The following is a 114309-nucleotide window of genomic DNA, read 5'->3' on the forward strand; positions in this document are numbered from 1 at the left end:
GAGAATTATATCAGCTGGATGGCTCCTGTTCTGCATTACCCCGGCGAAGATGAAATAGCTGCTTTATTCACAGGTGCTTATAACACATGGGAAGCAGGAACTAAAGCAAAAAAATATTAATACAGGGGGAATTCAGCGATGGCCGAAGAGTATGACCTGGTTATATTAGGAGCCGGCACCGGTGGATATGTAGCTGCCATTAAAGCCGCTCAGGCAGGATTAAAAACTGCAATTGTAGAAAAAGATAAAGTAGGCGGTACCTGCCTTCATAAAGGATGCATCCCAAGCAAGTCTTTATTAAAAAGTGCGGAAATGTTTCAGGCCATACAGCATAGTGAATCTTACGGCATTACGGCCGATAATGTGACGCTTGCTTTTGATAAAGTACAAAAAAGAAAAAACGACATTGTGGATAAGCTTCACCGCGGCGTGCAGCATTTGATGCAAAAAGGAAAAATAGACGTATTCGATGGATACGGGCGAATTTTGGGACCGTCTATTTTTTCACCAAGTGCCGGAACTATTTCAGTAGAGCGCACCGATAAAGAAGAGAATACGATGCTTATTCCAAAACAAGTAATAATAGCTACAGGATCAAGACCTGCTGAACTAGAAGGTCTGCCATCAGACGGAAACCGGATTCTTCATTCTGAGCATGTACTGGAACTGAAAAAACTGCCGGCCTCGATTGTTATTATAGGCGGTGGAGTAATCGGGGTGGAATGGGCCTCGATGTTTAATGATTTCGGAACAGAGGTTACGTTAATTGAATATGCGGAAAGAATACTGCCCGGAGAAGACGGAGACGTCTCCAAAGCAATGCAGAAAGCGCTCGAGAATAAAGGCGTGAAGATACTTACAGGCACAAAAGTAAAAGCTGATGAAACAGAAATGCTGGAAGAACAAGTTACCATTCATGCCGTAGACAACAGTGGAAATGATCAGGCGTTCGAAGCAGAACAGGTACTTGTTTCCATTGGAAGAAAAGCCAACGTGGAAGATATCGGCCTCAGCAATACCGATATCGAAATAAAGAATGGCGTTATAGAAGTTAACGGCATGTACCAGACAAAAGAGTCGCATATTTACGCCATCGGCGACGTCATCGGCGGCCTGCAGCTGGCTCATGTGGCTTCAAAAGAGGGAGCGATTGCTGTAGACCACATACTGGGCAGGGATCCTCTGCCTCTTGATAATCAAACAGTGCCGCGCTGTATTTACAGCAGTCCGGAAGCGTCAAGTATTGGTATGAGTCAAGAAGAAGCAGACAAAAAAGGCCTGCGTGTGAAAACAAGTTCGTTTCCATTCCAGGCAATAGGAAAAGCTCTTGTTAACGGAAACACAGAGGGATTTGTGAAAATAATCATTGATGAAGAAACGGATGATTTAGTAGGCGTTCATATGATTGGCAGCGGCGTAACGGAGCTGATAAGTGAAGCCGCGATGGCTAAAATACTCGATGCATCCCATTTGGAAATAAAGGAAACCATTCATCCGCACCCATCGCTTTCCGAGTCATTTGGAGAAGCGGTGCTGGCCGTGGACGGATTAGCAGTTCATTCATAAAGGAGGCGGAAACGATGGAAGCACTAACTCACCGGAACCTGGGTCTGACAGACGAACAGGTTCTTGAAATGTACGAAAAAATGCTGCTCGCACGAAAAATTGATGAACGTATGTGGCTTCTAAACCGTGCCGGTAAAATCCCGTTTGTTATTTCCTGCCAGGGTCAGGAGGCTGCACAGGTCGGCGCTGCAATGGCGCTGAATACAGAAGAAGATTATATTCTGCCTTATTACAGAGATATCGGTGTCGTACTTACATTTGGTATGACCGCAAAAGATTTAATGATGTCCGGTTTTGCGAAAGCGGATGATCCCAATTCAGCCGGAAGGCAGATGCCGGGTCACTTTGGCCAGAAAAAAAACCGGATTGTTACGGGGTCTTCGCCGGTCACCACCCAGGTGCCGCATGCGGTTGGATTTGCACTTGCCAGTAAGATGAAAAAGAAAGGTTTTGTTGCCTTTACTACGTTTGGAGAAGGCTCTTCCAACCAGGGGGACTTTCACGAAGGGGCGAACTTCGCAGGAGTTCATAAGCTCCCGGTCATCTTATTGTGTGAGAACAATAAATATGCGATAAGTGTTCCAATCGAAAAGCAGCTGGCCTGCGAAAAAGTATCGGACCGGGCGGCGGGGTACGGAATGCCGGGGTACACCGTAGATGGCAATGACCCTCTTGCTGTGTATGACGTTGTGAAAAAAGCAGCTGACCGGGCAAGAAACGGAGAGGGGCCTACATTAATTGAAACGGTCTCCTACCGGCTTACACCACATTCAAGTGATGATGATGATCGTTCTTACCGCACGAAAGAAGAAGTGGCGGAAGCAAAAACAAAAGACGCTGTTTATACGTTTGCCGTTCGTTTAAGAGATGCCGGCATTCTTACGGATGAAGTAGAAGAAAAAATGATCGAACGTATTACTATAGATATCGACGCTGCGACAGAGGCAGCTGAAAAAGCAGAGTATGCGAGAGCCGAAGATACGCTCAAACATGTATATAAAGAAGGAGGGGATGCATAATGGCGGTTATAACTTACATTCAGGCAGTTACAAAAGCACTTGAAGAAGAAATGCACCGGGATGAAGATGTATTTGTGCTGGGTGAAGATGTCGGCGCCCGCGGCGGTGTATTCCGGGCCACGGACGGGCTGCACGCCACCTTTGGTGATGAACGTGTAATGGACACGCCGCTGGCTGAATCAGCTATAGCGGGTGTTGCTATTGGAGCTGCCATGTATGGAATGAGGCCGGTCGCAGAAATGCAGTTTGCTGATTTTATTATGCCCGCATTTAACCAGATCGTATCGGAAGCCGCCAAGATCCGCTATCGGTCAAACAATGACTGGGACTGCCCGATCACGATCCGTGCCCCCTATGGAGGCGGCGTGCACGGGGCATTGTATCACTCTCAGTCTATAGAAGCACTGTTTTCATCGGTGCCGGGACTTAAAGTCGTCATGCCGTCGACGCCTTATGACGTGAAGGGCCTTTTAAAAGCTGCGATCCGTGACGATGATCCTGTTTTATTTCTGGAACATAAACGGGCGTATCGTTTAATAAAAGGAGACGTCCCTGATGAAGATTATACGCTCCCTATAGGCAAGGCGGACGTTAAAAGAGAAGGGGAAGACATAACGGTTATTACGTACGGACTTTGTGTTCACTTTGCCCTCCAGGCAGCTGAAAAGCTGGAAAAAGAAGGACACTCGACCCACATTCTCGATCTGCGTACCGTTTATCCGCTCGATCAGGAAGCGATTATTGAAGCCGCAAAAAAAACAGGGAAAGTGCTGCTGATTACCGAGGACAATAAAGAAGGCAGCATTATCGGCGAAGTGGCTGCCATTATTGCAGGACACTGCCTGTTTGATCTGGATGCCCCTATTCAACGTCTGGCCGGACCTGACGTGCCGGCAATGCCATACGCTCCGCCTATGGAAAAGTATTTTATGATGAATCCGGATAAAGTAGAAACGGCCATGAGAGATCTGGCAGAATATTAAGGGGGATGAAAGTATGGCTGAAAAAATCTCAATGCCCCAGCTTGGTGAAAGCGTTACGGAAGGAACAATAACCAAGTGGCTCGTGCAGCCGGGGGATAAAGTGAAAAAATATGATCCGCTGGCAGAAGTTATGACCGATAAAGTCAATGCAGAAGTGCCATCTATGTTCGATGGAACGATTCAGGAACTTGTAGCTAAAGAGGATGAAACGGTGGCAGTAGGTGAATTGATCTGCTATATAGAAGCAGAAGGAGCAGCTCCCGAGGAACAGGATACAAAGCCGGATGCTCCCGTCGAAGCCGGTGCTGTTGCTGAAAAAACTCCAGACAAGGCAGCGGGTGGGAATAGATACTCTCCTGTTGTGCTGAAGCTTGCCCAGCAGTATCAAATAGATCTTTCTTCGCTTCAAGGAAGCGGCCGAAACGGACGCGTCACAAAAAAAGACGTGGAGGCAGCTCAGCAGAATCCTTCTCCTAAAACAACTGGGCAGAAACTGGAAAATAAAGAGCAGAGCGCTCCAGCTGTGAAAGCAGCCCCTGAAAAAACGGCTGCAGGAGATATAGAAATTCCGATTGCAGGTGTAAGAAAAGCGATTGCAGCAAATATGAGCAAGAGTAAATCGGAAATTCCGCATGCGTGGACAATGATAGAAGTGGATGTAACTAACCTGGTACATTACCGCAACAGTATGAAAGATGCCTTTAAGCAGGCTGAAGGGTACCCAATCACGTTTCTGCCATTTTTTATCCAGGCGGCGGCCGAATCGTTAAAAGAATTTCCGGCGTTAAATGCCTATTGGCAGGAAGATAAAATTATTCAGAAAAAGGATATTAACATATCGATAGCCGCGGCTACGGAGGAGGCTCTTTATGTGCCGGTAATCCAGCATGCCGATGAAAAAAATATTAAAGGCCTTGCCAAAGACGTTGCCTCTATTTCCGATAAAGTAAAAAAAGGGACGCTTTCGGGAGAGGACATGCGCGGCGGCACTTTCACCGTTAACAATACAGGCTCTTTCGGATCCATCCAATCTGCGCCGATTATTAATCAGCCGCAGGTGGCCATTTTGTCTGTAGAATCAATTGTCAAACGTCCGGTTGTTATGCCGGGAGACATGATTGCGATCCGCCACATGGTAAACCTGTGTCTGTCACTTGATCACCGGGCGTTGGACGGTCTCGTATGCGGAAGGTTCCTGCAGAGTATGAAAAATAAATTAGAGCAGATTTCCGGATAATACAGTAAGCATAGTGAATTTTTAATAGTAAGTCGAAAACCTTCTTAAAAAGAAGGTTTTTTTCTGTTTTAAAAAAGAACCATTCCTGTTTACAAATCGTAACTTTTACGATATGCTGTTTTCAATATAAAAGAAAAGACCAAAAAAGGAGTACTAAGCATGAAAAAAACACTATTATACTCTTTAATTACCGGTGCATCGCTTGCAATGGCAGCATGCGGAGGAAGCAATGAGGAAGATTCAGAAGCGTCGGGAGATCAAGATGAAGCGCTGCAGGTATATACAACGCTTTACGCCTGGGAATACGTAACAGAACGTATAGGCGGAGAGCATGTAGAGGTGAACAATATTGTGCCTGCCGGTACCGATGTACATAACTTCGAACCAACGGCTCAGACGATGGTGGATATTGCAGAATCCGATCTGTTTGTGTATACAGGAGCGGGAATGGAAGGTTTTGCAGGGGCCATTAATGACTCTATTGAAAATGAAGATGTAACAAGCCTGGAAGTAACGAACGGAATGGAGCTTGCCTCCTATGAGCATGACCACAGCCATGCAGAAGAAGACAACCACAGCGAAGAAGAGCACGCCCATGAGGAGGAAGAAGAACACAGCGAAGAGGAGCACGCTGAAGAAGAAGAAAGCCATGGGGATCAGGATCCACACGTATGGCTTGACCCCGCCCTCACAAAAGAAGCGGCAGAAACTATAAAAAATGAACTGGCTTCCAAAAATCCGGAGCAGGAAGCTGTCTTCCAGGAAAATTATGATGCATTATCTGAGGAGCTGGACAGCCTGGATAGTGACTTTTCCGAAATGGCATCCAGCTCAGAAAAAGACTCCTTTTTAGTTTCCCACGCAGGGTATGGATACTGGGAAGAAAGATACGATATTCACCAGATTGGCATCAGCGGCCTTTCGCCTTCAAATGAGCCATCCCAGCGTCAGATTCAGGAAATTATAGCTCTTGCTGAGGAAAACAATCTAAACTACGTGATGGTAGAGCAGAATATTCCATCCAATACAGCAGATGTCGTGCAGGATGAAACAGGAGCCGAGGCACTCGAACTTCATAATCTGGAGTCGCTTTCGGAAGAAGAAATAAACAGCGGGGAAGACTACTTTAGTTTAATGGAGAAGAATGTAAGCAACCTGGATCAGGCTTTAAACAATTAAGCAATAAATGCAGATCCTTGTTACTTTTTTCTTTATTTATGTACAATAGGAATGTACACTAGTCATAAAGAAGAAAGGGTGCTTACAGATGGATTTTAATTATTTTATAAATGATGTCGTACAAACGGCAAGAAAAGAAATGGAAGAAGCAGGATACGAGCCTTTAACAACAACTGATGATGTAGATACTACATTAACTGATAAAGGAACAACGCTTGTTATGGTTAACTCTGTATGTGGATGTGCAGGAGGAATCGCCCGTCCGGCAGCAGCTTATATGAGAAACTACGAAAAGCAGCCCGATCGTTTCGTTACGGTATTCGCCGGACAAGATAAAGAAGCGACAGAAAAAGCAAGATCCTACTTCACAGGATATGCGCCTTCTTCCCCGTCGTTTGCACTGTTAAAGGATGGAGAAATTGTCCGTATGGTGGAACGCCATGAAATTGAAGGCCATGAACCAATTGAAGTAGTGCAGCAGCTTGAAAAAGCATTTGACGAATACTGCTAATGAAGAAACCGAAGAGATAAAAATCTCTTCGGTTTTTTATTGACTATCACTGGCTCGGATATGGTATAATTTCATCTGGTATTCATACATAAAAGGCGGCGAATAACATGGAAGAAATGTACAATCAGGTGCAGGAATATTTAAATATGGATGATGAAATCCCGTTTAAAGAATTCCGGACCTATTACCAAAACGTAATTTCTCATTTTGATGAAAACGCAGAGCAGTTTTCCGAAGATGAACTATGGAAAGGGCTTTTTGTAGCAGAAAGCATTATGTCCAATGCAGAAAACCGGGCCAAAGAGGAAAAAAACAGCTCCCAGGCGAAGAAATACCGTAAAATGGCTGATCGTACCACTATGTACGCCCAGCATTTCACAAAACGAATCAATCAGCTTGGGTACGGAGAAGAAGCAATTCGTGAACGGTTCGAAGCGATGCTCGAAGAAGGTTCCAAAAAAGAAGACAGCTAATTATTGAAAAGGCGTTGACATCAGCTGTTTATTTTATTAAAATAATAAACGCTGCTTCTTATTGCGCCTATGGTGAAAGGGATATCACGCGAGATTCCGGTTCTCGTATTCCAGGTTCGAATCCTGGTAGGCGCGCCATACATATGAATGATCGAGTTCCTTTATATAAAGGAACTCGTTTTTTATTTCTGCACGGAAAAGAATAGAAATGTACTGAACGCAGGAAAGTATTTACGTTATAATAAAAACGAGCGGTATAAATGAAGCTTGAAAGGAACTGCATATGGCCAGATTCACGATAGGATACAGAACCGTTAAGACAGCTCTCGGTGCAGCAGTGTCCATTTTTCTGGCACAGCTGCTGCAGCTGGATTTTTTCGTTTCTGCCGGAATTATTACTATTTTATGTATATCGATAACGAAACGGGATTCCCTGAAAATATCCGGTGAGCGGATAGTAGCGTGCCTGATCGGGCTGCTTTATGCTACATTAATTTTGAATTTTTAGGCTATCACGCTGTGTCCATTGCCATTCTGTTTTTATTATTTATTCCTTCGGCAGTCAGCGTAGGGGCCAAAAAAGGAATAGTAACATCAGCAGTACTGATTCTCCATGTCTATACAGTAGGAGAGCCAGTGCGGCGTTGTGGATAAATGAACTGGCGCTTCTTGGAATAGGGATAGGCGTGGCTCTGATTATGAACTTATATATGCCAAACGCAGAACGCGATCTTCTTTGGGACCAGGTTAAAGTAGAGGATTGTTTCCGCACGATCTGGAAAGAATATGCGAAGTATTTAAAAGAAGGCGATTCCTCCTGGGATGGAAAAGAAATTACTACCGCCTCGACATTATTAAGCGATGGAAAAAGCAAAGCCCTCCGCAATATTGATAATCACTATCTTAGATACGATGATTACTTTATCATTATTTTGCAATGAGGGAAAAGCAGTTCGATGTGCTTGAAAGCATTCTTCCTTTCATCTCCACATTTGGGGATACGGTCATTCAGGGAGAAAAAATGGCTGAATTTATGGAGGAATTAAGCGAAGCGGTCAGTCCGGGAAACACGGCTGGGTATTTTCTGATACGTCTCGATGAATTAAGAGAGGAAATTAAAGAAATGCCGCTGCCGCAGACAAGAGAAGAATTTGAAGTGCGCTCCGGCCTTTTTTATATTCTTCATGAATTAGAAGAGTATTTGACGATTAAAAAAATGTTTAAACCAGATCCGAAGCGGACGCATAACGTATCAGGAAAACGTCTGACGAGAGATTTTAATAAAAAAGGTCCAAAAAAATAAAAACCCGGAAACCCGGGTTTTTATCTTGTGTATACTATTTAGAAAAATGCTGCAGCGCCTGTAAACAGGCTGCCTACGACTAATGTTATAATCATGATGTAAATGATTATTTTCTGGAAATTTTTTGGCACGTTTCATCCTCCTGACTCCTATATGTTTTCCCGATTCCAGGCGTCACTCATATGTGCCATCATACCACAGGAAAGAGGACAAATTCCAGCCCTCTTCAATATGGAAAGGAGACTGATTATGCTGAAGCAGCGGCCTCATAAATTAGATCATATTGGTATTGCTGTCCGGTCTATTGAACAGAACCTGCCGTTTTATACAGACGTTCTGGGACTGGAGCTGCTTGGAATGGAAACGGTAGAAGCGCAGTACGTAAAAGTAGCTTTCCTGGCCATTGGTGAATCAAAAATTGAGCTTTTGGAACCAATTGGAAGGGAAGGAGCTATCTTTACGTTTCTTGAAAAAAAAGGAGAGGGCATTCACCATGTAGCCCTCGGCGTAACAAGTGTGGAAGAACGACTCAAAGAAATAAGAAACGAGGGTATCCGTACTCTGCAGGAACATGCATCTCCCGGAGCAGGAGGGGCGCTTGTAGCTTTTCTGCATCCGGGAGACAGCGGACGGGTACTGGTGGAACTATGCGACAAATCAAACAAAGAGGACTGATAACAGCTATGGTAAATGAACAGCGGATTGTAGACGAATTTATAGAATTGGTAAAAGTAGACTCTGAAACGAAAAATGAAAAAGAAATTTCCCTCGTGCTGAAAGAAAAATTCACAGCGCTTGGCTGCGACGTTCAGGAAGATAATGCTGCGTCCACGACAGAACATGAGGCCGGCAATCTGGTAATCACGCTGCAGGGTTCAAAAAAAGACGGCCCCGTTTTATACTTCACCTCCCATATGGATACGGTTGTACCAGGCAAAGGCATTACACCATTTATCGAAGAAGGCTACATTAAAACCGATGGAACGACTATTCTTGGAGCAGACGATAAAGCAGGGATTGCAGCTATACTGGAAACGATCCGGCAGTTAAAAGAGCAGAATATGGCCCACGCAGATATTCAGTTTATTATTACAGTGGGAGAAGAGTCCGGGCTCGTAGGAGCGAAGGCGCTGGATACGAGTCTGGTAAAAGCTGATTACGGCTATGCGCTCGACAGCGACGGCGACGTAGGAAATATTATCGTTGCCGCACCGACACAGGCAAAGATAAAAGCTGTCATTAAAGGAAAAACTGCGCATGCAGGAGTAGCCCCTGAGAAAGGTATTTCCGCTATTACCGTTGCATCCAAAGCGGTGTCCAAAATGCCTCTCGGACGGATTGACGAAGAAACGACCGCAAACATCGGCCGGTTTGAAGGCGGCTCCCAGACCAACATCGTATGCGATGAAGTTTATATTTTAGCGGAAGCTCGTTCACTTGTAAGGGAAAAGCTTGATAAGCAGGCGGCGGAAATGAAAAAGGCCTTTGAGGAAGCAGCGGAAGAAATGGGTGCTGAGGCAGAAGTCGAAATTGATATTATGTACCCAGGCTACAAGCTTTCCGAAGCAGACACCGTTGTCCAAACGGCCCAGCACGGCATCAAGAAGGCCGGCAGAACCCCTGAGCTCTTAACGAGCGGTGGAGGAAGCGATGGCAATATTATAAGCGGCTACGGCATTCCTACGGTTAATTTGGCAGTCGGCTACGAAGAAATTCATACAACTAATGAAAAAATGCCGATAAGCGAACTAGTAAAGATTACGGAAGTAGTGCTCTCCATTATTTCACACAGCGTTTCAGAATAATGGAATCTATCAATCATCCGATGTTAATTTTATAGAAATTCAGCCGATATCATAAGTACAACGAGCAAGGGAATGATAGATATGGATATAACCGGACTGCAAAAGCCCGGGAAATGGGGAGCGGAAGGGATCAGGCCCGCCGCTGATCCATCGGCAAAGCCTGCCAAAGCCTTTTCTGACATGCTGCAGAGCTCTGCTAGAAGCCATCACACAGAAAAGCTGGAAAATGTTAAACAGGCTCTTCAAAAGCAGGGGGAATATCTGGCTGAGCACCGCACGCTCGGGGCCCTGCAGAAGTATAAGGACCTGGTCAGGCAGTTCTTAAAAGAAACAGTTGAAACCGGTTTTGAATTCACGGAAGAACATGAATTCTCCAACAGGCGCTCTTTAAAACTCTGGAAGCCGGCGGGGGAACTCGAAGAAAGTCTGCTTGATCTGTCAAAAACAGTGTTTGACAAAGAAAAAACCCGGATTGATGTAATGGAGCAGGCTGGAATCGTTAAGGGTCTGCTTGTTCATCTTTATGCCTGAGCCGGAGCGCCCTTCAAAAAATAACAGATACGTATATATCTTTACATTCTCCAGGCCGGCTGCTTATTGAAGCAGCCGGCCATTTTTATATTAGAAGGAAATCGTGTTAAAATACTGACAAGGAGGGGTTTTCATGAAGACCCATGTGCTTTTTGTCTGTCTTGGCAATATCTGCCGGTCTCCAATCGCTGAAGCGGTATTCCGAAGCTATGCAGCTGCAGAAAACCTGGAGAACGCTGTGAAAATCGAGTCCTGCGGGCTGGGAGACTGGCATATCGGGCGCCCGCCCCATGAAAAACACTGGAAGTATTAAACGAACACCAGATAAATACTGCGGAGCTCAAGGCTTCCTTGTTTGATAAACGAAGGTATCGAAAGATACGTATATTATCGTGATGGATGATGAGAATGAACAAACGGTACGTTCTCTCATTTCTCCGGATTCTGTAAAAGCAGTACATAAGCTGCTCGACTTCCATCCGGAGATACAAACAGGCACAGATGTACCTGATCCTTATTTCTCGGGTGATTTCTCAGGGGTCTATGATATGATAGAACAAAGCTGTAAGCCATTGCTAAACTGGGTGAGAAAGAGAGAGGGTCTATGAAATCAAAAATAGAACAGGCTGTCCAGACAATAGATAGCGGTCTTTCCATCACAGGTATAGAACCTGTAAGCGGAGGAAGTATCAGTACTGCTTATCGGGCACGGACATCTGAAGGAGATTTTTTTGTAAAGTGGCATGAAGAAGCACCTCAGGATTTTTTCAGACAGGAGGCAGCCGGACTGGATTTTATAAGAGGAACGGCGGGCTTATATGTTCCAAAAGTATACACATGGAGCAAGAAGTATATTGTGATGGAATTTGTCTCAGGTGAAAAAAGCAGGCCGGCAGAAGAACGTCTTGGCAGCGGTATTGCAGAACTTCATTCACAGGCCGGCAGTTTTTACGGTCTCGAAGAAGACAATTTCATCGGGAACTGCCTCAGGTGAACGCTGGGAAGAGGACTGGCTCCTTTTTTTCAGGGAAAAACGTTTGAAACCGCAGCTTGATCTGGCTAGATCGATGGGACGATTGACGCTTCAAAGAGAGCGGAATGCATACGATATTATGAGCAGGCTTTCAGAATGGGTTCCTTCCAAAGGTGCTCCTGTTAAAGTACACGGTGATTTATGGGGCGGCAATTGGATCGGTGGTCCAGGCGGTATGCCGTGCGTGATGGATCCAGCCGTTTTCTATGGTGACAGGGAATTCGATATAGCCTTTACATATCTATTTGGAGGATTCTCAGAGGCATTTTATTCTTCCTATGAATCGGTCTATCCTTTGTCCAAAGAGTTTGAAGATCGCAGACCGTTGTATCAGCTGTATTACCTGCTTGTTCATTTAAACATTTTTGGTGAAAACCTACGGTGCTTCTGTCGACCAGGTGCTGCAGCGCGTATGCCAGAGTGAATAAATAGTCGGGCATAACCTGTCGTGAAAGCAGCTGCTTTTGCATTTAGATAAAAAACGCTGCAGGAAGTAATGATGCAGATGCCGACAGCCCCGGAACACGGGGCTGCTTTTTTATAATCCGGTGCCTTCTAAAAACGCCTGTGTCAGGTTTATTCCCTTTAAGGGGAGGGAAGATTCAGTACTAGAGGCATTTGTATTCAAATGAATGGTCCGGGCCTACAACAGTAAAGAGGTGAAGTCATGTTCAATGAATGGAAAAGACTATGGCAGGCAAAGAAGTGGATGCAGAAAAATGAGACTTTTCTGGAAACGTGGCATGCCCACATCGGACACGCTCTGCATCTATTTGATTACTTTAAAAAGGCATCGAAGCCGGAAGATGTAGCGGAGGCACATCAGCTGGACAAAATACTGCTGTCCAGATGGATTGAAGTTGGTCTTTCCCTGGGACATCTGGAGAAAAAGCGAGGCGGCAAAGTTCAGACAGAAACATCTATTTACAAATACTTATCAAATGAAAGCCCGGATTCCGTCGGGGTTATTTTAAAAGAAATGATGGAGCTGCATGTCCCAACGCTTCTTGCTTATAAAGACTTGATGCGCGGCTATGATAAGGTAACCTATCTTGAAAAAGATTACGGCAAAACGGTTGCAGAAACCTCAGCTTTATTAGAAACGCTGGCATTTCCTAAAGTAATGAGAATAATAAAAAAGAGAAAAGTGAAGTCGATTATTGATATCGGCTGCGGGTATGCCGGTTATTTATACAGGATACACAACAGAAACCGGACATACAGCTGACAGGTGTCGAAATGCACGGGGAGCTCTATGAAACCGCCAGGCAGAGGTGTAAAGACACCCCAATTACGCTTCACCATGAAGATTTTGGCCAGTATGTTCATATGAAGGCACGACAGGACATGGTTATGATGAACAACCTGCTTTATTATTTTTCTCCGGGGAAACGGCAGGATGTTTTTGATCATGCTGCAAGAATATTAGCAAAAAAAGGCACGCTTCTTATCATGTCGCCGCTCCATGATTCTAAACACGGAAAGGCATTTTCAACCGCTTTTAACAGCTTCATGTCGGCCCATGAAACCTGCATCCACTTCCAAGTGAAAAGGAAATACGTGATATTGGCAGAATAAGCGGCCTGAAGCTTGTATCAGTAGAGCCTGTTTTGAAAGAGGGCGGCTGGTACCTGCTTGAGCTTCAAAAAAAATAATAACGCCTGATGTTCCTGTTTCCTTCAGCAGGGACATTCTTTTTATACATATATGATACAGGCGCGGCATCCGGCAATCGTTTCTGCTTGTATAAAAAAGGGGAACTAAGGTATATTTAGTTGTACAAATGTTGGACAAGACATAAGCCTCAATCATCATACTATTCATCAAAATTCATAAATCAATCAGGGTAGTCAAGCAGAGAGGGGCAACGCATTATGGCGGCCAAACACATTATTGTTATAGGAGGAGGCCCCGGAGGTCTTGCAGCAGGAATGCTTCTTCAATCCAAAGGATTTCAGGTAACTGTTCTCGAAAAACAGCCTTATGTAGGAGGCAGGACATCCAGAATTGAACGGGACGGATATGTCTTTGACCGTGGACCGACTTTTCTTAATATGCCGCACATTCTCGAAGAAGCTTTTCAGGAGAGCCGGAAAAACCTTCACGATTATGTCACATTAAAGAAAATCGAGCCGATGTATGAGCTGGTCTTTAATAACATGTCGTTTTTTCCCACTACCGATAAGCAGGAAATGTATAATCGCATCAAACAGCAGTTTCCAGGTGATGAAGAAGGATATTATGCCTTTATGGAAGGAACGAAAAAAAGATTCGATAAGCTTATGCCGATTCTGCAGAATACGCACGGCCAGTGGAGGGATTATCTCCGTCTCCGGACATTGAAGGCTGTTCCGCAGCTCGCTTTAGGTAAATCCCTGTATGACGTGCTCTCCGATTATTTCACGGATGAAAGGCTTAAGCTTACGTTTACATTTCAGTCCAAATACTTAGGTATGTCTCCGTGGAACTGTCCGGGTGCTTTTAGTATTTTGTCGTATATGGAATACGAATACGGCGTGTTTCATCCGCTGGGAGGAATGAACCAGCTCTCTGAAGCGATGGGACGGGCCATCCGCGAGGACGGTGGTACCATACACACCGGGACCGGAGTGAAGCGTGTAATAGTGGAGAACGGCAGAGCATCGGGAGTTGAGCTGGATTCCGGAGAAAAGATGCAGGCAGATGAGGTAATTATTAATGCTGACTTCGCTCATGCGGCTTCTACTCTTTTTGAGCAGAAGGACTTAAAAAAATGGAACCAGAAAAAGCTGGACAGTATGGAATATTCCTGTTCGACATTTATGCTTTATCTTGGCCTTGATACGACGTATGACGCTCCGCATCATACCATTGTATTTGCCGATGACTATAAGCAGAATGTAGAAGAAATTACAGGCACCAAGCTGCTTTCCAAAGATCCCTCGATTTATGTTCAGAACGGATCGGTAACGGATGAATCTCTTGCTCCGGAAGGACACTCGGCCCTGTATATTCTTGTACCAGTACCGAACAACTTGAGCGGAATCAATTGGGAAGAGGAAAAAGAACGCTTCCGTGATCTTGCGCTGGATATTCTGGAAAAAAGGACAGCATTCAAAGGAATTAGAGAGCATATTGTTACAGAAATGATCACGACCCCAAAAGACTGGGAGGAAAGTTATTTCGTTTACAATGGTGCCACGTTTAACCTGGCTCATTCGCTTGATCAGATGATGTATTTCCGTCCCCACAATAAATTCGAAGATATAGAGAACTGCTGGCTGGTCGGGGGAGGCACCCATCCAGGCAGCGGCCTGCCGACCATTATTCAGTCCGCCCGTATTACAGCCGGAGAGATTAAACGCGGGGAAAGACAGGGGAGAAAAGCAGAATGAAAACGATCATCGCCGGAGGAGGCATCGGAGGGCTGGTAACAGCTTTATATCTGTCCCATAATCAGGAAGACGTGTTATTATTAGAGAAAAAGCCATCGCTTGGCGGCAGGATAAAATTTGTCGAAGAAGCTGGGTTTAAAATTGACGAAGGCCCGACGATAGTTCTGCTGCCGGAAGTCATTTTGTCCATCCTGGAAGAAGCAGGGGTGGATAGAGACAAAATTCCGATGAAACGTCTTGATCCTTTGTATACGATGCATTTTCGAAACGGTCCCTCCTTTACTAAATGGAGCGATACACAAAAACAGCTGGAAGAAATCACCCGCTGTTTTCCAGGAGAAGAAGAACATTACCTGCAGTTTATGCATGATATGAAAGGCCGCTTTGAATCAGGAAAAGCTGCTTTTCTGGAAAACAGCTTTTATAGGAAACGGACGTTTTTTACAAAGGAAAACATGAGCTCATTAGTGAAAATGAAGGCTTACCAAAATGTTAAAAAACAATCAGAGCAGTATTTCAGCCACCCTATGCTGCAGCAGGCCTTTCAATTTCAAACGCTGTACATCGGAGGACACCCTTCCCATTCTCCCGCTCTTTATTCACTTGTCACCTTCAGCGAGCATTTTCACGGGGTGTGGTATATCGAAGGAGGCTACGCCAGCTTAATTACCGTACTGGAGAAAGAGCTTAGGGAACGAGGCGTGGAGATCAGGCTGAATGAAGAAGTGCTGCAGGTGGACTATACAGAAGACCGCCAGTTTGAGTCGGTGCTTACGCCATCCGGCCGTATGAAAGCGGACCAGCTGGTATTAAACGGTGACTTTCCTAAGGCCAAGCAGCTGATCAGCAAACAAAAAGAAACCTCATATGAAGCGTCATCAGGCTGCCTGCTTATTTATCTGGGAGTCGAAATATATAAAGAAGAAGGTATTCATCAATTCTTTATGGGAGGAAATCTGGATGAACATATGGAAGATGTATTCAGACGAAAACAGCTCCATGACGATCCTTCTATTTATGTGTTTAACCCTACCATTATGGATGATTCCCTGGCCCCGTCCGGACAGAGCGTTCTGTACATGCTGATCCCCGTTCCTTCGGGAACAGACAGCACTTTTTGGGAAAATAAAGAGGAATACGCAGATAAAATGATAGAATTAGTGGAAGCCCGCGGCTACGAAGGGCTGAGCAGCCATATTATCTGGAAAAAAGTCCGTACGCCTGATCAGGCAGAAGCGGATGGTTTGTATAAAGGCGGGAGTTTCGGCATTCAGCCTACCCTGGGGCAGTCGGCCGTATTCCGCCCCCAGCTGAAGCCCTTTAAGGCGGACAACATTTATGCAGTAGGTGCGTCCGTACATCCGGGCGGAGGGGTGCCTATTGTAATGCAGGGAGCCCGGCTGCTGGCCCAGCATTTAAGACATTCATAAAATTAATTATTGGAAAAGCTAAAGGAGGAACAGTGATGATACCTCTGGAGAAAGCATACTCTGACTGCCACCAGATTATCTTAAAAAACAGCAAAACGTTTGCAAAAGCATTTGATTTACTGCCTGAGAAAAAACGGCGGGCAGTGTGGGCGGTCTATGCTTTCTGCCGTACGGCGGATGACATAGTAGACGAAGGAACAAATAAAGAAAAAGAATGGAAGAATTTCCGGGATGAGCTTATCCAATTTTTTGAAGGGAACTGGGACCGTAGTTCCTCATTATGGACAGCGCTGAACGACGTTTTTACCCAGTTTCCGATGGAAAGGTACCCATTTTTGGACATGCTGGAAGGCCAGCACTGGGACCTGGTGAAAACGAGGTATAAAACGCTAGAAGAAGTAGAAACATACGGTTATTATGTAGCTGGAACGGTAGGATTGATGCTTCTTCCTATTCTATCGCCGCAGGGATTTGATCATTTAAAGCAGGGAGCCGTATCACTCGGCACGGCTATGCAGTTAACGAATATTCTTCGGGATATCGGAGAGGATCTTTATTTAAACCGCATATATTTTCCTGAAGATATTATGAAAAAGCATCATTATTCACCGGAGCAGCTGAAAAACAAAGAAAAAACATCTTCTTTTATTCAGGCATGGGAAGAAGTGGCTGTCCGGGCAGAAGATTTGTATAAAGAAGGACTTATCTCTATAGAGGAGTATCCGGAAGATGCCCGCTTTCCTGTCAAAGCTTCAGCATACATGTACTGGGCTATTCTTCATGCGGCACGAAAAAACGAATACAATGTATTTCAACAGCGGATGGTCGTTTCAAATGACGATAAGAAAAATATACTAAAAACGATCTCCGGCTGACTGCCCTGGAGATCGTTTTTATGTTTAAGAATAATCAAGCAGAATGCCGTCTTTTTTTAAAATGGTTCTGGCTGTTTCTCTGCCGCTCAGTACGACCATCGGCGAGCCGCCTCCGGGATGGGTGGAGCCGCCTGTAAAGGATAGATTGGAAATGTCAGCGGGTTCGTTATAAGGCCTTAAAAAAGCATCGCGTCTTTTGTTGGAGGCTGCACCGTAGATAGATCCCCGAAAAGCGTAATACTCATCGGCCATGTCAGCCGGAGTGACTATTTTTTCATGCACGAGATGCGGGCGGATAAAAAGACCCTTTTCTTCCAGGAGGTCATAAATAGTGTCTCTATACGCGGCCTGTTCTGAAATGGTCAGCTCCCCTCCTGGAAGTGATGGAGCATTGACCAGAATAAATAAATTGTCTCCTTCAGGAGAAACAGCAGGATCTGTGTAGGAAGAATTGCTGATATAAATTGTCGGTTCCTCCGCATAGCGGTTAAGCGTAAAAAGTTCTTGAAACTCTTTTTTGTAATCGGAGCTGAAAAATACCTGGTGGTGCTTCAGCAGAGGCAGCCTTGTATCAAGACCAGCCATAATAACAAAAGCGGAGATGGAGGCTTCTGTACGTTCAGCTTTCCGGTTCGTAAAGCGTGGACGTAAGCTTTCATCTACTAAAGATGGGAACTGTGTAAGCAGATCACCGTTCAATACAATATGGTCAGCCGCTGCGATTCCGTCATTTGTACGAATGCCTGTGGCCCGCTGCTGTTCCACTAGAATTTCTGTCACCTCTGTATTTTTATAAAAGCGCACGCCGAGGTCTTTGGCAGCTTTTTCGAGTCCGGATGCAATAGCAGTATTTCCGCCTGTCGTATAGTACACTCCATCCGCCCATTCCAGATAGCTGATTAAGGAAAATGTAGCGGGAGCCTGATAGGGCGAAGATCCGATGTAGGTAGCATAGCGGTCAAACAGCTGCTGCAGACGAGGATCGTCAAATGCCGCAGCATGAAAATGATGCATCGTCTGCAGAGGCTTTACTTTCAAAAGGGCACGAAACAAGCCGGGCGACAAATAATCAGCGGGGGACCGGAATGTTCTCGGGAAAAAAGTAGAAGACGCTGTATGATATAAGGCGGATGTCCGCTGCATGTACTTTTTGAACTGTTCAGCATCTTTTTGACCCGCAAAACGACTAATCGCCTGAGCGGATTCCTCTACGCTGTCTTCCGAATCAAGCAGGCTTCCATTTGAAAAATGATGACGTGTATGTTTGGATAACCGTTTAAACTGAAAATAGTCGGTTGGGGTCAGGCCGGCGAGTTCCAGCACATGATTAAACACCCAGGGCATCGTAATAGTGTTCGGTCCGAAATCGAATGTGTGGGTTCCAAGCTTATAGGAGCGCAGTTTGCCGCCGGCCGTGCTGTTTTTTTCATAAACCGCGATACGTCGTGTCCATGCGCTGCAAGCAGAACCGCACAGGAGAGTCCGCCCAGCCCGGCACCGATAATAATAGATTTTGTCATTGGTAGGTTCTTCCTTTCCACGTATAGCCTTTTTGTCTTACGGTAAGATAAATAGAATAGAAGAGAACAGCGATTAGAGAAATGGCAGAAAAAGGCATAAACAGACAGAGCCATTTTTTCTGGCGGAACCTAATATCTACATACCATTTTATAAAAATGATGAATAGAAAAGGCAGGCAGAATATCCAGCTGGAAGTAACAGCTCCGTAAATGAAAAGGGGGAGCGGAAGAAAAAAAATATCGTATAAAAAATAGTAAGCAAAGCTGCTAGAAAATAGGACCTGCCGATCCCGGGGAATATATTTTTGCCAAATCCCTCCCATACGTCCCGACTCGTTTCGTACATATAGCACGTAACGTATTCGGTAATATTCAGGAGAAAGCTCCGATGTCCATGTGATTTAAACTGCCGGGCCAGTGCAACATCGTCTACAATTGCCCCTTTCACCGAGGCATGGCCGCCTGTTTGTTGATAAGCCGCACGTTCGGCAAATATAAACGCGCCGTGGGCTGCGTGAAAATAGGACGTGTTGTATAATTAGCCGGCAGAAGCGGGAGGTGCAGGGCGATTACAAAATGCTGCATCGGCACAAGCAGGGAGGCAAGAATGCCGGACACCGGAAATTTCGGAAAGCCGGTCAACATTTTGGCCCGGCGCGCTCGTGCTGTTTCCTGAAAAACAGCAATGGCTTCAGGCGCCAGTCGCACGTCCGCATCAATAAAACATAAATAATCCGTTTCTGCTTTTTCGGCAAGCTGGTGGCAGGCAAAGTTTTTACCGGTCCACCCGGGCGGCAGGGATCTGCCGTTTAACACTTCAGCTTCTTTCCAATCAGCAGTATGAGTGCGGAGCAGCGACAACGTAGCGTCTTCTGAGCTGTCATCCAAAAAAAGAAAACGGACGCGGGCAGATTCCAGCTTCTTTAAGTTTTGGATAAGCGCTTCCGCATTTTTTTCCTCATTTCTTAAAGGTACAAGCACAGTAACGGTTTCCCTGGCTGCAGTTCCCGGTCTGAAGGAAGGCCGTGGCATAAATAATAAATTTAAAATAAGCCACAGCGAAAATAAAACGAGCAGGGCAGTGTACATCATAATCATAAATGTCATCTCCTCACTGACGGGAGCGGCCGAATGTTTTCTGAAAGGATTCGCTTACTGTCGATTTTCCTTTTAACAAAGAAACAAAAGATTCCAGCTGCTTTTCTTCCACTACATCTTCTGCCAGCCGATCCAGCTGACTGGTTAGCCGGTGTTCCAGATGTGCCGTAATATCCGGATAGGACGAGCCGCTGGTTCCGCTGTCCAGGTAGAACGGCTTTCCGGTCTCAATGAACAAATACGGTGTTTGTTTATGAAAGTAGCTGTAATAAAGCGAAACAGGTATAATAGGAATTTGCTCGTTTCCGGAAATAATTCTGGAGATGCCGGAAGAAAAGGCAAGCGGCCTTTTTTCAAGATGTTCTTCTTTACCCTGGGGAAAAATCCAGACGGCGTTATTGCCCTGCAGTTTGTCTTTGGCATATTGAAGAGAGCGGAGCATATGTCTTCCGCTCGACCGGTCTATGGAAAAAGCACCGAGCCGCCGGAAAAACGGGAACTGCCTGAGTCCCTCCTCATCGATCATAGCGAAAGCATTTTTTTTGAAGTGAGCCCGGTTTATGTAATGCAGCACGAGCCCGTCCCACCAGTTGCTGTGAAAAATAAAACGGGACCGGATGGTACTGCCTCGGCTTCTCTGTATAATAGTTGGTAAAAATGTTTTTTTAACAGCCGTCTGTTATAGTAATAAAATAAAAAATCCAGAACGCTGCTTTTGGAAGCTTCCTGCATAGTGTTAGCGCTCCTTTTCTTCAGCTGGCCTATGCCCATTAAAAATAGAGGACGCTGATAAAATGATAGAAAAAAAATGGATTTTGCTTATCTGTCTAAGCGGCATAGCTGCTTTTATTATTTTAGCACAGGATGTGGCTGGAGGAACATCGACAGCCTGGGAACAATCAATAATAGATGCAGTAAGGATCTGGACGAATCCCTTTATGATAGAAGTGTTTAAATTCATAACGTCGCTTGCCAGCGTTATTTTTACAACAGCGCTGACTACATTTTTAACCATCCTGTTCTGGGTCCGTAAAAAATGGAAAAAAGGCTGGATTGTCGCGATTGCAGTCGGCGGAAGCGGCGCCATTAATTTTGCCCTGAAAAGTTATTTTTACAGAGACAGGCCGTCTGTTAATCAGCTCATTGAGGCAGACGGATTCAGCTTTCCGAGCGGACATGCGATGAATGCTCTTGTAATGTATGGAATGATCGCTTTAATCCTGGTACTCGCTGTTGAAAATGCAGGTGTTAAAGCGGCCGTTATCGCAGCTTCAGCTTTACTTATTGTGCTGATCGGGCTGAGCCGCATTTATTTAGGGGTGCATTACCCGGGTGATGTGATGGGCGGCTTTATTGTCGCTTCTATGTGGCTGCTGATTACAGGCTCATGGTATATGAAAACACACCTGAGAGAACCCCTGCCCGAATCCAGATTAAGAACAAATAATTAAGGGTATAGCGAAGTAAGAGTATTCAGACTATGAAGATGAGGTGGAAATATGTTCAAAAAACTATTTGGAAGTAAAAGTGAACCGAAAGAAGTTAAGATTAAGGCCCCTGCTACAGGACGGTTTGTAGATTTAAAAGATGTCCCTGATCCAACGTTTTCAGAAAAAATGATGGGTGAAGGATTTGCCGTAGAACCATCCGAGGGAAGAATAGTATCCCCTGTCAAAGGAAAGATCGTGCAGGTATTTCCTACAAAACACGCAGTAGGGATTAAGTCCGATGAAGGCCTTGATGTCCTGATTCATATTGGACTGGAGACGGTGGCCCTGAATGGGGAGGGGTTCACAACGCATGTTTCAGAAGGCGATAAAGTAAATCCGGGAGATCTTCTCGTAGAATTTACGCTTGCTGACATTAAAGAAAAAGCCAAAAGCCTGATCACGCCTGTTGTATTTACTGAAGGGGACCAGATACAGGATATTAAATCACATGAACAGACGGACGTAACAGCCGGTGAGACCGATATGGCCACCGTTACGGTAAAAGGATAACAAAACAAATAAACAATATAGATCAAAAAGAGGCAGAGCCATAATATTGGACTGCCTCTTTTTTAGATGTGCAGATTTATTCTTTTTTCATATGTAGTTTTAGTTAACGGGCAGGAGTATAAAAACAAAGCTTTAGTTTTTAGTCTGGTTAAAATAAAAAATGATAAATACAAATACCGTCAAACTATGTATGATAGAGAAAGAACAAGCAGGCAGGTGAGGGAATGAATATAAAAGAATATCACCCTTATAATTATTGGATTGGCGGCAGCTGCGGTTTTGTATATTATTATCAGCGGCAGCGCAAACAGGTAGGATCGGAGCCGGGGGACCGGGCACCGGATTTTTCTCTTCCTTCCTATGGAAGTGACGAAGAGACGGCGCTTAGCGATTACGGGGACAGCCTGGTAGTGCTGAATATGTGGGCCTCCTGGTGTGAACCATGCGTGAGGGAACTTCCCGCCCTTCTGGAAATTCATGAAAATTATAATGGAGAAGGGGTCGAGGTTATTACTATGAACATGAATTCCTATGAGCGTACGCAGGAGGAAGCTGAAGCGTTCGCAGCGGAATTCAATCTTACCCGTACTCCTTCGGCTATTGATATGGAAGGGGATGTGGCAGATGCCTATCAGCTCCAATATCTTCCTACTACAGTCATTATCGATAGAGACGGTATTATTATTGAAAAAATAGCTGGAGAAATTACATACGAGCGTATGGAACAAATTATTGAGGAAAACATTTAAGGAGGCACCACATGGATTTTACAGAAAAGACTATTTCAGGAGAAAGAATATACAGCGGCAAGGTTATTAACGTAGATGTAGAAGAAGTAGGCCTTCCCAACGGAAAAACAAGCAAAAGAGAACTTGTGCGTCATCCCGGAGCGGTGGCCGTAATTGCTGTTACAAAGGAAAATAATATTGTTATGGTGCGCCAGTACCGTAAAGCACTTGAAAAAGAAATTCTGGAGATCCCGGCAGGTAAAATGGAAGCAGGGGAAGAACCACACGTTACGGCGGGACGTGAGCTCGAAGAGGAAACCGGGTATAAGCCGCTGGCCCTGAAAAAAATTGCCTCTTTTTATACTGCACCCGGCTTCTGCGATGAACTGGTTCATCTTTACGAAGCAGACATTGATAAACCGGGACGTCCATTTACCGATGAAGATGAATTTGTTCAGGTCGAAGAAATTTCCTTACAAGAAGCGGAAGAGGCTGTGCAGCAGAATCTAATACATGATGCGAAAACAATGTATGCTGTGCAGTATTTGAGATTGAGAATCAATGAACAATAACAGCTTTTTCAGTTAATAATTATTATAAAGTGGTATTAATTATCATTATTAATTGACACTCCTCTTTAGCATTATTATAATGTGAATATAGATTGATTGAGAAGGAGGAGGATAAAATGGAACAGCGTATTGACCGGATCAAAAATCAGCTCCATTCCAAAAGCTATAAATTAACTCCTCAACGGGAAGCGACGGTTCGTGTGCTGCTTGAAAATGAGGAAGACCACCTCAGTGCAGAAGATGTATACTTACTCGTAAAAAAAAAGCTCCGGAAATCGGTCTTGCTACCGTGTACCGCACGCTTGAGCTGTTAAACGAACTAGAAATTGTAGATAAAATAAATTTTGGGGACGGCGTTTCCCGATATGACCTTCGAAAAGAGGGAGCCGCACATTTTCATCATCATCTCGTGTGTATTGAATGCGGAACGGTGGATGAAATTCAGGATGATCTGCTTGGAGAAGTAGAAAAAGTGGTGGAAAAAGATTGGAACTTCAAAATTAAAGACCACCGCCTGACCTTTCACGGCGTGTGCCACCGCTGCCAGAACGCTGGAGAGGAATCAGAGGCAGAGAAGAAACCTAAAAAGAAAAATCAAGTAAAAGTACGTTAAACCTTTTCAGAAATGAGAAGGTTTTTTATTTTGCAGTATTGTTAGAAAAATAGAACTTTTTAGAAGTTGAAATTCATGGAGGGATAAGGATGATGACGCTTTATTGCTTATGTTATGATATGCCTGTACGATTCGTAAATGGAAGGAAGGCGGACCTGAGGTGAAGATGGATATCATGGATTTTCTGCATTACTGCCAGGTGGAAAAGGGACTGTCACAAAATACGGTTCAATCCTATCAAAGGGATTTAAAGCATTACATAGTAAGCCTGGAAAAAGCGGGTGTCTCTAAAACCGCCGATGTGGAAAGGCGGCATATACTGGACTATCTTCATGCAAAAAAAGAAGAAGGGCGCACCACCGCAACATTATCAAGATATTTATCAACGATCCGCGCCTATCATCAATTTGCTCTAAGAGATGGAAAAACAACAAAAGACCCTTCAGAGCTTATTGAAACGCCGAAAAAAAGCAGAAAGCTTCCTTCTGTCCTTACCTCTCAGGAAGTAGACCGCCTTCTGGAAGCTTCGAAGGGGACGACGGCTTTTTCACGAAGAAATCACGCGATGCTGGAGCTGATGTATGCAACCGGTCTCCGCGTAACGGAGCTGTGTGAACTCAAAAGCGGAGATATTCATCTGGAAATGGGCTTCGTGCAGTGCCTGGGGAAAGGGAACAAGGAGCGGATTGTACCACTTGGAAAAGTGGCGGCGGAAGCCGTAGAAACTTACGCAGGAAACGGCCGTTTCGAACTAATGAAGCAAAAGCGGCACGACACTCTTTTTGTGAATCATCACGGAAATCCACTTTCGAGGCAGGGGTTCTGGAAAATATTAAAAGGCGCGGCGGAAAAAGCCGGAATTGAAAAGCCGCTTACTCCCCATACGCTCAGGCATTCCTTTGCTACTCATCTCCTTGAAAACGGGGCTGATTTAAGAGCGGTTCAGGAAATGCTTGGGCACACGGATATTTCCACTACACAAATATATACCCACGTATCAACCCATAAACTCAAGGATGTATATTTACATTATCATCCAAGGGCATAAAAAGGAGACTTAACATGAGTAATTACCCGTTTAAGCGAATGTTTGTTGTTGTAATGGACTCAGTAGGAATAGGTGAAGCACCTGACGCTGAACAGTTTGGCGATAAGGGGGCCGACACGCTTGGCCATATTGCTGAAAAGATGGAAGGGCTTAAGGTGCCAAATCTGGAAAAACTGGGATTGGGAATGATCAAAAAAGCACCCGGTATTTCAGCAGTGTCTTCTCCTGAAGCTTCTTATGGCATCATGGAGGAAGCATCGCAGAGTAAAGATACCATGACAGGTCACTGGGAAATGATGGGGCTGTATATCGGTGAACCGTTTCAGACATTTCCGGAAGGATTTCCGCCGGATTTAATAGGAAAGCTTGAAGAAGCGACGGGGAGAAAAGTGATCGGCAATAAAGTTGCTTCCGGCACGGAAATTATCGAAGAGCTCGGAGAAGCCCATGTAAAAAGCGGAGACTTAATTGTTTACACTTCTGCAGATTCCGTGCTGCAGATTGCAGCCCATGAAGATATCGTTCCCCTTGAAGAACTTTATGATATTTGCGAAAAAGCACGGAAAATGACGTATGATCCGCCTTATATGCTGGGCAGAATTATCGCAAGACCATTTGTGGGAGACGCCGGGTCATTTGAACGTACTTCCAACCGTCATGATTATGCATTAAAGCCATTCGGACAGACCGTGCTGAACTATTTAGAGGACAGCAGCCTGGACAGCCTTGCTGTTGGAAAGATCAGCGATATTTTCGACAATGAGGGAATTACTGATTCACTTCGTACAACATCAAATATGGACGGAATGGATAAACTGATGCAGACGATCCGCCGGGACTTTACCGGGCTCAGCTTTTTAAATCTTGTCGATTTTGATGCGAAATTCGGCCACCGCCGGGACCCGATCGGATATGGAAAAGCAATAGAAGAGTTCGATCAGAGACTGCCGGAAGTGATGGAGAGTTTAAACGAGGATGATATTCTTATTATTACCGCAGATCACGGCAATGATCCGGTTCATCCGGGAACCGATCATACCAGGGAAGTAGTGCCGCTGCTTGCCTACTCCCCGTCCGTTACTCCCGGGCGTGATCTTGGCACAAGAAAGACATTCGCTGATGTAGGCGCAACGATTGCAGAAAACTTCAATGTACCGATGCCGGAATATGGCAGCAGCTTTTTATCAATTCTAAACAAGAATGGAGACAAATAATGAACATTATCGAGAACGTCCAAAAAGCATCCAGCACGATTCAGTCATATACCAGCATTCAGCCAAAGATCGGTCTGATTTTAGGATCAGGACTTGGTATTCTTGCTGATGAAATAGAAGAAGCAGTAGTGATTCCATATGAAAAAATTCCGGGCTTCCCGGTTTCCACCGTGGAAGGACATGCCGGTGAGCTTGTTGTTGGTAAACTCGAAGGAGTCGCGGTTGCGGCAATGAAAGGCCGTTTTCATTATTATGAGGGTTATTCCATGCAGGAGGTTACCTTTCCGGTGCGCGTCATGCATATGCTCGGTATTGAAGCGCTTTTTGTTACAAATGCTGCCGGCGGTATTAACGAATCGTTTAAAGCAGGCAACTTAATGAGAATTAAAGACCACATTAATCAAATGGGGGCAAATCCTTTAATCGGCAAAAACGAAGAATCTTTCGGCACCCGCTTTCCTGATATGTCCAATGCTTATTCTGAAAGACTTGCCCATATTGCCAATAAAGCTGCCAAAGAGCTTGAAATTGACTTAAAAGAAGGTGTTTATGCAGCGAATACGGGTCCATGTTATGAAACGCCGGCTGAAATTAACATGCTGCGTGTACTCGGGGCCGATGCTGTAGGGATGTCGACGGTTCCCGAAGTAATCGCAGCAGCCCACTCCTCTATCCAGGTTCTGGGAATTTCCTGCATTTCCAACATGGCTGCCGGCATCCTTGACCAGCCGCTCAGCCACGATGAAGTAATGGAGACTACCACGGCTGTCCGAGCAGAATTTTTATCACTAATGAAAAATATCGTTAAACGGACGGGGGAAGAGTTGTAAATGAGCATCTCAACCACTGAAATAAACGAAGCAGCTGATTTTATTCAGTCCAAAATAAACAAAGCACCTGCTGTCGCCATGATTTTGGGATCCGGTCTAGGAGATCTTGCAGAAGAAATAGAAGAGCCGGTATACATTCCATATAATGAGATTCCACATTTTCCTGTATCTACAGTGGAAGGACATGCAGGACGCCTTGTCATTGGCAGGCTTCAGGGAAAAGAAGTTATGCCATGCAGGGACGCTTTCATTACTATGAAGGCTATTCGATGCAGGAAGTCACCTTCCCGGTCCGGGTGATGAAAAGTCTTGGAGCAGAGAACCTGATTGTAACCAATGCTTGCGGGGGGATGAATAAAAACTATCAGCCCGGCGATTTAATGGTGATAGAAGACCATTTAAATATGACAAACGATAATCCGCTTATTGGAGAGAATTTGGAGGCATTCGGCCCCCCGGTTTCCTGACATGAGTACAGCATATAATAAAGAATTTCAGAAACTTGCCCATCGCTGCGCCGAAAAAGAAGGCTTAACGCTGCAGCAGGGAGTGTATGCCGGCATTACCGGACCTTATTTTATGTCTGCAGCAGAATTAATTATGCTCCGTCGTCTCGGAGGGGATGTCGTAGGTATGTCCACGGTTCCGGAAGTTATCGTCGCGCAGCACAGCGGAATGAATATTCTGGGCATTTCCTGCGTCACAGATATGGCAGTCGCGAAGATCTGCAGGGTGTGACTCATCAGGAAGTAATGGAAACAGCTGCCAGAACAAAGCCTAAATTTATTTCACTGGTAAAAGAAATCATAAAAAGCATGCCGGCATCATAACATCCTAAATGAAGAGAGGCGCATACAATGAGAATGGTAGACATTATTACAGATAAACGGGATGGAAAAGAATTACCGCAGGAAGCAATTGAATGGTTTATTAACGAGTATACAAAGGGCGGAGTTCCTGATTATCAGGCAGCAGCCTTTGCCATGGCCGTTTATTTTAAAGGGATGACGCAGTCTGAAGCAGCAGCGCTGACTTTTGCAATGGCGGCTTCCGGAGACCAGCTTGATCTGTCTGCGGTGGAAGGAGTCAAAGTGGACAAACATTCCACCGGTGGAGTGGGAGACAAAACAACGCTTATTCTAGGTCCCATTGTAGCGGCACTTGGCATACCGGTAGCAAAAATGTCCGGACGCGGTCTCGGTCATACTGGCGGAACGATAGATAAGCTGGAGGCATTTACAGGCTTTCAGACGGAAATCAGCCAGGATGAATTTATTAAGCTCGTAAACCAGAATAAAATTGCCCTTGCCGGGCAGAGCGGGAATTTGACGCCCGCTGATAAGAAGCTGTACTCGCTTCGTGACGTAACAGGCACAGTTAATTCTATTCCATTGATTGCCAGCTCTGTGATGAGTAAAAAAATCGCTGCCGGAGCAGACGCCATTGTTCTCGATGTAAAGACAGGCAGCGGGGCCTTTATGGAAAGCGTGGAAGAGGCAAGAGAGCTTGCCGGCGCGATGGTGGATATTGGGAAATCACTGGATCGGAAAACGATGGCAGTTATATCCGATATGAATCAGCCGCTCGGCCGTTTTGTCGGAAACGCGCTGGAAGTCAAAGAAGCCATTGATACGTTAAACGGAAAAGGACCGAAAGATCTTCACGATCTAAGCGTTACGCTTGCCGCACACATGGTTGTCCTTGCGGATAAAGCAGCCAATTTGGAAGAAGCAGTGAAATTGGTGGAGCAGGTTATTAATAATGGAGAAGCATTGAAAAAAATGAAGCAGTTCATTGAAGCGCAGGGAGGCGACGCCTCGTCAGTGGATGATTCCAGTCTTCTTCTCAACGCTTCTCATCTAATAGAAGTAACATCTGAAAAAAATGGATTTGTCAGCGGAATGAAAGCTTCTGAAATAGGACGTGCTGCTATGACGCTTGGTGCAGGACGGGCAACAAAAGACGATGAAATTGATTATGCGGTAGGAATCGAACTTCAGAAAAAAAATCGGGACCGCGTTCAGGCGGGCGATGTGCTTGCTGTTCTTCACGCCAATCAGACAGATGCTTCGGAAGCATCTGCTATTGTCAGGGAGGCCTATGAATATTCTGATTCCGAAGTTGTGCCGGAGCCTCTTATTCATGACACGATCGTATAAAAGCCCCTGATAACAACTGCGAGAGTTTTTCTTTGTACTCCTGCTAATAGATGCTACAATATAAATCACTGAATGGGAGTAGGGGGAAAAACTATGTATCTACACGGCACCAGCCAAATAAACAGTAAAGGCCACCTGGAAATAGGCGGCGTTGATACAATGGATATAACGAAAGAATACGGAACACCGGTTTTTGTATATGATGTAGAGCTTATCCGGCGCCGGGCAAGAGGCTTTAAAAAAGCATTCGAAACAGAAGGCATGCAGTATCAGGTGGCATATGCGAGCAAGGCGTTCAGCTGTATTGCCATGGTTCAGCTTGCTGACGAACTGGGATTAAGCCTCGATGTTGTTTCAGGTGGAGAAATGCTGACGGCCAAGCGTGCCGGATTTCCAATGGAACGTGTTCACCTTCATGGGAATAATAAATCCCTTGAGGAAATCCAGATGGCTCTTGATCTTGATGTCGGGTGTTTTGTAGTGGATAATTTTCATGAATTGGATATGCTCAAGGAGCAGACTGAGAAAACGAAAAAAACCCCGCATGTGCTGATCCGCACGACCCCTGGAATTGAAGCTCATACGCATGAGTATATTTCCACAGGCCAGGAAGACTCGAAGTTTGGTTTTGATTTAACAAGCGGCCAGGCGGATGAAGCTATTAAGCGTCTGAAAGATCATCCTTATCTGCAGCTGAAAGGGATCCACTGCCATATAGGTTCACAGATTTTTGATACGAATGGTTTTTCCATGGCTATTGAAAAATTATTCAGCCAGATTATCCGCTGGAAAGAAGAATTGGATTTCGAGCCGGAAGTACTCAATGCAGGGGGCGGTTTCGGGATCCGCTATGTAGAGGGTGACGAGCCGCTGCTGCCGGAGGAGTATGTTACCTCTTTAATTCATACGGTGAAAGAACAGTCTGCCATGCACGGACTAAAGCTTCCTGAAATCTGGATTGAACCAGGCCGGGCAATGACCGGTGATGCCGGGACTACGCTTTATAAAATCGGCTCCCAGAAAAACATTCCGGGTGTCCGCAGATATGCTGCAGTTGACGGAGGTATGACCGATAATATCCGCCCTGCACTGTACCATGCTGAATATGAAGGGGTGCTTGCAAACCGCGCCAACGATAAAGCAGAAGATACGTTTGCCATTGCAGGGAAATGCTGTGAGTCCGGCGATATGCTGATCTGGGATCTGCCTCTACCGGAAATTGCCGAAGATGATGTGCTGGCAGTTTTCTGCACGGGTGCCTATGGATATGCCATGGCTAATAACTATAACCGATTTTCCAGACCTCCGGTCGTTTTTGCAGAAAACGGTTCGGTCCAGCTCGTCATAAAAAAAGAATCCTATGAAGATTTATTAAAAAATGATTTGCCTCTTCGCTCAGCAGAGAGGGTATAATAGAACAGCCGGTTTTATTAAACCGGGTTTTACATTTTAAAGAAGGTGGTTGATTGTGATGAAAAAAGGAAGCATTAAGTTTGAAAACGGAGAAGAAATTCAAATTGAATTCTTTGACCAGGATGCACCAGGCACAGTAGAAAACTTTGAAACACTTGCCAATAAAGGCTTTTATAATGGATTGAATTTCCACCGCGTCATTCCTGGATTCGTAGCCCAGGGTGGAGACCCTAGCGGCAACGGCACAGGTGGACCGGGATATACCATTAAATGTGAAACAGAAGGAAATCCTAATAAGCACGGTAAAGGCTATTTATCAATGGCGCATGCCGGCAAAGATACGGGCGGAAGCCAGTTCTTTATTCTTTTTGAACCACAGCCTCACTTAGACGGCGTTCACACGGTCTTTGGTAAAGTAACAGAAGGCCTGGATACGGTAGATAGAATCAAGCAGGGCGACGTTATGCAGGAAGTGAAAGTCTGGAGCGAATAAAGCAAAAAAACCGGCTCCGTGCCGGTTTTTTTACATAACAGAACCGTCAGGCATTTTAGTTGACGATTCTCATTGGATTATCATATGATTAAGTATATACTTTTATAAAATAACATTGGTACCTGCCGTACGGCAGTTCCTTCGGGGTCGGGTGAAAGTCCCAACCGGCGGTGATAAAGAGCATTCTCTTTTTAGTCCGTGACCCGTAATGCTTAGGCAGAGCGGTGGATTCGGTGAAATTCCGAAGCCGACAGTAAAGTCTGGATGGGAGAAGGAAACCATGTTTAAATAGGCTGCGCGATACTTTGTGTTTAACATAGAGAAGCGGCCTTTGATCCCTGTTTACAGGGCTTATTTAAACGTGATTAATTACTCCCCCGAAGGAAACAGTCCTTCGGGGGTTTTTATATGCTCCGAAGCTGATTGGACGGGGCAGTGGGAAAGGCTGTAATAAATATGAACGATGAAACATATATGAATTTCGCACTGGATCTGGCAGTTTCCGCTTCAGGCCAGACCTCCCCCAACCCATTAGTGGGAGCCGTAATAGTAAAAAACAATCAAATTGTCGGCATGGGGGCACACCTAAAAGCGGGAACCCCCCACGCAGAAGTGCATGCCGTGCGCATGGCAGGGGACCAGGCGCAGGGTGCTACGGCCTATGTGACGCTGGAACCGTGCAGCCATTATGGGAGAACGCCTCCCTGCGCCGATCTATTGATCGAAAGCCGGGTTGATAGAGTAGTGGTGGCTTCTGTCGATCCCAATCCCGAAGTGAAAGGAAGAGGGATCGAAAAACTAAAGGCAGCCGGAATAACCGTTGAAGTCGGCGTCCTAAAAGAAAAGGCAGACAAAATAAACAATTTTTTCTTTCACTATATGAAAACAGCGACACCCTACGTGACGCTTAAAGCAGCAGCCACACTGGACGGGAAAACAGCTTCCTACACCGGCAGCAGCAAATGGATTACGGGGGGGAAAGCAAGAGAAGATGTCCATTTAAACCGAATGAAGCACGATGCGATACTAATCGGTGCGGGAACAGCCGCTGCTGACGATCCCTCTCTTAATGTCAGGCTTGATCATGCGTTCAGGCAGCCGGTACGAATTATCCTGGATACTTCCCTGCGAACGAGTCCGACTGCAAAAATGCTGCATGATGAAGGAGCTCCCGTTTGGATAATCTGCGGTAGTGGAGCCGATGAGAAAAGAAAACAGGTTTTGAAAGCCGCCGGAGCCGATATTATAAAGCTGCAGGAGGAAACAATAACGATTCCTGTTCTTCTCGGAAAGCTGGGAGAAAAAAATATACAGTCTTTGTATGTAGAAGGCGGGGCAGCTGTACATGGCAGCTTTTTAGATGCAGCCGCTTTTCAGGAACTGCACTATTATATAGCCCCAAAGCTGATTGGCGGAAAAACGGCATTTCCTGTTTTTGGAGGACGCGGCATAGCTCTTATGGAAGAGGCCGCAGAACTGGTAGTGGAATCAACCGAAACATTAGGAGAAGACATGAAGATAACGGCTTTTCCAAAGAAAGGATGAATGCTGTGTTCACAGGAATTATAGAAGAAAAAGCAACGATTGCCCAGATGAATGACCATGAAACGCATATGGAGCTGAAAATAAAAGCGGAAAAAATTATGCAGGACATGAAAGAAGGAGACAGTATTTCCATTAACGGTGTCTGCCTGACAGTTACAGATTTCGATGAAAACATGTTTCAGGTCGATGTAATGCCTGAAACAATGAAAAGCACCAGTCTTCAGGCTCTTCAAGAGAACAGCCGCGTAAATGTGGAAAGAGCTATGGCAGCCAATAACCGCTTCGGTGGACATTTCGTAAGCGGCCATGTGGATGCAGCCGGAAGAATTGCCTCCATTGAGCCGCTGGCAAACGCAGTGTACATTCACATTGAAGTGCCGGAGCAGCTGATGCCGTATATGATGCTTAAAGGATCCGTAACGCTCGACGGCATAAGTCTTACTTTATTTGGAGTGGACGATGCAGCATCTACTATTACTGTTTCGATTATTCCCCACACGTGGGAAGAAACAAACTTATCTACTAAACAGATAAATGATCCAATCAACGTAGAATGCGATGTGTTAATGAAATACACAGAGCGTCTGCTTGAAACCAAATACAAAAAAGCGTAAAACTCCAATAGAAAGAAGGCAGATGCATCATGGAAAATGAATCCATGTTTCATACAATTGAAGAAGCCATCTATGAATTAATGCAGGGAAAAGCAGTGATCGTAGTCGATGATGAAGACAGGGAAAATGAAGGCGACTTTGTCGCTTTATCCGATAGAATTACACCAGACACCATTAACTTTATGATTACCCACGGACGTGGTCTCGTCTGTACGCCTATAACCGAAAAAAGGGCCGGGGAGCTGGAGCTGGTTCCGATGGTTGACCACAATACCGATCCCCACGGAACAGCGTTCACAGTCAGCGTAGATCACAAAAGTGCGTCTACCGGCATTTCAGCCAAAGAACGGGCGGATACCATCCTTTCTCTTGTTAATAATAAAACCCGGCCGCTCGATCTAAAGCGTCCCGGCCATGTTTTCCCATTGATCGCTAAAGAGGGAGGGGTTCTCCGCAGAGCCGGACATACCGAAGCGGCTGTTGACCTGGCACGTCTTTCCGGTGCTGAGCCGTCGGGCGTTATCTGTGAAATTATTAAAGAGGATGGGGAAATGGCCCGTGTCCCTGAGCTTCTTGAAATCGCTGAAAAACATGAAATCAAGATGATTACGATCAAGGATCTTATTAAATACCGTCATAAAAAAGACAAGCTGATCGTAAGAGAAACAGAAGTGAAGCTGCCAACAGAATTCGGTGAATTTACAGCGTACGGCTACACTTCTGTTATTGATCAAAAAGAAAGTATCGCGCTCGTAAAGGGTAATATCCTGCCGGATGAACCCGTACTTGTACGGGTTCACTCAGAATGTTTAACAGGAGATGTATTTGGTTCCCACCGCTGCGACTGCGGCCCTCAGCTTCATGCAGCCCTGCAGCAGATTGAGCAGGAAGGCAGCGGTATTCTGCTGTACATGCGCCAGGAAGGAAGAGGTATCGGCCTGATCAATAAGCTGAAAGCCTATGAACTTCAGGAGCAGGGATATGATACAGTAGAAGCTAATGAAAAGCTTGGTTTTGCGCCTGATCTCCGCGATTATGGAATTGGCGCCCAGATTCTTAAAGACCTTGGAGTAAAAAAAATGAACCTGCTTACCAATAATCCCAGAAAAATTACCGGGCTCAAGGGTTATGATCTGGAAGTGATCGACCGTGTACCTATTCAGCTTCCACTTAACAAGGATAACGAAAGGTATATGCGGACCAAACAGGGAAAAATGGGGCACATGCTCCACTTCTAAATATATGCAGCATAACATTAGAGAATAAGGGAGTTTTCAGACATGGGACAGAATTTTGAAGGATCTATGACAGGGCAGGACTTAAAATAGCAGTAGTTACCGGACGCTTTAACGATTTTATTACTGGGAGACTGCTTGAAGGAGCAGTCGGTACATTAAAACGCCACGGTGTAACAGAAGAAAATATCGATACCGTCTGGGTACCGGGTGCATTTGAAATTCCTTATGCTTCCAAAAAACTGGCGCAGAAAAAAATATGATGCAATTATTACACTTGGTACCGTCATCCGCGGAGCAACGCCTCACTTTGATTATGTCTGCTCAGAAGCCGCCAAAGGAGTATCACAGGTAGCTATGAATTATGATCTTCCCGTTATATTCGGCGTATTAACAACAAATACGATCGAAGAAGCGGTGGAAAGAGCCGGCACGAAAGCTGGCAATAAAGGCGCAGACGCAGCGCTTGCAGCAATTGAAATGGCTAATCTTGATAAACTTTTTTAAATCATGTACAATATCGATAAATCATGAAACATGGCGGTTCTATCTGCCATGTTTTCGTGCTGTTTGAGGACGTGCTTTCTCCAAGCAGCACATATCTTCTATTTTTCGAAAGTGATGAGGGATATATTTATATGTTCATGAAATTTAAGCCTGCACAACGAAAAATCGCAATGGGCCTGCTGTCATACATGCCGGAAGAAAAGAGTATTAAACTATTGCTTGAAACCGTGCAGAAGTATGAAACAGAAAGCAGCTGAGAGCTTTTTTTATGGAAGGAAAAAGAAGATTTTGTAGGAGTTATTGGTATTGTGAATGAAACGGAGAATACGGTCAGGCTGCAGCATTTATGTATTAACCCATCCTACCGCGGGGAAGGTCTTGGCAGGAAAATGGTAGAAGAAATGCAGCAGCGCCTTCAAAAAAATATGGTTCCTTCCGAGGCGGTAAAAAGCTTTCTTGAATCATGCCGGCCGGAAGAAACCCAGAGTACGTAGAAAAAGCGTCCGCTTCGTAACAGGCGGACGCTTTCTTATGGAAATTTCTTTAGTAAGAGGAATAACGGCTGGCCGCAGCCTGCTTTCGTTTCTTTTGTTCTTCGCGTTCCTGAATTACATCGGATCGGTCCCGGCGTGTATGGCGGTCAATTAATTCCTTATCGGCCATATCGCTTTTATTCTGCCAGACAAGCCGGCGTCGTGCACATTCTTCATAACAGTGCTGAACGAGTTTTTTCATCCGTCAGGGGGATATTTAAATCCGAATAAGGATCGTCGGATAAGAGCTGATCGAGCTGTAAATAGATGCGGTTTAACAATTCATCTGTATCGATAGAAAGCTGCTGCAGGGAATACGAATGCTCGGCAATAATTCCGAAGAACGAAGGAGCACTTTCTCTGCGCCTGCATAATTGCCGCGGCGCTGATGATATAACCCGACGGCAAGCTGAATGAGTCCTACCCAGTGTTTGTCGCGTCTGCCGGCTTCTTTTTCCTTCCAGTGTTCTTCTAACAATTCATGGCATTCAAAGTAATCACGATGCCCGTGAAACTGAATAAGGAATTGAATATAGCTGTCAGAGTAAATAGGAGGCATAGCATGCACTCGCTTTCGTTGAATATTTTCTTTGACAATGTTCTAAAGGCCGTTGGAGTACATATTCTAAACTTTACCACATGTGCTTTTCATTAATCTACTCCGAGACGTTAAACGTCATAAATTCGCCTATCGTTAAGCAGCAGATGGATATGATATAATTCAAGTGTGTGAAAGGGAACAGAGGGGTAGAAAAATGGAGAAATACAGCGTAAAAATTGATACATTCGAGGGACCACTCGATCTGCTGCTGCATTTAATCCAACAATCAGAAGTAGATATTTATCATATTTCTGTTTCAACGATTACAGCCCAATATTTGGACTATGTGCGGACGATGCAGGAGCTTCAGCTTGATGTAGCAAGTGAATATTTAGTGATGGCAGCATCTCTTCTGGAGATCAAGAGCAGCATGCTTCTTCCTGCACCGATTTTGAGGAAGAAGAAGAGGACTACGAGTACGACCCCAGGGAAGAACTCATTTATCGTTTATCCGAATACAAAAAGTATAAAGCCGCTGCAGACTATCTGAAAAAGCAGGAAGCCGAAGCGGGTACTTATTATACAAACCATTTTCGAGATCATGGCAGGAACTTAAAGATAAAAAAGAAGATACGGCGCTGCCGGATAACGTATCCATATACGATATGATTGACGCCCTGCAGAGGCTGAAGACCCGCGCTGCGTTTAACAAACCTTCCTCTGCAGTCATCAAACAGGAAACGTATTCCGTTGAAGAGATGATCGGTTCTATTGAAAACATGTTAGCCTCTCCGGCACGGCAGCTGCTTATTCGCAGACTTTTTTATGGAGGCGGATAAGCCGAAAGTGGTGGTTACATTTCTGGCGATGCTGGAAATGATGAAGCAGCAAAAAATCATCTGTACACAGGATGGGAATTTCTCTGATATTGAAGTACATACCGCTGGAGGAACAACGTATGGTAAATAAGGAAAAACAAAAAGCAGTATTGGAATCGCTTCTATATGTAAGCGGAGAAGAAGGAGTGGAAATCGAAGATGCTGCGGGTCTGCTGCAGATCAGCATGGAGGAATGTTCTTTTCGCTGGAAGAAATGAAGCAGCAGATGCAGGAAAAGGAAGGCGGTTTGTGTTTGAAACAGACCAGTACCTCCTACCAGATGGCAGCAAAAGATGAGTACGCTTCGTATATAGAGCAGTACGTCATCACTCCTGATCGACCGAAGCTCTCTCAGGCTGCCCTGGAGACACTTGCGATCATAGCTTATAATGAGCCGATTACTAAAACAGAAATTGATGACATACGAAGTGTGAGTTCGGGCAGTTCCATTCAGACTCTGGTTGCCAAAGCCCTGATAGCAGAAGCAGGCCGGGCCGATAAAATTGGACGGCCTATTCTATACCGCACGTCCAAACGCTTTTTGGATATTTTGAGCTCACATCGCTGCAGGAACTTCCGGATATCCAGCAGTTCAGTGAAGAAAAAACAGAGGATCCGGATCAGTTTTTCAGCCGGATTGATGCATGGGACGAAAACGACAGATAGACACCGTGCTGAACGGAAAAAAGGTTGTGGTTCCACAGCATGATGCGTATGATATAGAAGATGAGGTGAAGCAGATGGAAAGATTGCAGAAAGTAATAGCAGGAGCAGGAATTACGTCCAGACGAAAAGCAGAAAAGCTGATCGAAGAAGGACGCGTTACTGTAAATGGTGATGTAGTAACAGAATTAGGAACAAAAGTAACAGTCGGTAATGACGTAGTGGAAGTAGATGGAGTGCCTTTGGATAAAGAGCAGCCGGTCTATTTTCTTCTATATAAGCCTAATCAATCATTTCAGCTGTAAGTGATGATAAAGGCCGTAAGGTGGTAAATGACTTTCTGCCGGATATCGAACAGCGTATTTTTCCAGTAGGCAGGCTGGATTATGAAACGTCCGGGCTTCTTCTTTAACAAATGATGGTGATTTTGCTCATTTGATGATGCATCCGCGCAATAAAATTGTAAAAACGTACATTGCAAAAGTAGAAGGAAGACCTTCGAAAGAAAACCTGAAAAAGCTGGAGCGGGGCATTTATCTCGAAGACGGTAAAACGGCGCCTGCAAAAGTAAACGTCAAAAGCTCTAATAAGTCGGGAAATTCTTCTATTATCGAGATCTCCATTCATGAAGGAAAAAACCAGCAGGTCAGGCGGATGTTTGAACATATCGGACACAAGGTGATTAAGCTGAAGCGGGAAGTTATGCGTTTCTAACCCTGCAGGGGCTGGAGCCCGGCGATTCAAGAGAATTAAAGCCGATTGAAGTGAAGAAACTGCGCGATCTGGCAGAGCAGGAATAAAATAAGGCTTTCTGTTCCGGTATATACTTCGGACAGAAAGCCTGCTTCATCAAATAAATAGAGAAACAGATGCCCGGCAGGGTAAGCTAATGGGGTGTTTCTATGGCTAAAGTGATTTGTGAATGCGGTTACTCAAATCCGGAAGGGACCAATCTTTGTGAGGCATGCGGGAAACCGCTGAATGAAAAGCGAAGCAGCAGACGCTCGTAGATATGAGATATGAAGGGGTGGCAAGGCGATCCCAGACATATAAATCTATTGTCGATAAAGTCTGGAACTTTTTTTCTTCGGTAAAAGTAGGTATATGGATCATTATCCTAACGCTTCTGCATCGTCTCTTGGCACCATTTTTCCACAGGAAATGTATATTCCAAATAACGTATCAGCAGCGGAGCACTACCAGGAAGAGTACGGCGTGCTCGGCCAGATCTTTACACGCTTGGATTACATAATATGTACAGTTCCTGGTGGTATATGGCGCTGATTGCTTCTTTGGGAATTTCGTTGATTATTGCAAGCCTTGACCGGGTAGTGCCGCTGTACCGGGTATTAAAGCATCAAAAAAGTATCCAGAAACGAAGGGTTTTCTCCGCAGACAGCGGATGTTTGGGGAAATGACTGTGCGGCAGGAGAAAATCAGCTGGAAGCGGCAAAACATATATTGAAAAAAAGAAAATTTAAAATCCGCGAAGAAGGAGATAAACCTGGTTGCCGAAAAGGGGCGCTTCTCGAGATGGGGCCCTTATGTAAACCATGTAGGCCTGATTATCTTTTTGACAGGAGCGATGCTGCGCTTTTTTCCGGGCATGTATGTAGATGAAGTAGTCTGGGTGCGTGAAGGAGAAACCGAAGTTGTTCCTGGAACGGACGGAGAGTATTTTGTTGAAAACGAACAGTTCTTCCTGGAGATGTATGATGAAGACGACGAGACGTTTGCTACTGCTCTTGAAAGAGCCGGGGGAAACATCGTCGAGACGTTCCAGACGGATGCAATTGTATATGAGCGGGAAGAAGGCGGAACCATCGGAGAAGAACCCGATCTGCAGGAACTGAAGCGGGATGAAATCCGTGTAAATGAACCACTTACTTTTGATGGCTTCAGCCTTTACCAGGTGGACTATAAGCTGAATGAATTAAACGTGATGAGTCTGGAATGGTAAACCGGGAAACCGGAGAAAGCGTAGGCGAGCTGCAGATCGATTTGTTTAATCCGGAAAGCGAATATGATTTAGGAGACGGCTACCGCGTAGTGATTGACTCTTATTTTTCCCAACTTTGAATTCAACGAAGAGGGAGAACCTTCTACTATATCAAGTATTCCCGATAATCCTGCATTTATTTTCAAATGTTCTCACCAGAGCATGAGGAAGAAGGGGAATACAGCTTTGTAGGTATTCAGAGAAACGAGGATGTTTTTTGGGGAAAATGACTATGAGATGAGCTTTCAAAACGTGGAAACGAAAAATGTAACCGGTCTGACGGTTCGTAAAGACAATACGCTTCCGTTTATTGCAGCGGGCGGCATTATTTTTATGATCGGCCTTATTCAGGGCTCCTACTGGTCCCACCGAAGAGTGTGGCTGAAAAAAGAAAACGGAAAACTTCTTTATGCGGGACACGCAAACAAACACTGGCAGACGTTAAAACGCGATTTTGACGCTCTTTATGAAGAAGCCGGCATTTCTCCTCCTGTAGACCAGGTAGCGGAGAAGGAACAAGCGGAAGAAAAGAAAAAACAACAAGAAGGAGGAAGCTAACGATGGAGCAGCTCAGCGGAAATCTATTATTGACGGCTTTTTTCCTTTATTTACTAGCCACTATTCTTTTTGCGGTTTCTGTAACCGGCAGAAAGTGGCGCGATAAATCCGGGGATATGACAGGAAATAAATGGGGAACGCTAGGATTTTTGGCAGCTTTGGGAGGCTTTCTGTTTGCGGCCGGCTATTTTGTTACGCGCTGGATGGCTTCCGGCCATGCACCGGTCAGCAATATGTTTGAATATACAACCTTTCTTGGCATAGCGATTGGATTTGCCTTTCTGATTTTGTACTCCATTTATAAATCCAATGTCCTTGGCATGTTTGCTATGCCTATCATTATGCTGATTATAGCTTATGCTTCTATTTTTCCAACGGAAGTAGAGCCGTTAATACCTGCTCTGCAGAGCTACTGGCTGCAGATTCATGTAACGACAACAGCTCTTGGACAGGGATACTCGCAATCGGCTTTGTGGCCGGCCTGATTTATTTAATCCGGACGGTCGACTTTTCCAAAGGCGGAAAAAAAGTGTTCTGGCTGGAATTTATTATGTTCAGCATGCTTACGGTCGCAGCTTTTGTAATTATCCGATACGCCTTTAATATATTCGGCTATCAGACGGTCTTTCAATATAAGGATGAAAACGGAGCGCAGGCTGAAATGATCTATGAACTGCCTCCTATCCTCGGGCCAAACAACGGCCAGCTTATTCAACAGGGAAGCTGGGAACCTCTGTTTCTCCTGCCTGAATGGATACGAAGCGATGATGCGAATACGCTGGTCTGGACATTTGCTGCAGCCATAGTGCTATATGCGGTTATCCGCCTGCTGCTGCGCAAACCGCTGAGTCAATTTCTACAGCCGCTTATTCGAGGAGTAAGCCCGGACAAAGTGGATGAGCTAAGCTATAGAGCAATTGCGATAGGTTTTCCTGTATTTACGCTTGGCGGACTTATTTTTGCCATGATCTGGGCGCAGATTGCCTGGACCCGTTTTTGGGGATGGGACCCTAAAGAAGTATGGGCATTAATTACTTTTTTATTTTATGCCGCCTATCTTCACCTCCGCTTAACCCGCGGATGGCACGGAGAGCGCTCGGCATGGCTGTGCGTTATCGGCTTCGCTATTATTATGTTCAATCTCGTTTTTGTTAATTTAGTTATTGCAGGTCTGCATTCGTATGCGTGATCTGCAAATAAAAGACTGAACCTTCACGGGGAAGTCTTTTTTTTCAATAAAAGGAGATAAAGGCCGCAATAAGTGGCGGGAGATGAGAGAATAGAGCAAATCATGCTAAAATAGGCAGGAGAGAATCAGCAAAAGGCAATGAGGAGGCAGCTGAATATGACACAGGATACCAGAGTACTTGTAGTAGATGATGAAGACCGCATCCGCCGTCTTCTGAAAATGTATTTAGAAAAAGAGGACTTTATCGTAGTGGAGGCTGAAAATGGGGAAGAGGCACTGGAAACAGCGTTAAACGAAGAATTTGACGTTATTCTTCTGGATCTGATGCTTCCCGGCATGGATGGAGAGGAAGTCTGTCAGGAGCTCCGGAAAACGAAAGCGACGCCTGTTATCATGCTTACCGCGAAAGGAGAAGAAGCCAATCGTGTACAGGGCTTTGAAATCGGCGCAGATGACTATATTGTAAAACCGTTCAGTCCAAGGGAGGTTATTCTCCGGATTAAGGCACTTCTGCGCAGATCCTCAGCTACTAAATTTCTACAGACGGAAACAGAAGCGAAAAACGTACTGGTGTTTCCTCATTTAACCATCGATAATGATGCACACCGGTAACGGTAAATGAAAAGCCGTAGGACTGACACCAAAAGAATATGAACTGCTGTTATATCTTGCCCAGTCGCCGGACAAAGTCTTTTCCCGTGAGCAGCTATTAAAAGATGTGTGGAACTATGACTTTTTCGGCGACCTTAGAACAGTAGACACACACGTAAAACGCCTGCGTGAAAAATTAAGCCGGATTTCAGAAGAAGCGGCGAATATGATCTCGACAGTATGGGGGGTCGGCTATAAATTTGAGGCAGCGAAAGACTAATGATTTGGCGGAGCGTAGTTGGAAAGCTGTGGCTGACTATTCTTTTATTAGTGCTTGTAGTTCTTCTTATCCTGACGTTTCTGCTGCTTCAGTTTTTTGAGCAGTATCATATTTCCGAAGCAGAAGAACAGCTCACTAATCACGCGAATGTGATGGTGAGCATTCTTGAAGAACAGGAAGAGGAAACTACAAGGCCTTTGATCGAACGAATGGCTGCCTCATATAATACGCAGGTGCTCGTTATTACAGAAGACGAACCATGGTATCCGGCCATTGATCATGCCAATAACATATTTCTGCCGGTGGAACGCTTTTATGAAGATAACCGTTTATCCGGTGTCATTAATGAGCGTGAAGATGTAACGATGCATGGGGATTTTTCGGGAAGCGGCGAAGAAAATGATGAAATTTTCGTTGTTGGTGTGCCCTTTGTCTCCACTGATGGAGAAGAAAGTTCCTTATTTTTATACCAGTCGCTTAATGTAATTGAAGATACGACCGGAGAAACCCAGCAGATAATTCTGTTATCCGCCGGTATTGCAATCATTCTTACGACTGTGTTTACTTTCTTTCTATCTACCAGAATTACCGCACCGCTTCGGAAAATGAGACAGCTGGCGCTTGATGTCGTCAAAGGTGATTTCGAAACAAAAGTGCCGGTCATATCCAATGATGAAATCGGTCAGCTGGGAAATGCATTTAACCGGATGCGGCGGAAATTAAACCAAAACATTACAGAGCTGAATCAGGAAAAAGAACAGCTCAGCCGGATACTTCTCAGCATGGCAGACGGCGTGATCACGATAGACCGGAAAGGGGCGGTCGTATTGACCAATCCACCTGCAGACCGGTTTCTGCTGGCTCTGGAATACCAGAATGAACAGGAAGGCCGGACAACGCCGCTTCCAAAAGAAATGAAAAAAATCTTCCAGCAGGTAGTCGGCATGGAACAGGAGCAGCTGGCAGAGGTGGACGTGCAGGGAAGAAGCTATGCTGTTCTGATGACGCCGTTATACGATGAAACGTTTGTCAGAGGAGCGGTGGCGGTTATCCGTGACATGACAGAGGAACGGCAGCACGACAAGCTTAGGAAAGACTTTATCGCAAATGTCTCCCATGAACTCCGGACACCTATATCCATGCTTCAGGGGTACAGCGAAGCTATTGTAGACGGCATTGCTTCGACCGAAGAAGAGAAAAAAGAAATAGGTCAGATTATATACGAAGAGTCACTTCGTATGGGGCGCCTCGTAAATGAGCTGCTTGATCTCGCCCGCATGGAGGCAGGTTATCTTCATCTGGAAAAAGAGTGGATGGATGTTAAAACCTTAACGGATAAAATGGAAAAGAAATTTCAGGGGCTCTCTTCGGAAGCAGGGCTGACGCTGCAGTCTTCCGTAAAAGGAGACGAAGCTTTTATTTTTGCTGACGCTGACCGGATAGAGCAGGTGTTAACAAACCTGGTGCACAATGCGATCCGCCATACGGAAGCAGGAGGCAGTGTACTGCTGGAAATGACAAATAGTCCGGACGGTTTAACTGCAGCTGTCATTGATAACGGTACTGGAATACCGGAGGAAGATCTGCCATTTATTTTCGAACGTTTTTATAAAGCAGATAAAGCGCGGACCCGCAGCAAGGGCGGCACCGGACTTGGCCTGGCCATCGCCAAAAATATCGTGGAAGCCCATGGCGGTTATATAGCAGCCCAGAGCAGAATGAATGAGGGAACCACGTTTCGTTTTTATATCCCTTCTGATTATGAAAAAAATGAAGAACAATAGGAGGGAAAGAAATGAAAGCCTGGTTTGAGGAACACTTTCAGGAAGATTATCTAAAAGTCTACGACCACCGGGATGAAGCGAAAGCGGCCGGAGAACTGCAGTCGCTTATGTCCTATATGCCGATGAGAAAAGGAATGAAAGCAGTTGATTTGTGCTGTGGAAACGGCAGGCACGCCAGATGGCTGGGCAGAAAAGGCATTGATGTAACAGGAATTGACCTATCCCCGGCGCTTTTGAAAAAAGCCATCGATCTCACAAATGACCTTCCGGTACAGTACAGACGCGCAGATATTCGTACGGTGGAGCTCAAACAGGAATTTGAAGCAGCGTTTAACGTATTTACAAGCTTTGGCTATTTTCTCGAAGATGAAGAAAATGAGCTGGTCTTTCAAAAGGCAGCCGATGCGTTAATACCGGGCGGGTGGTTTTTGTTTGATTATTTAAATCCCGCTTATGTCCGTAAAAACCTTGTCCCCTTTGATGAATCGGAACGGGACGGCATGACGGTCCTTCAGGAACGGCGTGCCGGGCAGGACTATGTGGAGAAAAAAATTACGATCAAGGAAAACGGAACGGAAAGAAGATATGTAGAACGGGTCAAACTCTATGAACAGCATCAGCTCAGGCAGATGCTGCAAAGATATGATCTCGAACCGGTGTATTTCTTTGGGGATTACAGCGCTGCGGAATATGATAACAGCAGGTCACCGCGGCAGATTTTTATCTGCCGGAAAAAAGGGGAGGAATCCTCCCAATAATTGCTGTGTATCGCGGGCTGATGATGTATACTATAGAGGATTGTCCTTATAAATGAATAGAATATCATGTATATGGTCGGAAAGAGTGCTCTTTCCGTTAAAAGGGAAACCGGTGAGATGCCGGTACGGTCCCGCCACTGTAAGTGCAGCTTTCAAAGAAGCAGTCCACTGTTCTGTATGAACGGGAAGGATCTTTGAATTGGGCATAAGTCAGGATACCTGCCATATATGTAATCGGTGCTGCACTCTCGGGGATAAGAGGATGCCGGATATAATATGGTTCAGCTGCTTAAAGCTGGAACGCTTATCCGCTCTTCCCATTTCAGGGAAGAGCTTTTCTTATTATCTTACATAGAGCTTAACGACAGGCTCCTGATTTTTCTGGATTTTTAGGACATACTACACAAGGGGGAAACCAATATGAAAAAAGCACTTTTACTAACAATGACCGCTGGAATGGCAGCTGCACTTGCTGCCTGCGGCGGAGAAACGGAAGAAGAACAAGGCCAGGAGAGTTCAGAGCAGGAAAGTTCAGAGCAGGAAAGTTCAGAACAGGCAGAAGGTTATCCCGTAACGATCACAGACGGAATGGGAGAAGAAATAACGATTGAAGAAGAGCCGGAGAATATTGTCAGCCTGCTGCCAAGTAATACAGAAATTGCTTTTGCGCTGGGACTCGGAGATCAGATAGTAGGAGTAACAGATTTTGATACGTACCCGGAAGAAGCTCAGGAAAAACAAAGTGTAGGCGGTCTCGATTTTGACGTCGAAACAGTTCTTTCTCTTGAACCCGATCTTATTTTAACTGATTCATCTGCTGTCCAGAATTCAGAAGAAGGATTAAACCAGCTTGAAGAAGCGGGAGCAGAAATTCTTGTAGTAAACGATGCTACTTCATTTGAAGAGACGTATAATACAATCAATATGATCGGCCAGGCTACAGGGACAGAGGAAGAAGCCTCTTCTATAGTAGAAACAATGGAAGAAGACGTCGCTTCTATCGAAGAGACAGCTTCTGCCATTTCCGAGGAAGACCGTAAAACCGTCTGGGTGGAAGTAGACGCGCCGCCGAATATCTTTACTACCGGACAGAATACATTTATGGATGAAATGCTTGATATTATTCAGGCTGATAACGCAGCTGCTGAAGAAGAAGGCTGGGTCCCTTACACAGAAGAGGATGTTGTTGCACTGAACCCGGATGTTATCGTTACCACGTACGGCTTCAGGGTGGAGAATTCCACAGAAAATATTTTAAATCGCGACGGGTGGTCGGATGTTCCTGCTGTTGAAAGTGAAGAAGTACATGATTTAGACAGCGATCTTGTAAGCCGTCCGGGACCAAGGTTGACAGACGGTCTGCAGCAGATGGCAGAAGTGGTGTATCCGGATGTCTTTACTGAAGAACAGTAAGCCGGCAGCCTATATTGCAGCCTTTGTATTTCTAGTCGCAAGTATTGTAGTCGGGGTTTCGGTAGGAAGTGTTCAGGTACCATTTTTCGTAAGTGCAGAAATTATAGGGCGGACAGCTCTCGGACTTGATTTTCCATCTCACCTTGATACTACATTCGTAAATATTATTAAAGAAATAAGGCTGCCTAGGGTTTTGTTAGCGGTTCTTGTAGGGGCAGGGCTTGCAATTGCAGGCGCTGCCTTTCAAGGATTATTGAAAAATCCGCTTGCCGACCCCTACACGCTCGGCGTTTCGTCAGGTTCTTCCCTGGGAGCGGTTACCGTGTTGTTTTTAGGACTTTCCATACCGGGACTTGGCCGTTTTACTCTTCCGGCAGTGAGCGTTCTGTTTGGCATGATCACACTTCTGCTGCTGCTCGGTTTTGTAAAAGCAATTGAACGAAGCCTTTCCACGGAGACGATTATTCTAGCCGGTATTATCTTCAGCTCGTTCTTAGGCTCGTTAATATCGTTAATGATTGCCCTGACAGGCGATGAACTTCGTCAGATTATCAGCTGGATCATGGGCAGCGTGGCGATGAGAGGATGGGAATATGTAGGGCTGATTCTGCCGTTTTTTATCGTGGGCTGTCTTATCTTATTGTGGAATGCCAAAGAGCTGAACGCTCTCGTTTTTGGAGAAGAAACGGCGAAAACGCTCGGAGTGAATACAAAAGTCCGGCGGTTGGCAATATTAGCCGCGGCTTCGATTATTACCGGCTCTGCCGTAGCGGTATCCGGAACCATCGGATTTGTCGGACTTGTTATACCCCATCTGACCCGTCTCATCTGGGGACCGGATCACCGCCACCTGCTGCCGCTCTCTATGCTGATCGGCGGTGGATTTCTGGCACTTACGGATCTGCTGGCCCGTACGATTATCGCGCCGACAGAACTGCCGATAGGAGTCATAACGGCGGTAGCCGGTGCGCCGGTATTCGGGCTTCTGCTTTTCCAGCAGAGACGTCTGACAAGACAAATTGGAAAAAGGAGGTAGACAGATGCTGCTTAACGTTCATCAGCTTACGGCAGGATATGGTGGAGAAGCTGTCATTAAAAATATTTCCCTGGCTGTAAAAGAACATGAAATTTTCGGCATTATTGGTCCGAACGGCAGCGGAAAGTCAACTCTTCTTAAATGTATGTACCGTGGACTCCCGACTGAATCCGGAGCTATTGAAGTAGAGGGCCGGCCCGTTTCGGCCTTCTCCAATAAAGAACTTGCCAAAAGAATTGCCGTTCTGCCCCAGCATACGGAAACAACGTTTTCCTATACAGCAAGGCAGGTTGTAGAACTGGGGCGCTACCCGCACCAGGGCGGCTGGTTTAACAATGCTAAAGCGGAAGATAAAAGAATTGTCGATGAGGCAATGCAGGAAACAAAGGTAGAGGCATTTGCAGATCTGCCTATGGAAACTCTGAGCGGAGGAGAAAAACAACGGGTGCTGTTGGCCAGGGCCCTTGCCCAGGAGCCGCAGATTCTGCTTTTGGATGAGCCGACCAATCATCTGGATATTTCCCATCAAATGAATTTGCTTAATACCCTCCGTGAGTGGACCAGTTCCAAAAAAATAACGGTAGTGGCCATTCTGCACGATTTGAATATGGCTGCTATGTTCTGTGACCGGCTCATGCTGCTTCACGAAGGACGGGACACGGGTACCGGCAAGCCGGGAGCTGTACTGAAAAAGGATAAAATCGAACAGGTTTATTCGGCATCCGTACATCGGAAGTCTCATCCGGCTGTTCCCAGTCCCCTGATTACATTAACTCCAAAGCCCGGTCCGGGCATCGATGAAGCAGCAATCGACAGGATGGGGGTAGAGCGGAGCGCAGACCTTGTAAAAATAACGTCCGGCGATTATTGGAAAACATTTTCTTCCTCTATTATTGGAGAAGGATTCGGCTGGCACAAAGTATTTGTAAACCGCCACGTAGCCCTTGATTACAATATAGATGATGCCAGGCAGGAATATATTGATTATATGAAACACAAAAAGATTGACCCGGACGAAGCAGTGGGAATGATGACAGCGGCCAGACTGGAAAATGGCAGGGATACAAGAAGAACGATAGAAGGAGCCGATGTCTGGGTCATGGCAACGGCCGGCGTTTCCAATGCTCTCGATGCTTCCCGGGCATACGAACAGCATGTGCCTATGGAAATAGGAACAATCAACATTTGGATATTTATAGATGGCCGGCTTCCGGAGGCGGCATTTGCCCAGGTCATGATGACAGCGACTGAAGCAAAAACGAGAGCGCTTCTGGACCGGGATATTAAGGATGCGGTGTCAGGAACAATGGCAACGGGAACGTCGACAGACAGCCTGATGGTGGCGGCTACGCAGAAAGGTATGCATCATCCTTACGGCGGCACGGCTACTGTCCTGGGCAGACACGTGGCTAAAGCAGTTTATGACAGTGTGTATAATGCGCTGGAAAAATAGAAACCTTTAGAAAGAGGCTTTTAACGTTATGATAGTAGTCTTCCATTTAACGGCGGTGACCGCTGCCTATTTGCTTGACCAGCTGTTTGGTGATCCGCATAAAGGCTGGCATCCCGTTATTATAATGGGAAAAGTCCTTTCTTTACTGGATAAGCATGGAAACAGGGGATCTGAGCAGACGAAAAAAATAAAAGGAATCGTATGTATTTATATCGCAGCTTTAAGTTTAACAGCGGGGGCTTTTGCCATGACCAGTCTATCATATGCTCTGGCCCCGACAGCAGGCGTTGCATTGGAAGCTGTAATTATATGGCTGATGATAGGCGGAAGAAGCATGAAGCGTTCGGCAGCAGACATCCATCAGGAACTGGCCAAAGGCAATCTGGAAAAAGCAAGGCTGTTAACGTCTTACATTGTGTCCAGAGATACATCGGCTATGACGGAAAAAGAGATGTCCCGTTCTGTCGTAGAGAGTACAGGAGAAAATGCTTCCGACAGCGTAACGGCCCCGCTCTTTTATGCACTGTTGGGCGGCGCTCCTCTTGCTGTTTTTTATCGCTTTTTTAATACAGCAGATGCGATGATTGGCTATAAAACAGAAAAACATGCTTCTTTTGGCTTTGGTGCCGCAAAAACAGATGATCTCCTGAATTTACTGCCTGCCCGGCTGACCGCTGTTCTTATGGGATTCAGTTCATTGTGGCTGCAGAGACAGACGCTTCTAAAAACATGGAAAGATACGGTCGAACACGCCCGGCTGCACGAAAGTCCAAACGCAGGTTTTGGAGAATCAGCAATGTCTGCGGTATTGTTTACAAAGCTGGGCGGCCCTGCTGTATATCACGGCAGAGTAAAGGAACGCCCTTATCTTGGAATAGGAACACTGCCGTTGAACAAAGAAAGAATCAAAGAGAGTATTTTTGTATGGGACATAACCATTCTGCTTTTTCTTACAGCAGCCTGGATAGGGGGAGGAATTTACCTTGGATTGGCCTGAACATGGTGCGATGCCTGACGCCTTTATGAAAAAAATAAATCAGCCGGTTCCTGAAAGCATGACAGATTTCAGCGTGAACACAAATCCGCTTGGCCCGCCGGCAGCTCTTCTGGCAGAACTGCCCGGGTGGGCTGTCGACGTTAAACACTACCCGGATTACCGCTATGAAGAACTGATAAAAGATCTGGCTGCCTGGAACAGAGTGGAAGAAACCTGTATTCATCCGGGTAATGGAGCTTCTGAGCTCATTTATATTACTGCGTCTTTATTTGCGGAAAAGAAAGCCTTAATTATTGAACCGGCCTTTTCCGAATACCGGAAAGCCCTGGAAGCATACAGGTGCGAGGTGCAGAGCTTTTTAACGACAGAGGAGGACAGCTGGGAGGTCGATCTTTCTGCTTTTTATCAGGCTCTGGATGAGGTAGAGTCTGTCTGGATCTGTAACCCGAATAATCCAACCGGCACCGCCCAGAGCAGACAGACGATGGCTGCAATGATAAATGCATGTGAAGAACGCGGCATCTATTTGATTATTGATGAAGCCTTTTTTGATTTTCAGGCTGATCCGGTAACATACGGCACGGAGGCTGCCCGGTTAAACGGTCATGTAATTGTTATCCGCTCTTTAACCAAGATGTATGCTGTACCGGGAATCCGCGCCGGGTATGCGTTAGCGCCGCCGTTGTTTGTAGAGAAAATGCAGGAGAGAACACCGTCCTGGAACATTGGTTCTACTGCAGAAAAAGCAATGCGCTTCGCTGCTTCGCTTGAGCCTTTCAGGCAGAAGACAGCTCAATTTATTCAAACAGAACGCTCCAGGCTGCTGCCTTTATTAAAAGAGGCCGGCTTCACCGTAAGTCCAAGTAATGTAAATTATTATCTCATCCGCCGTTCCGACGAGGGACCGATGCTTCCAGTACTGAAAAAGGCAGCGGAGTATGGGTTTATGCTTCGTCATACGTATTCGTTTCAAGGTCTGGAGGGAAACTATATACGTATCGCTGTGAAACAAAAAGCAGACAATGACCGGCTGGTACATATGCTCAGGGAGGTTATACCCCTATGTTAATTTTTATCGAAGGCGGAGCGAAAAGCGGAAAAACGTCGTTCGCTGAACATTTTATTCAACAAAGACAGGGAAACAGAAAAGTATACCTGGCTGCGGCTGACCCGCAGGATGCAGAAATGATCCGTCGTATCAACAGTCATCAATGCAAAAGGCAAAACGCACGGGAGCAGTGGGTAACAATCGAGCAGCCATTTGATTTAATGCAGTGTATAGAGCAGGTACAGGCGGGAGATCATGTTCTGCTCGACTGCCTGACCACCTGGCTCAGCAATGAGATGTTTTCATCAGGCAGCTGGCATGTGCAGACGGGGCCGGCTTTAATGTTGGAGGCTTTGTTAAACCTACAGAAAAAAACTGCCACCCTTTTAGTAGTCAGCAGTGATATAAGTCATCAATCGGCAGGGCATCCGGATATGATACAGTTTTTGAAAGTGCAGGGACGGCTGTCCAGCCAAATTGTAAAAAGAGCGGATCTGGCCGGGATGGTCAATTACGGCTGCCTGCGTCCGATGAAAGGAGAATGGCAATGAAAGGATTAATTGTGTGGGGAACTACATCTGATGCCGGAAAAAGCTATATCGTTACGGCACTATGCAGGGCACTGGCCAACCGGGGATACTACGTGGCTCCTTTCAAAGGACAGAACATGTCCAATAATTCCTATATTACTAAAGAAGGTCGTGAAATTGGCCGCTCGCAGGGGCTTCAGGCAGAGGCATGCCGGACGGAAGCTACGGTGGACATGAATCCAGTGCTGCTCAAGCCAAGAAGTGACCGAAAAGCAGAAGTGATCATTCAGGGAATCTCTTCGGGAAGTCCGGAAGCCGGGGATTACCGAAAAAAATATATGAGCCTGGCGAAAGAGGCTATCCAATTGTCGCTGAAACGTCTGGAAAAAGAATATGACTTTATTATTATGGAAGGTGCCGGAAGTCCGGTGGAAATTAATTTGATGGATACAGATCTGGCCAATTTGTATACGGCTGAAACAGCCGGTGTCCCTGCTTTATTGGTTGCGGATATCGAAAGAGGAGGCGTATTTGCCCAGTTGTACGGCACGGAGAAGCTGCTGCCCTCCGATCATCGGGAAAGGCTGGCGGGGATTATTGTTAATCGCTTCCGGGGGGACCCTGCCCTTTTTACTGACGGAGTAAAATGGATAGAAGAAAACGTGTCTCCGGTCCTCGGAGTACTTCCTAAACTTGATGTTGCCATGGAACGGGAAGATTCGCTTTCTTTAAATCGATTAACCGAAAATAACACGTCAACGTCTGTCATTGATCTGGCAGTTATTGCGCTTCCTTATATTTCAAATTATACCGACGTCGAGCCCTTTACAGCAGAACCTGATGTATCGATTCGGTTTGTACACACAGCAGAGGACTTTGGGGACCCTGACGCGGTTATCATTCCCGGTACCAGAAGTACGATCCTTGATCTTCATCATCTAGAACGAAGCGGTACAGCAGCCCTCTTAAAAAGATATATTAATAGCGGAGGTACAGTTGCAGGTATCTGTGGAGGGCTGCAGATGCTGGGGAGGAATTGATAGACGAAGAAGGAAATGATAGTGGAAAGCCAGGTACGAGGGCAGCAGGTCTCGGTATTCTTCCATTGGTGACCTCATTTGAAGCTGAGAAGACGACCAGACGCTGGAGTGGAAGGCAGGAAGAGAACGAGCCGATTCACGGATATGAAATTCATACCGGGCGTTCCAGCATTACATACTCAGCAGAAGTCGTACCGCTGTTTTATTCCAACAGTGGAGGAAAGCCGGAGGGGGTTGTAAGTCATAATGGCAGAATTACGGGCACTTATCTTCATCATGTGTTTCATAACGATGAATGGCGCAGCCGCTGGCTGAACCGGGTGCGAAAGCACAAAAACCTTCCCGGACTTGCTGTCGTATACTATGAAAGAGAAAAAGATCAGCGCCTGGATGAGCTCGCCGCAACGTTTGAACGGCATATTAATGTAGATGATTTGATTGATTTAATGGAAAACACAGCCGATGATAAATAATATAAAGAATTCTTATAAAGGACTGCTTCTCGCTTTCGGATTTTTAACGGTTCTTCCGGTTCCGAGAACCGTTGACTGGACGCCTGATACGATGCGTCGGGCACTGCATCATTTTCCGCTGTGCGGCACTCTGGCCGCTTCGCTGGCAGCAGTTATCGCAATGGTGTCATTAAGCTTAGAGCTTCCGGTTTACGCTGTAGGTTTTCTGGTGCTCATGGCTTTTGTAGTTGTGTCGGGCGGTCTTCATCTGGACGGGTGGATGGATGTGAGCGATGCTGTGCTTTCCTGGAAACCGAGGGAAGAAAAGCTGGCAGTAATGAAGGATCCTCTGGTAGGATCCGGTGCCGTATGGACGACAATCCTGCTGCTGGGCGGTAAATATACGGCGATTGTAACAATGCTTGATACCTCCATGGTTTTTTTCTTTACCGCCTTGTTTGCGGTTCCGGTGCTTTCAAGAGCAGGAATGGGTGTCGTTGTCAGCAGAGGAAAACTGCTGTCGAGTACCGGTCTGGCAGCTTCTTTTCAACAAAGTGGAAGGCCATCTGATATACGCTGGCTGGCGGGTATAACTATTTTATCCCTGCTGCCTGCTTTATATTTTTCCTTATCCCTTACGATAAGTCTGGCAGCCGTTTCCATGATCTGCACCTTGGCATTGTACCGTTTCTTCGTGCACAGGCTTGGAGGCGTAAACGGGGACACGGCGGGGGCTTCTTTAGAAGGGACAGAAGCTGTACTTTGGTGGTCTGCTGCAGTGTTGGCAGTGATACTATAGTAAAGGGGGAAAGACAGAAGTGGATTTTATAGTAGGCGGCACAGCTAACGGAAAAAAAGAGTGGGCGATGCGTCATTATCAAGAGAAGCCGATTCTGTTATGGCATTCTTTTTTTAAAGCAGATATATCAGGCTGTGTTCTTCCAACCGGTCAAAATGGGATATTGGTTATAGAAGCATTTGATGAAGCGGTAAAAAAAACATCTGGATCAGCCGGAAAATCTTCAACACTGGTATAAAACGATATGGAATTGGGAAAATGAGTATCAGGACAGAAAGCTTGCCATTATAGGAGCGGATATTAACAAAGGAATCGTCCCGATCGAAAAAAAAGACAGACAGCTGCGCGATGAGGTAGGCTTATGGTATCAACAGTTTATGAAAGAAGCGGTGCAGGTGTATGAAGTCTGGTACGGCCTGTCCGTAAAATGGAAAGGATGAGATAAAATGAAACTTTATACGAGAAGCGGAGATAAAGGAACGACGGGAATTATCGGGGGACGTCGGATAAGGACCATATTCGTGTAGAAGCCTACGGTACCTGCGATGAGCTCAATTCATTTGTAGGACGTGCGGTGGCACTGCTTGACGATGAGCTGTTCCCGGACATGAAAAGTGAACTGATCCGTATTCAGCACGAATTGTTCGACTGTGGAAGCGATCTTGCCAACGTAAAAGAGGATGCAGAATTTAAAGTGACTCCGGAAATGGTGACGGCGCTTGAAGAGCATATAGACGAGTATATTCCACAGGCTCCTGAGCTGCAGCGTTTTATTCTGCCGGGTGGTTCGATTGCAGCAGCGGAAATGCACATTCTCCGCACGGTGACGCGCAGAACAGAACGCCTTACAGCGGCGCTTATGAAAGAAGAACCTATTAATGAACATGTATTTAAATATTTGAACAGGCTCTCTGACTATTTTTGCAGCAGCACGCGTAGTCAATGCCAGAGAAAAAGTAGCAGATATTGAATATGAAAGGAGTGCAATTGTATTCAAAGGTTCACGCAAGAAAAAGCAGTAGTCGACCAGTTTTTTTAAAAATGAAGTATATTCAACGTACGATAAAAAAAGCAGAGGCGGCGGCCTCTGCTTTTTCAGGCTGTTAAAAAACAAAAATAAGTATTTTTATACAAAATCTTGTACAGGGGTGCTTTCCGCAGGCCATGCCTCAGCTAAAGAAGAAAAACCGCTTCTTTATCTTCATCTATGGCTGTTCTGCAGGAGTCACCCCCTGTTTATTTTTTTGTTTTCAGAAAAGTCTTTAAAATTTTCGAGATTATGCATGGATATACAAGATGGAATAGTTTATCGATAATCTTAAAAAGCAGAGGCGGCGGCCTCTGCTTTTTGTTTATACTTCTATTTTGTCTGCCATAATAATTTCTTCAATGGAGGTTAAGTCGTCCAGAACATTCTGGTTAGGCTCTTTATCAACAGCGAGCATCATAATAGCTTCTCCGCCCTCCTGGCGGCGGCCTACCTGCATAGTAGCAATGTTTACATTATGCTTTCCGAGAAGCTGTCCCATTTTACCAATTACGCCGGGACGGTCGGTATGCTGAATGTATATCAAGTGGCCGGTTGGATAGAAGTCGACGTTAAAGTCATTAATGCGGACAATACGTGGACCGTAGGCTTTCACGTATGTTCCATAAATAGCGAATTTTTTTCCTTCCCCTTTTACCGTAGCTTTAATGAGGTTGGAATAGCCGGAATCGTCGGAACGATGCTTTTCCCCATAAGTGATGCCGCGTTCTTTAGCGATAATCGTAGCATTTACGTCATTAACAGGTGCATCTACGCGGGAGCTTAGGAATCCGGCAATAAGTGATCTTGTAAGAACACTCGTTTCAAGATCGGTTACATCGCCGCTGTAGTGAACATCAATATCCTGTACAGGTGTTTTCATGCTCTGGGAAAGAATATTCCCCATTTTTCTGGACAGCTCATAGTAAGGCTGAAGCGTGTCGAAGATTTCCTTGGACATGGTCGGCAGGTTAATGGAATTGAGTGCCGGCATGCCGTTTAAAAACTGCAGGACTTCTTCTGATACCTGGGACGCTACATTAAGCTGGGCTTCTTTTGTGCTTGCAGCAATGTGAGGTGTAGCAACTACCTGTTCAAAAGCAAGAAGTGGATTTTCATTAGCCGGTTCTTCTTCGAATACGTCCAGAGCTGCTCCTGCTACGTGGCCGCTTTCCAGGTTATTATACAGTGCTTTTTCATCAATAATGCCGCCGCGTGCGCAGTTGATAAGAAATACGCCGGGTTTTGTTTTTTTAATATTTTCTTCTCCAAGAAGGCCTTTTGTATCCTTCGTCAGGGGAGTGTGGACCGTTAGAATATCCGACGCACCGAGAATGGCGTCCAGGTCAGCAAGCTCTACACCCATTTTCTCAGCACGTTCTTTCGTGAGAAACGGGTCGTATACAAGCACGTTGATATCAAAGCTGTGAGCGCGCTTAGACAATTCAGAACCAATACGTCCAAAACCAATAATCCCAAGCGTTTTTCCTCTTAGTTCAGAACCTTGAAAAGCTTTTCTGTCCCATTTTTTATTTTTTATAGAAGCATTTGCCTGCGGAATCTTCCGGGCAAGGGAAATAATCATCGCAAAAGTATGTTCAGCTGTAGAAATCGTATTACCATCAGGGGCATTTACGACAACGATGCCGCGCTTTGTGGCTTCTTCAATTTCAATGTTGTCGACACCGACACCGGCACGCGCTACAATCTTTAAATTAGTCATCTGGTCCATTAATTCTGCTGTTACGGTTGTGCTGCTGCGGACCAGCAGGGCATCATAGCTGTGCAGGTCAGACGTTTCTTCAATCGTCTGCTGTACACATTCCACCTGGCTGTTGTCCAGTAAAGGAGCAAGTCCTTCGCTGCTCATTGCATCAGAAACCAGAATGCGGTAATGTCCTTTAGCAGATGCTGTCTGCTGATCTTCAGTTGTAGATTGTTGTATCATAGTGCTCTCCACTCTCCCTCAATCTATTTTCTCTAAATATATATAGAAAGCTTCCGCCCGCACGAATTCATCGTGAGAGGCAGAAGCTTTCGTGATACTACCCTCATTACAGGAATCAGGTGACCTTATACATAAAAATGGAAATAGTATATCAGCACCAGACTCTGTCGGAAAGAATACGGGCAAGCAGGTGTTCTCTTCAAAAGGACATTTGTCTTTCAGTTGATTGCAATGTATCACACCTTCACATAGGTGTCAATTTGGCATATATAGAATAAAGCCGTTATAAATGAAAAATCCCTGCTTCTTCACAGGGATTCAACAAATTAATCGAATTTAAGCGCGTCGCCGTCGAAGGTTTCATCCGCGATCTTAATAGAATCGGTCGGACAGCCTTCAAATGCGTCCAGCATATCTTCTTCAAGATCTTCAGGAACTGCTGTAATGCCTTTGTTGTCGTCAAGGATTACTTCCGCCAGCCCTTCATCATCGTAGTCATAAATATCAGGAGCAGCAGCACCACAGGCGCCGCAGGCGATGCATGTATCTTTATCAACGATTGTAAACTTAGCCATTTTCGATAACCTCCTACTTCTTTAATCAAGTAAACATATTAATAGGGCTCTTCATAAGAACCCAAACGTCTATTTCATATTGTATTCTTTCATGGTAAACTTTTCAACAGTTAAAGACGTTAATTTTCTAAAATTACGCAGGGCAATCACGCGATAACAAGGGGGAAACCCGCGCATGGAATGGAATTTCAGGCGACATCTTATCCTTCATGTGTTAGTGAAACTTGAGGGAGACAGAACGCCGGGTGCGGTTTATCATATACTTACAGGCAAAAAAAGTTCCCAGTCCATCCAGGATATGAAATGGTACGGGTTGACGGAATGGTATGGAGCTTTTCCTAAGCTTACTATGGAAATGTTTCAAAACGATCTAACTCTTTTTCGTCAGAATGGGCTCCTGCTGCCATCTGCTGATTTTATCAAAGTACCGGATACAGCAAAAGAAATGGATAAAGATTTTTGGTCGGTGTATATACGGCCTGTTTTGTATAATCAATGGAAGTATGGAGCGGCGGCAGGCGTTTTCTGGGAACGGCTCGCTCTGCTTGTGCAGTGTTTATCGTTTTCCCTTGCAGGCTCCGGCCATTTTATTCCCGTAACGAAAGAAAAAGCCGTACTGCAATGGCTTAAAACGATATGGCCTTCGGGCAGAGAAGCGAAAATCCAGCTGGCAGATACCCTGCACGTTGAACTGAACAGTCTTCTGGACAGTTTCAAAACAGAAGATGCTGCTATTTTAGTAAATAAACTGGGCGGCTCTGCCAAAACCGGCCTTACCTATTCACAGATAGCTGGAGCGCTCGGACGGGAAGAAGAAGAAATCATCTATAGGTTTAACGGAATTCTTCACTTTATAATAGAAGTACTGCAGCAGAATTCATCTTCCTTTCCACTGCTGGCCGGCCTGCTGCCGTCTGTTGAGTCTTCCATCCGCCTGACGAAAACGGCTGCTGAGACAAAAAGGCTTCTCGATAAAGGCTGGTCTTTTGAAAAGATCAGCCGGTTTCGCCGTTTTAAAACAGAGTACTATCGAAGATCATATCATTGAAATTGCTTCGGAAAGCAGTTCTTTTCCACTTTTTGATTATGTGCCGGCTGCATACGCGGAAAAAATAAGAGCGGTTTCAAACACTCTGCAGACGAGAAAAATGAAAGAGCTGAAGATCAATTTCCCGATGAAATCACTTATTTTCATATACGATTAACGCTTGCTTATTATGGAGGGAAAACAGATGAATCTTCAATATGAGCTGAAGAAGCATTTTGGTTATGATTCTTTTCGAAACAGCCAGGAAACGATTATTCGGTCTCTTCTTCAAAAAGAAGATTACTTGCCATTATGGCTACCGGCTCGGGAAAGTCAGTCTGCTATCAGCTTCCGGCCTATTTGCAGCCCGGTCTTACTGTAGTTGTTTCGCCGCTGCTGTCGTTAATGGAAACCAAATGCAGGAAATGCAGCAAAAGCAGATGAAACAGGTGGACATGTATAATAGTTTTTTAAGCTTTTCTGAAAAAGAAAACGTGTTAAGAAACCTGTCTGCATAAAAATACTGTTTATTTCTCCGGAAAGCCTGCAGCTTGATAAAGTAAAGCGGGCTCTCGGCACTGTGACTGTTCCCTCGGCTGTAGATGAGGCGCACTGTATTTCACAGTGGGGCCATGAATTTAGAACGGATTACCTGAAAATAAAAGAAATACGTAAAGATATCGGCAGTCCGACTGTACTGGCAGTCACAGCCACAGCTGCTCGAGCGTACAGGAAGACATCGTAAGTCAGCTGGAAATGAAAGAACCGATTATTGTAAAGAATCTACGAATCGTCCCAACATATCCATCCATGTAAAAAAAACAAATTCAGATGAAGAAAAAAATAATGAGCTGCTGCGGACTATTAATCATTCACCTGACCCTGGCATGGTTTATTTTTCGAGCCGGGCAGCAGCAGAACAAATGAGTGCCTTTCTGGAAGTTCATACGAATAAACGCGTATCCGCCTATCACGGAGGGATGCTCCAGGAAGATAGAATTCTCGTTCAGCAGCAGTTTCTACAGGATGAACTTGACGTAGTATGCTGTACCAATGCTTTTGGAATGGGAATAAATAAACCAGACGTTAGATACGTCATTCATTACCATTATCCTAAAGATCTTGAATCGTACGTTCAGGAAATCGGGAGAGCAGGAAGAGATGGAAAAAGAAGCAGCGCTCTTTTATTATATAAGAGGATGACATTTATCTGCCCCGGTTTTTTATCGAAATGGAATTTCCTGCAGAAGAGGAAATTGATTGGCTGTCTCCCATATAACTGAAGGCCCGGAGGTTTCTGAGGGCAGCCTGGAAGAGTCTGCAGTAAACAGAGGCTGGGAGGAAATCATATTCGTTTTTTTCTTCACTATTACAGAGAGTGGAAAAAGGGTCCGGGCGGACGCTGACGGACAAATAAAAGAAGTAAAGGAAAGACGGACAATCTGGAAGCAGCAAAAAGCTTCATAGTATGGAGGAGTGGCTGCAGGAATCAACCTGCCGGCGTGAGGCGCTGCTTCAATATTTTGGAGAAACGCTTCAGGTAAAGCCGGAACACTGCTGTGATTTATGCGAGGCGCACTGGGTGGCAGCCGACACTGCGCAGAAAAGGGAAAAACGAAAGGTATTTGAACTCTCCTGGAAAAAAAGGCTGGAAGATTTACTGCTGACCACGGAGTCCGGGAGTGCAAAAGGAGAGAAAGGCTAATGATGGAAGAGAAGCCTGGTAAACGTACGGAGAAAAAAAGACTGGAAAGAAAGGAAGAGGAAAGAAAAAAGCAGGAGCAGAAAAAGCAGGCGGAAAAGCAAAGCTGGAAAGAAAAAATCAAAAGAAACAAGAAAAAGAACGTTTAAAACAGGAGTGGAAGCAACAGGAAAAAACGAACCAGAATAATGAAATGCAGCCGGAAAAAGCTCCGATTCGGAGAATGGCTGCACGTAAACAGGAAAAAGAAGAAAACGCACCGGTGACGATGACGAACCTGTTATTTATTATTTTTCTGGGAATCGTTTTTCTTATTGTGATCAGCGCAGCTCTTATCATTAATATTTAAAATTGACGGGCTGCAGATTCCCCCTGATATTGTGGTGATAAGGCGCTTCGATCCTGATCTGTTAAAGGCGAGGATAAAATCAGGCCGATAAAACAGATAACAACCCCTGCTGCCATCAAAATAAATGGAATAAGCAGAGAGATCTTTCTGGCCAGAAAAAAGAGAAGCAGCACAAAACCAACAGCGAACATAAGTGTTCCTATAAAAATACAGCAAAATCCATAAGAGGTCTCCTTTCTATCATTGTTGCGTTGTTTACAGTATAACGAAAATCAGGCCGTTACAGGGATTCTAAAAGAAATGGTCACAATCCGTTCATGAGTTGAAAGTACAAGAAGTGGTTTATAATCACCGGTTAGAGGGAATGATAGGTAAAACAAATATGCTCTTATAAAAAGGACGATATTATGAAGTGGATAACCGTGGTCTTTTCAGCCGCGTCAGGCCTGCTGCTCTATATGAATTATGCTGCCCACCGGGCTGTAGTCAAGCAGGAACAAATTTTAATACGTGAACTCCCTGAGAGCTTTACAGGGAAGACCATCTTTTTTATTTCTGATATACATAGAAGAAAAATATCCAAGTCTTTAAGCAGGCAGGTTGCTGAAAAAGCGGATATTATTATAATAGGCGGAGATTTAAGAGAGAAAGGCGTGCCTTTTTCCAGAACTGATTACAATCTGCGCCTGCTGAAAAAAGAAGTACCTATGTTATTTGTATGGGGAAATCATGAATACAGGAGCGTTCCCTTGAATTAAAAAGCCTTCTGACAGCTCATCAAATAGAAATTCTGGATGGAGATATATTTACCTGGAAGGTACACAGCAGTAAACTCTGCATTGCCGGACTTAATGAAATGACCGGCGGCGCTGACAGTAGATGGACTAACGCTGAAATATTAGTTCCCATTATCCGAGTACTGCCGTAGAAGCAGCAGAGCATGCGGAGGCTTATTTTATGCTTACTGGTCATTCTCATGGAGGCAGATTCGTTTTGGTCCTGGGGCATACGTCCGCCCGGAGGCTGGAAACAGGCTGGCCGTTTAACCTATCTGGTCAGCTGTGGATATGGAACAACGCTTCTGCCGCTTCGCTTTGGAGCAAGAGCAGAAGCTCATTTTATTACGTTACTATCTGCGGAGAAGTGAAATAAACAGGCGCGGGGGGAAAAGAAATGGAACCTATGGAAGGCAAATACAACATAAAGGCTATTTCCAACATGTTAGGTATCCAGCCGGGCACGCTTCGTGCCTGGGAAAGAAGATATAATATTGTTCATCCGGAGAGAAACTCGGCCGGTCACCGCCTTTACACAGAGAAAGATGCAGCGGTTCTTAAATGGATTCTGGACAAAACGAGCAGCGGCTTTACTGTAAGTCAGGCGGTAGGACTTCTTGATAAGTTTGAAGAAGTAGACAGCATGGCAAGCCCACCCTATGGAAGTAGACCACACTTTCGCTTTAGCAGAAGAGATTCTTGGGCACCTGCTCCGCTTTAGAGAGGCAGAGGCGCAGGAGGCACTCAACAAAGCATTTTCTATGTTTACGCTGGAAAAGGTAACGACAGATATATTGGGGACTCTTTTAGTGAAAGTGGGAACTCTCTGGGAAATGGACCGGATTACCATTGCCATGAGCACTATATCACTTCCTTTCTGCGCACAAAAATAGGAAGTATCATGCACTCCTATAACGTGAAAGGATTTTTACCTAAAATCGTAACCGCCGCAGGTCCTAATGAAAACCACGAACTGGGTCTGCTCTTTTTCACACTGTATCTAAACGGAAGGGCTTTGAAGTCATTTATCTGGGTGTAGGCATTCCTGAAGAAGACCTGATCCAGGTAATGGAGGAAATAGACAGCAGCATTTTCTTTACCTCCTGTACGCTGCTCGAAACCTGGAGCCTTCCCTGGAATTTATTACAGAACTGGAGACGATGATCCTCATTTGAGCATTGGAATAGGAGGACATGCCGTTCAATACATGGATGTTGACAAAACCAAGGAATACAGCCGTTTTCTGGTCGGATCCGATGCTTCAGAATGGGATGAATGGATAAGTAACGTATTGTACAAAAAAATGGAAAACAGAAAGAATTAAAAGGGTGCAGATTATGAACAGAAAGACAGTAGTTATTGTAGGAGCAGGGCCGTGCGGAATAGCGGCGGCCATCGAATTAAAGCGCAGAGGAATGGATGCTGTTTTAATTGAAAAGCGCAATATTGTGGATGCTATTTACCAGTATCCCATTCACCAGGTTTTCTTTAGTACCAGCGAAAAGGCTGGAGGTTGGAAATCTTCCATTCACGTCAATAAATCGAAAACGCGACCGCCAGGAAGCACTCGTGTACTATAAACGAGTGGTCGACCAGGAAAATCTCCGTATTCATTCGTATGAAACGGTAGATTCTATCGAAAAGACGCAGGAAGGATTTCTTGTGTATTCTCATACGATGAACGGCGTGAAAAAACAGTATGAGCCGGCATATGTTATCATAGCGACCGGTTATTACGGACAGCCGAATAAGCTGGAAATCAAGGGGGGAACCTTCCTCACGTTTCTCATTACTTTAAAGAAGCTCACCCTTATTTCCGCAGGATGTCACGGTGATCGGCGGAAAAAATTCCGCCGTGGACGCGGCTCTGGCTCTGGAAAAAGCAGGGGCGTTTGTAACGGTTCTTTACAGGGGAAGTTCTTTTTCAGAACACGTAAAACCCTGGATACTCCGGATTTTAACGCGCTTGTAAGGCAGGAAAAAATCAGGCTTTTTCCGAAGCGGTCGTTACCTCCATTTCCGAGCAATCGGTAGAATATACGCAGTACGGTCAAAAACAAAGCCTGCCTGCAGATTTTGTTTTTGCAATGACCGGCTATCATCCCGATCATTCTTTTCTTGAACAGGCAGGAGTTTTAAAAGGGGAAGAAGGACGGCCTTATTTTGATCAGGATACAATGCGAAACAAACGTACCTGGACTTTATATTGCCGGAGTAATAGCGGCCGGGACAATGCCAATGAAATTTTTTATCGAAAACGGCAGGTGGCACGGAGAACAAATTGCCTCTCATATAAAAGAAAAAGAAAGCTGGCCTTCGTCATTATGACGGGCCAGCTTTCAAATGTATTGGTAAGATCTGTTCCGGTAATTCCTGCCTCAAGAGCGATCATTAATTTCAAGCCGCGCCTTCTGGCCATTCAGTCCGTTTGAGAAAATAACGCCTTTCTTTTTTAAGCTGCATGCCTCCGCCCTCGTATTCGTAAGTAGCCTGTACAATACCGCCTGTAACATCTTGATACAAGAACGACTGGGATATTGCGGGCAATAAGTGCTTCTACTGCCGCGAACAACAGCGGGGCAGATTGCCCTGGCGAATGCTTCAATGACGAGGCCGGAAGGAGAAGCTGATTCAAACAATTCAATTGTTTCTCTCTCCATTCGGCATACGCCTTAAGCAGAAACACCTTTTTAGTCAGAGAAGAGATGGAAAACTGCTCTCTGGCTGAGGGAGTATGGTGAAAAAGGATGCCGCGCCGTGTTACGAGTCCTATCGGTCCAAATTGAGGACTTTGGAATGTTGCCACATTGGAAGAGTGCGTTTTGTAACGTTGACTGCTGAATGCACCTCATCGTTCATTACGACGAGCACTCCTTTTTTCCCTCGCTTGTTCTGATGAGGCCGTTCTTTATAGCAGCGAGGAAATTGTAGGGACCGTCTGCTCCTAATTCATTGCTTGACCTCATAGCGCCCGTTAAAATAACAGGGATGGGGGAATGATGAAGAAGATCCAGAAAATAGGCTGTTTCCTCCAGAGTATCCGTGCCATGCGTAACTACGATACCATCATAGATGTTTTCAGCTATTTTTCGTTAATAAAAGATGATAGTTCAAACATATTTTCAGGCGTTATGTGCGGCGAGGGAAGATGAAAGAACGGGATAACCGTAATATCAGCAACCTGTTTTGCTTCTTCATGCCACTGATCAAGTGGGTTTTTCTCTCCTGGTGCTACACTGCCAGTCTGTTTGTCTTCTTTCATGGAGATCGTGCCTCCGGTATGTATCGTTAAAATCCGCTTCATTGAGGTGGCCTCTTTTCTATTTATAGTTAGTTGATCAAGTACAAAGCTGGAAAGGACGGATGCGTGAGTGTTTGCTATTATAACTGCGGCCCTGGCGCCTTCGGTCGCATTTTTAAGCTATTATTATTTAAAGCAGGAGACTCATTCGCGGTCTTTTCGTAAAACAGCCCGTTCCTTCCTGATCGGTATGCTGCTCGTTTTTCCAATTGTTACTGTGCAGTATGCACTTACAGAAGAAACCGGGACGGAGGCGTCTGTTTTTGTACAGTCCTTTTTGTATGCCGGGCTGCTTGAAGAATTCTTTAAATGGTTTATTCTCTGTGCCGCGGTTATTCCGTTTATCCGGGTACGCTCCGTTTACGATACGACTCTTTACGCTCTGGCTGTCGGGCTCGGTTTTGCGGCAGCGGAAAACATATTGTATCTGACAGCATATGGCGTGGATATAGCACTCGGAAGAGCATTCCTGCCGGTAGCAAGCCATGCTTTGTTTGCCTGTACTATGGGATATTATATAGGGAAAGCCTCATTTTTAAAAGGTACTGCACGGAAATTATTTTTGTCTTTGGCTCTGGTAGTCCCGTTCGTTTTACACGGCACGTACGATTTGCTATTATTAATCGACCGGCAGTACATAGTCTACTTCATTCTCCCATTAGGATTTCTTCTATGGTGGACAGCTGCTGAAAGGCTCAAAGCAGCAAATAGGTTTGAGCAGATGGAAGGAGAATAGACGGCTTATGATAGAGGAAAAGCGATATCGTGTCGTCATACGATGCCCGCAGTGCGGAGAAAAATTCGTTTTAAAAGGAAGCAGAAAAGAAGATGGGACGATTCAGACAGGTTTTGTCCGCTGCATCTGTGGAAACAGCAGCCGCTTATATGTAGATACGGCTCCTGAATAAATTCAACGAATTCGCACAATTTGATTGCAATTCGTACGGTAATCTTGTAAGGTTTTACTACACAACTATATAAATAAAGCTTTCTTATCCAGAGAGACGGAGGGATCAGGCCCTATGAAGTCTCAGCAACCAGCCTAAACAGGTCAGGTGCTAAATCCGCCGGGCAGCAGATGCCCGAGAGATAAGAAGAGGTGCTCTTATAAAACGCAGACCTTCTTCTTACTTTTAGAGGAAGGTCTTTTAGCGGAATGATAAATCAGGATACGCCGGCCACTATATAGTAATCAGCCACAAAAAGGGTGACAATCATGGATAAGAAATTTCACATTGAAACGAATCTGGTACAAATCGGAAACAAAGAAGATCCACGAACAGGTGCGGTCAGCGCTCCTATTCATATGTCTACAGCCTTCCGCCATGAAGGACTGGGCGAGTCTACGGGATTCGACTATTCCCGTACCGGCAATCCTACTAGGGACATATTGGAACGTGCTATTGCGGGTCTTGAAAACGGCGCAAAAGGGTACGCACTGAGTTCGGGAATGGCTGCGATTCAAACATTGTTTGCTATTTTTGACAAAGATGATGAGATCCTCGCTTCCCAGGACTTGTACGGCGGGACATACCGCCTGTTTGAAGAAGGATGGAAAAACTGGGGCATTACCATTGCATACGGCGATCCAAGAAATCTGGGAGCATTTGAACAAAAAATCACAGATCGTACGAAAGCATTGTTTATTGAAACACCAACCAATCCATTAATGCAGGAAGCAGATATTGAAGAAATGTCAAAACTGGCCAAAAAACACGGCCTCTGGCTGATTGTAGATAATACGTTTTATACACCGATCCTGCAGCGCCCGCTTGATATGGGAGCTGATATTGTTATTCACAGCGCTTCGAAATACCTAGGCGGCCATAACGATATTATTGCCGGATTAATTGTTACAAAACGACGAGCAGTTAAGCAGCCGGATTACGGCGTTTCATAACGGAATGGGAACCATACTATCGCCGATGGATTCCTGGCTCTTGATGAGAGGGATGAAACACTCTCCCTGCGTATGGAAAAGCATACAGAAAATGCCCGGGCAGTGGCAGCGTTTCTGGAAAAGCATCCAAAAGTAACAGACGTGCTGTATACAGGAAAAGGCGGCATGCTTTCCTTTCGGATTGAAAACGAGAAGTGGGTTGATTCCCTGCTTCGCGGGCTGGAGCTTGTGACGTTTGCAGAAAGCCTGGGTGGTGTAGAAAGCTTTATGACCTATCCAGCCACGCAGACACACGCTGATGTACCGGAAGAAGTCCGTATTGCAAACGGCGTCTGTAATAGACTGCTTCGTTTTTCTGTAGGTATAGAAAATAAAGAAGATATTATCGCAGATTTAGAGCAGGCGCTCGACCGTCTGTAAAAAGAAAATCACGAATCAGGGGAGTGGCTCGCAGTGAATTTGGCAGAAGAATATGCAAAACGGATGTTAATTGGCGACGGGGCGATGGGGACGTATCTATACGAAAAAGGATACAGCGGCTCCTACGAATCACTAAATCTCTCAGACCCCGATCTGATTAAAACCATTCATAGAGAATACGTAGAAGCAGGATCGGATATTATTCAGACCAATACGTATGCGGCAAATCGCATCAAGCTTGCAAAATACCAGCTTGAAGAAGAAACACCTGATATTAACAGGCGAGGTGTAGAAGCAGCCCGTGAAGCTTCTGAAGGCAGGACATTTGTATTTGCAACGATAGGCGGCATTCAGGGGCTGCAGAAAATGGAAGAAAGCGAAGCTGAAATAATTAAAGCTTTTTCCGAACAGATGGATGCTCTAATAAAAGCAGAGCCCGATGGAATAATTCTGGAAACCTTCTATGATCTTCAGGAGATTACTGCGGTCATCAAGCTTGCCAAAAGTAAAACAAACCTGCCGGTAATTGCCCAGGTTGCACTCGGTGAAGTAGGAGTGATGCATGGCGGTCTGCCTCTTGGAGAGGCATTTAAGCAGATGACGGCAGCCGGCGCGGATGCAGTAGGAGTCAACTGCAGAATGGGACCTTATCACATCTTAAGATCGCTGGAGATGACACCGCTGGATGAAAATACGCTGTACGCGGTGCACCCTAACGCCAGTCTTCCGGATATTGATGACGGCCGATTCGTCTACCAGTCCAATCCGGACTACTTTTATGAAAAGGCGCTTGATTTTCAAAATCAGGGCATCGGTATTATTGGCGGATGCTGCGGAACAACGCCGGAGCATATCGCTCAAATAGCCGCGGCTGTTAAAAACACTGTTCCAAAAAAGCGGACCGCTCAGGCGGTTGCCCAGAAAACGGGGCAGTTTTCCATCGTTGAACCTCCTTCTACAGAACCAAGTCTGCGGGAAAAAGCAAAGCAGTCCACTACCGTTATTGTGGAACTCGACCCACCTAAAAACTTGCTACGTCAAAATTTGTAGAAGGCGCTCAGGCTTTATACCAGTCCGGAGCGGATGCTGTTACGATGGCGGATAATTCGCTGGCAAGTCCACGCGTGGATAATCTGGCAATGGGAGCACTCGTTAAAAGCATGACCCAGGCACGCCCGCTGCTTCACGTCGCCTGCCGTGATAGAAACCTTATCGGCCTTCAGTCTCATTTAATGGGTATCAATGCTCTTGGTATTCATGACATACTGGCTGTAACCGGCGATCCTACAAAGGTAGGAGACTTCCCGGGAGCAACCTCTGTATATGATGCGAATTCCTTTGATTTGATTCATTTAATGAAAGAAATGAATAAAGGGCTGTCTTTTTCCGGGAAATCACTCGGTCAGAACACGACGTTTACCGTCGGAGCTGCGTTTAACCCTAACGTACGCAACGTGGACCGGGCCGTGCAGCGTCTGGAAAAGAAAATTACGGCTGGAGCCGATTATTTCATGACACAGCCGGTCTTCGGGGAAGGCCAGTTTAAAGAAATTTATGAAGCGACAAAACATATGGACGTTCCGGTGTATATCGGTATCATGCCTCTAGTGAGCAGTCGGAATGCCGAATTTCTGCATAATGAAGTGCCCGGCATTAAGCTGACGGATACGATCCGCCAGAGCATGGCGGCCTGCGGGGAAGACCGTGAGCTTGCAGCGGAAGAAGGAATTGCGATAGCGAAAACGCTGATCGACGAGGCGATGGAATATTTTAACGGCATTTATTTAATCACCCCATTTCTTCGTTATGATATTACATGCCGCTTAACTGAATATATAAGAGAAAAAGCAGCGGTTCGCACAGAAGAAAAAAGCAAGTGAACAGAGTGGAGGGAAACAAATGCCTAAAACAGCAATCCAGGACAGGCTGAAAACATCTATTCTCATTTTAGACGGAGCAATGGGAACGATGCTGCAGAACGCCGATTTAACCGCAGAGGATTTCGGCGGGGAAGAGTACGAGGGGTGCAATGAGTATTTAAACGTAACCGCCCTCACGTGCTTGAAAAAATCCACCGCGATTACCTGGAAGCAGGTGCGGATATTATTGAGACCAACACGTTTGGAGCAACGAGCATTGTTCTCGCAGATTATGATCTGCAGCATATGGCTGAAGAGTTAAATATTGCTGCAGCCAGACTCGCCAAGGACGCCGTCAAAGAAATAGAAACAGAAGAATTCCCACGCTATGTTGCCGGTGCTATGGGACCAACAACTAAATCGCTTTCCGTAACCGGAGGAACAACATTTGAAGAATTGACCGAAACCTACCGTGAGCAGGCCTCTGGGCTGATTAAGGGGGAAGTGGATTTATTTCTGCTGGAAACAAGCCAGGATGTAAGAAATGTGAAGGCGGCTTACCTGGGTATTCAGCAGGCGCAGCAGGAGCTCGGCATCGAACTGCCTTTAATGATTTCAGGAACAATCGAACCGATGGGTACAACGCTTGCCGGACAGACGATGGAAAGTTTTTATATCTCGATAGAGCATATGAACCCGATTGTTGTCGGATTAAACTGCGCTACGGGTCCCGAATTTATGAGGGATCACCTGCGCTCTTTATCTGAACTTTCCACCACGTATGTCCACTGCTATCCGAATGCAGGACTGCCGGATGAAGAGGGGCATTACCATGAATCACCGGAATCCCTGACGACAAAGCTGGAAGGCTTTGCTGAAAAAGGCTGGCTGAACGTAGTCGGTGGATGCTGCGGCACAACGCCCGAGCATATTAGAGTTATGCGTGAAGCATTAACCAAATTCGAACCCCGGACTCCTTCAGAGGGACACCCTCATGTGGTGTCCGGAATTGAACCGCTCGTATATGAAGAAGATATGCGCCCGCTTTTTGTAGGGGAGCGGACAAATGTTATTGGTTCCAAGAAATTTAAAAGGCTGATTAACGAAGGCAAGTTTGAAGAGGCGTCGGAAATAGCCAGAGCGCAGGTGAAAAAAGGCGCTCACGTAATAGATGTCTGTCTGGCTGATCCGGACCGTGAAGAAATAGATGATATTGAAGTCTTTTTAAGCCATGTAATCAATAAAGTGAAAGTTCCGCTTATGATTGATTCAACTGATGCAGCGGTCATTGAAAAAGCGCTGACGTATTCTCAGGGAAAAGCGATTATTAACTCCATTAACCTCGAAGACGGGGAAGAGCGTTTTGAAGACATTGTGCCAATCTTAAAGAAGTTTGGTGCGGCAGTAGTAGTAGGAACCATTGACGAAGAAGGAATGGCGGTTTCTACGGAAAGAAAAGTAGAAGTAGCGGTCCGCTCGCATGACATTCTTGTCAATCAATATGGAATGAATCCAAAAGATATTATATTTGATCCGCTTGTCTTTCCAGTTGGTACCGGAGATGCCCAGTACATCGGTTCCGCTGAAGCGACAATCAACGGTATTAAAGAAATTAAAAAAGCTCTGCCGGACTGTCTGACGATACTTGGTATAAGCAACGTCTCCTTCGGCCTTCCTCCTGTAGGAAGAGAAGTTCTTAACGCATCATTTATGTACTACTGTACAAACGCAGGGCTCGATTATGCGATCGTCAACACAGAAAAGCTGGAACGTTTTGCAAGCATCCCGGAAAAAGAGAAACAGATGGCAAAAGAGCTGCTGTTTGAAACATCAGATCAGACGCTGGCAGATTTCACCGCTCATTACCGGGGCAAAAAGGCAGAAAAGAAAACGGTGGAGCAGAATCTTTCGCTAGAAGACAGGCTTGCAGAGTATATTGTAGAAGGCACCAAAGAAGGTCTTTACAAAGATCTTGACGAAGCCCTTACTAAATACGACGAGCCGTTGAGCATTATTAATGGTCCGCTTATGGTCGGTATGGACAAAGTCGGAAAGCTGTTTAATAACAATGAGCTGATTGTAGCGGAAGTACTGCAGAGTGCCGAAGCGATGAAAGCAGCTGTATCACACCTCGAACCGTATATGGAAACAAAAGCGGCGGATGATACGGGCAAAGGAAAAATTCTTCTTGCTACCGTCAAAGGTGATGTGCATGATATCGGTAAAAACCTGGTAGACATTATTTTGTCCAACAATGGTTTTAAAATTGTGAATTTAGGAATTAAAGTGACATCCAACGAACTCATTGAAGCGGTCGCTAAAGAAAATCCGGATGCGATCGGTTTGAGCGGCCTTCTCGTTAAATCAGCCCAGCAGATGGTGCTGACTGCCCAGGACCTGAAAAACCAGCAGATTTCCATTCCGGTTATGGTCGGCGGAGCGGCCTTAACGAGAAAGTTCACCGAAGAAAAAATCAGTGCAGAATACGACGGCATGGTGCTGTATGCAAAAGATGCCATGAATGGACTTGATCTGGCCAACCGGCTGGCCCGTCCCGATGATATGAAGCAGATGCAGGTGGAATGGGCGGAAAAACGAGAAAAGCGGCTTAATAAAACAGCTGAAAAACCAAGAGCGTCAACAGCAGTAGCAGAAGCGCCGGCCCGTTCGGAAGTATCGACAAAAACACCGCTGCTCGTACCGCCTGATCTTAAACCACATCTGATGAAGGATTACAGTATTAGTCATATACAGCCGTATGTGAATATGCAGATGCTTCTCGGAAGACACCTTGGTGTGCAGGGTAAAGTCAGCCGCCTGCTTGCTGAAAAGGATAAAAAGACAGTAGAGCTGAAAGAAAAAGCTGATGATTTAATGGAGCGTGCGAAAAAAGAGCAGATTTTACGTGCCCACGGCATGTATCAATTTTTCCCGGCCCAGGCAGACGGCAATACGATCATCATTTATGCAGATAAAGAGGGCACAACAGAACTGGAACGATTTACGTTTCCACGCCAGAACAAGCCGCCGTTTTTATGTCTTGCCGATTTTGTAAAGCCTAAGGAAGAAGGCGTCATGGATTATATAGGATTCCTGACGGTTACTGCAGGAGAAAGCGTGCGTGCCAGAGCCAATAAAGCGAAAGAAGAAGGCGATTATTTATTCAGCCATCTTATTCAGGCGGCAGCGCTTGAATTAGCAGAAGGATTTGCAGAGCGCGTACACCAGATTATGCGTGATCAGTGGGGCATTCCTGACCCTGTAGATTTCACGATGGAAGACAGGTTTTCTGCGAAGTACCACGGTATTCGTGTTTCTTTCGGTTATCCGGCCTGTCCGGATCTTGAAGATCAGGCTAAGCTCTTCCGGCTGCTTCAGCCGGAAAAGATCGGTGTGGAACTGACCGATGAATATATGATGGAACCGGAAGCCTCAGTGTCGGCAATGGTATTTTCCCATCCGGAAGGCAGATATTTCAGCGTGTTATCCTCCGGCAGATAGAATAATGACAAAACGAAAAAGCAGGCAGCTTTTTCGTTTTTCTTATATCCGTTAAAACAGCCCGGGGTATAGTATGTTAAAATTTAAGAGTGATGACGCGAATAAAGAGTAGAAGAGGAGCATGAAAATGACAGTTAGTATTGCAATAGACGGCCCTGCAGGAGCGGGAAAGAGCACTGTAGCAAAGAAAGCAGCCTACCTGCTTGGTTATACATATATTGATACCGGTTCCATGTACCGGGCCATTACGTATCTGGCGCTTGAGCAGCAGGCAGATCCGGAAAAGGAGAAGAGATACTGCCGCTTCTTCAAAATCTTGAGATCGAGTGGAAGCAGGAAAATGGAGAAAACGTTATTTATATTATCGGAAAATGCAGCGGATGCGATCCGCACACCGGAAGTAACTGCAAGCGTGTCGCAGTATCCGCTCATCCGCTTATCCGGGAACGCATGGTGGAAAAGCAGCGGGAGCTGGCGGCATCCGGAAGCGCCGTACTGGACGGCAGAGACATTGGAACTACTGTTCTTCCCAATGCAGAAGTGAAGATCTTCATGACGGCAAGCGTAGAGGAAAGAGCACGCAGGCGCCATGAGGAAAATAAAGCCAAGGGAATGGAATCCCATCTCGAAACGATACAGCAGGAAATTGCCGAGCGTGATTTAAAAGATTCCACGAGGGATGTGTCCCGCTCATAAAAGCAGAAGATGCCGTAGTGCTCGATACTACTATGCTTTCTATTGACGAAGCAGTCGAGAAAATTTTGGAAATGGTGAAGGAAAGGACGTTCAAAGCATGAGATTATATACGATTGGCAAAGCACTCTGTGGAATATTTTTCCGGGCTACGCTCAGGGTGGAGATAGAAGGAAAAGAAAATCTGCCCGCTGAAGGACCGGTATTAATCTGTTCGAACCATGTAAGCAATTTTGACCCCCGCTTGTAGGAACATTTATTAAGCGTGACGTCGTTTTTATGGCAAAGGAGGAGCTGGTGACAAATCGTTTTGCGGGCCCGATTATTTCCAGGCTGGAAGTAATGCCGATTAAACGGGGAATGGCGGACAGGCAGGCTTTGAAGCAGGGACTGCAAATACTTAAAGACGGAAAGGTTTTGTGTTTGTTTCCAGAGGGTACAAGGAGTAAGACCGGTGCAATAGGTGAAGGTTTGTCAGGAGCAGGTTTTTTCGCGCTTCGTTCCTCCGCTGTTGTCGTTCCGGTTGCCATAACAGGAGAGTTTAAGCCTTTTGGGAAAGTGAAACTTTCCTACGGAGCCCCGGTTAATATGTCGAAGCTCCGCATAGAAAAAGCAAATGCTGAAACAGCCACAAAGGTTATTATGAAAGTATTAGAGAGCTTAAGGAGTCCCAGGTTCTATTGAAGTAAGAAAGAAATAGGTATTTTCTTTTGCTTATGGCCTATTTTTTATTATAATAGATATAGTAGCGAGGAAAAGTAGAAGGAGGCAATGGACAATGGTCGATGAAATGAACAACGAGTTAGCTGGTATGAGTGATATTAAAGAAGGAGATATCGTCAAAGGCAAGGTAACAAAGGTTGAAGAAAAGCAGGCCTTTGCTGATGTTGGATACAAGGTGGATGCTGTTATTCCAATAAGTGAACTGTCCGGTCTTCACGTGGAAAAAGAAGATGTCCTTAAAGAAGGGGACGAAATTGAATGCAAGGTAACAAAACTTGAAGACGACGAAACTGGTTATTTCAAGAAAAGCTGCCCTTGCAGATAAAGCCTGGGGCGAACTGGAATCCAAGTTTGAAAACGGCGATATTATTGAGGCAGAAGTAGCGGAAGTAGTAAAAGGCGGCCTCGTAGTGGATCTTGGGGTGCGCGGGTTTATTCCGGCTTCATTAGTTGAAAGACATTTTGTTGAAGATTTTTCCGATTATAAGGGACGTACTCTTTCCCTTAAAATTATTGAAATCGATTCAGCTGATAACAAGTTAATACTCTCCCAGAGAGCAGTATTGGACGAGCAGGCAAACCGACAGAAAAAAGACGTACTGGGACAGCTTCAGGTAGGCGATACCGTAAAAGGTACCGTTTAACTGACTTTGGCGCCTTTGTTGATGTGGGCGGAGTAGACGGGCTTGTACACATCTCGCAGATGGCTCATCACCGCGTAGAATCCCCTGGCGAAATTGTCAAAGAAGGCGAAGAAGTCCAGGTGAAGATTCTTGCAGTAGATACCGACAGTGAGAGAGTATCCCTTTCCATTAAAGATACGCTTCCGGGACCGTGGACCACGATTGAAGGCCAGATGGAGCCTGGAGATATTATTGAAGGACAGGTAAAGCGCCTTGTTTCTTTCGGAGCATTTGTTGAAGTGGCTCCCGGAGTAGAAGGACTTGTCCATATTTCCCAGATAGCTGACCGTCACATCGGTACACCGGGCGAAGTACTCGAGGAAGGCCAGGCAGTAAAGTGAAAATCCTGGATATAACTTCTTCGAGCAGCGTATTAGTTTGAGTATCCGTGAACTGGAAAAAGCAGAGAAGCCAGACCAGAAAGTGCAGCAAGAATATGATGCACCGGAAGACGATCTTCCGGATTTTCTCTTGGAGATATGATCGGCGACCAGCTGAAAAAATATAAAAAATAAGGGGTTCGATGTGTCGTGTCAAGAGCACAGCGTAAACAAGACCATATTACTCATGCACTAGCGACAGGATTTGCTGGGACATCGAGTTATGATGATCTTCGTTTTGTACACAACAGTCTCCCCGGTTCCTCAGTGGACAATATAAGCTATACTACTAATGTCGGCGGACTTTCCTTAAGTTCGCCGATTATTATTAATGCAATGACCGGAGGCGGCGGAGAAACAACAGAATCGATTAATCAAATGCTTGCCCAGGCTGCTAAAGCTACAAATACGGCTATGGCAGTAGGTTCTCAGATGTCTGCAATTAAAGATCCGGCAGAAGCTGCATCCTACCAGATCGTACGCCGTGAAAATCCGAGGGCATTATTTTTGCCAATCTGGGGAGTGAGGCAACACCGCAGCAGGCTTTGCAGGCTGTGGATATGATAGAAGCAGATGCTCTGCAGATTCATCTGAATGTTATTCAGGAACTGGTTATGCCTGAAGGGACAGAAACTTCTCAGGAGCGCTTGATCGTATTAAAGCGGTCCGCCAGAGCCTGGATATACCTATTATCGTAAAAGAAGTAGGGTTTGGTATGTCGGCCGAAGCATTTCAAACGCTTGAAGAAGCAGGAATTACGGTTATAGATACGGGTGGAAGCGGCGGCACCAATTTCTCTGCTGTTGAAACAGCAGGCGGGAATCGAAATGGTCTTTCTTTGATCAATGGGGTATCAGCAGTGCGGCTGCTGTGGCAGAATCTTCATTTGTACATAAGAAGGCTGACATTATTGGTTCCGGCGGCATCAGACATGCTCTGGATGCAGCGAAAGCTATAGCACTGGGAGCTTCCGCTGTCGGCATAGCCGGCAAAGTATTGGAAGCTGTTCAGGAAAATGGCAGTGAAGGGGGCGCCGCTTACCTGAATGCTGTCCTGGAACAGCTGACGTTCATTATGGCTGCCGTCGGTGCAGAAGATGTATCCGCCCTGCAGCGTGCTCCTCTCGTTCTTTCGGGAGAAACTGCACACTGGTTAAAAGAAAGAGGATTTGATACAAAAAGCTATGCAGCAAGAGTAAAATAGCAGCAGGCGGAAGCCGGTTCTATGAAAAAACATAGAACCGGCTCTTTCTATGGTTATGTAGAGGCTTAAAATCTAGTATAATAAACGAGGAACAAATAAATGACAGAGTTTTTGTTAAGGGATAGGAATGAGGGAGTAAGATGGCAAAGCCAACAATAGCAATAGTAGGAAGACCGAACGTAGGTAAATCAACCGTTTTTAACCGGATTATAGGAGAGCGGGTGGCTATCGTCCAGGACGAGCCGGGCATCACCCGTGACCGTTTATATAATAACGCGGAATGGCTGAACAGAGAATTTTTTGTTATAGATACCGGTGGAATCGATCTGGGAGATGAGCCGTTTCTTGATCAAATGAGAGCTCAGGCTGAGATCGCAATCGATGAAGCGGATGTTGTATTGTTTGTCGTAAACGGTCGTGATGGTATTACGACAGCGGATCAGGAAGCAGCAAATCTTCTGCTTCGGTCCAAAAAGCCGGTTGTAGTAGCAGTGAATAAGATAGACAGTCCTGCTATGCAGACGCAGATGTATGAATTTTATTCGCTTGGATTTGGAGATGTGTATCCGGTTTCCGGTTCGCACGGTATCGGCCTAGGCGATCTGCTCGACCGTGCTCTTGAACATTTTCCGGATCAATCAGAGAAAGAATATGATGAAGATACGATTCAAATGGCAGTAATCGGACGTCCGAACGTAGGGAAATCTTCCCTCGTCAACGCGCTTCTCGGTGAAGAACGTGTCATCGTAAGTGAGATTGCAGGCACCACCCGTGATGCCATTGACACTCCTTTTGAAAAAGACGGGCAGGAATACGTCATTGTTGATACTGCCGGTATGAGACGCCGGGGAAAAGTATATGAAGCGACAGAGAAATACAGCGTACTGCGCGCGATGAAAGCCCTTGAGCGGGCGGATGTTGTTCTTACCTTAATTGATGGAGAGCAGGGAATAAAAGAGCAGGACAAAAAAATTGCCGGCTATGCCCATGAAGCCGGACGCGCGATCGTTATCGTCGTAAATAAATGGGATGCTATGGAAAAAGATGAAAAACGATGCAGGAATTCACGCAGAAGATTCGTGAAGAGTTTCAGTTTCTTGCGTATGCCCCTATCGTATTTTTGTCTGCTAAAACGAAAAAAGAATGAAAAACCTGCTTCCTATAGTTAAAACAGTAGCAGAAAACCACAGCCTTCGTGTGCCGACAAACGTCTTAAACGACGTTATTTCCGATGCGGTTGCGATGAATCCTACGCCTACTGAACACAATAAGCGGCTTCGGATTAACTACGCTACCCAGGTGGCAATTGCTCCGCCGGTTGTGGTGCTGTTTGTAAATGAACCAGAACTAATGCACTTCTCCTATAGACGTTATATCGAAAATAAACTGCGGGAAGCCTTTCATTTTGAAGGAACACCGCTCAAGATATATGCAAGGAAAAAGAACGACTAGTCTATTGTAAGGGAGCAGAAGAGAATGGGAGTCATTCTGTCAATCATCATAGCCTATCTGATCGGTTCGATCAGCTTCAGCTATGTGATAGCTAAAAAAATAAAAAAAATTGACATTAGAAAACACGGAAGCGGCAATGCCGGTGCAACGAATACGCTGCGTGTACTGGGAAAGGGCCCGGCTGTTTTAGTGCTGCTGCTTGATATTGCCAAGGGAATGGCGGCTGTCTGGATTGCAGCCGGCCTGGAAGCTGTTCCTTTCCTCTCATCGGTGCTGAAGGGCTTGCACCTGCAGCAGCCGGACTGGCTGTAATTCTTGGCCATAACTGGCCGGTATATTTTGGATTCAAAGGCGGTAAGGGTGTAGCCACAACGATTGGGGTAATCAGCACGCTGTTTTTCTTTCCGGCAGTTTACGCAGGGATCGTAGCTATTATTGTGATTATCATAACGCGTTATGTATCTCTTGGTTCTCTGCTGTTTATTATCGGTACCTCCCTGCTGTTAATTATTACAGCAGGATCGGGGACCCACCCGGTTTCCTATATTTTACTCAGCATCATCTTGTCCGTGCTTGCTGTGTGGACGCACCGATCCAATATAGAACGGCTTGTTAAAGGACGGGAAAACAAACTGGGAGCAAAATAAAGGAGGATCTTCATGGCAAAAAAGAAAGCAGCTGTAATCGGGGCCGGAAGCTGGGGAACGGCTCTTGCCCAGGTACTTGCTGATAATGGGCACAGCGTTCAGCTCTGGGGAAGAAGAAGTGAGCAGTCTGAAGAAATTAATCAGACACATATTAATTCGCGGTATCTGCCGGATGTGGTGCTGAATTCGACGATTAAAGCCTACAGCGATTTGTCGGCTACAGATACGGATAACGATTATATTATCTGTGCTGTTCCTACAAAAGCTATCAGAGAAACGATAAAACAGCTTCGCCCCCTTCTGCACGAACATAGTATTCTTGTTCATGCTTCCAAAGGCATTGAGCCCGGCACATTTAAACGGATTTCCGAGATGATGGAAGAAGAGCTGGAAGGCGCCGCCTACAAAGCAGTAACAGTGCTTTCAGGTCCGAGTCATGCTGAAGAAGTGGGTATTAAACAGCCTACCACGGTCACTGTCTCATCAAAGCATCTGGAAGCAGCCGCCGCTGTTCAGGATTTATTTATGAACAATTATTTCCGGGTCTACACTAATGAAGATATGATTGGCGTGGAAATCGGCGGCGCTTTAAAAAATATCATTGCTTTAGGCATCGGTATGACTGACGGCCTTGGCTACGGTGATAATACAAAAGCCGCGTTAATGACAAGAGGACTAGCCGAGATTACCCGGCTGGGCGTGGCCCTCGGTGCCAATCCAATGACATTTATCGGACTCTCCGGCCTTGGTGACTTAATCGTTACCTGTACGAGCGAGCACAGCAGAAACTGGAGAGCCGGCCATCTTCTCGGCAAAGGGAAAAGCTTGATGATGTGCTTGATGAAATGGGTATGGTCGTAGAAGGTGTACGAACCACAAAAGCTGTTTTTGCGCTGGCGCAAGAAGAGAACGTAGAAATGCCGATCACTTCTGCTTTATACAGCGTTCTGTTTGAAGAAGAACCGCCTTTACAGGCGGCGGACCGGCTGATGGGCCGGATGAAGAAAAACGAAGAAGAAAGCTCTTTTATGGGAAGAAACGAAGGCGGCCGAGAAAGTTAGGCTGCTTCTTTTCCTTTATACAAAAAGGAGGAAACATTATGACAGCGCTTCAAAATATGTGGGTGTCGTTTATCGGCCTCTTCCTTATGTTTGTCTCTACCGCAGCAGCCGTGCTGGGTAAAGAAAAGCTGACAGGGGTGCTTCGGTTTCTCGTCATGACTTTTTCATTTATCTGCCTGGTGATTGCAGGGCTTATTGTTTTTGTGGTGGTATTTAGAGGGCCTCTGGCAGAATGATATCAGAAAGGGGAAAGCCCGAATGAACAATCGAAAAAAAGCCGGCTTTTTGTGCTTTATTCCTCTTTTGCTGCTCGGAGGCTGCTTTTATCCGAACAGTGGAGCTGAAGAGAGGCAGGGGCCGGATGAAAGCCAGATTGCTGCCGTTCAGCAGGCAGTTGATCAATACAGAGAAGATGAAGTTAACCTTCTTCCCATCCGTACGCCGGAAAACAACCCGCCTTTGTACGAACGGTACGTTATTGATTTCAGGCAGTTAATGCCCCGGTATATGCAGGAGCCTCCCGCTAATTCTTTTGAAAGCGGAGGGAGCTATCAATATATGATTATAGATCCCGAAGAGGAGGCGGAAGTGAAAGTCATCGATCTCCGAATGACCCGGGAAATCAGGGAGTTCGAACAAAGGGTGAGCGCCTACATAGCTGAAAATGAATTTGCCCCTATTAAAGAATCAGTAGCTCCCGGTATATTCGAGGCCGATCTTGAAAAGCTGGAATATGAAGAGCGGCCCACTGTAGCAAGTCCATACTTTAACACCAGTCTGCCGCTTCTCATAAACGCAGATGGGGAAGCTCTCGTAGATTATTCGATTGATATTAACCGTGCGCTTCAAGTACATGAGGCCTCCGTAGACGAAGGGGAAGATGCCAGAACGGTGCTTGTCGAGCATTATCCGGTTGTTCCTGCCTTTTCCGGAACATATGAACTCGATGAAAATGGCGAGCCGGTGTTAACTGGTGAAGAAGAGCCCGGCCAGCTGTAATAGCCGGGCATTGTTTACATAATATAAATATTTGTTATAAGATTCCCGTTGATCCCCTGAAGTGATAGCTTTGCTTTATAAATTACGGTATGCTAAAATTTTCAAAGACAAAGATAAATAAGGGTAGGGGAAGAGTAGTGGCTCCTTTTGATCATAAAAAAATAGAACAAGCCGTTACATTAATATTAGAAGCAGTTGGGGAGGACCCGAACCGGGAAGGCCTGGAAGATACACCGAAAAGAGTAGCACGGATGTATCAGGAAGTATTCAAAGGCATTCATGAAGATCCATCCACTCATTTAAAAACCGTATTTGGAGAACAGCACGAAGAGCTGGTATTAGTAAAAGACATTACTTTCTATTCCATGTGCGAACATCATCTCGTACCATTTTACGGTAAAGCCCATGTAGGCTACATACCTAAGGGCGGTAAAGTAACAGGACTCAGCAAGCTGGCGAGGACGGTAGAATCCGTTGCAAGCAAACCACAGCTTCAGGAGCGGATTACTTCTACGATTGCCAATACTATAGTAGAGACACTTCAGCCTCATGGAGCGATAGTCGTCATTGAAGCAGAGCACATGTGCATGGCTATGCGCGGAGTTAAAACCCTGGATCCATGACGGTGACGTCAGCTGTAAGAGGAAGCTTACAAAAAGACGCAGCTGCCAGAGCGGAAGTTTTTTCTTTAATAAATACTCGTTAAAACAAAAAAGGCAGGGGAACACAATATGAGCGGAGCGCAGGATTTTTTTGTAGTAAAAGCAGAGGAAGACGGAGTGAACGTGATCGGTCTGACAAGAGGAACAGATACACGCTTCCATCATTCAGAGAAGCTCGATAAAGGGGAAGTAATGGTAGCACAGTTTACTGAACATACTTCCGCTATCAAAATCAGGGGCAAGGCTCTCATTCAGACGAGCCATGGAGAAGTCCATACCGATTCCCAGTCATAAATAAAAGGCGCATTGCAAGGATAAAATAACGCAGCAGGCGCCTTTTTCCTGCTTTATTGAAGAGTACAGCGTATTTCGAAAACATGTCTATGGGGGACAATGCAATGACAGATCAAATTTTCAGGGAAGCTGATATTGAGCGGATTGAAATGCTCTTTAGATCCAAAGCCTCTCATCAATATGTTTCAACGATTACAGGTGAAATGTCCGTCAATAAAAGCATGATATATTTTCTGCTCGATATTATGCAGCAGGTGGAGCTTGATTCTCTTCGTAAAGAAGAACAAATCGTAGCAGCTTTGATGGTAAACGGAGCTTTTGATACACACGAGCATGTTCAGATTGCGCCGGTGCAGTCTGCACTTCATAAGAAAAAGCGTCAGTTGACTATTCTGGCAGGAGATTATCATTGGAGCCTTTATTACTCAATGCTTGCTCATCAGATCCATGCTCCCATTCTCAAAGTATTCAGCTCTTCTATTCAGCAGATTAATGAAGAGAAAATGCGTCTGCATCTTGCGGAAAGCACGGATAGAAATGATTTTATTAATCGTCTGGAAACGGTGGAATCCGGCTTTCTGCAGAATATAGCTTCTTATTACGGACAAAAAAAGACAGCAGAAGCGGCTAATACTTTTTTTTGTTCAAACGTCTGAATGATGAGCTGCAGGTTCAGGAACAGCAGCCATTATCCGCTTTTATGGCAGCCGTTCATGCCTATTGGACAAATGATGTTGAGGCCTCCCTCCAGGAAGATGCTGTACTGGGACTCGAAGAGCTGCACTGGCTTCAGGAGCTAAGGGAAGATTATTTTCTTGAACTTCAGCGGCATGCAGCGGAGTTACCGGAAGCTTCACTATTTTTCAGCCATATAAAAGATACTATTTCCCAGCATGAAAATAAATTTATCCAGTAAGGAGGGCATACGTTGGGACAGTCTAAAGAAGAACGCGTGCATGATGTATTTGAAACGATTTACGAGAAATACGATTCAATGAACTCGATTATCAGTTTTAATCTGCATAAATCCTGGAGAAAAGAAACGATGCGTCAGATGAATGTTCCACAAGGAGCTTCCGCACTGGATTTATGCTGCGGAACAGCAGACTGGACCCTCAGCCTTGCAGAAGCAGCTGGCTCTGAAGGACATGTAAAAGGGCTTGATTTCAGCGCCAATATGCTGAAAATAGGCAGGCAGAAAGTAAATCAATCGGGATGGAAAACAATTGAACTGGTAGAAGGTAACGCCATGGGCTGCCTTTTGATTCCAACAGTTTTTGATTTTGTTACGATAGGATTCGGTCTGCGTAATGTACCTGATTATCAACAGACAATGCAGGAAATGCACCGGGTATTGAAGCCGGGCGGGATGGCCGTGTGCCTGGAAACGTCCCAGCCGGAAAGAAAGGCTGTAGAAGGAATATATTCTCTCTATTTCAAATATGTTATGCCAAGACTTGGAAAATATCTGGCAGGGCGGTTTGATGAATATTCCTGGCTGCAGGAATCCACAATGAATTTCCCAAACAAATCGGCTCTCGCCGTTATGTTTAAGCAGGCTGGTTTTAAAACTGTGACTGTCCATTCTTTTTCAATGGGGGCGGCTGCGGCTCATTTTGCACGTAAACAATTGGATTAATAGATAGGATGCTTATAATGAAAAATTAAAGTGATACTTGAAATGATAAAATTTGAACATACTGTATTTGCTCTGCCGTTTGCTTTTCTAGGTGCTATTCTGGGCAGTATGTCTGTAGAAGGCACCTGGCCCACCATCATGGAATGGATATTTATTACCCTGGCCATGGTTGGAGCACGAAGTGCGGCAATGACGCTTAACCGCGTGATTGATGCAAATATTGATAAAAAAAACCCGCGTACAGCAGATAGGGCGATACCGGCAGGAGAAGTTTCCATTGCCCAGAGTCTTCTGTTTATTGGAGGATCTTTTGCGCTCCTCTTTATCGCAGCCTTTTCACTTAATACATTGACGGTGCTCATGCTTCCCCTGTTCGTGTTTCTGCTGACTTTTTATTCCTATACGAAACGATTTACGTGGCTTTGTCACGTATTTCTTGGCGTTACTATAGCAATGGCGCCTGTCGGGGCTGGATAGGGGCGACTGGACAGTTTTCAGTGGAGCTGCTTTTTCTCTTTTTAACCGTAGCTTTCTGGACGGCTGGATTTGATGTAATCTATGCTACCCAGGATGCTGAATATGATCGCCGGGTAAAGCTTCATTCGATCCCGGCACGGTTTGGTATTGAAAAAGCCCTTCGTATTTCAAAAGGTTTTCATTTAATCAGCTTTGCTTCGCTGCTGCTGCTCAGCCTGCTTTCACCGCTGGGCTGGCTGTTTTTTATCGGCGTGATGATAGTAGGTGCGATCATGGTTTATGAACACTCCTTGGTCAAACCTAATGATCTCACGAAAGTCGGCGTTGCTTTTTTCCAGATGAATGGAATTATCAGTATTACTATGCTGGTTTTTGCTATTGGGGATCTGCTGCTATGAATAATGTTAAGCGAATATTCACCGTAGCTATTACTGGGGCAAGCGGTGCCGTATACGGCATCAGAGTAGTACAGCAGCTTCTGAAAGCAGACTGCAGAGTGCATCTGCTGATCAGCGAAGCGGGCTGGGAGGTTTTCAGGCTGGAGATGGAGCTTGATACATCAGACAGACAGGCGTGCCTGAATGGACTGTTTGGCGACTATGATGAAAAAGATCTTCTTATACACGGACTTAGAGACTTTACGGCTCCTATTGCGAGCGGCTCTTATAAAACAGAAGCAATGATTATTGTGCCCTGCTCCATGGGGACACTCTCCAAAATTTCCAACGGAAATTCAGGCAGCCTGCTTGAACGCGCAGCGGATGTAATATTAAAAGAAAGACGCCGGCTTGTTATTGTACCAAGAGAAACGCCGTTGAACGGTATTCATCTTGAAAACCTCGTTCGCGCTGAACGGGCGGGAGCGCATATCGTTCCGGCAATGCCAGGGTTTTACCATCTGCCTAAAAGCATGGATGATTTGATCAATTTTGTAGCAGGGAAAGTGCTGGACAGCGTTCATGTAGAGCATACGTTGTTTGCAAGATGGGGGGAGAAACGATGAGCCTGCATCTTGGTGAAATTTCCTATACAAATATCCTTCCCTTTTTTCATTACCTGGACCGGCAAGAGCTTCGGAAGAGAGGCGTTCAGTTTTATTACGAGGTGCCTTCATCGCTTAATCATTCTCTGGCAGAAGGTACGATTGATATTGCGGCGGTTTCATCATTTGCTTACGCAAAAAACTACGACAGGCTTTGTCTGCTTCCGGATTTATGTGTATCTTCTAAAGGAAAAGTGGCGCTCGATATTTTTGATTTCCAAAAAACCTATTACAGAGCTGGAAGAAGCTCGTATAGCACTGACTTCTGCAAGTGCTACTTCGATTCATCTGGTGCAGATTCTGCTCAAAGAGTTCTATCATTATGATACGATTCATTTTGAAACGGTTTCCCCAAACCTGCTGGAAATGATGAAAACGTACGACGCCTGTGTACTTATTGGAGACGATGCTATAAAGGCAAGGCGGGCACATACACAATACTATTATTATGATTTGGGGGAACAGTGGTTTACCCATACCGGACTTCCGATGACGTATGCTGTATTTGCAGTGCAGAAGGACGCACTAGAGTCGCATCCGGAGCTTTTATCTTATTTAAGTGAAGAGTTTGCGCACAGCCGGGACAAAGCCCGAAACGATGAATATAAAAAGCTGGCGGAGGATGTATCGGCAGATATGGGAGGTGCTCCTTCTTTCTGGGAAAGCTATTACAAAGGTATCCATTACGTATTTGGAGAAGAGGAAAAGCGTGGACTCCTTTACTATTATTCGTTAGCATATAAGTATGGATTTATTGATAAACCCATACCTGCATTAAACATATGGGGAAGCGGAAGAGAGGTGCAGTCTTCAAAGTGAAAGTGAATGCGGTGAAATTAGCAGATTTGTATATGTATTTAAACGCAGATATAAAGAAAATTGAGGAAGAGCTGGAGCAGTCTGTTCTGTCCGAGCACCCTGCCCTTAAAAGCGCTTCTCTTGACCTCCTGCAGGCGGGGGGCAAACGTATCAGACCGGTTTTTGTTCTGCTCGGTGCAAAATACGGCAATTATGATATTGACCGGGTCAAACATATTGCCGTTTCTCTGGAATTGATTCACATGGCATCCCTTGTGCATGATGATGTAATTGATAATGCGGAACTGCGCAGAGGATCCCAGACGATAAAAGCAAAATGGGATAACCGGGTTGCTATGTACACCGGCGATTATATTTTTTGCAAAAGCTGTGGAAAAAACAACTTTTTTTAATGATGGAAATATTAATACCATTCTATCCCATGCGATGATTCAAATGTGTCTCGGCGAAATTGAACAGATTCGTGATCAGTACAACTGGGAGCAGAATATGAGGATTTATCTGCGCAGAATCCGCAGAAAAACAGCGCTGCTCATTGCCGTGAGCTGCCAGCTTGGAGCAATAAGCGCAGGGGCTTCCAAACAAGAACAGATCAGGCTGTATCAATACGGTTATAATGTAGGAATGTCGTATCAGATTATAGATGATATTCTTGATTTTACCGGTACGGAAAAACAGCTGGGTAAACCGGCCGGCGGTGATTTAAGGCAGGGAAACGTGACCCTCCCCGCTCTTTACGCTATGGATCGGGATCCATCCCTTAAGAAGGACATAGTCCAGCTGATTGAAGACGAGGCCTCAAGTTCGCAGGATATCACTCCGATTATAGAAGCAATCAAGCAGTCGGGCGGCATTGAGTATTCGAAAGAACTCAGCCGCAAGTATTTAAACAAGGCTTACAGTGCTCTGGACAGCCTGCCGGATATTAAGGCAACTAAATCCCTCAGGGAAGTGGCAACTTATATAGGCGGCCGCAAGCATTAAAACAGGAACTTTGTCCGTCCGGCGGATAAAGTTCCTGTTTTTTTATGTCCATTGCTAACGCTTACATGTTTTGATATAATCATAAAGGTTGAAAGCTTTCATTTACATAAGGAGGAACAGTCATGGAGCAGACATTTGTTATGGTGAAACCAGATGGGGTACAGAGAAACCTAATCGGTGAAATTGTTCAGCGCTTTGAAAAGAAGGGCTACACATTAAAGGGTGCCAAGTTAATGAGTATTTCCAGAGAGCTTGCCGAAAAGCACTATGGTGAACATAAAGAAAAGCCATTTTTCGAAGAACTCGTAGGATTTATTACCTCATCACCGGTATTTGCAATGGTGCTTGAAGGAGATGAAGTTGTTTTCCTCCGCAAGAAAACTAATGGGAGCTACAAACCCGCAGGAAGCCGCTCCAGGAACAATCAGAGGAGACTACGGTGTTCGTATAAGCATGAATATTATTCATGGATCGGATTCAGTAGAAAGCGCAGAAAGAGAAATTGCTCTCTTTTTTGACCGCGGAGAATTGACTAGCTACGAAAAGCAGGTATCCGTCTGGGTCTAATGAAATAAATGAAAACCGGCAGCTGTGGAGCATTCCACAGCTGCCGGTTTTAAATTTTTATGAATAAACAACAATAAGCAGGATGTACTCTTCTCCGCAGGCTTTTACTCATGATATGATAGACAATGCGTAACAAACCGCGAATGAAACGAAAAGGATGTATAAGACCAATGAAGAGCAGAGAATCCAGTGCTTTCGCTTCCCAAAAAAGATCCGGTATTCCGGCCGGTGATTATATTGTTTTTACTGAGAAAGTCAAAACAAAAACGGGTATTGATTTATCTTTGTACAAAGAAGATCAGATGAAGCGCAGGCTGAAAACTTTTTATGAGAAAAAAGGGTTTTCCAGCTTTGTCTCTTTTTTTTGATGATGGTTTAATGAAAAAAGATGAGCTGTTTCATCAATTTTTAGAACGAATGACAATAAATGTGTCGGAGTTTTATAGAAATCCGTCCAGATGGGAACAGCTCGAAGAGACAATTTTTCCATTGTTGTGTAAAGGCTCTTCGGTTTTTAAAGTATGGTCGGCTGCCTGTTCGACCGGGGAAGAACCATACACTATTTCCCATATGTTAAATGAAGCACCCTACTGCAGCCATTACAGTATACTCGCCACCGATATCGATACCAATGCCCTGCTCACTGCAGAAAAAGGAATCTACACGTCTCATACGCTCAGCGCCGTTCACATGGCCAGGCCGGGACTGCTGAAAAAAACGGACGACGGGTATGAAGTATCCGCCCATTTACGTAGTAAAGTAACGTTTAAACAGCTGAACCTTTTAGGAGATGCGTTTGACCGTCAGTTTGATTTTATATCATGCCGGAACGTACTAATCTATTTTACCGAATCAGCTAAAGCCGATTTATACAGAAAATTTTATCATTCCCTGAAGGAAGGTGGAATTCTGTTTGTAGGAAGCACGGAACAGATTTTCCAGCCGCAGCAGTTTGGTTTTGAAACAGCCGGGCCGTTTCTTTATAGAAAAAACAGCCGGCTGCTGTAGACAGAATAGAATAAATCTTCAAACGCAAAATACGCATAATACAAAAAATTATGTTACAATTTAATGCATAAAAGCACTAAAGAGCTCATGGAGCGTATGGAATAGGAGAGAATAAAACGATGAGATATTTAACAGCGGGAGAATCACACGGGCCACAGCAGACGACAATTATTGAGGGAGTTCCATCCCAGCTTGAACTGCTGCAGGAAGATATTAACACAGAATTAAAAAGAAGACAGGGCGGACACGGCAGAGGCCGCCGCATGCAGATAGAAAAAGATACTGTGGCTATTGCAGGCGGAGTAAGGCACGGAAAAAACGACGGGTGCCCCTTTAGCTTTAATAGTTGAAAATGACGATTTTAAACATTGGACGAAAATTATGGGAGCCGATCCGCTTACCGAAGAAGAAGAAAAGGAAATGAAGCGTGTCATCAGCAGGCCTCGTCCGGGCCATGCCGATTTGAACGGTGCTATTAAATACGGCCACCGGGACATGCGTAATGTACTTGAGCGTTCCTCTGCAAGAGAAACGACAGCCAGAGTGAGCGCCGGAGCGGTAGCCAAGAAGTTACTTAAAACGCTGGGTATTGAAGTAGGCGGGCAGGTTCTGGAAATTGGCGGGATTGAATCAAAAGACCGTGATTATACAGATATCCACGATTTAAAAGAACGCACCGAAGCTTCGCCCGTTAGATGTCTGGACAAAAATGCAGAAAAAGAAATGATGCAGGCAATTGATGACGCGAAAAAAGACGGCGACTCCATCGGAGGTATCGTCCAGACCGTCATTACAGGAATGCCGGCAGGGGTAGGAAGCTACGTTCATTACGACCGTAAGCTTGATGCCAAAATAGCCGGAGCGGTTATGAGCATTAACGCCTTTAAAGGTGTGGAAGTAGGGCTTGGCTTTGAAGCAGGCCGTATGAACGGAAGTAAAGTACATGATGAAATATTATGGGAAGAAGGCCGCGGCTACTACAGAAGCCGCAACAACCTGGGCGGTTTTGAAGGCGGAATGACAACAGGTATGCCTATTACTATCCAGGGCGTAATGAAGCCGATACCGACCTTGTATAAACCATTAAGAAGTGTAGATATCGAAACAAAAGAACCTTTTGAAGCAAGTATTGAACGCTCAGACAGCTGTGCTGTTCCGGCAGCATCTGTTGTAATGGAAAATGTGATTGCATTTGAAGTCGCCAATGCCATTCTTGAAATGTTTGGAGCCGACCGTATTGATGCGATTCAGGAAAATATTAAAAAACACAATGAATGGGCGCGTGATTTTTAATGGAACAGCTCTTCGTTAATGCTTCACTTTCCTCCTATCCGGTTTATATCGGGGAGGGGATCCGAAGCAGAACGGGGGAGTTACTCCTCTCTGAAGCAGAAGGCGCGGACAAAATATTTGTTATTACAGATAATGCTGTGGGCCCTTTATATCTTGAAGATGTAGTGCAGTCTTTTCCGGATCATGTAGAAGTATTTACATTTACAGTGGAGAGCGGAGAAGCCTCCAAATCTTTCGCGGAGTATAAACACATTTTAACTGCTATGCTCGAAAGCGGACTGGACCGCAAGTCTGTTGTTACGGCTTTGGGCGGCGGTGTAGTAGGTGATCTGGCAGGTTTTGCGGCGGCAACATATATGCGCGGCATTCCATTTGTACAGATGCCGACCACGCTTTTAGCCCACGACAGTAGTGTAGGCGGCAAAACCGGGATTAATCATCCACTCGGCAAAAATATGATTGGGGCTTTTCATCAGCCTTCTGCCGTTATTTACGACGTAGAAATGCTGCAGACCCTCCCGGATAAAGAATGGCGCTCCGGTTTTGCAGAAATGATGAAGCATGCCTATATTAAAGACGCCTCTTTTCTCGAATGGCTGCAGCTTCATATAACAACGATAGAAGACGTGAAAGTATCGGCTGTTTCCATGCTGAAGCGTTCTATTCAGGTTAAAGCAGATATTGTAGCTCTTGATGAAAGAGAGACAGGCGTGAGGGCTCACTTGAATTTCGGTCATACGTTCGGCCATGCTGTTGAAAACACAGCCGGCTATGGAAAGTGGGCGCACGGTGAAGCGGTAGCGGCAGGAATGCTTTTTGCGATGCAGCTAAGTAACGAAGAAGGTTTGTCAGCCTGGGATACGAAAAAAGAGAAAGAATGGCTGCTGTCTTTAGGCTATCCGCTTGTGATGACAGAGCTTTCAGCAGACAGCCTGCTGAAAGCTATGAAAAAAGATAAAAAAACCTCGGCGGGTGTGCTTACTTTTGTCCTTGTAACAGAGCCCGGCGAAACGATTACAAAGCAGATACCGGACGAAACCGTGCACAGGCTGCTGGAGTCATTTATTGAAAGGGGGAGATCGGATGATTAGAGGACTGAGAGGAGCTACGACAGTAGAACAAAACGATGCGGAAGTCATTGCGCAGGAAACAGAAGCGCTTCTCGGACAAATGATTGAAAAAAATGATATTTCCCCTGAACAGGTTGCGCATGTCTGGTTTACTGTAACCGAAGATATTGATGCAGCTTTTCCTGCGAAAGCAGCGAGACAGTTTAAAGGATGGGAGTATGTACCGGTCATGTGTGCCCGCGAAATTCCCGTACCCGGGAGCCTGGAAAAATGCATTCGGATCATGCTTACTGCAGATACAAAGAAAGCGCAGAATGAAATGCATCACGTTTATTTAAATAAAGCAGTAGTCCTGCGGCCTGACCTTGAGTTGACAGATACAAAAGAATAGAGGTAGGATTACTGATAAGATTAGAAGAGCATTTAGAATAGACAAAGAGCAGAGTAAAGCAGAGCAGCAGCAGAGATGAGTGGAGCTTAGACAGAGATTATTATCCGCATATTAAAGCATACCTATAAGCAGCAGGACGTGCGGGCATACCCGCCGCTTTTTGCTGTTCCTACCCTCATTCTCCTTTTCTGCCATACTCCTGTTCTTGAGAGGAGCGTTATGATGACAGAAACATCAATGGAGTCCTTCCAAAAGCAGGCGGAAAGTCATCCGCTCGTACCCTACGTACGTACTTTTTTCACAGATTTATTAACCCCAATTGAATTATTCAAAAACATTGAAGAACAGGCAGTGTTTATTTTAGAAAGTAAAGATCCGGCTTCATCCTGGTCCCGGTATTCATTTATAGGTCTGAATCCGTCTTATCGGATCCGGGAGAAAAACGGTTTGTTTCAATTTGTAGAAGAAGCCTCTCAGCAGGTGAAAGCAGAGAACAACAGCCTGGCTGTTTTATTTGAAGAAAGCCTCTCCATTATTAATCCGGGTATTCCTTCTATTTCCCTACCTTTTAAAGGTGGTGCAGTGGGGGTAGTAGCCTACGATACAATTGAACAGTTTGAGGATGGAATTACTGCAGCTGACAAAACGGATGAAGAAAGCAATGTTTTATTATTATTCTGTGAGACGATTATTGCGCTCGATCATGATACGAAAGAACTTTCCTTTGTTCATTACGAAAACAATGAGCAGGAAGAAGTGCCGGTGCGTTATCAAAAAGCACAGGAAACCGTAGAGAAATTAATGTCCATGATGCAGGATCATAAAAAAACAGACGCTTTTTAACCCCATATAACACACAACAGGATGTGGATTTTTCTAAAGTCGTATCAAATTATAAAAAAGAAAAGTTTCTGGAAGATGTCCGGACTATTAAAGAATATATAAAAGCCGGTGATATCTTTCAGGCCGTTCTTTCCCAGCGTTTTGAGCGGGATATACACGTTACCGGATTTCAACTGTACCGGATTCTGCGCATGGTTAACCCGTCCCCTTACCTGTTTTATTTGAAGCTGGACGGACGCGAGGTGATCGGAAGCTCTCCGGAGCGGCTTATTCAGGTCGAAAATACCCACGTAGAAATTCATCCGATTGCCGGCACAAGAAAACGCGGAAAAAGTGAAGAAGAAGATCTGGCATTGGAGAAGGATCTGCTGGCTGATGAAAAAGAACGGGCCGAGCATTATATGCTGGTGGATCTGGCAAGAAATGACGTAGGAAGAGTGGCTGATTATGGCTCTGTAAACACACCGGTTCTGCTTGAAGTAGGCAGATTCTCCCACGTGATGCATATCATTTCCAAGGTGACAGGCCGTCTGGCAGACGGTACGCTTCCTATTGAAGCCCTGCAGGCTTCTTTTCCGGCCGGAAACCGTTTCCGGTGCACCTAAAATCAGGGCGATGCAGATTTTAAAAGAGCTCGAGCCGACACGGCGCGGTATTTATGCAGGTGCTGTCTGCTATTTAGGATACGACGGCAATATCGATTCATGTATTTCCATCAGAACGATGATAGTAGAAAATGGCAAAGCCCGTATTCAGGCAGGAGCAGGAATTGTAGCAGACTCAGTACCGGAATTGGAATATGAGGAAACGCAGAATAAAGCAGCGGCTCTGCTTCGCGCAATTGAAGTAGCTGAAGAAATGTTTTATGAGGAAGGGGAAGCGGTAAAAGATGCTTAAAAAACTGCTGGCGTCATGTATAGAAGGCAACAGGCTGACAGAGGAAGAGGCTTACCAGGCGATGGACATTATTATGAAGGGTGAAGCTACGGAAAGCCAAATTGCAAGCCTGCTTTCCATTTTACGATACCGCGGAGAAACGGTAGACGAAATGACAGGGTTTGCCCGTGCTATGAAAGAGCATGTGATCCAAATCAATCATATGGAATCTTTTGTAGTAGACACCTGCGGCACCGGCGGAGATTTAAGTTCCACTTTTAATATCTCCACCGCGGCGGCAATCGGCTTGTCCGCCATGGGCGTTAAAGTGGCAAAGCATGGAAATCGTTCGGTTTCCTCCAAAAGCGGGAGTGCGGATGTATTGGAAAAGTTAAACATTTCCGTTCAGTCCACCCCGGAAGAAGCGGCACGGTCGCTTAAAGAAAAGCAGATGGCATTTTTATTTGCTCCCCTGTACCACGTATCGATGAAACATGCTGTAACTCCCCGTAAAGAAATAGGGTTCCGTACCATTTTTAACCTGCTTGGACCGTTAACCAATCCGGCAAATGCAGATGCCCAGGTGATCGGTGTTTTTAAAAAAGAAGCCGGTCTTCAGATGGCAGAAACCCTGCAGCGACTCGGAGCAAAGCGGGCCCTGCTCGTCACCGGAGCCGACGGACTGGACGAGATTACCATCACCGGAAAAACGTACGTAGCCGAGCTCAAAGATGGCACAATATCAGAATATACAATAACGCCGGAGGAAATCGGTGCTGTCTCCGCCTCCATTGAAGAAGTACAGGTGGAGACCTCTGAAGAAAGCGCCGCATTAATAGAAAAGATTTTCGCGAACGAGGCCGGGCAGGCTGCAACAGATATTCTTTTATTAAATACAGCAGCAGCTTTATATGTAGCAGGCAAAGCGCCTTCCATAAAAGAGGGCTATCAGCAGGCAAAAGCAGCGCTTGAGTCCGGTCTCTTCTTAAAACAGCTGTATCGTCTACAGGAAAGCGGGGTCGAAGAAAGCCATGCTTGATAAAATACTTGCAACGAAAGCAGAGGAAATAAAAGATATAAAGCTTGAAAAACAAATACACGTACCGTTTTACTCATTAAAAGAAGCTCTGGAAAAACAGCAGGGCATCATCCGGGTTATTGCCGAAGTGAAAAAGGCATCCCCTTCCAAAGGAGTAATCCGGGAGGACTTTGACCCGGTCTCGATTGCAAAAAGCTATGAAGCAGGCGGCGCCGCGGCTCTCTCTGTGTTAACGGACGTTACTTATTTTCAGGGGGCACGGGAATATGTAACAGCTGTAAAGCAGGCAGTCAATCTGCCGGTACTGCGGAAGGATTTTATTATTGATGAAAAGCAGATTGAAGAAAGCAGGCGTATCGGGGCAGATGCTATTCTGCTGATTGCAGAAGCAATGAAACCGTCTCGTCTTCACGAGCTTTATAAAGAAGCAAAAGCAACGGGTCTGGATGTTCTGGTAGAGTGCCATTCCAAAGACGAATTAACGGCGCTTCTCGACGAATTCGAGCCGGAAATTATCGGTATCAATAATCGCGATTTAAAAACGTTTTATACTTCGCTTGACACGACGAGAGATCTTTCTGCTCTTCTGCCGGAAGAAAGTCTATTAGTGAGCGAAAGCGGCATTGCGACCTATGAAGACGTGCTGGAAGTTAAAAAAGCAGGGGGCGCGGTGTTCTTGTAGGGGAGTCGCTTATGCGCCAGCCGGACGTGGAACAGGCACTGCGAAAGCTGCTGGGAGAAACCAATGTTTCAACCGATATATAAATTCTGCGGGGTTCATTCAGCCGCGGGACTGCAGACAGCTGCAGCCTCACAGGCAGCCTACATCGGTTTTGTGATGGCTGAGAGCAGGCGGTACGTGTCTGCGGACACTGTTAAAAAGTGGCTGGAGCATTATCCGGACCTGGACAAAAAAGTAGTGTTTTCTTTTCGTGAACGAAACCCTGGATACGATCAAAAAAGCAGTAGAAACTGTCCATCCGGACGTTATTCAGCTGCACGGTTCCGAAACACCGGAGCAGTCTGCAGCTGTAAAAGAAGCTTTTCCGGGTATTGAAATATGGAAAGCCGTACACCATGACCCCAATTCACTATTGTTACTGGAGCAGTTTTTAAACAATGTAGACGGGTTTGTTATTGATGCCAAAGCAAAGCATGCTTGGGGCGGCAGTGGAGAATCATTTGACTGGTCGCATGCCGGCCGTTATATAGAGTATGGCAGACGCATGGGTGTACCTCTGTTTATTGCCGGGGGCATTACACCTGATAATGTGCAGGAGCTTTTGGAACATGAACCATGGGGCATTGACCTTTCCAGCGGGCTGGAAAGCAGTGGAGAAAAAGATCCGGAAAAAGTAAGACAACTGGAAAAGAGGTTATGTGAAAATGAGTAAAGTATATCCAGATGATAAAGGGCGCTATGGCGCATTTGGAGGAAAATTTGTACCGGAGACGCTGATGTTTGCTCTTGAAGAGCTCGAACAGGCTTTTGAAAAAGCATGGAATGATGAGGCGTTTATGAATGATTATCATCACACGCTGGAAGAGTTTGCCGGCCGTCCAACTCCTTTAACCTATGCAGAGCGGCTTACCGAAAAACTTGGCGGCGCTAAAATCTATCTGAAGCGTGAAGACCTGCTTCATACCGGGGCCCATAAACTTAATAATGCTGTTGGTCAGGCTCTTTTGGCAAAACGAATGGGGAAAAAGAAAATAGTTGCCGAAACCGGAGCAGGCCAGCACGGCGTAGCTACGGCGACAGTATGTGCCCGTATGGGACTGGAATGTAAAGTGTTTATGGGAGAAGAAGACATGAGACGGCAGTCCCTGAATGTTTTTCGGATGGAACTGCTTGGGGCAGAGGTTGTACCTGCGCTTTCCGGAAGCAAAACGTTGAAAGACGCTACAAACGAAGCGATCCGCTACTGGGTTTCCAATGTAGAAGACACCTTTTATTTGATTGGTTCCGTCGTAGGGCCTCATCCATATCCAAAAGTGGTCCGCAATTTTCAGCGCATTATTGGAGATGAGACAAAGCAGCAGCTTCAGGACATTGAACAGTCCCTGCCTGATGCAGCAGTTGCCTGCGTAGGCGGAGGCAGTAATGCCATCGGAATGTTTTATCCTTTCCTGGAAGATGAAGTAGAGTTATACGGCGCTGAAGCTGCCGGAATGGGAGTGGAAACAAGCCAGCACGCCGCTACAATCAGCAAAGGCACTAAAGGCGTCATTCACGGATCCCTTACCTATTTAATTCAGGATGAAAACGGCCAGATTATTGAACCGTATTCGATATCAGCCGGTCTTGACTACCCGGGCATTGGTCCTGAGCATTCCCATCTTGCCGAAAGCGGCAGAGTACAGTATGAAGCAGTAACAGATGATGAAGCAATGGAAGCTCTTAAAGAATTAACCCGTACGGAAGGTATTTTCCCGGCGATTGAAACGGCGCATGCACTTCATCTGGCTTTTGCACAGGCCAAAAAGATGTCGAAAGATCAGATATTGGTCATCTGCGCTTCAGGCCGTGGGGACAAAGACGTAAATACTATTAAAGAGTCATTGGAACGGGAGGTGCAGTCATGACGAGACAAACCGTCCGCGAGGCTGCAGAAAGCGCCTCCTACCCACTGTTTATTCCCTTCATTATGGCAGGGGATCCAAATAAGGAAACGACCATTGAGCTGGCATTAACGATGCAGGAAGCCGGAGCCCATATTCTGGAGCTGGGCATCCCTTATTCAGATCCTCTAGCCGATGGTCCCGTACTGCAGCGCTCCGCTCTTCGTGCCCTAAAGCATGGCATGTCGCTCACAGAGGCTATAGAATTAATTCCTGAGATGAGAAAAAAAGGGTTAACGATTCCTGTTATTATTTTTTCCTACTACAATCCGGTGCTGCGGATGGGAATTGAAACGTTTATAGAGAAGCTTACAGAAAATGAAGCAGACGGTGTACTCATTCCAGATCTTCCATTAGAGGAAAGTGAAGAATTAAGCACCCTTACTAAAAAAGAAAATCTTGCTAATATTTCTCTTGTAGCTCCGACTTCAAGCACAAGACTGGAAAAAATTGCTGCCCAGGCGGAAGGGTTTTTATACTGTGTATCAAGTCTGGGGGTTACAGGCACAAGAGAAGAATTTCCTCCGGAAGCCTATTCCTTTATCGAAGAGGTGAAAGCCAGCAGTGAAGTGCCGGTCGCCGTAGGATTTGGCATCTCCACCCCTGAACAGGTGAAGAGGTTGCAAGGCTCAGCCGATGGGGTTATTATTGGTAGTGCAATTATGAAAAAAGTGGAAGGCCTTCAGGCTGAATTAGAGCATGAAGCGAAACGCCGGGACGCGCTCCAGTCCATCCAGCAGTATGTAGAGGGTTTATTAGCCGTCCCATCCTCGCACCAACAATAAATGGAGGAATCGTAATGAAAGCTAAAAAGCAGATATACGGCATGACACCATACCAGCCGGGAAAACCGATAGAAGAAGTAAAAAAAGAGCTGGGTCTTTCAGAAGTAATCAAACTTGCTTCCAACGAAAACCCATATGGCGCATCCGATCGCGTGAAGCACACGCTTGAAGATACGGCCGGCCACCTGGAAGTTTATCCGGATGGCTATGCTGCGGCGCTCCGCAAAAAGACCGCTGACTTTCTTGGAGTGAAAGAAGAGCAGCTTGTATTTGGAGCCGGGTCTGATGAAGTTATTCTTATGCTGTGCCGTACGTTTTTGGATCATACGACGAACACGGTTATGGCAACTCCTTCCTTCTCCCAGTATAAACATAATGCATTAATTGAAGGGGCGGAAATCCGGGAAGTCCCTTTAAAGGATGGAGTGCATGATCTGGATGCGATGCTTGAAGCGATTGATGAACAGACCCGGATTGTATGGGTATGCAACCCAAATAATCCAAGCGGAACGTATGTAAATAACACTGCTTTCCGGGAATTTGTTAAGCAGGTCCCAGACGATGTGCTTATCGTATCGGACGAAGCTTATATTGAATATGTAACCGCGGATGATTATCCGCAGACGATGTCCATGCTTGCAGACACACCGAACTTAATGCTTCTGCGCACATTTTCCAAAGCTTATGGCATGGCTTCGCTGCGGGTAGGATTCGGCATTGCTTCACCGGAGCTGATTTCGCTTGTAGATAGAGTACGCCCGCCGTTTAATTTAACGACGGCAAGCCAGGTGGCGGCAATTGAAGCAATAGAAGATCAGGAGCACATTAAGCAGTGTGTGGCAGATAATGCGGAAGGACTTAAGGAACTGCAGAATTTCTGCAGTAAGCATAAGCTTACGTACCTGCCGACCCAGGCAAATTTCCTGCTTATTTATGTAAAAGTGCCGGGAGATGTAATGTTTCAGGCTCTATTGAAAAAAGGATTTATCGTCCGGTCGGGACAGGCGCTTGGGTTTCCGGAAGCAATTCGGGTGACCGTTGGTACAAAAGAACAAAATAAAGCATTTATGACAGCATTTGCTGCCTGCTTGGAGGAAGTCAACGTATCTTCCAAGTAACAAAGGATACGCTTAAAGGAGTACAAACGTGGCAAATAAAAAAGTGTGTGTTATTGGAATGGGCCTGATAGGCGGTTCCATTGCTTTGGCAATCAAAAAAGAGCATCATGCAGAAATAACAGGTGTAGACGTAGATAAAAATCAGCTCCGTCTGGCCAAGTCGCTGGGTGTTATTGACGTCTGTGCCGAATCACTGGAAGCTGGAGCAAAAGAAGCAGACCTGGTGGTCGTAGCAGTCCCTGTAACAAAAACCGTCAATATTCTTGAAAAGCTTCAGCAGGCTGAATTAAAGCAGGGCGCTATTGTAACCGATGTAGGCAGCACCAAACAGCAGATCTGCGCCTCTGCCGACTTTTCGGAGCAAGGCGTCACTTTCATTGGAGGTCATCCGATGGCGGGATCTCATAAAAGCGGGGTGCAGGCAGCAAAACCCCACTTATTCGAAAACGCTTATTATGTTCTCACGCCTACGAATGGAACCGGCATGAATCGGGTTATTCAGCTGCAGAACTGGCTGAAGGGTACGTCTGCAAGATTTATTGAGATGGCTCCGCAGAGACATGATCAGGTGGCCGGCCTTATCAGCCATTTTCCGCATATTATAGCCGCAGGGCTAGTGCATCAGGTCCGGGATGCAGGGGAAAAGGATGGAATGGCAAGCCGGCTGGCAGCTGGAGGATTCAGGGATATTACAAGAATTGCATCTGCCAATCCCATTATGTGGCGGGATATACTTCTTCAAAATAAAGAAATGCTTCTGCAGCTTCTGGAAGACTGGAAAATACAAATGAATAAAATGGAGCTGCTTATCGAGGAAGAGGACAGCGAAAACATTCTGCATTATTTTTCAGAAGCAAAAAGTTTCCGCGATACGCTTCCCGTTCGGGAAAAAGGAGCACTGCAGTCTTTTTATGATCTATTTGTGGATGTACCGGATCACCCCGGGTCATTTCGGATGTAACCGGTATTCTTGCAAAAAAATAACATCAGCATTATAAATATTCGTATTATGGAAACGAGAGAAGATATAACAGGTGTTCTTCAGCTGACGTTCCGTTCGGAAACAGACAGGGAAGAAGGAAGCCGTTTTCTGCAGCAGTCCTTATATGACACCTATTTAGCTGAATAATCAGTAGTCGGCCGCCTGTTTTTCACAGGTGGCTTTTCTTTTAAAAAGAGTTGACAATATGGAAATTCTTGATAGAATATAGTTAGCGTATGGTTTCTCTCCACTCCTATCCATACCATTCATTTGAATAGCTTTTTGGCTAACCTGATTTGTAAGCGTTTACGAATCAGGTCTTTTTTTTATGTTCTCCTATAATAGATGCCGGTCGAACTCCACTGTATAGTTTGGTATACTGATACGAGTCAAAGAGGAATAAAGAAGGACGATGGAGGGTTTTAAACAAGTGGATTTAATAAAAATTTACGATATGATAAATAACGGCAGGGTCGAAGAAGGACTCGAGAAACTGGCAGCTCTTGAAAAAACTGCCTCTCACCAGGAAAAATACGATATTCTGCAGGTGTACGAAGAGCTTGGTCTTGCAGATAAATCCAAACCAATAATTGACGAGCTTATCCAGCATTATCCGGATGAAACAGAGCTTTATTTAATTGCAGCGGAAAATGCTATTGATCTGGACCAAGAAGAAGACGCTATTGAATGGCTGCTGGAAATAAAAGAAGAAGACGATAATTTCCTTCAGGCACAGATGCTTCTGGCTGATTTATATCAACTGCAGGGACTCGATGAAGTGGCGGAAACAAGACTGCTTCAGGCTCTTCAGAAAGCACCGGAAGAACCGGTGCTTCTGGCCGGCCTAGGTGAATACTATCTGGAAAGAGGAGATTTTGCCAAATCTATTCCTTACTTGAAACAAGCGGAACAGCACGGCTTTCAATATCCGGAAGGCAGCCTCTCCCTGCGGCTTGCTGAAGCATACAGCGCCACGGGCCAGTTTGAAGACGCTATGAAATATTACAAAACCGGACTTGAAGAAAAGCGGGAAATGAACGCGCTGTTTGGTTATGCTTATACAGCGCTACAGGTAAAAGACTATGAGCTTGCCGCACAGAAATTTGAAGAATTAAAAGCAATGGATTATGAATATGCTTCATTGTACCCTTATTTAATTCAGGCATATAAGCATCAGAAAAAATGGGAAGCTGCTTTTGAAGCCGTTCAGGAAGGTCTGAAAGTAGATAATTTTAATGATCAGCTCTATGTAGAAGCCGGTATTGTTCAGTGGTCTCTTGAAAATAAGGAATTGGCTGAAGGGTATTTGAAAGAAGCACTTGCCCTGAATCCTGCCAATGCCGAAGCAGCTTCCGTGCTGTTTTCCATGTGGCACCGTTATGAAGACTACGACAATATGATCGACCTGGCGGATCATCTTCAGGCTTTAGGAGAAACGGACGTATTGTTTGAATGGAATAAAGCCAGGGCTTACGCCGGCAGGGATGACCTCGAGGAGGCACTGCCATTGTTTGACAAAGTCTATCCCGAACTAAAAGAAAATACGGTATTTCTTGATGAATACGGCGAAGTGCTATTAGAAATGGGTTATAAAGAAAAAGCGGTGCTGATCTGGAATCAGCTTCTAATCGAAGAACCGGATAATCAAGCTGCAGCGCTGCGGATTGAGGAACTCGAACAGGAATAAAGGAGGATTTGCATTGAAATGGACCGCAGATGACATGACCGTATTTCTCCGGGAAAAACAGTATATTGATACGCTGCTGCTGCCGCTCCAGCCCGTGTCTTTTACGAATGAAATGAAACAAAGTGCCTCTATGCAGGAATTTGTGGAAGCATTAACCCGGGAGATGGAAAAGCAGTTTAAAGGCAGGGTTATGCTTTCTCCGGCTTTTCCTTATTTGAAACAAGAACCGGTGGAAGAGCAGCTGCCAAAAATCCAGAAGTGGATACAAGAGGCAAAAGAAGGCGGCTTTTCCCATATTATCCTGATCACTTCGGATGCCAGCTGGAAACAGGTGGAAAAAATATTGACGGAATGCTCGTCTGGATGCCATTTGTTCCTTTTGAAAACCTGGAGAACTCCTATAAAAACAAATCATTTCAGAACAGATGAAACAACTGCTGCCGCTGCTTACAATGAAATGGAATGAATAGCCGGCGGGTTTTGCCGCAGTTTACAGGCAACGTTGACATATCGTTAAAAGCTGGGATATTATTAAGATATTCCAGCTTTCTTTTTATCCAGAAAGGCAGGAAAGAGGGCTTGTTTTCTGTTATACTATAGTTAACAAACCAGTTTGCGAGAATGGTGTAGTTCTGCCTTTAACGGCATGTCTTTGCAATAATAAAATAGAAAAGCAGAGCCACGCTTCTTTTTTAGTTTGTTTTGTAAGGGCTTTATTTCTTTTTAATGGGGGAGGGAAATAGATTGAGTGAAAAAAAGCATAACGTATCCAGGCGTCAGTTTCTTACATATACGCTTACTGGAGTTGGCGGCTTTATGGCAGCAGGAGTAATACTTCCTATGGCGAGATTTGCAGTAGATCCGGTTCTTAAAGCGGGTGCAGAAAGCGACATGTATGCGGTTGCAGAAGTAGCGGATTTAACGGAAGAGCCGCAGCGGTTTGATTTTTCTTATGAACAGGTTGATGCCTGGTATCAGTCAGAAGTGACGGAAACAGCATGGATTTACAGAGAAGGAGATAATATCGTGGCTTTGTCACCTACCTGTACGCACCTGGGATGTACGGTGAACTGGATGCCAACGAAGATTATCCGGATCAGTTCTTCTGTCCCTGCCATTTCGGCCGTTTTGAAAAAGATGGAACGAATATTGCGGGTACACCGCCTACGGAGCCGCTTCATAAGTATGTAACGGAAGTAAGAGACGGAACGGTTTACTTAGGTACAGCAGAACCACAAATATAGGGGGTGTATTACATATGTTACAGCGCGTGTACGACTGGGTGGACGACCGTCTCGATATCACTCCTATGTGGAGGGATATAGCGGACCATGAAGTGCCGGAGCACGTAAATCCGGCTCACCATTTTTCCGCATTTGTTTACTGTTTCGGCGGTCTTACCTTTTTTATTACCGTTATTCAAATTTTATCCGGTATGTTTTTAACAATGTATTATGTTCCCGATATTGTAAATGCGTACGAATCGGTTCGTTATCTTCAAGGGGAAGTGGCATTTGGAGTAATTGTCCGTGGTATGCACCATTGGGGGGCAAGCCTTGTTATTGTTATGATGTTTCTTCATACCCTTCGGGTGTTTTTCACAGGATCTTATAAAAAGCCCCGTGAATTAAACTGGGTAGTCGGGTACTCATATTTTTCGTAATGCTTGGACTTGGATTTACAGGGTATCTTCTTCCCTGGGACATGAAGGCTTACTTTGCCACAGTGGTTGGATTGAAATCGCAGAAAGTGTGCCTGTTGTCGGGGAATTAACGAAGACGCTGCTGGCGGGGGATCCTGAGATTATTGGCGCACAGACGTTAACCAGATTCTTTGCCATTCATGTATTCTTCCTGCCGGGTGCACTGCTTGGATTACTTGCTGCCCACTTTATTATGGATTAGAAAACAAGGTATTTCTGGTCCATTGTAAAGGACAGTGAAGAATATACTGATTGGGGGATATAAACGATGCATAGAGGAAAAGGCATGAAATTTGTCGGAGACTCCCGTGTGCCTGACAATAAAAAACCGAATATCCCAAAACTATTCGGAGTTTCCTGGAAACACGGAAGCTTTCTGGCCGAACTTCCTGCTCAAGTGGCTCGTGGTGCCGTATTTCTTATCGGATTCTTATGTTTAACATTGCCCACCCGGCTCCGCTGGAAAGGCTGGCTGATCCTACGGATTCAGGCTACATACCGCTTCCTGACTGGTATTTCCTGTTTTTGTACCAGCTGCTTAAATACGAATATGCGTCCGGACAGCTTACGGTTAGGAGCGGTTATCATTCCAGGTCTTGCCTTTGGAGCGCTTCTTTTAGCTCCGTGGCTTGATACAGGACCAGAGCGTAGAGCCTCGAAACGTCCGATTGCTACTTCCTTAATGGTTCTTGGTGTGCTCGCTACCGTTTACCTGACGTGGGAATCGGTGGAAAGCCATGACTGGGAAGAAGCGGAAGCCAGGGAGAGATGCTTGACGAAGAGGAAATGGAAGCCGCGGAAAGTGTCGATATGGAAGCCGCCGGTTACGAAATTTATTCTGAGCAGGGCTGTATTGGCTGTCACGGCGACCAGCTCCAGGGTTCAGGGGCCGCCGGGCCTCCTATCTTTGACGTACCGTATGAGCCGGATGATGTAGCTGATATCGCAGTAAATGGTATTGGTGAAATGCCGGCCGGACAGTTTGAAGGAAGCGACGAAGATCTTCAGACACTCGCTGAATTTATCTCTTCCGGTGGAAATCCGGAAGAAGGCGGCGGAGAGGGCGGAGAAGAAGAGGAAACAGAAGAATAAGGCATTGACATTTTCGTCCTGTAAACGATATCGTTTATAGGACGATTTTGTGTGGAAATTTGTGAAGAAAAGAGGGGCTCTATGATTGTTCTTCGGTGGATGACCTATTCTCCAGTATTATGGATACTGCTTACGATTAATGTATTTGGTACGCTTTATGGGTATTACTGGTATGCGTACCAGCTGGCATCAACCCCGCCTGTTTTTCTTCTGTTTGTTCCCGACAGCCCGACGGCAAGTCTGTTTTTTTGTCTGGTTTTGTTTTCTTTTATTAAAAAAAACAGAACGGGCTGATCGAAGCACTTGCAGCAGTAACCCTTATTAAATACGGCATATGGGCTGTGGTCATGAACACAGCAGCAGGGCTGGCCGGCGGAGCGCTGGAATGGCAGCACTATATGCTGATTGCTTCCCATGCGGGCATGGCCATCCAGGCTTTTCTTTATATGCCTTTTTACCGGATCAAAGCCTGGCATCTTACAGCGGCGGCGGTATGGACGGTTCATAATGACATAATCGATTATGTATATGGAATGTATCCGTGGCTGTCACCGGCCTTAAGCAGCTATGTTTCCCACATCGGTTACTTTACGTTTTGGCTGGGAATTATTTCTGTAGGAGCTGTATATCTGCTCGGTGTACGCCGAAAGAGAAAAACGCTGAGCCTTATGTAATTTTTGAAATGGCTGTCATACAATCGTCAAAACCTGTCGAGCGTAGTGATTGACTTTCTTTGACGTTTTACATAAAATTAGAATATACACTATAAATGGAGGGGTCAAAGACACTATGGGAATAGGAGCATTTATTATTTACTTCCTGCTGCTTATGGGAATTCCTTTATGGGCACAGGCAAAAGTGAAAAAAGCTTACAAAAAATATTCTAAAGTTCCTAACTCATCCGGTATGACCGGTGCGGAAGTAGCACAACGAATTTTACACGATAATGGTATATATGATGTAGCGGTAGAGCCGGTAAGAGGCCAGTTGACCGACCACTATGATCCAAGTAAAAAAGTAGTGCGTCTGTCTGAAGGAAATTACAGTCAGCGCACAGTAGCAGCCCAGGCAATAGCCGCCCATGAAGTCGGCCATGCGATGCAGGATGCAGAAGATTATGCATTTCTTCGTTTCCGCAGCAAGCTTGTACCGGCAGCTACAAAAGGGTCAAACTTTGCTTTTCTATTTATTATTGCAGGTATGCTGCTTCAGTCGCAGGGAATGCTTTTAGCCGGTATCGTATTTATGAGTGCCGCCGTCCTGTTTCAAGTCGTTACGCTCCCGGTCGAATTTAACGCCAGCAGCCGGGCGATGACTCAGGTAGTCAGTACCGGAATAATTAAGAACAATGAAGAAAAAGAGACAAAAAAAGTACTCGATGCTGCAGCGTTAACTTATGTAGCAGCTGCACTGGTTGCCGTTCTTGAACTTGTACGATTCATTGCTATGTACTTTATGATGGACGAATAAAAGAATATGAAATAAGCCGAGAAGAGAGATCTTCTCGGCTTTCCTTCTGTTTAGGGCTATGAAACATGAAGCGGCTTTTTGTTTTCATCCAGCGTAAATCCTTCCCAATAACGTCCTGAACGTCATTAACAGTAACAAATGCATGGGGGTCAATATTCTCCACCAGGTTTTTGAGCCGGACCAGTTCATTGCGTCCGATAACGCAGTACAGTACTTGTTTATCAGATCCCGTGAAGGAGCCGGTACCTTTAAGTATCGTACCGCCGCGGCCCATCTCGTTGGTAATGGCTGCAGAGATTTCATCGGTATAGTCCGATATGATAAATGAAGCTTTAGCAGAGTAAGCCCCCTGCTGAATAAAGTCAATTACTTTTGCAGCGACAAACACGGCAACAAGCGTATACATCGCTTCCCGGTAGTTTAAATAGACAAGAGAGCTTGTAATAACCGCTGCATCAAATAAGAACAACGTACGGCCCATGCTCCAGCCGAAATAACGAAAACCGACCTTGGCAATAATATCGGCGCCTCCCGTGGTTCCGCCGAACCGGAAAACAATACCAAGTCCGGAGCCGACCAGGACCCCGGAAAACAGAGCCGCAAGCGTTAGGTCCTCCTGAAGTGGAAGATAAACGAGTGGAAATTGCTGAAACAGCCACAAAATAAAGAAATACTGAACGTACCAATGAGGGTATAGATAAAAACGACCGCGCCCGAGTACTTTCCAGCCTATGAGCAGAAGCGGGATATTTAATACAAGGTTTGACCAGGCGGGATCTACATCAAATATAAAATAAAAAATTAATGCAATACCGGTCAGTCCGCCATCAGCGAGATTGTTTTCCATGTTAAAATAGACAAGTCCAAATGACATTATAGCAGACCCAAGAATAACAAACGCTATGTTAGTAAGGTGCGTGCTCGTTTTCATATAGTATTCCTCCTTTAATCAATCAGCCTTTATTAGTATAAGCGAAGAAGGCAGGAGACAATTTGTTACGGATTGTCAATAAGAAGGGAATCAGATACGATATCAGCAGGAGGCGGATAACCAAATGGATAAAAAACAATGCAGGAGATGCAGCAGGAAGTAGACCGCTATATCGGCCAGTTTGAAGAGGGGTATTTCAGTCCGCTTGCCATGATGGCCCGACTAAGTGAAGAAACCGGGGAACTGGCACGGGAGGTCAATCATTCCTACGGAGAAAAACCGAAAAAGAAAGATGAACAGGAAAATTCGATGGAACAGGAAATGGGAGATATCCTATTTGTACTAATATGCTTTGCGAACTCTTTACATATTAACCTGGATGAGGCATTTGATCTGGTTATGGAGAAGTTCCGATCAAGAGATGCAGACCGGTGGACAAAAAAGAACAGGGAGAGAGTTAATCATGACAAAACATATACGCATTGCTATAGCAGGACCGCGCGGCAATATGGGAACAGAAGCCGTTAAATTGGCAGATCGTACAGAACACTTTGACTTATGCGCCGTTATTGATTCCAAAAATAATGGCAGCCGTTTAAAAGACATTGCCGGTATGCCGGCGGTCGATGTGCCTGTGTATACCGATATCAATCAATGCTTTCAGGAAAATACGATAGATGTGCTGATTGATTTAACCAATCCGGAAACAGGCAGGAAGCACCTTGAAGCCGCCCTGGCCCACGGTGTAGCACCTGTTGTAGGCACAACAGGTTTTACGGAAGCAGACATTGAAAAACTGAGCAGAGAAGCTGAACAAAAACAAATTGGTGTAGTTATCGCTCCTAACTTTGCGATTGGTGCCGTACTGATGATGAAATTTTCAAAAATGGCTGCAGCCTACATGCCGGATGTAGAAATTATGGAAATGCATCATGACCGCAAGCTAGATGCGCCATCAGGCACAGCCATAAAAACGGCTGAGCTGATTAAAGAAAACCGCGCTTCCCGCAGACAGGGTCATGAAAAAGAAACGGAATCTCTTGCCGGCGCGAGAGGTGCAGATATAGATGGAATGAAAATTCACAGCGTCAGGCTTCCGGGTCTTGTAGCCCACCAGCAGGTTATGTTTGGGGGAGCCGGACAGACACTGACTATTAAGCATGATTCGATTAACCGGGAGTCCTTTATGCCTGGAGTGCAGCTCGCAGTAGAACACGTAGTGGAACACAAGGAGCTTGTTTACGGTTTAGAAAACATAATGTAGGAGGGTCAACATGAAAATTGCCTTGATAGCCCATGATAAGAAAAAAGAAGACATGGTCAGCTTCACTCAGAAATACAGACAAATTCTGCAGGGGCATCAACTGTATGCAACAGGCACTACAGGAAAAAGAATCCAAACAGAAGCAGATCTTGATGTACATTGTTTTCAATCCGGGCCTATAGGAGGCGACCAGCAGATCGGTGCTTTAGTGGCAACAGATCAGATGAACTGCATCTTATTTTTCCGGGATCCATTAACTGCCCAGCCCCACGAGCCGGATGTGTCCGCGCTTCTCAGACTTTGTGATGTCCATGGTGTGCCATTAGCTACAAATATAGCTACAGCTGAAATTCTAATTAAAGCAATAGAGGAAGGCATTATTGATTTCCGCGGTTCCTCAGAGAAAGAAGGATCTTAATGACTGCTGCATTAACATTACTGGCGTTCGCGCCCATCCGGACGATATTGAAATTGGAATGGGAGGTACAGCCGCACTCCATGCCCAAAAAGGGGATAAGGTAGCATTTTGTTCACTGACAAGGGCGGAACTTTCCAGCAATGGAGATATTAAAACAAGACAGAAGGAAGCCGCTCATGCGGCCGAAACGCTTGGTGCTCAGGCGCGGTATCAGCTGAATTTTCCAGACCGGAATTTAACAAAGGAAAGCCCGGAATATGCCGAAATCGTGACGCTGATCCGTTCCCTGCGTCCGGATATTGTTTTCTTTCCATGGCACGAAGACCGTCATCCGGATCATATAAAGTGCGGGGCGATCATAAAAGAGGCGCTTTTTGATGCCGGCATCCGCAGGTATACAGAAGCGGGCGGTGACGCCTGGCGCGTCCCCTACTCGTATCAGTACAGCATAAACGGCATGATAAGCAGTGCCGCCTTTTATATAGATATTTCCAGTGTCCAATCATTGAAGGAAGAATCACTGCTCTGCTATGAAAGCCAATTTATTTTAGCAGAAGAAAGTGTGCACACTCCTCTTACAAGTATGTATATTGAATCGGTCCGGGCAAGGGATCTTCTGATGGGCAAACAGGCTTCTGTTTCCTATGCAGAAGCATTCACCCCCTATTCTCCGGTAATACTAAACGAACTGCCAGGAAGGAAAAATGAATGAAACTCAATATTGGAATTTCCTGTTATCCAACCGTAGGCGGATCAGGAATCGTCGCAGCAGAATTAGGAAAACAACTGGCAGAAAGAGGGCATACGGTTCATTTTATTTCAACTAGTATGCCGTTCCGCCTGAATAAAACATATCCGAATATTTATTATCACGAGGTCGAAGTGAATCAATATGAAGTGTTTCAATATCCTCCTTATACGTTAACGCTGGCAAGCAAAATGTCAGAGGTCGCTAAACGGGAGAAGCTGGATATTCTGCATGTCCATTACGCGGTCCCTCACGCCATCTGTGCCCTTCTCGCTAAAGATATGGCGCAGACGGGATTGAAAGTTGTGACGACGCTGCATGGAACGGATATTACCGTACTGGCAAACGATGCCTCGCTGAAAGAATCGATTTATTATGCAATAGAAAAATCAGATGCGGTTACAGCGGTTTCTCAATCGCTTGCCCAGCAGACAAAAGATATGCTCGGTATTAAAGCCCCGATTGACTGCATCTACAATTTTATCGACCAGGCAGATGTCGTTCAGGAGCACAGCAGGGAATGGTGGAAAAAAAGAATATAATATCCCGCTGAACACAAAGTAATGATTCATATATCCAACTTCCGACCGGTTAAACGGGTGGAAGACGTTATTAAAGCATTTTACACGGTCCAGCTGGAACAAAAAAGCCACCCTTCTGATGATAGGGGACGGGCCGGACCTGAATAAAGCGTGGCAGCTGGCTGAGGAGCTTGGTATTGCGGAATCGGTGCTGTTTTTAGGGAACCAGAAAACATTTCCGATTTTCTTAACATGTCAGAGGTGATGTTTCTACTGTCGGAAAAGGAAAGCTTCGGGCTTGCCGCATTAGAGGCGATGGCATGCGGCGTTCCCGTAGTAGGCACCAATGTCGGCGGTATACCTGAAGTAATAGAAGACGGCAGGTCGGGCCTGATCGTTCCGGCCGGAGATGCAGAAGCTGCGGGTAAGGCGGCCCTGCATATAATAGCAGGAAGCAGTGTTTTTCAGTCTTTCTCCAGCGAAGCGAAAAAGCGCGCAAAGGAAGAGTTTTCTGCATTAAAAATCGTGCAGCAATACGAAGACGTGTATAAAAGGGTGCTTGCTGATGGGGAGAGCCTATAACGAAGCGGTGACTTTTCTTTCGTTATTAAAAAAGCACGATATTACGGGCTGGCTGGTCGGAGGATGCGTGCGGGACTGGGTGAAAAACGGCCGGGACTACATGCCGCGTGATCTCGATATAACAGTAAACGCCTCTGCAGAAGAGATAAAGCGAATTTTCAACAGAGCCCACCGGATGTCAAATCGGCATGAAACGGCGGTTCTCCGCCATAGGGGACATGTTTATGAACTGACGGCATTAAAAGGGGCCGGCATCAGCGAGGATCTTGCAGCAAGGGATTTCACATGTAATGCAATGGCGGTGGATGTGAATGGAAATCTGCTGGATCCGTATGATGGCTCAGAAGCAGTTCACTCCGGATTTATTAAAGCGGTTGATCCTTCGCGCTGTTTCCGGGAAGATCCGCTACGTATTCTGCGGGCTCTCCGGTTTGTATCACAGTTTGGCTGGAGTATGGATTCCCGGACAGAAGCCGCCTGCATAAAGGAAATAGAAGAACTGCGGGGCACGGCGGTGGAGCGCATAAAAGACGAATGTTCGCTTCTCCTGCAGGGCAGCTTCGCAGAAAGGGCGCTTCGAATGGCCGATACATTTCGGTTGTTTGAGCATTTACCTGAGCCGGTTCAGGCAGGTCCGCTTTGTTTATGGCGGTATCAGGTAAACAAATTGGACGATGGACTTATGCGCTGGGCAGGCCTGTTTCTCATACTGTACGGAGGGAAAGGGTCTTCCGTTTTAGGAAGCTGGTCTTTTTCCAATAAGTGGAAAAAGGAACTCGGGCACCTGCTGGAAGCCGTAAAGAACCATGATTATAAGCAGGATTCGTATACTCTTTTTAGAGCAGGCCGGGAGCAGGCTGTACGCGGCTATCTCCTTCACCAATGGAAGTATGACTATACGCCTTCTGAAAAAGAATTAAAGTCTTTTTACGCACGCCTGGACGCTCTTCCTATAAAAACGAAAAAAGATTTAGCTTTAGATGGAAAAGATATCCTCAGGTATTTTCCAAATCTACCGTCAGCTCATTATGGACACCTGCTTTCTGTGCTTGAAAAAAAAGTTGTCACAGGAGAAATCGACAATAAAAAAGAGCAGCTGCTCGGGGAAGCGGCCGTTTTTGTAAAAGAAAGGGGGAAGGAAAGCGATGCGTGATAAGCTGTTGGCATTACTACATGATTCAGGCGGCTCCTATATTTCCGGACAGGAGATAAGCGATAAGCTGGGTATTTCAAGAACAGCCGTTTGGAAGCACATTGAAGAACTTCGAAAAAAAGGCTACAAAATAAACGCGGTAACAAAGAAAGGCTACAAAATGGAATACACGCCAAATTCTATAACCGCCGACGAAATAAATGCCTATTTGGACACGAAGACGTTTGGGCGGGTCGTCCACTCTTTTGACCAGGTAAATTCAACCCAGATTCCCGCCCATGAGGCAGCTAGAGAAGATGCGCCTGAAGGAACGATTGTAGTAGCAGAGGAGCAGCTCAAAGGCAAAGGACGTATGGGCAGGCCCTTTCACTCACCGAAAGGCACCGGTCTCTGGTGCAGCCTGATCCTGCGGCCTTCCTTTCCTCCCCAGGGCGCCTCAGCTTACGCTGCTTACCGCCGTTGCTATAGCAGAAGGAGTCAGGAAAGTAACAGATCTGCCCGTAGATATTAAATGGCCGAATGACCTATTGATAGCCGATAAAAAAATTGCGGGGATTCTTATTGAGATGCAGTCGGATCCTGATGAGATCCACGCTGTCATTGTTGGTTTCGGATTAAATATTAATCAAAAGCAGGAGGATTTTCCTGAAGATATCCAGAGCCGTGCCACGTCGCTTGCTATAGCAGGAGCCGGCCAGTATAACCGGGCCCAGCTGCTTGCCGAAATATTAAAAGAATACGAATACTGGTATTTCCGGATGCTTGAAGAAGGATTCAGCCCGGTGCGTGAAAAGTGGGAAGCACTTGCTGTTACGATTGGAAAGTATATTACGGCCGTTACTACCAGAAAAACACTGTACGGACTGGCCAGGGGCATTACTAAGGATGGCGTTCTTCTGCTTGAAACAGAAGATGGGAAAATAGAATATATTTACAGTGCGGATATCCACGAACAGCGCAGTACATGATGAAATTTGATATACTAAATGCAACTTCAACGTGTAAGGACAGTATCGAATATTTTCGAACTGTACCTCCCGTAATGGAAGCTTAATAATGATTGATCTGCCTTGATCCGTAAATGGACAGGGACGGAGAAAGATGAAAGCAACATCGTTTCATAAAGCTTGTATTTCATCCTTCTCCCTATAAATTAGGAGGAGAGATTAGCATGCATACAACATTAACGCTTCGAAAATTAAAACAGGAGCGTATTCCGATTGCGATGATGACCGCATATGACGCTCCTTCTGCCGCCGCCTGCGCACAGGCAGAGATGGACCTTCTGCTGGTTGGAGATTCTGCCGGAATGGTCATTCATGGATATACGTCAACCGTACCGGTAACCGTAGAAGATATGATTTTGCATACACGGGCTGTAAAGCGAGGCGCTCCCGGAATTTTTACAGTTACCGATATGCCGTTTCTAAGCTGCAGCGGAAGCCGGAGCGAAGCTGTTTCTGCGGTTCGTCGGACAATTCAGGACGGTGGAGCCGATGCTGTTAAGATCGAGGGGGCCGGAGAATTTGTCCCGTTGATTGCGGCACTGACAGAAGGCGGCGTAGCAGTAATGTCGCATCTGGGGTTAACACCTCAGTCTTTTGCCGTGCTTGGAGGGTATAAAGTTCAGGGGAAAAGCGAAAAGTCAGCCGGTCGTTTAATTGAAGATGCGAAACAGGTGGAAGAGGCGGGGGCTTTTGCACTCGTACTGGAGTGTGTACCCGGGGAACTGGCAGCTTATATTGCCTCTATCCTTTCCATTCCGGTTATCGGTATAGGAGCCGGCAGCCGCACGGACGGACAGGTGCTCGTTTATCATGACGCACTTGGAATAGGAAACGGCCATGTGCCTTCCTTTGTCAAAGCGTTCGCACATCTGGAGCCTTCTATTCATACAGGTCTTTCGGAATACGTAAAGGAAGTAAAGGACCGGTCTTTTCCTAATGCTTCCCATACGTTCACGATGCCCGCTTCTATTTTGGAAAAAGTAATAACAGGTGCCGGGATATGAAAATAATCCGTACTGTTCAAGAGATGAAAGCAGAAATCCGAAAGCTGAAAAAGCAAGAGGGCTCACTCGGTTTTGTTCCTACTATGGGGGCACTTCATGAAGGCCATACGTCTCTTTTCCAGCGTTCGGCAGAAGAAAATGACTGGACCGCTGTCAGTATCTTCGTTAATCCGCTTCAGTTCGGTCCCGGTGAAGACCTGGCGTCATATCCAAGATCAGAAGCAGAAGATATGGAGGCCGCGGAGAAGCATGGAGTGGACCTGTTGTTTCTGCCATCCGTTCAGGAAATGTACCCCCGCCCGATGACGACCGTAATTCATGTGAAAAAGGGAGCCGACGTGCTCTGCGGGAAAAGCCGGCCGGGTCATTTTGACGGAGTGGCGACAGTGGTTCATAAGTTACTGCAGATTATACCTGCTGACCGGGCTTACTTTGGACGAAAAGATATTCAGCAGGCAGCGGTGCTTATGAATATGATCGATGATTACCATCTGGATACAAAATTAGTCATTTGTGATACCGTAAGAGAAGCAACCGGACTCGCTATGAGTTCCAGGAATTTGTATTTAAGCAGCAGAGAAAAGCAGGAAGCTGCTCAAATATATGAATCTCTCAAACTGGCAGAAATGCTTTGGAAAAAAGGAAAGCAGCCCGACGAAATCACAGAGGCGGTAAAGCAGCATATTACGGAGCATACGACCGGGCGCATTGACTACGTTCAGGCTCTTCCTTTTCCCTCTCTTGATCCATTGGATACAGCCAGTAAAATGTGGGTGATAGCCTGTGCGGTTTATTTTAAATAAAGCCCGCCTCATCGACAATATTACGGTGAAAGCAGGAACACTGCATAAACCGGCAGAAGAACAGGAGAAGAGCCATGTTTAGAACAATGATGAAATCAAAACTGCACCGGGCCACGGTAACAGAAGCCAATCTTCATTATGTAGGGAGCGTTACGATTGACGAAGATTTGATGGAAAGCGTCGATCTGCTGGAAAATGAAAAAGTGCAGATCGTAAATAATAACAACGGGGAGCGCCTGGAAACATACGTTATCACAGGACCTCGAGGTTCAGGCACCATCTGTCTGAACGGAGCAGCAGCCCGTCTCGTTCAGCCCGGGGATACAGTTATTATTATTGCCTACACGATGATAGAAGAAGAACGGGCAGCAGCGTGGCAGCCCAAAATAGCTGTTCTGGATGCTGATAATAAAATAGAGCAATATATAAATAAAGAAATACACGCAGCGACGCTGGAAACAGAACGTTAACGTGCAACGATAATAACGGGGTGAATGAGCTTGCCAAAATATGTAGTAATTGATACGGAAACCACAGGAAATGCGCCGCAGGACGGAGATAATATTATTCAAATAGGTGCGGTGTTGATGGAGGATGATGCCATCATTGACACGTTTTCCGCCTATATCCGCCCGGCTCATTCGATCCCCCCGTTTATTATGGAATTAACAGGTATTACAAACGAAGATGTAGAAAAAGCAGATTCGTTTGCCGGGGCAGCAAAACCAATGCTTGCCTGGCTCGAAGATGCAGTTCTGGTCGCTCACAACGTACCATTTGATTTGAGCGTGCTGAATGCGGAGCTCTCCAATGCAGGTTTACCTGTATTTGAAGGAGCAACTCTAGATACGGTGGAGTGTGCCCGGTTTATGTTTCCCACTGCACCGGGCTATCAGCTGACCCAGCTTGCGGACTGGCTTAATATTTCCCATGACAGACCCCACCAGGCAGACAGCGACGCGATCGTTACCGCGGAAATATGGCTTGCTATAAAAAGAAAAATAGAAACCATGCCGGTCCCTGCCCTTCAAAAGCTGATGACGGCTTCCAAATATATGCAGAGTCACCTGGAGCCGGTATTCATGCAGGCCAAAAATAACCTCAGGCTCAAAGAGTCCGAGGGCATCCGTGTGGTACACAATATAGCATTAAAATCTCCGCAGGAAGCGCCTGTATATGAAACGCCGCCTGGTGTGTCCCTGCCGCCGCTTTTCAGCAGGGCCGGTTATTTTTCAGAAAAGTGGAGTGCGTTTGAATTCCGTGAAGGCCAGCAGGAAATGGCGGATACGATAACCTCCTGTTTTACAGAGCGCTCTCATGCCTTAATAGAAGCAGGTCCGGGAACCGGCAAATCTTTAGCCTACTTAGCACCTGCAGTGCTTCACAGCCTTGCAAAGCAGGAGCAGATTGTAATCTCTACTTATACAAATGCGCTTCAGGAACAGCTGTATGACAGGGACATTCCTTTTTTAAAAACTATGCTGCCTTATTCGTTCAACGTATCGATTCTCAAAGGAAGACAGCATTATCTATGTCTGCGCCGCTTTTCCATGCAGTGGCAGGAACCAGTGGCAACCCATGATGAAGCTCTGGCTTTGGCTCAGGTAACGGTCTGGCTGCTTGAAACCCAAACCGGTGATTTAAATGAGTTAAACCGGGCCGGTGGGGATAATCATGCAATCTGGCAGAAAATAAGCAGCCGGAGAGCTACAGCGCCCGGGCCAGGATCCTCATGGTTTC

General features: G+C 45.5%; 105 protein-coding genes, 1 tRNA gene, 41 pseudogenes and 3 riboswitches (2 of these 150 running past the window's edge). Of the genes and pseudogenes, 131 read left to right on the forward strand and 16 right to left on the reverse strand.

Annotation, left to right across the window (positions count from 1 at the left end; all coding sequences use genetic code 11):
• From buk to MMY81_RS04080, 10 genes and pseudogenes are all read left to right on the forward strand, one after another.
• Positions 1-120 (forward strand): annotated as a pseudogene (gene buk / locus MMY81_RS34935) (butyrate kinase); it begins 971 nt to the left of the window's first position.
• Positions 121-138: 18 nt separating this feature from the next.
• Positions 139-1566 carry a dihydrolipoyl dehydrogenase gene (gene lpdA, locus MMY81_RS04040; RefSeq protein ID WP_252311737.1) on the forward strand — a complete coding sequence of 476 codons (1428 nt, stop codon included), beginning with the start codon at positions 139-141 and terminating at the stop codon, positions 1564-1566.
• Between the two features lie 14 nt (positions 1567-1580).
• Positions 1581-2585 (forward strand): thiamine pyrophosphate-dependent dehydrogenase E1 component subunit alpha, encoded by a 1005-nt coding sequence (locus tag MMY81_RS04045; RefSeq protein ID WP_252311738.1) that lies wholly within the window; start codon positions 1581-1583, stop codon positions 2583-2585.
• On the forward strand, positions 2585-3568 hold the full coding sequence (locus MMY81_RS04050) for an alpha-ketoacid dehydrogenase subunit beta (protein ID WP_252311739.1): 984 nt from the start codon (positions 2585-2587) through the stop codon (positions 3566-3568). Before MMY81_RS04045 ends, MMY81_RS04050 begins: the two co-directional genes overlap by 1 nt.
• A 13-nt stretch (positions 3569-3581) precedes the next feature.
• On the forward strand, positions 3582-4805 hold the full coding sequence (locus MMY81_RS04055; protein WP_252311740.1) for a dihydrolipoamide acetyltransferase family protein: 1224 nt from the start codon (positions 3582-3584) through the stop codon (positions 4803-4805).
• A 159-nt stretch (positions 4806-4964) separates the two neighbouring features.
• Complete coding sequence (locus MMY81_RS04060) at positions 4965-5984, forward strand: metal ABC transporter solute-binding protein, Zn/Mn family (RefSeq protein WP_252311741.1); 1020 nt, start codon at positions 4965-4967, stop codon at positions 5982-5984.
• An 88-nt stretch (positions 5985-6072) separates the two neighbouring features.
• Positions 6073-6495 carry a BrxA/BrxB family bacilliredoxin gene (locus tag MMY81_RS04065; RefSeq protein WP_120193329.1) on the forward strand — a complete coding sequence of 141 codons (423 nt, stop codon included), beginning with the start codon at positions 6073-6075 and terminating at the stop codon, positions 6493-6495.
• Between the two features lie 107 nt (positions 6496-6602).
• The gene (locus MMY81_RS04070; protein WP_252311742.1) at positions 6603-6968 is read left to right on the forward strand and encodes a hypothetical protein; all 366 of its coding nucleotides are present in this window, start codon (positions 6603-6605) and stop codon (positions 6966-6968) included.
• Positions 6969-7031: 63 nt separating this feature from the next.
• Positions 7032-7106, forward strand: a tRNA-Arg gene (locus MMY81_RS04075).
• A gap of 145 nt (positions 7107-7251) precedes the next feature.
• A pseudogene (locus MMY81_RS04080) lies at positions 7252-8271 on the forward strand (aromatic acid exporter family protein).
• A 38-nt stretch (positions 8272-8309) separates the two neighbouring features.
• Here MMY81_RS04080 and prli42 read toward each other — a convergent pair.
• Positions 8310-8402: a stressosome-associated protein Prli42 gene (gene prli42 / locus MMY81_RS33050; RefSeq protein ID WP_170146907.1), complete on the reverse strand. Its 93-nt coding sequence runs from the start codon at positions 8400-8402 to the stop codon at positions 8310-8312.
• Positions 8403-8520: 118 nt separating this feature from the next.
• Here prli42 and mce point away from each other — a divergent pair, with 118 nt between their 5' ends.
• The 8 genes and pseudogenes from mce (at position 8521) to MMY81_RS34945 (ending at position 13218) form a co-directional block, all read left to right on the forward strand.
• Positions 8521-8946, forward strand: a complete 426-nt coding sequence (gene mce / locus MMY81_RS04090) for a methylmalonyl-CoA epimerase (RefSeq protein WP_252311743.1) — start codon at positions 8521-8523, stop codon at positions 8944-8946.
• 8 nt (positions 8947-8954) lie between these two features.
• Positions 8955-10076 carry a M20/M25/M40 family metallo-hydrolase gene (locus MMY81_RS04095; RefSeq protein ID WP_252311989.1) on the forward strand — a complete coding sequence of 374 codons (1122 nt, stop codon included), beginning with the start codon at positions 8955-8957 and terminating at the stop codon, positions 10074-10076.
• Positions 10077-10148: 72 nt separating this feature from the next.
• Positions 10149-10607: a YaaR family protein gene (locus tag MMY81_RS04100; protein WP_252311744.1), complete on the forward strand. Its 459-nt coding sequence runs from the start codon at positions 10149-10151 to the stop codon at positions 10605-10607.
• Between the two features lie 133 nt (positions 10608-10740).
• The gene (locus MMY81_RS04105; RefSeq protein WP_252311745.1) at positions 10741-10920 is read left to right on the forward strand and encodes an arsenate reductase/protein-tyrosine-phosphatase family protein; all 180 of its coding nucleotides are present in this window, start codon (positions 10741-10743) and stop codon (positions 10918-10920) included.
• Between the two features lie 82 nt (positions 10921-11002).
• On the forward strand, positions 11003-11215 hold the full coding sequence (locus MMY81_RS34940; protein WP_374561306.1) for a low molecular weight phosphatase family protein: 213 nt from the start codon (positions 11003-11005) through the stop codon (positions 11213-11215).
• Positions 11212-12064: pseudogene (locus MMY81_RS04110) on the forward strand (fructosamine kinase family protein). Before MMY81_RS34940 ends, MMY81_RS04110 begins: the two are co-directional and overlap by 4 nt.
• A 243-nt stretch (positions 12065-12307) precedes the next feature.
• Positions 12308-12868 carry a hypothetical protein gene (locus MMY81_RS04115; protein WP_252311746.1) on the forward strand — a complete coding sequence of 187 codons (561 nt, stop codon included), beginning with the start codon at positions 12308-12310 and terminating at the stop codon, positions 12866-12868.
• An 11-nt stretch (positions 12869-12879) separates the two neighbouring features.
• Positions 12880-13218, forward strand: coding sequence for a class I SAM-dependent methyltransferase (locus MMY81_RS34945; RefSeq protein ID WP_374561310.1), 339 nt, complete (start codon positions 12880-12882; stop codon positions 13216-13218).
• Here the strand turns inward: MMY81_RS34945 and MMY81_RS04120 are convergent.
• Positions 13132-13455, reverse strand: a complete 324-nt coding sequence (locus MMY81_RS04120; RefSeq protein WP_252311747.1) for a hypothetical protein — start codon at positions 13453-13455, stop codon at positions 13132-13134. The genes MMY81_RS34945 and MMY81_RS04120 overlap by 87 nt on opposite strands.
• 59 nt (positions 13456-13514) lie before the next feature.
• Between MMY81_RS04120 and MMY81_RS04125 the strand changes: the two genes are divergently transcribed.
• The 3 genes from MMY81_RS04125 to MMY81_RS04135 are packed head-to-tail and all read left to right on the forward strand — an operon-like array spanning position 13515 to position 17319.
• Positions 13515-15014 (forward strand): phytoene desaturase family protein, encoded by a 1500-nt coding sequence (locus tag MMY81_RS04125; RefSeq protein ID WP_252311748.1) that lies wholly within the window; start codon positions 13515-13517, stop codon positions 15012-15014.
• A complete protein-coding gene (locus MMY81_RS04130) occupies positions 15011-16444 on the forward strand; it encodes a phytoene desaturase family protein (protein WP_252311749.1) in 1434 nt (477 codons plus the stop codon). Before MMY81_RS04125 ends, MMY81_RS04130 begins: the two co-directional genes overlap by 4 nt.
• Before the next feature lie 35 nt (positions 16445-16479).
• Complete coding sequence (locus MMY81_RS04135) at positions 16480-17319, forward strand: phytoene/squalene synthase family protein (protein ID WP_252311750.1); 840 nt, start codon at positions 16480-16482, stop codon at positions 17317-17319.
• A gap of 24 nt (positions 17320-17343) precedes the next feature.
• Here MMY81_RS04135 and MMY81_RS04140 read toward each other — a convergent pair whose 3' ends face one another.
• The 5 genes from MMY81_RS04140 to MMY81_RS04150 form a co-directional block, all read right to left on the reverse strand.
• Entirely contained in the window at positions 17344-18720 is a 1377-nt protein-coding gene (locus MMY81_RS04140) for a phytoene desaturase family protein (protein WP_308215227.1), read from the reverse strand.
• Entirely contained in the window at positions 18621-18839 is a 219-nt protein-coding gene (locus MMY81_RS33790) for an NAD(P)-binding protein (RefSeq protein ID WP_308215215.1), read from the reverse strand. The genes MMY81_RS04140 and MMY81_RS33790 overlap by 100 nt, the downstream gene beginning before the upstream one ends.
• A 148-nt stretch (positions 18840-18987) precedes the next feature.
• On the reverse strand, positions 18988-19335 hold the full coding sequence (locus tag MMY81_RS34950) for a hypothetical protein (RefSeq protein ID WP_374561431.1): 348 nt from the start codon (positions 19333-19335) through the stop codon (positions 18988-18990).
• Positions 19284-19937, reverse strand: a complete 654-nt coding sequence (locus tag MMY81_RS04145; protein ID WP_252311751.1) for a glycosyltransferase family 2 protein — start codon at positions 19935-19937, stop codon at positions 19284-19286. The genes MMY81_RS34950 and MMY81_RS04145 overlap by 52 nt, the downstream gene beginning before the upstream one ends.
• A 13-nt stretch (positions 19938-19950) precedes the next feature.
• On the reverse strand, positions 19951-20583 hold the full coding sequence (locus tag MMY81_RS04150; RefSeq protein ID WP_308215228.1) for a lysophospholipid acyltransferase family protein: 633 nt from the start codon (positions 20581-20583) through the stop codon (positions 19951-19953).
• 148 nt (positions 20584-20731) lie between these two features.
• Here MMY81_RS04150 and MMY81_RS04155 point away from each other — a divergent pair, with 148 nt between their 5' ends.
• From MMY81_RS04155 to MMY81_RS04235, 18 genes and pseudogenes are all read left to right on the forward strand, one after another.
• Complete coding sequence (locus tag MMY81_RS04155) at positions 20732-21388, forward strand: phosphatase PAP2 family protein (protein ID WP_252311753.1); 657 nt, start codon at positions 20732-20734, stop codon at positions 21386-21388.
• Between the two features lie 48 nt (positions 21389-21436).
• The gene (locus tag MMY81_RS04160; RefSeq protein WP_252311754.1) at positions 21437-21937 is read left to right on the forward strand and encodes a PTS sugar transporter subunit IIA; all 501 of its coding nucleotides are present in this window, start codon (positions 21437-21439) and stop codon (positions 21935-21937) included.
• 224 nt (positions 21938-22161) lie between these two features.
• A complete protein-coding gene (locus MMY81_RS04165; RefSeq protein WP_252311755.1) occupies positions 22162-22686 on the forward strand; it encodes a TlpA family protein disulfide reductase in 525 nt (174 codons plus the stop codon).
• Between the two features lie 11 nt (positions 22687-22697).
• Positions 22698-23237, forward strand: a complete 540-nt coding sequence (locus MMY81_RS04170; protein ID WP_120193311.1) for an NUDIX hydrolase — start codon at positions 22698-22700, stop codon at positions 23235-23237.
• A 116-nt stretch (positions 23238-23353) separates the two neighbouring features.
• A pseudogene (fur, locus tag MMY81_RS04175) lies at positions 23354-23850 on the forward strand (ferric iron uptake transcriptional regulator).
• 160 nt (positions 23851-24010) lie between these two features.
• On the forward strand, positions 24011-24898 hold the full coding sequence (xerD, locus tag MMY81_RS04180; RefSeq protein ID WP_252311756.1) for a site-specific tyrosine recombinase XerD: 888 nt from the start codon (positions 24011-24013) through the stop codon (positions 24896-24898).
• Between the two features lie 14 nt (positions 24899-24912).
• Complete coding sequence (gene deoB / locus MMY81_RS04185; protein WP_252311757.1) at positions 24913-26112, forward strand: phosphopentomutase; 1200 nt, start codon at positions 24913-24915, stop codon at positions 26110-26112.
• Entirely contained in the window at positions 26112-26942 is an 831-nt protein-coding gene (locus tag MMY81_RS04190; RefSeq protein WP_252311758.1) for a purine-nucleoside phosphorylase, read from the forward strand. The genes deoB and MMY81_RS04190 overlap by 1 nt, the downstream gene beginning before the upstream one ends.
• A pseudogene (locus MMY81_RS04195) lies at positions 26943-27772 on the forward strand (purine-nucleoside phosphorylase).
• 27 nt (positions 27773-27799) lie between these two features.
• Complete coding sequence (locus tag MMY81_RS04200) at positions 27800-29101, forward strand: pyrimidine-nucleoside phosphorylase (RefSeq protein ID WP_252311759.1); 1302 nt, start codon at positions 27800-27802, stop codon at positions 29099-29101.
• A gap of 93 nt (positions 29102-29194) precedes the next feature.
• Positions 29195-30514, forward strand: coding sequence for a diaminopimelate decarboxylase (gene lysA, locus MMY81_RS04205; RefSeq protein WP_252311760.1), 1320 nt, complete (start codon positions 29195-29197; stop codon positions 30512-30514).
• Positions 30515-30572: 58 nt separating this feature from the next.
• On the forward strand, positions 30573-31007 hold the full coding sequence (locus tag MMY81_RS04210) for a peptidylprolyl isomerase (RefSeq protein WP_120193303.1): 435 nt from the start codon (positions 30573-30575) through the stop codon (positions 31005-31007).
• Positions 31008-31140: 133 nt separating this feature from the next.
• Positions 31141-31287, forward strand: a riboswitch (FMN riboswitch).
• Positions 31288-31463: 176 nt separating this feature from the next.
• Positions 31464-32552: a bifunctional diaminohydroxyphosphoribosylaminopyrimidine deaminase/5-amino-6-(5-phosphoribosylamino)uracil reductase RibD gene (gene ribD / locus MMY81_RS04215; protein ID WP_252311761.1), complete on the forward strand. Its 1089-nt coding sequence runs from the start codon at positions 31464-31466 to the stop codon at positions 32550-32552.
• A 5-nt stretch (positions 32553-32557) separates the two neighbouring features.
• Positions 32558-33166 (forward strand): riboflavin synthase, encoded by a 609-nt coding sequence (gene ribE / locus MMY81_RS04220; RefSeq protein ID WP_252311762.1) that lies wholly within the window; start codon positions 32558-32560, stop codon positions 33164-33166.
• A 44-nt stretch (positions 33167-33210) separates the two neighbouring features.
• Complete coding sequence (locus MMY81_RS04225; protein WP_252311990.1) at positions 33211-34404, forward strand: bifunctional 3,4-dihydroxy-2-butanone-4-phosphate synthase/GTP cyclohydrolase II; 1194 nt, start codon at positions 33211-33213, stop codon at positions 34402-34404.
• Between the two features lie 42 nt (positions 34405-34446).
• Positions 34447-34908, forward strand: a pseudogene (gene ribH / locus MMY81_RS04230) (6,7-dimethyl-8-ribityllumazine synthase).
• A 131-nt stretch (positions 34909-35039) separates the two neighbouring features.
• Positions 35040-35165, forward strand: coding sequence for a hypothetical protein (locus MMY81_RS33265; RefSeq protein ID WP_256497854.1), 126 nt, complete (start codon positions 35040-35042; stop codon positions 35163-35165).
• A 15-nt stretch (positions 35166-35180) separates the two neighbouring features.
• A pseudogene (locus MMY81_RS04235) lies at positions 35181-35402 on the forward strand (GNAT family N-acetyltransferase); the annotation flags it as partial.
• A gap of 49 nt (positions 35403-35451) precedes the next feature.
• Here MMY81_RS04235 and MMY81_RS04240 read toward each other — a convergent pair.
• Together MMY81_RS04240 and MMY81_RS04245 are read right to left on the reverse strand one after the other, a co-directional pair.
• Positions 35452-35643 carry a hypothetical protein gene (locus MMY81_RS04240; RefSeq protein ID WP_252311764.1) on the reverse strand — a complete coding sequence of 64 codons (192 nt, stop codon included), beginning with the start codon at positions 35641-35643 and terminating at the stop codon, positions 35452-35454.
• 72 nt (positions 35644-35715) lie between these two features.
• Positions 35716-36000 carry a DUF309 domain-containing protein gene (locus MMY81_RS04245; protein WP_252311765.1) on the reverse strand — a complete coding sequence of 95 codons (285 nt, stop codon included), beginning with the start codon at positions 35998-36000 and terminating at the stop codon, positions 35716-35718.
• Between the two features lie 196 nt (positions 36001-36196).
• Here MMY81_RS04245 and MMY81_RS04250 point away from each other — a divergent pair, with 196 nt between their 5' ends.
• From MMY81_RS04250 to MMY81_RS04350, 21 genes and pseudogenes are all read left to right on the forward strand, one after another.
• Complete coding sequence (locus MMY81_RS04250) at positions 36197-36532, forward strand: segregation and condensation protein A (RefSeq protein WP_252311766.1); 336 nt, start codon at positions 36197-36199, stop codon at positions 36530-36532.
• The gene (locus tag MMY81_RS04255) at positions 36481-36651 is read left to right on the forward strand and encodes a hypothetical protein (RefSeq protein ID WP_252311991.1); all 171 of its coding nucleotides are present in this window, start codon (positions 36481-36483) and stop codon (positions 36649-36651) included. Before MMY81_RS04250 ends, MMY81_RS04255 begins: the two co-directional genes overlap by 52 nt.
• Positions 36652-36807: 156 nt before the next feature.
• The gene (locus tag MMY81_RS04260; RefSeq protein WP_252311767.1) at positions 36808-36951 is read left to right on the forward strand and encodes a segregation/condensation protein A; all 144 of its coding nucleotides are present in this window, start codon (positions 36808-36810) and stop codon (positions 36949-36951) included.
• Positions 36941-37078 (forward strand): hypothetical protein, encoded by a 138-nt coding sequence (locus MMY81_RS04265; protein WP_252311768.1) that lies wholly within the window; start codon positions 36941-36943, stop codon positions 37076-37078. Before MMY81_RS04260 ends, MMY81_RS04265 begins: the two co-directional genes overlap by 11 nt.
• Positions 37054-37569: an SMC-Scp complex subunit ScpB gene (scpB, locus tag MMY81_RS04270; RefSeq protein WP_252311769.1), complete on the forward strand. Its 516-nt coding sequence runs from the start codon at positions 37054-37056 to the stop codon at positions 37567-37569. Before MMY81_RS04265 ends, scpB begins: the two co-directional genes overlap by 25 nt.
• Before the next feature lie 31 nt (positions 37570-37600).
• A pseudogene (locus MMY81_RS04275) lies at positions 37601-38323 on the forward strand (pseudouridine synthase).
• Positions 38324-38425: 102 nt separating this feature from the next.
• A pseudogene (gene resB, locus MMY81_RS04280) lies at positions 38426-40080 on the forward strand (cytochrome c biogenesis protein ResB).
• A 2-nt stretch (positions 40081-40082) separates the two neighbouring features.
• Positions 40083-41269, forward strand: a pseudogene (gene ccsB / locus MMY81_RS04285) (c-type cytochrome biogenesis protein CcsB).
• Between the two features lie 156 nt (positions 41270-41425).
• Positions 41426-42140, forward strand: a pseudogene (locus MMY81_RS04290) (response regulator transcription factor).
• Positions 42140-43924, forward strand: a complete 1785-nt coding sequence (locus tag MMY81_RS04295) for an ATP-binding protein (RefSeq protein WP_252311770.1) — start codon at positions 42140-42142, stop codon at positions 43922-43924. The pseudogene MMY81_RS04290 and the gene MMY81_RS04295 overlap by 1 nt, the downstream one beginning before the upstream one ends.
• Before the next feature lie 11 nt (positions 43925-43935).
• Positions 43936-44682, forward strand: coding sequence for a class I SAM-dependent methyltransferase (locus MMY81_RS04300; RefSeq protein WP_252311771.1), 747 nt, complete (start codon positions 43936-43938; stop codon positions 44680-44682).
• 56 nt (positions 44683-44738) lie between these two features.
• Positions 44739-44923, forward strand: a riboswitch (cobalamin riboswitch).
• A gap of 179 nt (positions 44924-45102) precedes the next feature.
• Positions 45103-46095 (forward strand): ABC transporter substrate-binding protein, encoded by a 993-nt coding sequence (locus tag MMY81_RS04305; protein WP_252311772.1) that lies wholly within the window; start codon positions 45103-45105, stop codon positions 46093-46095.
• On the forward strand, positions 46073-47131 hold the full coding sequence (locus MMY81_RS04310; protein ID WP_252311773.1) for a FecCD family ABC transporter permease: 1059 nt from the start codon (positions 46073-46075) through the stop codon (positions 47129-47131). Before MMY81_RS04305 ends, MMY81_RS04310 begins: the two co-directional genes overlap by 23 nt.
• A gap of 4 nt (positions 47132-47135) precedes the next feature.
• Positions 47136-48584 (forward strand): heme ABC transporter ATP-binding protein, encoded by a 1449-nt coding sequence (locus MMY81_RS04315; protein ID WP_252311774.1) that lies wholly within the window; start codon positions 47136-47138, stop codon positions 48582-48584.
• A 28-nt stretch (positions 48585-48612) separates the two neighbouring features.
• Positions 48613-49581, forward strand: a complete 969-nt coding sequence (gene cbiB / locus MMY81_RS04320) for an adenosylcobinamide-phosphate synthase CbiB (protein ID WP_252311775.1) — start codon at positions 48613-48615, stop codon at positions 49579-49581.
• A complete protein-coding gene (locus MMY81_RS04325; protein WP_252311776.1) occupies positions 49568-50650 on the forward strand; it encodes a pyridoxal phosphate-dependent aminotransferase in 1083 nt (360 codons plus the stop codon). The genes cbiB and MMY81_RS04325 overlap by 14 nt, the downstream gene beginning before the upstream one ends.
• The gene (locus MMY81_RS04330; RefSeq protein WP_252311777.1) at positions 50644-51180 is read left to right on the forward strand and encodes a bifunctional adenosylcobinamide kinase/adenosylcobinamide-phosphate guanylyltransferase; all 537 of its coding nucleotides are present in this window, start codon (positions 50644-50646) and stop codon (positions 51178-51180) included. The genes MMY81_RS04325 and MMY81_RS04330 overlap by 7 nt, the downstream gene beginning before the upstream one ends.
• Positions 51177-52672, forward strand: a pseudogene (locus MMY81_RS04335) (cobyric acid synthase). The gene MMY81_RS04330 and the pseudogene MMY81_RS04335 overlap by 4 nt, the downstream one beginning before the upstream one ends.
• Complete coding sequence (locus tag MMY81_RS04340; protein ID WP_252311778.1) at positions 52662-53450, forward strand: adenosylcobinamide-GDP ribazoletransferase; 789 nt, start codon at positions 52662-52664, stop codon at positions 53448-53450. Before MMY81_RS04335 ends, MMY81_RS04340 begins: the two are co-directional and overlap by 11 nt.
• 19 nt (positions 53451-53469) lie before the next feature.
• On the forward strand, positions 53470-53688 hold the full coding sequence (locus MMY81_RS04345; protein WP_252311779.1) for a hypothetical protein: 219 nt from the start codon (positions 53470-53472) through the stop codon (positions 53686-53688).
• Positions 53689-53896: 208 nt separating this feature from the next.
• Positions 53897-54472, forward strand: a pseudogene (locus MMY81_RS04350) (cob(I)yrinic acid a,c-diamide adenosyltransferase).
• Between the two features lie 330 nt (positions 54473-54802).
• On the opposite strand, the gene serA reads toward MMY81_RS04350, so the two are convergent.
• Positions 54803-56425 carry a phosphoglycerate dehydrogenase gene (gene serA, locus MMY81_RS04355; RefSeq protein ID WP_120193282.1) on the reverse strand — a complete coding sequence of 541 codons (1623 nt, stop codon included), beginning with the start codon at positions 56423-56425 and terminating at the stop codon, positions 54803-54805.
• 326 nt (positions 56426-56751) lie between these two features.
• Positions 56752-57000, reverse strand: coding sequence for a ferredoxin (locus tag MMY81_RS04360; protein WP_252311780.1), 249 nt, complete (start codon positions 56998-57000; stop codon positions 56752-56754).
• A 175-nt stretch (positions 57001-57175) separates the two neighbouring features.
• On the opposite strand from MMY81_RS04360, the gene MMY81_RS04365 reads away from it, so the two are divergent.
• From MMY81_RS04365 to MMY81_RS33270, 8 genes and pseudogenes are all read left to right on the forward strand, one after another.
• Positions 57176-58048, forward strand: coding sequence for a YpbB family protein (locus MMY81_RS04365; RefSeq protein WP_252311781.1), 873 nt, complete (start codon positions 57176-57178; stop codon positions 58046-58048).
• Positions 57987-58205, forward strand: a complete 219-nt coding sequence (locus MMY81_RS34955; protein ID WP_374561329.1) for a helix-turn-helix domain-containing protein — start codon at positions 57987-57989, stop codon at positions 58203-58205. The genes MMY81_RS04365 and MMY81_RS34955 overlap by 62 nt, the downstream gene beginning before the upstream one ends.
• A gap of 134 nt (positions 58206-58339) precedes the next feature.
• The gene (locus MMY81_RS34960) at positions 58340-58471 is read left to right on the forward strand and encodes a DEAD/DEAH box helicase (RefSeq protein WP_374561332.1); all 132 of its coding nucleotides are present in this window, start codon (positions 58340-58342) and stop codon (positions 58469-58471) included.
• Positions 58472-58529: 58 nt separating this feature from the next.
• Positions 58530-58772, forward strand: a pseudogene (locus MMY81_RS34965) (RecQ family ATP-dependent DNA helicase); the annotation flags it as partial.
• A gap of 106 nt (positions 58773-58878) precedes the next feature.
• Positions 58879-59310, forward strand: a complete 432-nt coding sequence (locus MMY81_RS04375; protein WP_374561433.1) for a helicase-related protein — start codon at positions 58879-58881, stop codon at positions 59308-59310.
• A gap of 170 nt (positions 59311-59480) precedes the next feature.
• Positions 59481-59732 (forward strand): annotated as a pseudogene (locus tag MMY81_RS04380) (RecQ family zinc-binding domain-containing protein); the annotation flags it as partial.
• On the forward strand, positions 59732-59878 hold the full coding sequence (locus MMY81_RS04385) for a hypothetical protein (protein ID WP_252311785.1): 147 nt from the start codon (positions 59732-59734) through the stop codon (positions 59876-59878). The pseudogene MMY81_RS04380 and the gene MMY81_RS04385, both read left to right, overlap by 1 nt.
• A gap of 74 nt (positions 59879-59952) precedes the next feature.
• Complete coding sequence (locus MMY81_RS33270; protein WP_256497855.1) at positions 59953-60078, forward strand: hypothetical protein; 126 nt, start codon at positions 59953-59955, stop codon at positions 60076-60078.
• Here the strand turns inward: MMY81_RS33270 and MMY81_RS04390 are convergent.
• Positions 60075-60269 carry a hypothetical protein gene (locus MMY81_RS04390; RefSeq protein WP_252311786.1) on the reverse strand — a complete coding sequence of 65 codons (195 nt, stop codon included), beginning with the start codon at positions 60267-60269 and terminating at the stop codon, positions 60075-60077. The genes MMY81_RS33270 and MMY81_RS04390 overlap by 4 nt on opposite strands.
• Before the next feature lie 216 nt (positions 60270-60485).
• Here MMY81_RS04390 and MMY81_RS04395 point away from each other — a divergent pair, with 216 nt between their 5' ends.
• The 5 genes and pseudogenes from MMY81_RS04395 (at position 60486) to MMY81_RS04410 (ending at position 63182) form a co-directional block, all read left to right on the forward strand.
• Positions 60486-60836 (forward strand): metallophosphoesterase, encoded by a 351-nt coding sequence (locus MMY81_RS04395; RefSeq protein ID WP_252311787.1) that lies wholly within the window; start codon positions 60486-60488, stop codon positions 60834-60836.
• 182 nt (positions 60837-61018) lie between these two features.
• Complete coding sequence (locus MMY81_RS04400; protein ID WP_252311788.1) at positions 61019-61225, forward strand: hypothetical protein; 207 nt, start codon at positions 61019-61021, stop codon at positions 61223-61225.
• Positions 61226-61251: 26 nt separating this feature from the next.
• Positions 61252-61575 carry a MerR family transcriptional regulator gene (locus MMY81_RS04405; RefSeq protein WP_252311789.1) on the forward strand — a complete coding sequence of 108 codons (324 nt, stop codon included), beginning with the start codon at positions 61252-61254 and terminating at the stop codon, positions 61573-61575.
• Entirely contained in the window at positions 61514-61747 is a 234-nt protein-coding gene (locus MMY81_RS34970; protein ID WP_374561338.1) for a B12-binding domain-containing protein, read from the forward strand. The genes MMY81_RS04405 and MMY81_RS34970 overlap by 62 nt, the downstream gene beginning before the upstream one ends.
• Positions 61748-62191: 444 nt before the next feature.
• Positions 62192-63182 (forward strand): annotated as a pseudogene (locus MMY81_RS04410) (YpdA family putative bacillithiol disulfide reductase).
• 50 nt (positions 63183-63232) lie between these two features.
• Here MMY81_RS04410 and MMY81_RS33795 read toward each other — a convergent pair.
• The 3 genes from MMY81_RS33795 to MMY81_RS33805 form a co-directional block, all read right to left on the reverse strand.
• Positions 63233-63514, reverse strand: coding sequence for an L-asparaginase family protein (locus MMY81_RS33795; protein WP_308215217.1), 282 nt, complete (start codon positions 63512-63514; stop codon positions 63233-63235).
• 198 nt (positions 63515-63712) lie between these two features.
• Positions 63713-63940, reverse strand: a complete 228-nt coding sequence (locus MMY81_RS33800) for an asparaginase domain-containing protein (RefSeq protein WP_308215229.1) — start codon at positions 63938-63940, stop codon at positions 63713-63715.
• Positions 63937-64158, reverse strand: coding sequence for an asparaginase domain-containing protein (locus tag MMY81_RS33805; RefSeq protein WP_308215218.1), 222 nt, complete (start codon positions 64156-64158; stop codon positions 63937-63939). Before MMY81_RS33805 ends, MMY81_RS33800 begins: the two co-directional genes overlap by 4 nt.
• 67 nt (positions 64159-64225) lie before the next feature.
• Here MMY81_RS33805 and prsW point away from each other — a divergent pair, with 67 nt between their 5' ends.
• From prsW to MMY81_RS04635, 46 genes and pseudogenes are all read left to right on the forward strand, one after another.
• Positions 64226-64891: a glutamic-type intramembrane protease PrsW gene (gene prsW, locus MMY81_RS04420; RefSeq protein ID WP_252311790.1), complete on the forward strand. Its 666-nt coding sequence runs from the start codon at positions 64226-64228 to the stop codon at positions 64889-64891.
• A gap of 7 nt (positions 64892-64898) precedes the next feature.
• A complete protein-coding gene (locus MMY81_RS04425; protein ID WP_252311791.1) occupies positions 64899-65063 on the forward strand; it encodes a hypothetical protein in 165 nt (54 codons plus the stop codon).
• A gap of 81 nt (positions 65064-65144) precedes the next feature.
• Positions 65145-65251, forward strand: a riboswitch (SAM riboswitch).
• 120 nt (positions 65252-65371) lie between these two features.
• Positions 65372-66475: pseudogene (locus MMY81_RS04430) on the forward strand (aminotransferase class I/II-fold pyridoxal phosphate-dependent enzyme).
• Between the two features lie 33 nt (positions 66476-66508).
• Positions 66509-68355: pseudogene (locus MMY81_RS04435) on the forward strand (bifunctional homocysteine S-methyltransferase/methylenetetrahydrofolate reductase).
• Between the two features lie 19 nt (positions 68356-68374).
• Positions 68375-71835: pseudogene (metH, locus tag MMY81_RS04440) on the forward strand (methionine synthase).
• A 121-nt stretch (positions 71836-71956) separates the two neighbouring features.
• Positions 71957-72632, forward strand: a pseudogene (gene cmk, locus MMY81_RS04445) ((d)CMP kinase).
• Positions 72629-72778 (forward strand): lysophospholipid acyltransferase family protein, encoded by a 150-nt coding sequence (locus MMY81_RS33810; RefSeq protein WP_308215219.1) that lies wholly within the window; start codon positions 72629-72631, stop codon positions 72776-72778. Before cmk ends, MMY81_RS33810 begins: the two are co-directional and overlap by 4 nt.
• Before the next feature lie 47 nt (positions 72779-72825).
• Complete coding sequence (locus tag MMY81_RS04450; RefSeq protein ID WP_308215220.1) at positions 72826-73212, forward strand: lysophospholipid acyltransferase family protein; 387 nt, start codon at positions 72826-72828, stop codon at positions 73210-73212.
• A gap of 94 nt (positions 73213-73306) precedes the next feature.
• Positions 73307-74449 (forward strand): annotated as a pseudogene (rpsA, locus tag MMY81_RS04455) (30S ribosomal protein S1).
• A 15-nt stretch (positions 74450-74464) separates the two neighbouring features.
• Positions 74465-75517 (forward strand): annotated as a pseudogene (gene fni, locus MMY81_RS04460) (type 2 isopentenyl-diphosphate Delta-isomerase).
• A 140-nt stretch (positions 75518-75657) separates the two neighbouring features.
• Positions 75658-76969: pseudogene (der, locus tag MMY81_RS04465) on the forward strand (ribosome biogenesis GTPase Der).
• Between the two features lie 24 nt (positions 76970-76993).
• Positions 76994-77616 (forward strand): annotated as a pseudogene (plsY, locus tag MMY81_RS04470) (glycerol-3-phosphate 1-O-acyltransferase PlsY).
• Between the two features lie 12 nt (positions 77617-77628).
• Positions 77629-78677 (forward strand): annotated as a pseudogene (locus MMY81_RS04475) (NAD(P)H-dependent glycerol-3-phosphate dehydrogenase).
• Between the two features lie 38 nt (positions 78678-78715).
• On the forward strand, positions 78716-78913 hold the full coding sequence (locus MMY81_RS04480; protein WP_253075819.1) for a DUF2768 domain-containing protein: 198 nt from the start codon (positions 78716-78718) through the stop codon (positions 78911-78913).
• A 22-nt stretch (positions 78914-78935) separates the two neighbouring features.
• Positions 78936-79676, forward strand: coding sequence for a hypothetical protein (locus tag MMY81_RS04485; protein ID WP_252311792.1), 741 nt, complete (start codon positions 78936-78938; stop codon positions 79674-79676).
• An 89-nt stretch (positions 79677-79765) separates the two neighbouring features.
• Positions 79766-80382 (forward strand): annotated as a pseudogene (gene folE / locus MMY81_RS04490) (GTP cyclohydrolase I FolE).
• 25 nt (positions 80383-80407) lie between these two features.
• The gene (mtrB, locus tag MMY81_RS04495; RefSeq protein WP_252311793.1) at positions 80408-80632 is read left to right on the forward strand and encodes a trp RNA-binding attenuation protein MtrB; all 225 of its coding nucleotides are present in this window, start codon (positions 80408-80410) and stop codon (positions 80630-80632) included.
• A 104-nt stretch (positions 80633-80736) separates the two neighbouring features.
• A complete protein-coding gene (locus tag MMY81_RS04500; protein WP_252311794.1) occupies positions 80737-81288 on the forward strand; it encodes a heptaprenyl diphosphate synthase component 1 in 552 nt (183 codons plus the stop codon).
• The gene (locus MMY81_RS04505; protein WP_252311795.1) at positions 81273-81548 is read left to right on the forward strand and encodes a hypothetical protein; all 276 of its coding nucleotides are present in this window, start codon (positions 81273-81275) and stop codon (positions 81546-81548) included. The genes MMY81_RS04500 and MMY81_RS04505 overlap by 16 nt, the downstream gene beginning before the upstream one ends.
• A gap of 12 nt (positions 81549-81560) precedes the next feature.
• Positions 81561-82271: a demethylmenaquinone methyltransferase gene (locus MMY81_RS04510; RefSeq protein WP_252311796.1), complete on the forward strand. Its 711-nt coding sequence runs from the start codon at positions 81561-81563 to the stop codon at positions 82269-82271.
• A 42-nt stretch (positions 82272-82313) separates the two neighbouring features.
• Positions 82314-82748 carry a UbiA family prenyltransferase gene (locus MMY81_RS04515; protein ID WP_252311797.1) on the forward strand — a complete coding sequence of 145 codons (435 nt, stop codon included), beginning with the start codon at positions 82314-82316 and terminating at the stop codon, positions 82746-82748.
• A complete protein-coding gene (locus MMY81_RS04520) occupies positions 82688-83146 on the forward strand; it encodes a UbiA family prenyltransferase (RefSeq protein WP_252311798.1) in 459 nt (152 codons plus the stop codon). Before MMY81_RS04515 ends, MMY81_RS04520 begins: the two co-directional genes overlap by 61 nt.
• A complete protein-coding gene (locus MMY81_RS04525; RefSeq protein WP_252311799.1) occupies positions 83143-83751 on the forward strand; it encodes a UbiX family flavin prenyltransferase in 609 nt (202 codons plus the stop codon). The genes MMY81_RS04520 and MMY81_RS04525 overlap by 4 nt, the downstream gene beginning before the upstream one ends.
• Positions 83748-83924 (forward strand): annotated as a pseudogene (locus MMY81_RS34975) (MqnA/MqnD/SBP family protein); the annotation flags it as partial. The gene MMY81_RS04525 and the pseudogene MMY81_RS34975, both read left to right, overlap by 4 nt.
• Before the next feature lie 40 nt (positions 83925-83964).
• Positions 83965-84609: a menaquinone biosynthetic enzyme MqnA/MqnD family protein gene (locus MMY81_RS04530; protein ID WP_374561345.1), complete on the forward strand. Its 645-nt coding sequence runs from the start codon at positions 83965-83967 to the stop codon at positions 84607-84609.
• A gap of 11 nt (positions 84610-84620) precedes the next feature.
• Positions 84621-85593, forward strand: a pseudogene (gene hepT, locus MMY81_RS04535) (heptaprenyl diphosphate synthase component II).
• 140 nt (positions 85594-85733) lie between these two features.
• A pseudogene (locus MMY81_RS04540) lies at positions 85734-86061 on the forward strand (nucleoside-diphosphate kinase); the annotation flags it as partial.
• Between the two features lie 269 nt (positions 86062-86330).
• Positions 86331-87168, forward strand: a pseudogene (locus MMY81_RS04545) (CheR family methyltransferase).
• A gap of 119 nt (positions 87169-87287) precedes the next feature.
• Positions 87288-88461: pseudogene (gene aroC / locus MMY81_RS04550) on the forward strand (chorismate synthase).
• On the forward strand, positions 88461-89552 hold the full coding sequence (aroB, locus tag MMY81_RS04555; RefSeq protein ID WP_252311801.1) for a 3-dehydroquinate synthase: 1092 nt from the start codon (positions 88461-88463) through the stop codon (positions 89550-89552). The pseudogene aroC and the gene aroB overlap by 1 nt, the downstream one beginning before the upstream one ends.
• Positions 89545-89922 (forward strand): chorismate mutase, encoded by a 378-nt coding sequence (gene aroH / locus MMY81_RS04560; protein ID WP_252311802.1) that lies wholly within the window; start codon positions 89545-89547, stop codon positions 89920-89922. Before aroB ends, aroH begins: the two co-directional genes overlap by 8 nt.
• 222 nt (positions 89923-90144) lie before the next feature.
• Positions 90145-91662 (forward strand): annotated as a pseudogene (gene trpE / locus MMY81_RS04565) (anthranilate synthase component I).
• Positions 91655-92680, forward strand: coding sequence for an anthranilate phosphoribosyltransferase (gene trpD, locus MMY81_RS04570; RefSeq protein WP_252311803.1), 1026 nt, complete (start codon positions 91655-91657; stop codon positions 92678-92680). Before trpE ends, trpD begins: the two are co-directional and overlap by 8 nt.
• Positions 92673-93445 (forward strand): annotated as a pseudogene (gene trpC, locus MMY81_RS04575) (indole-3-glycerol phosphate synthase TrpC). Before trpD ends, trpC begins: the two are co-directional and overlap by 8 nt.
• A 167-nt stretch (positions 93446-93612) precedes the next feature.
• Positions 93613-94074, forward strand: a complete 462-nt coding sequence (locus MMY81_RS04580) for a phosphoribosylanthranilate isomerase (RefSeq protein WP_252311804.1) — start codon at positions 93613-93615, stop codon at positions 94072-94074.
• Entirely contained in the window at positions 94067-95266 is a 1200-nt protein-coding gene (trpB, locus tag MMY81_RS04585) for a tryptophan synthase subunit beta (RefSeq protein ID WP_252311805.1), read from the forward strand. The genes MMY81_RS04580 and trpB overlap by 8 nt, the downstream gene beginning before the upstream one ends.
• The gene (gene trpA / locus MMY81_RS04590) at positions 95263-96087 is read left to right on the forward strand and encodes a tryptophan synthase subunit alpha (RefSeq protein WP_252311806.1); all 825 of its coding nucleotides are present in this window, start codon (positions 95263-95265) and stop codon (positions 96085-96087) included. Before trpB ends, trpA begins: the two co-directional genes overlap by 4 nt.
• 14 nt (positions 96088-96101) lie before the next feature.
• Positions 96102-97205, forward strand: a complete 1104-nt coding sequence (gene hisC, locus MMY81_RS04595) for a histidinol-phosphate transaminase (protein ID WP_252311807.1) — start codon at positions 96102-96104, stop codon at positions 97203-97205.
• 28 nt (positions 97206-97233) lie between these two features.
• Positions 97234-98334: pseudogene (locus tag MMY81_RS04600) on the forward strand (prephenate dehydrogenase).
• A 283-nt stretch (positions 98335-98617) separates the two neighbouring features.
• Positions 98618-99874, forward strand: a complete 1257-nt coding sequence (locus tag MMY81_RS04605; RefSeq protein ID WP_252311808.1) for a tetratricopeptide repeat protein — start codon at positions 98618-98620, stop codon at positions 99872-99874.
• A 13-nt stretch (positions 99875-99887) separates the two neighbouring features.
• Positions 99888-100340: a DUF2487 family protein gene (locus MMY81_RS04610; protein ID WP_252311809.1), complete on the forward strand. Its 453-nt coding sequence runs from the start codon at positions 99888-99890 to the stop codon at positions 100338-100340.
• A 278-nt stretch (positions 100341-100618) separates the two neighbouring features.
• Positions 100619-101118: pseudogene (locus tag MMY81_RS04615) on the forward strand (QcrA and Rieske domain-containing protein).
• Between the two features lie 14 nt (positions 101119-101132).
• Positions 101133-101806, forward strand: a pseudogene (gene qcrB, locus MMY81_RS04620) (menaquinol-cytochrome c reductase cytochrome b subunit).
• Positions 101807-101844: 38 nt separating this feature from the next.
• Positions 101845-102668: pseudogene (locus tag MMY81_RS04625) on the forward strand (menaquinol-cytochrome c reductase cytochrome b/c subunit).
• A gap of 81 nt (positions 102669-102749) precedes the next feature.
• A pseudogene (gene lhaT / locus MMY81_RS04630) lies at positions 102750-103342 on the forward strand (lipoprotein heptaprenylglyceryl N-acetyltransferase LhaT).
• Positions 103343-103457: 115 nt separating this feature from the next.
• Positions 103458-104138, forward strand: a complete 681-nt coding sequence (locus MMY81_RS04635; RefSeq protein ID WP_120193233.1) for a zinc metallopeptidase — start codon at positions 103458-103460, stop codon at positions 104136-104138.
• Here MMY81_RS04635 and MMY81_RS04640 read toward each other — a convergent pair.
• Entirely contained in the window at positions 104122-105069 is a 948-nt protein-coding gene (locus MMY81_RS04640) for a YitT family protein (protein ID WP_252311810.1), read from the reverse strand. The two genes, MMY81_RS04635 and MMY81_RS04640, sit on opposite strands and share 17 nt — an antisense overlap.
• Before the next feature lie 138 nt (positions 105070-105207).
• On the opposite strand from MMY81_RS04640, the pseudogene MMY81_RS04645 reads away from it, so the two are divergent.
• The 12 genes and pseudogenes from MMY81_RS04645 to MMY81_RS04695 all read left to right on the forward strand — a co-directional run.
• A pseudogene (locus MMY81_RS04645) lies at positions 105208-105513 on the forward strand (nucleotide pyrophosphohydrolase); the annotation flags it as partial.
• 19 nt (positions 105514-105532) lie between these two features.
• Entirely contained in the window at positions 105533-106333 is an 801-nt protein-coding gene (gene dapB / locus MMY81_RS04650; protein WP_252311811.1) for a 4-hydroxy-tetrahydrodipicolinate reductase, read from the forward strand.
• A 10-nt stretch (positions 106334-106343) separates the two neighbouring features.
• Positions 106344-106751 (forward strand): methylglyoxal synthase, encoded by a 408-nt coding sequence (gene mgsA / locus MMY81_RS04655; protein WP_252311812.1) that lies wholly within the window; start codon positions 106344-106346, stop codon positions 106749-106751.
• Positions 106714-107463, forward strand: coding sequence for a bacillithiol biosynthesis deacetylase BshB1 (gene bshB1 / locus MMY81_RS04660; protein WP_252311813.1), 750 nt, complete (start codon positions 106714-106716; stop codon positions 107461-107463). Before mgsA ends, bshB1 begins: the two co-directional genes overlap by 38 nt.
• Entirely contained in the window at positions 107460-108041 is a 582-nt protein-coding gene (bshA, locus tag MMY81_RS33275; RefSeq protein ID WP_256497856.1) for an N-acetyl-alpha-D-glucosaminyl L-malate synthase BshA, read from the forward strand. Before bshB1 ends, bshA begins: the two co-directional genes overlap by 4 nt.
• A gap of 183 nt (positions 108042-108224) precedes the next feature.
• Entirely contained in the window at positions 108225-108602 is a 378-nt protein-coding gene (locus MMY81_RS33280) for a glycosyltransferase (protein ID WP_308215230.1), read from the forward strand.
• On the forward strand, positions 108586-109755 hold the full coding sequence (locus tag MMY81_RS04670) for a tRNA nucleotidyltransferase/poly(A) polymerase-related protein (RefSeq protein ID WP_252311814.1): 1170 nt from the start codon (positions 108586-108588) through the stop codon (positions 109753-109755). The genes MMY81_RS33280 and MMY81_RS04670 overlap by 17 nt, the downstream gene beginning before the upstream one ends.
• A pseudogene (locus MMY81_RS04675) lies at positions 109748-110723 on the forward strand (biotin--[acetyl-CoA-carboxylase] ligase). Before MMY81_RS04670 ends, MMY81_RS04675 begins: the two are co-directional and overlap by 8 nt.
• 203 nt (positions 110724-110926) lie before the next feature.
• Positions 110927-111766 carry a 3-methyl-2-oxobutanoate hydroxymethyltransferase gene (gene panB / locus MMY81_RS04680; protein ID WP_252311815.1) on the forward strand — a complete coding sequence of 280 codons (840 nt, stop codon included), beginning with the start codon at positions 110927-110929 and terminating at the stop codon, positions 111764-111766.
• Positions 111763-112651, forward strand: a pseudogene (gene panC / locus MMY81_RS04685) (pantoate--beta-alanine ligase). Before panB ends, panC begins: the two are co-directional and overlap by 4 nt.
• On the forward strand, positions 112644-113039 hold the full coding sequence (gene panD / locus MMY81_RS04690) for an aspartate 1-decarboxylase (RefSeq protein ID WP_120193222.1): 396 nt from the start codon (positions 112644-112646) through the stop codon (positions 113037-113039). The pseudogene panC and the gene panD overlap by 8 nt, the downstream one beginning before the upstream one ends.
• 30 nt (positions 113040-113069) lie before the next feature.
• Positions 113070-114309, forward strand: the 5' portion of a protein-coding gene (locus tag MMY81_RS04695) for an exonuclease domain-containing protein (protein WP_252311816.1). It continues 926 nt past the right edge of the window; 1240 of the gene's 2166 nt are visible here — the first part of the coding sequence; the start codon lies at positions 113070-113072; its stop codon lies off the right edge, out of view.

The sequence above is a fragment of the Sinobaca sp. H24 genome (assembly GCF_023845525.1).

What these genes read in the sequence shown, in the direction of transcription:
- lpdA (WP_252311737.1), top strand. Translation starts at nt 139, where the DNA reads ATGGCCGAAGAGTATGACCTGGTTATATTAGGAGCCGGCACCGGTGGA.
- MMY81_RS04045 (WP_252311738.1), top strand. Translation starts at nt 1,581, where the DNA reads ATGGAAGCACTAACTCACCGGAACCTGGGTCTGACAGACGAACAGGTT.
- MMY81_RS04050 (WP_252311739.1), top strand. Translation starts at nt 2,585, where the DNA reads ATGGCGGTTATAACTTACATTCAGGCAGTTACAAAAGCACTTGAAGAA.
- MMY81_RS04055 (WP_252311740.1), top strand. Translation starts at nt 3,582, where the DNA reads ATGGCTGAAAAAATCTCAATGCCCCAGCTTGGTGAAAGCGTTACGGAA.
- MMY81_RS04060 (WP_252311741.1), top strand. Translation starts at nt 4,965, where the DNA reads ATGAAAAAAACACTATTATACTCTTTAATTACCGGTGCATCGCTTGCA.
- MMY81_RS04065 (WP_120193329.1), top strand. Translation starts at nt 6,073, where the DNA reads ATGGATTTTAATTATTTTATAAATGATGTCGTACAAACGGCAAGAAAA.
- MMY81_RS04070 (WP_252311742.1), top strand. Translation starts at nt 6,603, where the DNA reads ATGGAAGAAATGTACAATCAGGTGCAGGAATATTTAAATATGGATGAT.
- mce (WP_252311743.1), top strand. Translation starts at nt 8,521, where the DNA reads ATGCTGAAGCAGCGGCCTCATAAATTAGATCATATTGGTATTGCTGTC.
- MMY81_RS04095 (WP_252311989.1), top strand. Translation starts at nt 8,955, where the DNA reads ATGGTAAATGAACAGCGGATTGTAGACGAATTTATAGAATTGGTAAAA.
- MMY81_RS04100 (WP_252311744.1), top strand. Translation starts at nt 10,149, where the DNA reads ATGATAGATATGGATATAACCGGACTGCAAAAGCCCGGGAAATGGGGA.
- MMY81_RS04105 (WP_252311745.1), top strand. Translation starts at nt 10,741, where the DNA reads ATGAAGACCCATGTGCTTTTTGTCTGTCTTGGCAATATCTGCCGGTCT.
- MMY81_RS34940 (WP_374561306.1), top strand. Translation starts at nt 11,003, where the DNA reads ATGGATGATGAGAATGAACAAACGGTACGTTCTCTCATTTCTCCGGAT.
- MMY81_RS04115 (WP_252311746.1), top strand. Translation starts at nt 12,308, where the DNA reads ATGTTCAATGAATGGAAAAGACTATGGCAGGCAAAGAAGTGGATGCAG.
- MMY81_RS34945 (WP_374561310.1), top strand. Translation starts at nt 12,880, where the DNA reads ATGCACGGGGAGCTCTATGAAACCGCCAGGCAGAGGTGTAAAGACACC.
- MMY81_RS04120 (WP_252311747.1), bottom strand. Translation starts at nt 13,455, where the DNA reads ATGATGATTGAGGCTTATGTCTTGTCCAACATTTGTACAACTAAATAT.
- MMY81_RS04125 (WP_252311748.1), top strand. Translation starts at nt 13,515, where the DNA reads ATGGCGGCCAAACACATTATTGTTATAGGAGGAGGCCCCGGAGGTCTT.
- MMY81_RS04130 (WP_252311749.1), top strand. Translation starts at nt 15,011, where the DNA reads ATGAAAACGATCATCGCCGGAGGAGGCATCGGAGGGCTGGTAACAGCT.
- MMY81_RS04135 (WP_252311750.1), top strand. Translation starts at nt 16,480, where the DNA reads ATGATACCTCTGGAGAAAGCATACTCTGACTGCCACCAGATTATCTTA.
- MMY81_RS33790 (WP_308215215.1), bottom strand. Translation starts at nt 18,839, where the DNA reads ATGACAAAATCTATTATTATCGGTGCCGGGCTGGGCGGACTCTCCTGT.
- MMY81_RS04145 (WP_252311751.1), bottom strand. Translation starts at nt 19,937, where the DNA reads ATGATTATGATGTACACTGCCCTGCTCGTTTTATTTTCGCTGTGGCTT.
- MMY81_RS04155 (WP_252311753.1), top strand. Translation starts at nt 20,732, where the DNA reads ATGATAGAAAAAAAATGGATTTTGCTTATCTGTCTAAGCGGCATAGCT.
- MMY81_RS04160 (WP_252311754.1), top strand. Translation starts at nt 21,437, where the DNA reads ATGTTCAAAAAACTATTTGGAAGTAAAAGTGAACCGAAAGAAGTTAAG.
- MMY81_RS04165 (WP_252311755.1), top strand. Translation starts at nt 22,162, where the DNA reads ATGAATATAAAAGAATATCACCCTTATAATTATTGGATTGGCGGCAGC.
- MMY81_RS04170 (WP_120193311.1), top strand. Translation starts at nt 22,698, where the DNA reads ATGGATTTTACAGAAAAGACTATTTCAGGAGAAAGAATATACAGCGGC.
- deoB (WP_252311757.1), top strand. Translation starts at nt 24,913, where the DNA reads ATGAGTAATTACCCGTTTAAGCGAATGTTTGTTGTTGTAATGGACTCA.
- MMY81_RS04190 (WP_252311758.1), top strand. Translation starts at nt 26,112, where the DNA reads ATGAACATTATCGAGAACGTCCAAAAAGCATCCAGCACGATTCAGTCA.
- MMY81_RS04200 (WP_252311759.1), top strand. Translation starts at nt 27,800, where the DNA reads ATGAGAATGGTAGACATTATTACAGATAAACGGGATGGAAAAGAATTA.
- lysA (WP_252311760.1), top strand. Translation starts at nt 29,195, where the DNA reads ATGTATCTACACGGCACCAGCCAAATAAACAGTAAAGGCCACCTGGAA.
- MMY81_RS04210 (WP_120193303.1), top strand. Translation starts at nt 30,573, where the DNA reads ATGAAAAAAGGAAGCATTAAGTTTGAAAACGGAGAAGAAATTCAAATT.
- ribD (WP_252311761.1), top strand. Translation starts at nt 31,464, where the DNA reads ATGAACGATGAAACATATATGAATTTCGCACTGGATCTGGCAGTTTCC.
- MMY81_RS04225 (WP_252311990.1), top strand. Translation starts at nt 33,211, where the DNA reads ATGTTTCATACAATTGAAGAAGCCATCTATGAATTAATGCAGGGAAAA.
- MMY81_RS33265 (WP_256497854.1), top strand. Translation starts at nt 35,040, where the DNA reads ATGTTCATGAAATTTAAGCCTGCACAACGAAAAATCGCAATGGGCCTG.
- MMY81_RS04240 (WP_252311764.1), bottom strand. Translation starts at nt 35,643, where the DNA reads ATGAAAAAACTCGTTCAGCACTGTTATGAAGAATGTGCACGACGCCGG.
- MMY81_RS04245 (WP_252311765.1), bottom strand. Translation starts at nt 36,000, where the DNA reads ATGCCTCCTATTTACTCTGACAGCTATATTCAATTCCTTATTCAGTTT.
- MMY81_RS04250 (WP_252311766.1), top strand. Translation starts at nt 36,197, where the DNA reads ATGGAGAAATACAGCGTAAAAATTGATACATTCGAGGGACCACTCGAT.
- MMY81_RS04260 (WP_252311767.1), top strand. Translation starts at nt 36,808, where the DNA reads ATGGAGGCGGATAAGCCGAAAGTGGTGGTTACATTTCTGGCGATGCTG.
- MMY81_RS04265 (WP_252311768.1), top strand. Translation starts at nt 36,941, where the DNA reads ATGGTAAATAAGGAAAAACAAAAAGCAGTATTGGAATCGCTTCTATAT.
- scpB (WP_252311769.1), top strand. Translation starts at nt 37,054, where the DNA reads ATGTTCTTTTCGCTGGAAGAAATGAAGCAGCAGATGCAGGAAAAGGAA.
- MMY81_RS04295 (WP_252311770.1), top strand. Translation starts at nt 42,140, where the DNA reads ATGATTTGGCGGAGCGTAGTTGGAAAGCTGTGGCTGACTATTCTTTTA.
- MMY81_RS04300 (WP_252311771.1), top strand. Translation starts at nt 43,936, where the DNA reads ATGAAAGCCTGGTTTGAGGAACACTTTCAGGAAGATTATCTAAAAGTC.
- MMY81_RS04305 (WP_252311772.1), top strand. Translation starts at nt 45,103, where the DNA reads ATGAAAAAAGCACTTTTACTAACAATGACCGCTGGAATGGCAGCTGCA.
- MMY81_RS04310 (WP_252311773.1), top strand. Translation starts at nt 46,073, where the DNA reads ATGTCTTTACTGAAGAACAGTAAGCCGGCAGCCTATATTGCAGCCTTT.
- MMY81_RS04315 (WP_252311774.1), top strand. Translation starts at nt 47,136, where the DNA reads ATGCTGCTTAACGTTCATCAGCTTACGGCAGGATATGGTGGAGAAGCT.
- cbiB (WP_252311775.1), top strand. Translation starts at nt 48,613, where the DNA reads ATGATAGTAGTCTTCCATTTAACGGCGGTGACCGCTGCCTATTTGCTT.
- MMY81_RS04330 (WP_252311777.1), top strand. Translation starts at nt 50,644, where the DNA reads ATGTTAATTTTTATCGAAGGCGGAGCGAAAAGCGGAAAAACGTCGTTC.
- MMY81_RS04340 (WP_252311778.1), top strand. Translation starts at nt 52,662, where the DNA reads ATGATAAATAATATAAAGAATTCTTATAAAGGACTGCTTCTCGCTTTC.
- serA (WP_120193282.1), bottom strand. Translation starts at nt 56,425, where the DNA reads ATGATACAACAATCTACAACTGAAGATCAGCAGACAGCATCTGCTAAA.
- MMY81_RS04360 (WP_252311780.1), bottom strand. Translation starts at nt 57,000, where the DNA reads ATGGCTAAGTTTACAATCGTTGATAAAGATACATGCATCGCCTGCGGC.
- MMY81_RS04365 (WP_252311781.1), top strand. Translation starts at nt 57,176, where the DNA reads ATGGAATGGAATTTCAGGCGACATCTTATCCTTCATGTGTTAGTGAAA.
- MMY81_RS34960 (WP_374561332.1), top strand. Translation starts at nt 58,340, where the DNA reads ATGGCTACCGGCTCGGGAAAGTCAGTCTGCTATCAGCTTCCGGCCTAT.
- MMY81_RS04385 (WP_252311785.1), top strand. Translation starts at nt 59,732, where the DNA reads ATGATGGAAGAGAAGCCTGGTAAACGTACGGAGAAAAAAAGACTGGAA.
- MMY81_RS33270 (WP_256497855.1), top strand. Translation starts at nt 59,953, where the DNA reads ATGGCTGCACGTAAACAGGAAAAAGAAGAAAACGCACCGGTGACGATG.
- MMY81_RS04390 (WP_252311786.1), bottom strand. Translation starts at nt 60,269, where the DNA reads ATGTTCGCTGTTGGTTTTGTGCTGCTTCTCTTTTTTCTGGCCAGAAAG.
- MMY81_RS04395 (WP_252311787.1), top strand. Translation starts at nt 60,486, where the DNA reads ATGAAGTGGATAACCGTGGTCTTTTCAGCCGCGTCAGGCCTGCTGCTC.
- MMY81_RS04400 (WP_252311788.1), top strand. Translation starts at nt 61,019, where the DNA reads ATGCGGAGGCTTATTTTATGCTTACTGGTCATTCTCATGGAGGCAGAT.
- MMY81_RS04405 (WP_252311789.1), top strand. Translation starts at nt 61,252, where the DNA reads ATGGAACCTATGGAAGGCAAATACAACATAAAGGCTATTTCCAACATG.
- MMY81_RS34970 (WP_374561338.1), top strand. Translation starts at nt 61,514, where the DNA reads ATGGAAGTAGACCACACTTTCGCTTTAGCAGAAGAGATTCTTGGGCAC.
- MMY81_RS33795 (WP_308215217.1), bottom strand. Translation starts at nt 63,514, where the DNA reads ATGGAGAGAGAAACAATTGAATTGTTTGAATCAGCTTCTCCTTCCGGC.
- MMY81_RS33805 (WP_308215218.1), bottom strand. Translation starts at nt 64,158, where the DNA reads ATGAAGCGGATTTTAACGATACATACCGGAGGCACGATCTCCATGAAA.
- MMY81_RS04425 (WP_252311791.1), top strand. Translation starts at nt 64,899, where the DNA reads ATGATAGAGGAAAAGCGATATCGTGTCGTCATACGATGCCCGCAGTGC.
- MMY81_RS33810 (WP_308215219.1), top strand. Translation starts at nt 72,629, where the DNA reads ATGAGATTATATACGATTGGCAAAGCACTCTGTGGAATATTTTTCCGG.
- MMY81_RS04480 (WP_253075819.1), top strand. Translation starts at nt 78,716, where the DNA reads ATGACAGCGCTTCAAAATATGTGGGTGTCGTTTATCGGCCTCTTCCTT.
- MMY81_RS04485 (WP_252311792.1), top strand. Translation starts at nt 78,936, where the DNA reads ATGAACAATCGAAAAAAAGCCGGCTTTTTGTGCTTTATTCCTCTTTTG.
- mtrB (WP_252311793.1), top strand. Translation starts at nt 80,408, where the DNA reads ATGAGCGGAGCGCAGGATTTTTTTGTAGTAAAAGCAGAGGAAGACGGA.
- MMY81_RS04500 (WP_252311794.1), top strand. Translation starts at nt 80,737, where the DNA reads ATGACAGATCAAATTTTCAGGGAAGCTGATATTGAGCGGATTGAAATG.
- MMY81_RS04515 (WP_252311797.1), top strand. Translation starts at nt 82,314, where the DNA reads ATGATAAAATTTGAACATACTGTATTTGCTCTGCCGTTTGCTTTTCTA.
- MMY81_RS04525 (WP_252311799.1), top strand. Translation starts at nt 83,143, where the DNA reads ATGAATAATGTTAAGCGAATATTCACCGTAGCTATTACTGGGGCAAGC.
- aroB (WP_252311801.1), top strand. Translation starts at nt 88,461, where the DNA reads ATGGAACAGCTCTTCGTTAATGCTTCACTTTCCTCCTATCCGGTTTAT.
- aroH (WP_252311802.1), top strand. Translation starts at nt 89,545, where the DNA reads ATGATTAGAGGACTGAGAGGAGCTACGACAGTAGAACAAAACGATGCG.
- trpD (WP_252311803.1), top strand. Translation starts at nt 91,655, where the DNA reads ATGCTTAAAAAACTGCTGGCGTCATGTATAGAAGGCAACAGGCTGACA.
- trpB (WP_252311805.1), top strand. Translation starts at nt 94,067, where the DNA reads ATGAGTAAAGTATATCCAGATGATAAAGGGCGCTATGGCGCATTTGGA.
- trpA (WP_252311806.1), top strand. Translation starts at nt 95,263, where the DNA reads ATGACGAGACAAACCGTCCGCGAGGCTGCAGAAAGCGCCTCCTACCCA.
- hisC (WP_252311807.1), top strand. Translation starts at nt 96,102, where the DNA reads ATGAAAGCTAAAAAGCAGATATACGGCATGACACCATACCAGCCGGGA.
- MMY81_RS04635 (WP_120193233.1), top strand. Translation starts at nt 103,458, where the DNA reads ATGGGAATAGGAGCATTTATTATTTACTTCCTGCTGCTTATGGGAATT.
- MMY81_RS04640 (WP_252311810.1), bottom strand. Translation starts at nt 105,069, where the DNA reads ATGAAAACGAGCACGCACCTTACTAACATAGCGTTTGTTATTCTTGGG.
- dapB (WP_252311811.1), top strand. Translation starts at nt 105,533, where the DNA reads ATGACAAAACATATACGCATTGCTATAGCAGGACCGCGCGGCAATATG.
- mgsA (WP_252311812.1), top strand. Translation starts at nt 106,344, where the DNA reads ATGAAAATTGCCTTGATAGCCCATGATAAGAAAAAAGAAGACATGGTC.
- bshA (WP_256497856.1), top strand. Translation starts at nt 107,460, where the DNA reads ATGAAACTCAATATTGGAATTTCCTGTTATCCAACCGTAGGCGGATCA.
- MMY81_RS04670 (WP_252311814.1), top strand. Translation starts at nt 108,586, where the DNA reads ATGGGGAGAGCCTATAACGAAGCGGTGACTTTTCTTTCGTTATTAAAA.
- panB (WP_252311815.1), top strand. Translation starts at nt 110,927, where the DNA reads ATGCATACAACATTAACGCTTCGAAAATTAAAACAGGAGCGTATTCCG.
- panD (WP_120193222.1), top strand. Translation starts at nt 112,644, where the DNA reads ATGTTTAGAACAATGATGAAATCAAAACTGCACCGGGCCACGGTAACA.